Genomic DNA, 115,343 nt, shown 5'->3' with positions numbered 1-115,343 from the left:
TATGTTATGAGCGATGGGAAGATCGCAGGTGAATTTGATACAAAAGAATCCTTGGTAACACAGGAGACGCTGCTGCAGTGTTCTACTGGGAAATAAAAGAAAGGAAGTATTTTTGATGAGAGAAAAAAGAGCGAATATCACAGGCGTGCTATATAAAAACAGCCTGTTGATTGAGTTGATTATTATTTTTGCATTGTTTAGTTTTCTTACAAATGGAACCTTTATATCAACAAGAAACCTGTCCAATTTAATGATGCAGGGTGTTACGTGTTCGATTATCGCAATTACGATGACACTGGTAATCGTATCCTGCAACTGTGATCTTTCGGCAGGGACAGCCTTGGGATGCATGGGAACGATTGCTGCCGTGATTCAGGTAAAGGCTGGTTTTGGGACCGCGGCAACACTATTAGTGGTTGCAGCATGCAGTCTGGTTTTAGGATTGTGGCATGGATTCTGGATTGCGTATAAAAAGCTTCCGGCATTCATTGTAACCCTTGCAACACAGCTGGTTCTGAAAGGGATCATACTTGCAGTCGGAAACGGGGCCTCTATTGGACCGATGTCGGATAGTTTTTCAAAGTTCGGCAGTTCCTATCTCCCAAATCTCGGTGAAAGCTCCGTACATATTACAAGCCTTGTTATAGCGCTGGCCGGATGTGTAATCTTCATTGTTATAAGCGTCCGTGGTGAAAAAAGAAAAATACAGCAGGGATTAATCGAAGCAAACTGGAATAAGAAGATCATTAAAATAGTGATAGTCGTTGCTGCAATCTTTGTTGTTTCCGGGATCTTTATCTTCTATAAAGGCTTCCCCTACGCGATTGTTGTTTTAACAGCCCTTGCGGCGGTGTTCCATTATGTCGTCAACAATACGGTTTTCGGCCGGTATGTCTTTGCGGTGGGCGGCAATGCGGAGGCGGCCAAATTGTCAGGAATTAAGACGGAGAAAATCAATATGCAGATATACATGCTGCACAGCCTGATCGTAGGTGTTGCAAGCGTAATTTATCTCGGAAGAGTCGGACAGGCTACGCCAACAGCGGGTACATCATTCGAATTCACAGCGATTACAGGCTGCGTAGTCGGCGGAACAAGTATCTTAGGAGGAAGAGGAACGATTGTCGGTGCGGTAATAGGAACGATGCTGATGGCAAGCCTGGACAACGGAATGAGCCTGCTGAATATGGGCCAGAGCAGTCAGTATATTGTGAAGGGACTCGTATTAATGCTTGCAATCGCAATGGACGTTATCTCCAGATCCAAGAGAGGATAGAAAGGATATATGATGAATCATAAAATCAGAGATGTAAAGGTACATTTAGTATCTATGCCGGTACAAGGCGGATTTTCCGACGCAACCAGAAAAGTCGAAACGATAGGGTATACGATTGTCCGTGTTATCACGGAGGATGGTTTAGAGGGATTCGGTGTTACATACCATGAAGTCGGCGGAGAGGCAACAAAGCTGCTGATAGAAAAAAATATCGCCCCCAGAATCATCGGGAGGGACCCGTTTGAAACGGAAGTAATCTGGGCAGATATGTTCCAGTACCTTCGGGGCGTCGGAAGAAAAGGGCTGATGTTTTGTGCACTTAGTGCGGTGGACATCGCGCTTTGGGACTTGAAAGGAAAAATAACGAATCTGCCGCTTTACCGCCTGTTCGGTGGAAATAAGAAAGAGGTACCAGTATATGGAAGCGGCGGCTGGACGTCCTATTCAGATGAAGAGTTAGTGGAAGAAATGAAGGAACTCGTATCCCGGGGCTATCAAATGATTAAATTCAAGGTTGGGTTCAATGGAGGAAACAGTCCGTCCAGGGATGTGGAGCGTGTGCGGAAGGTACGAGAGGCTGTGGGGCCAGGTATCGGGATTATGCTGGACGCCAACAACTGCTGGGATGCGGCAGCGGGGGCCAGATTTGCAAACCGTGTCAAGGACTATGACATCATGTTTCTGGAAGAACCGGTATTTGCCGATGATATTCCGGGGCTTAAAAAATTTAAAATGTCCACGGACCTGCCGCTTGCAACAGGTGAACATGAGTATACGAAGTACGGCGTCAGGGATCTGGTTATCAATCAGGCCGCGGACATTGTGCAGCTCGACGGGACGAGGGCGGGCGGTTTTACAGAGATGCTGAAAGTGGCAGCGGTTACACAGGCGTGGAATTTAAAATTTGCACCGCATGCAATGGAGAATATACACATCCACCTCGTGAGTGCGTGTACAAATGCGCTGTTTCTTGAAAGATTACTCTTATTTGAAGAAATTACAAGAAACATTTATGTGGATGCACCGGAGCCGGTCAGTGGCATGATGACGATTCCGGACAAACCGGGTCTTGGTCTGGAATTAAATATGAACTTTATCAATGAATATGATGAAAAGCTTTAGGAGGAATGTAAAATGCAAATGCTTGTAGGAAACGAATTCAGAGATTCCAGCGACGGACATGTCATAAATATCGTGAATCCGGCATACGGCACCGTGATTGATACTGTTCCAGCCGCGACATATGAAGACGTTAAGCTGGCGATTGATACGGCGGTCGAAGGACAGAAAATGTGGGAAGAAATGACAATCCGTGAACGCACACAGAAACTGAAAAAGTTTGCTTCTCTGTGTCTGGAACGCCGGGAAGAATTAGGAAAGATTCTGGCAATGGAATCGGGAAAACCGTTTTGGAAAGAAGCTGTCTGGGAACTTGATTCTGTAGCATACACGATTGAAGGCTCCTGCGAAGTGGCAAAACACTATTACGGGAAGACAATGCCGATTGGAACCGAGCCGGGGTATGACCATGATATTCAGTTTACGATTCACGAGCCGTTGGGCGTACTGGCTTGCATCATCCCGTATAATTTTCCGCCTGCAATCTGGTCATTTAAGGTAGGGGCAGCGCTTGCGGCCGGCAATGCGGTGATTGTCAAGGCGCCTTCCTATAATCCGCTGACACTTTTAAAACTGCATGAAATGCTTGTAGAGTCAGGTGTTCCGGCATCAGTCGTGCAATGCATCACGGGAAGGGGCAGTGAGATCGGAAACTGGCTGATGGCGGATGAGCGCATCGCCGGTGTAAACTTTACCGGCAGCACAGAGGTGGGAATTGATATTGCGAAGAATGCCTGCAAAAATCTGATTCCGTATCAGTTTGAATTAGGCGGCAATGACCCCTTCATCGTATTTGAGGATGCAGATCTGGACCTTGCAGTAAAAGAAGCCGGTGACCAGTGCCGGAACAACAGGCAGTGCTGTACCGGTTCAAAGCGGTTCATCATCCACAATTCCCTGAAAAAGGAGTTTATTGAGAAGCTGATAGAAGAGTACCTCTGCAAGGAAGTTCAGGGTGATCCGCTGGATGAGAATGTGACAATGGGGCCGATGATCAGTGAAAAAGCGGCAAAAACAGTTGAGGAGCAGGTGAAACTAACCGTAGAACAGGGAGGTGTCGTTATTTACGGAGGAAAACGAACAGGGGCATTCTTTCAGCCAACGATTATTGACCATGTAAGCCCGGATACTGATATCGCGAGGGATATGGAAGTATTTGGCCCTGTGTGGCCGATCATCGGATTCGATACATTTGAAGAGGCAGTTGCAATTTCAAATCATTCCAGATATGGATTAGGCGGCGGTGTTTTCTCGAGAGACATAAAGACATGCATGAAAGCTGCAAAACAGCTGAAGACAGGACACATTGCCATCAATGGATCAGGAAACTTCCGTGCGGCAGAGCTGCCTTTCGGCGGTGGAAAGCGTATGAGCGGAAACAGCCGGGAAAGCTTGTCAGCGGTTATGGATGAGGTGACACAGAGCAAGTCAATCGTATTGAGATACGTTCTGGAATAGTGAGGGTTTGCGAAAAATATGAAATTTGGAATTCACTACATATACTGGAGAAAAGATTTAGACTGCAAATCTTATCTGCCATATGTTGAAAAAGCAAAAAAAGCAGGATTTGATGCACTGGAGTTAGGAGACTACCTTTTTTTCGAGATTTCCGATCATGACGTGACAGAGTTGGCAAAGGCAGCCCAATATTATGATATCGAGCTTGCACTCGGACTGGACCCGCCTGCGGGTTCCTGGCTGACTTCCTTTGATAGGGAGGAAAGAAGAAAAGGAATTGAATTCTATAAAAAGGCTTTTCCCAGAATGGAAAAACTGGGGATCAAAGCAGTTGGCGGAAATATGCTGAATGCCCCGTTCACGGCCCCATATGATAAATACCATAAAAAAGAATATGAATTTGCCATAGATTCTATCCGGAAAATAGCCGGGGCAGCGAAGGGATATGATATCGGGATTAACGTAGAAATTGTAAACCGTTATGAAAGCCATATTATAAACACAGCTGCGCAGGCAAAAAGGATGCTGGATGAGATTGATATGCCAAATGCAGGAATGACATTGGATTCCTTTCATATGAACGTGGAGGAATCCAGTTATACGAATGCAATATTGACGGCCGGCGGCAGGCTGGGACATTTTCACCTCATGGAAAACCACAGAGGCATTCTCGGGACGGGGCATCTGCCGTTAAATGAGTTTCGGGATGCGCTGCACTATATTCATTATGATGGCATTTTAACGATGGAGTGTCTTGTAAGGGCGGGGGGTTCCTTAGGCGACTGCTGCAGGATATGGAGGGATATGACGAGATGGGCGGACGAAGCAGGACTCGACGAACAGGCATCACAGTCGGTACACGCAATGAAGTATTTGTTTGCTGAAGGTAATCGGTAGATAGGGAAGAGAGGTATGAAACATGCTAGAAATACAGGCACTGCATCCGGCAGACCAGATCTGTAACATTTTAAAAAGAATCTATGACAGTGATCTCACCACACTGACAGGCGGGAATGTATCGGTAAGGGATGATGACGGCGTCATATGGGTATCTCCGACCGGAATAGATAAAAGTGATTTAAAGAGGGATGATATTGTCAGGATTCTTCCGGATGATACGATAATCGGGAAATGGAAACCGACTTCGGAATACAGGATCCATGTAGGAATCCTGAGGACACGTCCGGAAATGCGGGCTGTTATTCACGCACACTCACCGGCTCTGGTTACAATGAGCGCTGTCCATGAACTGCCAAAGACACAGGCGTTATTCCCATCATTTCAGGAGGTGGGAGAGCCAGGAATGTGTGAATATGGAATGCCGGGTACACTGAATCTGGTAAAGTGCGTGATGGATGTTTTTAAGCAGGGGTACGATGCTGCTGTTCTAAAAAATCATGCTGTATTTCTTGCCAGCCGCGTCAGCCTGTATGATGCATTTGCAAGAATTGAAGAATTTGATTTTAATGCAAGAATCCAGTTAATTGCAGAGGCCGAGGATAAAATTACTTCTCAGAGCAGTGTGAAAATGAAGGAAATGACAGAGAAACTGGAGGCAGAAAAATTACCGGGGACAATGAAAAGAGAGGGGTATTCAGAGAAAGAGCTGGATCTCAGGAGGACTCTAAAGCTCTTAGCCCGCCGCGCAAACCAGAAGAAACTTTTTAACGCCAGATTTGGATGTATTTCGGCCCGTGTTGATGAAAAAAGATTTTTAATTTCACCGGAGTACAGAGATAATGCATATATTGATGAAGGCGACTTCGTCCTGGCAGAAACAGGACGGTGCGAGGAAGGGAAAGAAGCAGATACCTACAGTAAATTACATGGATTAATCTACGAGAAACATCCGGACATACAATCTATTATTATGGCGGCCCCTGCGTATGCATCGGTTTACGCGGTAACAAAGCAGGAATATGAAGTAGCCCTGATTCCTGAGTCATACGGGGTGCTTAGGAGTTTTACACATATATCTTTTGAGGAAATGCTGGGAGACTGGGACAAGATTGCCGAAAAGGCCGGGATTGAACATATACCGTTTTTTGCCCTTGATAATACAGGGATCATGGTAATGGGCGATAATCCGTTGTTAACGTTTGATAAGCTGGAGGTTGCCGAGGGCACTGCGTTGTCAATTCATTATGCAAAGACATCGAATAAGGCGATTAAAGCTATGACTTCTGACATGAAAGAGGAGCAGGATAGTTTGAGTTAATAAGAAATATTAGGAGGAAATGAAATGCGCCGTGGAATAAAGATAATGATCGGGTGCGATATTTGCGCCCATGATTTGAAGGAAGAGTTAGTAAAAGCAATGAAGGAAAAAGGATATGACATCACTGATGCAGGCACGTCAAGTGCAGACGGGGGAGACTTTTCAGATGCGGTGGAAGTTGTCTGCAGAGGGATACAGTCAGGTGAATATCAGAGAGGTATTTTGATTTGCGGAACTGGAATCGGGATGTGTATTGCGGCAAATAAATTTAAAGGGGTCCGGGCGGGACTTGCATATGACGTTGTTCCGGCGGGCCTTGCGAGTCAGGATAATAATACGAATGTACTCTGTACTGGAGTGTGGCTCGCGGAAAACTTCGAAAAGTGCCTGAAAATGATTGAGACATGGATTCTCGTCCAGTATACAGGCCGTGATGTGGAAGGAATGGAGAGGGCCGCATATATCGAAAGCAGCATGTAAAGCAGGGGTAAAGAACAGATAAAGCAGGCTATATTATAAATGGAAGGAATGGATCATTATGAGTCAGAAATTATCAGTGATTATTGGCTGTGACGGAAGCGGTTTTCCGCTGAAAAAAGCTGTTGCAGAAGCACTTTTGGAAGAGGGATATGAGGTAAAAGATATAGGAAGTTATCAGGACAATGAGGGTTATTATCTGGATGCTGCCGAGCCTGTATGCAAAGCAGTCCAGACAGGGGAGTATGACAGGGGAATCCTGATTTGCGGGACCGGACAGGGAATGAACATTTTAGCAAACAAGTTTTCGGGAATCCGTTCAGCTATTGCGTATGACGTTTTTGCGGCAAAAATGTCCCGTGCCGATAATAATACAAATGTTCTTTGTACCGGGGCGTGGATGATGTCTCCGGAAGACGGCGTAAAAATGGTTAAAGTGTGGCTGAATTCGGATTACTATGACACAAACGTTTATGGGTTGAAAAGGGTAGAAGAGTTTGAAAAGGAAATGAAACAAAAACAATAAAAAAGATATATATTCATTTCTTTATAAATCAGGGAGGTTTCAATGTCTGCAAAATATTATTTAGCGATGGATTTTGGCGCAAGCACGGGCAGGGGTATTTTAGGAAAACTGGACGGGGAAAAATTAGAGCTTCAGGAAGTCCACAGGTTTCAGAACTATTATGTCCCGGTACAGGGGAAATGTTATTGGGATATATTCAGGCTGTTTCATGAGATTCTGGTTTCCTGCCGGAAGGCCAAGGCAGTGTGTGGTGGGAACCTCGTTAGTCTTGGGATTGATACATGGGGAACGGACTACGGGCTGATTGACCGGACCGGACAGCTGATTGGCAGCTGCCGGTGTATGCGGAATGCAGACAGTATCTTTGTTGATCTGATTCAGGAAAAGATAACACCGGAAGAACTTTTTTACAGGACCGGAATACAGACGATTTATGGAAATACGTTGTTCCAGTTGTTTGAAAGAGAATACTGCAAGGACCCGGCATTAAAAGAGGCGTCCAACCTACTGATGCTTCCTGATCTTCTTGCATATTTTCTGACCGGAGAGATGAGACATGAATATACAATGGTGTCGACTTCTATGATGTACAATCATCGGGATAAGCAATGGGACAGGGATATGCTGCGTTCACTGGGACTGCCGGAGGAGATTTATTCGGATATCGTGATGCCCGGAACTGTCCACTTTGATGTTGTACCGGATGTTCTGGAAGAAACAGGTTTGGAAAAATTGAAGTACGTGCCTGTAGGAACGCATGATACGGCATCGGCGGTTGCGGCCGCACCGCTCCACGAAAACGAGGCTTTCTGTTCAAGCGGGACATGGTCACTTCTGGGAATAGAATTAGAGAAGCCGATTATAGACAAAACTGTATATGAAGCTAATTTTTCGAATGAAGGTACCGTGGACGGTGGAGTCCGGCTTCTGAAAAATATTATGGGAATGTGGATACTGCAGCAGGTGGTGAAAGAACTTGAGAGTCAGCAGATTTTTTACAGTTGGGATGAAATCGTAAAACAGGCTTCCGCGGCAGAACCATTCAGGTCTTTTATTGATGTGGAGTCTCCGGAGTTCTATCAGGCAGGAAACATGACCGGGAAAATCCGGGGTTACTGTGAGCGAAGCTGTCAGGCAGTGCCGCAGTCGGTCGGTGAACTGGCAAGGTGTGTGTATGAAAGTCTGGCCATGCAGTACCGCATCACATTCCGGAAATTAGAAGAGATCGCTGGCCACTCCTTAGATGCACTGCGTATCGTGGGTGGCGGCAGCCAGAACCGGATGCTGAACCAGTTTGCTGCAAATGCCATAGGAAAGCCAGTATTTACAGGTCCTGTTGAAAGCGCCTGCATAGGAAATCTTCTGGTACAGGCGAAAGAAGACGGTGAAATCGGCTCTTTCAGGGAAATCCGGCGGATTGTGGAAAATAATTTTGAAACAGAAAAGTTTGTACCTGTGGATTGTGGGCTGTGGGACAGAGGATTTATAAGCTATATGGAGGCAGTTGATAAGGTGCAGGATCACAGATAAGGAGTGAAAATATTTATGAACATGTTAATAAACGGGGAATGGGTGGAGTCGGCAGACAAAGAAACGATAGATGTGACAAATCCATATACAGGGGAGTTACTTGATACGGTACCGGCAGCAGGAAAGGCTGATGTTGATTTTGCAATTCAGTCTGCTGTGGAAGGGCAGAAAATATGGTATCGCCACAATATACGTGAGAGAGCAGGAATCCTGCGCAGATTTCTGGAACTGGTAAAAGAAAACAGGGATCTTCTGGCGAGGACACTTACGTTAGAGACCGGAAAGCCGGTATTTGACTCTTACGGAGAGATTGACTCCGTATACATGACATTTGAAAGTGCAATCGAAATCGTAAAGCACCAGTATGGAAAAACTATGCCAATGGGCATTGAAGGCGGTTATGATGACGACCTTCAGGTGACGGTACATGAGCCATTAGGTGTGATTGCGTGTATCGTCCCATTCAACTTTCCGGCTGCATTGTGGGCGTTTAAGGCGGGTCCCGCACTGATGGCGGGAAATGCAGTTGTCGTGAAACCGGCCACGTCTAATCCACTCTGTGTTTTAAAATTAATGGGACTTCTGACGGAGGCGGGAGTGACCCCGCAGACGGTACAGTGTCTCACCGGAAGAGGTTCCCTGGTTGGAAATTGGATCGTCGAAAATCCGATGATTGCACAGGTTAACCTGACAGGCGGCGTAAAAGCCGGTATCGAAATTGCAAGGAAGGCGGCGGAGAACCTTACCGATTATAAATTTGAACTGGGCGGGAATGATCCCCTGATTATCTGTGCAGACTGCGATATGGATCTCGCTGTCAACGAGGCCGGGGATAAGACCCGAAACGCAGGGCAATGCTGCTCCGGTGCGAAGCGGTTCATCGTACATAAATCAGTGAAGGAGGAATTCGTCAGGCGCCTGATAGAGGAACGGTTGAAAACGATTAAGACAGGAGACCTGCTGGATATGGAGACAGATTATGGGACCTTAATCAGCCCAGAAGCGGCAGCCGAAGTTGAAAAACAGGTGCAGTATACGATTTTGCAGGGGGCCCGGCTCGTATACGGCGGAAAAAGAGAAGGTGCCTTTTTCGAACCAACTGTCCTTGATCACGTTACAGCAAAGATGGATATTGCGAGAGATATGGAGGTATTCGGACCACTTTTCCCGATCATTGAATTTGACACACTGGATGAAGCGATTGAAATTGCAGAGGCTTCTCAATACGGTCTGAGTGCAGGGGTGATTACGAATAATCTGCAGGATGCGATGAAAGTAGCGGGGGCTCTGAAGTCAGGTATGGTGGCAGTGAACGGATCGGGAGGTTTCAGGGCGCAGGAACTCCCCTTTGGCGGCGGAAAGAAGATGAGCGGAAACAGCAGAGAATGTATGTCCTCTGTGCTGGAAGAAGTGACTCAGGAAAAATCTATTATCTTCAGATATGCAATGAAAAAGTATAATGAGTATAAGTAAAAGCCGCAGGGTTCAAGGAGGGAAGATACATTGAAAAAATTTGATGGTATATACACGGCACTGGTTACTCCTTTTGACCAGAAAGGAAGTATAAATTCCGGGGCAGTCCAGCGGCTTGTGGAAAGAAATATAAAACAAGGAGTTTCTGGATTTTATGTGTGCGGCAGCACAGGGGAATCTTACCTGCTTACGAAGGAAGAAAGGAAGTACCTTCTGGAAGCGGTTTGCGAGGCGGCAGGAAATGACGCAGACATACTTGTAAACGTAGGAATGTTTTCTACGGACTATGCCATAGAACTTGCCAAACATGCAGAGAAACAAGGAGTAAAGGCGGTTTCCTCCGTACCGCCGTTCTATTTTCCATTTACGATGGAGGAATATGTGGAGTACTATAGTGATCTGGCGGATTCTGTTGATGTTCCAGTACTTCTGTATAACATTCCAGCGATGTCCTCGGTCACATTCGCCGACGATGATCTTAAACCCCTTCTGGCTAATGAGAAAATTACGGGGATTAAGCATACAAGTTATGACCTGTTTCAGCTCCAGCAGCTGATACATCAGTATCCGGAAAAAAATTTCTTTATCGGGCATGATGAAATATTTTTAAGCGCGCTTGCAGTGGGGGCGCATGCAGGAATCGGCAGTACATATAATATTATGGCCGGTAAATTCATAAAAATCAGAGAATTGTTCATGCAGGGAAAAACAAAAGAGGCGGCAGAGGTACAGAATGAAGTAAATAACGTTGTGTCAGCCTTATGTCGTGTTGGCATATTTAAAGGTATCAAAGAAATCTTAAAAATGCAGGGCATCGACTGCGGGTACTGCAGGAAGCCCTTTAAAAAACTGGATGATACGCAGAGGGCATTTTTGCTGGAGACTGCGGAGAGGAACGGATTGTGATTGCACGATTTGACAGAAACCCCAAAAGACTAAAAAGAAGAAAAACATAGTCCTTTTAAAGTTATAATGTGGTATACTAATTTTTATATAAGTTTAGCGACACATTTAACATGTTATAAAATAGGATGGTGCCATTATGTCAAGAACTGTTGGAATTGGTATACAGGATTTCGAAAAAGCCAGAAGACAAAATGTTTTTCTGGTCGACAAGACAATGTTCATCAGGGATTGGTGGGAAAAGAAAGATGATGTTACACTGATTACGCGTCCCAGACGTTTCGGAAAAACCCTGACGCTGAGTATGGTAGAACAGTTTTTCTCTGTGAATTATAAAAATACCGATATTTTTAAAGGGATGAATATCTGGCAGGATAAGCAGTATCAGGAACTTCAGGGGGGTTATCCTGTAATTTCACTGAGCTTTGCAGGGATCAAAGGCAATACTTACGAGATGGCGAGAGATGGAATTATCCAGATTCTGATAAATCTATATGCAAAATGCAGTTTTTTGCAAGAGGGGGATTCTCTGAATCAGCAGGAAAAAGAGTATTTTAATTATGTAAAACCAGAGATGACAGATGCGGTAGCTGCTATGTCTCTGCAAAGGCTGTCCATTTGTATGCACCGTTATTACGGGAAAAAGGTATTAATACTGTTGGATGAGTACGATACTCCTCTGCAGGAAGCCTATTTATATGGGTACTGGGAGCAGCTGGCCTCCTTTATCCGGAGCCTGTTTAACTGTACCTTTAAGACAAATCCTTATATGGAACGCGGACTGATGACGGGCATTACAAGAGTAAGTAAAGAATCGATTTTTTCAGATCTGAATAATCTTGTAGTAGTAACAACGACGTCGGAAAAATATGAGGATGCGTTTGGCTTTACAGAAGCAGAAGTGGATGCAGCGCTGGAAGAGTATGGTATTTCAAACCGGAAGGAAGAGGTAAAGCGCTGGTATGACGGCTTCAGATTTGGAGACAGGCTGGATATGTATAATCCCTGGTCTATTATCAGCTATCTTGATAACCAGAGGGTGGGCCCCTACTGGGTAAATACAAGCAGTAATAGCCTGATAGCAAGTTTAATTCAGAAAGGATCTAAACAGGTAAAGGAGACCTTTGAACTGCTATTGTCCGGAAATACTATAACGACGGAATTTGATGAGCAGATTGTATATAACCAGCTGGATATAGATGAGAGTGCCATTTGGAGCCTGCTGCTTGCAAGCGGATATCTGAAAGTATGCAGTACGGAAATCCGAGAGACAAAGTATGGGGGATGGAGCCAGACGTATACGCTTGCAATTACAAATTTTGAGACGAAAGTAATGTTCCGGAACATGGTGCGGGATTGGTTCGCTTTAGCTGCATCAAATTATAATGATTTTATTCAGGCATTGCTGAAAAATGATATCAGTGCAATGAATGTTTATATGAACAGGGTCGCACTTGCAACATTCAGCTATTTTGACAGTGGAAGCAAGCCTCATGAAAGTGAGCCGGAACGTTTTTATCACGGATTTGTACTTGGACTCATGGTAGAACTCGAAGACCGCTATGTGATTACGTCCAATCGTGAAAGTGGATTTGGCAGATATGACGTTATGCTGGAGCCGAAAGACAGGAAGGAATCGGCTATGCTCCTGGAATTTAAGGTTCAGGATATGAAAGAAAAAGACTTGAATGAGACTGCTCAGGCGGCACTGCGCCAGATTGAGGAAAGAGACTATGCCGCATCTCTGAAAGCAAAGGGGGTATGCGAAGAAAGAATCTATAAATACGGATTTGCATTTCAGGGAAAGAAAGTATTGATTGCAGGCAGCACTCTAATGAATCAGGAAAACAACTGATGTAAAAAGAACATATGTTCTAAATACGCGCATTAAAAATTAAAACCTCACTGTGAGGTTTTAATTTTTATGTTTAAGTTTTTAATTTAGTCATTTAGCTCATCTTCAGTAAATAAGTCTTTCCAGACGCGTTTCAGTTTAAAGTGGAGAATCACATTATATGGGAATTTAGTCTTATAAATAATATTTTTTGATTCACCACAGCAGCGGCATTCCATCGGATAAGAATAAATATACACACTTTTTCTCTGCATATTTATCCTAAAAGTCTTATTCAGACAGTTCCTGCAATATTTTAGTTTATGTACCGGATAATTCATCTTCACTTTCATGCACCTCTTTATTCCAGCCCCGGCCGTCATTAATACTTAGGAGGGATTAATCACGGCCGGGACATCTATATTAAACACAGCGTCATTTTGTTTATATGCATGAACGTATTTAAGCCGTTACGGTCACACCTTTCGGGTATGCACTGTAACGGCCGGAATGACTCAATGAATGACAGTACGCATTTTATCTTTGGTGTTGATTCTGTCATGGCATTTTCTATTGTCCTCCTCTTTTCTTCCTATTTTATGGTTTAACAACATAATATTAGTTATGTTGTTAAACTAAGGAAGTCTTTTAGTCAGGCATACATATGAACATGCATTTATATCTTATAATTTATCAGTTTTGTCAAATTGTGTCAAGTTTTAGTTGATAAAAAGCTACTATAAGGTATATAAAATACAAATCATATTAAATATTTACAACATAACTAATATTATGTTGTAACCTTTTCTATCCCCATTAAGCTTTTTAACAACATAACTAATATTATGTTGTTAGACATTTAAGGGGGTTTTTTATTACTCAGGAGTAAGCCCCAGTTTCTGGATCTGATTTCTATAGGTTTCTTCTGTGTTTGCAGTATAAATTCTTGTCACATCAAGGCTGCTGTGTCCAAGAAGATCTGCCAGGCCGGCAATATCACTCGTAAGTTTATAATAAGACCGGGCAAAAAGGTGTCTTAGATTGTGTGGGAAGATTTTCTGTGCAGGAACCTTTGAGACGGCACAGAGTGCTTTCATTTCCCGCCACAGGTTACTTCTGTCTTTTGGTTTTCCATTTTTCGTTACAAAGATACAGCCCCGTACTATTCCGTTTTTTGATGCAAAGTAGAGTAATTCTTTTTTCAGTATTTGCGGGATTAAGATAGTTCGGCGTTTTCCCTTATTAGAAATGGTTATCGTACCTTTTTTTACACTTTCTACAGTGAAGAACATAAGTTCGCTTACCCTTGCCCCGGTTGCGGCCAGTGTCTTTATACTCATGGCCAGCTGGTGTTTTTTCTGGCTTTTGGCAGCCTCTATAAGGCGCTTGTATTCTTCTTTTGTCATTTCTTTTGCTTCCGGAATGAATAGCTGTTTTTGTACTTTTAGTCTTTTTACCTTCCACTTTCCAAAACCCATAAAATCCAGAAACTGATTTAGTGCCACGAGCATTGAATTAATACTTGTCACTTCATATTGGGGTTCCAGCCATTCCTTATATGCAACGATACATTTTTTATCAATCTGATAGTTCCTGTCCAGATATTTATAAAAAGTACGGATATCCGTCATATACTTAGATATTGTGGCTTTTGCATTTTCGCGTTCGTACAGATAAGCCTGAAAATCTGTCAGAGCTGTCTCGGGATTAAAAGTAAATATTTCCGGTTTATTATCCATGATTACGCCTCCAAGGTATTTTATTTTATATATGCTTATTAGTTTCTCCTGCAAAGTGTTTTTCATGCCTGATATTACCTGCTGTTACTGACTACAGATTAACATGTTAAAAAATAGCAGCATTACCAATATTAACAAAATAACACAGACGATGTTGGAAATGGCAACATCATGTTGTATGATATATGTATATAAAGCAGGAAAGAAGGGGGATTTGTATGCGTGCAATGGGAATCGATATCGGCACTACGACCATTAGTGTGATTATGATAGACAAAGACAGTGGTAAACTTCTGGGCAGCAGGAGCGTGCCACACAATGCATTTTTAAAAGGGCCATCAGATTTCAACAGGATTCAGGACCCGGAAAAACTGTGGCGGTTAAGCGTCCGGGCCGCAGGGGAGATCATCAGGGAATATGGAAAACCAGACAGTATCGGCATGACCGGGCAGATGCACGGAGTTCTTTATGTGGATGAAGAGGGTGGGGCAGTGAGCCCTCTCTACACATGGCAGGACGGCAGCGGGAATGAATTTATGGAAGATGGGCGTACCTATGCACAGGTCCTGCGGGAAAAGGCCGGGGCGGCATCTGCCGGATATGGTATGACGACACATTTTTACCTCCGGAAAAAGGGGATGATCCCTGAAGCGGCACGGAAAATGACGACGATTAGTGATTATATTGCGATGAAGCTTTGCGGACGGGGAATGCCTTTTATCGTGCGGGACATGGCCGCAAGCTGGGGGTGCTATGATCTTCGGAAGGGTGATTTTTACAGGAAAGAGCTGGAGGAGTCAGGGGCAGATCCTGAATATTTGCCGGAACTACTGGATGAACATATCATAGTAGGGGTGACGGTAGAGAATCAGGAAGAAGGAATTCCAGCGGGCATTCCGGTTTCGGCTTCATATGGGGATAATCAGGCCAGTGTGCTAGGGGCAGCAGGAGATATATCGGACACGGTTCTCGTGAATATCGGGACAGGAAGCCAGGTATCCTTCGGAACGGACAGCTATCTGGAAACACAGGGGGCCATCGAACTGCGACCCTTTACAAAGCAGAGTTTTCTTATGGCCGGGTCCAGCCTGTGTGGAGGGAGGGCTTATGCGATGCTAGAACAGTTCTACCGTGAAGCGGCGGGAGAAGGCAAAGAAAGATACAGCCTGATGGAAGAGCAGGCAAGAAGATTTATAGAGAAATATGGAAAACATGAAGCATGGAAGATACGGACGACTTTTTCAGGGACACGGGATAATCCAGAGGAAACAGGGAGCATTACCGGAATCAGTCCGCTGAATTTTCATCCCGGTGCCATGACAATCGGTATGATACAGGGAATTCTGGAAGAATTATACGAGATGTATGAAGAAATGTGCTGCATGACAGGCAAAAAAGCCGGCCGTCTGGTTGGGTCCGGAAATGGTATCAGGAGAAATGCACTCATGCGGGAAATGGCAGAGGAGATGTTCCGGATGCCGATGACTATTCCTGCATGTGAAGAGGAGGCCGCTTACGGTGCGGCGCTCGGGTCCCTTGTTTCAGCAGGACTGGCAGATACGATAGCCGGGATACGGCCGAACAGCAAAAACTGATGCAGATACCGTTACTGTGCATACCAGCGGGCATGCACAGTAATGATTATTCCGGGAAGGTATATCTGGGAAGTCCTATACTGTGTTTTCCATATTCAATTGCCTCTTTTGGACAGCGGCTGATACAGGCCATGCAATGGGTGCAGTTTTTCGACCATACAGGCTTTCCGTTCTCAAGACGGATGTTGGCTGTCGGACAGACATTCGTACATATTCCGCAGGAAATGCAGGCGTCTGTGGCATAGAATTTCTTTGCGTGGACAAAAATTGGATAAAAGATATCATTGACAATTCCGCTGTTTAATTTATCCATAAGGGTAAGGGGATGCTGTGGGAATGTTCTGCCTTTTTTTATGATGGCAGCCGTTTTATCAATGGTTTCTTCGGCCTGTCTGATGATTTCACTGGCTTTTTCCTGCGATGGCGTGGAGAACAGTGCAATATAATTCTCCGGCATTACAATTTCCATGCAGCCCATATAGTTCAAAGACTTCCCGGCACACAGTTTTTCCAGATATTTTCCGGCGTTACTGATATTGCCGCCGCATGTCATTACAAAATAGATATTCTTGTTTCCTGATAATCTTGTCTTTTCCAGCCATGACTGCAGAATTCGCGGAATTCTCCATGCATAAGTCGGTGCGGCAATGATCCACGGGCTTTCAGAATGTATTTCAGAAAAATCCTTGTTACGCAGCCTTTCAAATAAGCTGACTGTTTCATCGTTTATTGCTTTGCCGATCCTTTTGGCTGCATATTCACTATTTCCTGTTCCTGAAAAATATAAAATCACAATTCTGTCCTCCTGAAACGTTTATTCCCAGTAGCCCGCTACGGGGGCTTTGACTTTATATTATAATAAACAAAAGGCGCAGATACAACATTGGTAAAGAAATACCTTACCATAAAATAGCCTTGAAATAGTGGCAGCCCGGAGAAATGGTTAGTTCCGCCGCAAGGATGGTTACATGAAAAGGGGTTCTACATATTCTTTAATCAGTTCGATTCTATCCCGGGCATTGCGTTTAAAAAGTGAGGCAATCGCAACGACTATGTGCTTCTCTGTATTTACATAAATGACATTCCCCCCATCACCCATTGCCGAAAATCCATCCGGATGTACCCACCATAAGTATCCATATGGCAGATCAGGCTTTTTCCACCTGCTGTGTTCCTTTGTACTTTCGTTTATCCAGTTGGCGGAGACGATTTGCCTCCCATCCCATATCCCCTTCTGCAGGCATAGCTGTCCTATTTTCGCCATGTCCGTCAAAGAGAGGGTGAGGCCCCATCCTGCCGTATTAGTTCCCGCTTCATCAGCCACCCATCCGCTGATACCTGTTGCCTTATTAAAAGCAAGTTGTTCCTCTTTCGACTGAAATGTAATATTGCGGCTGACATGGATTCCGAGAGGAGAAAATAAATTCTCTGACGCAAAATCAAACACAGACTGCCCGGCTGTTTTTATAAGGATTCCGGATAGAATATCTGGTCCTATAAGGGGTGTGTACCGGAAGTCTCCGATCTTTCCTCTGCCACCCAGCAAATCCAGAGAAAATGTTACTCCGTCCTCACTTGTGAAATACTTTATGTAGGGTGCGAATTTATACTTATACGGAGCTGTCATTGTCAGCAAATGTTCCAGAGTGATATTCTGGATTGTTTTTTCTCTTTGTTTTACCCTGTAATCCGGGAAGAAATCCAGTACTTTCTGATGAATACTCTTGATACAGCCACGATCCACGGCAATTCCAATTAGTATAGAAACAATACTTTTTGTCACCGAATATACATGGATCCGGCTTTCCGGCGTGCATCCGTTGAAATAGCTTTCATACACGGTATTTCCATCTTTCAGTACGGTAATACCGGCAGTGTTTTCATATTTTGTTTCTATTAACCTTTCTAAATCTATCATGCTTTTCTTCATGAGTGCTCCTCCTTCGCCTGTCTGTAACAGAGTATAGCGGAAATATTTTTGGTTTACCTGACTTTTTATGCGAAGAGGTGCACGGTATTTATATAGAAAAAGGACAGAAATCCAAAACGGATTTCCATCCTTTCTTTTTATTTCATAGGAAACTCCATTTATTTATATTTTGAGTTCGGTTCTGCGTATCACAAGGAAAGAACAGATACTAAGAACGCCGGCAAGCAGTATGAACAGGAATACGGGAGCAGTAAAGTTTATGGAGCCGTCAGTCATAAAACCAAGTCCTTTCAATGCAAACTCCGCAGCTTTATGTGTAAATGTTTTCGGAAGGACAAACCGGAAGATAGCGGGGATGATCAAAATAACTGTTAAACCGAGGACAATTCCCGCATAGATGGAAACGGTCTTTCCAATTTTGTTTATGGCAAGGATCGTTAAATAAAGCAGGCAGCAGACTAGCATATAAGCGAGAAAGAGCCAGAGCCAGTTTATAACTACCGAATGCCCATATCCGTAAAGTCCGGCAAATAGGGAGAAATACCTGTCGGACAACGTGTGCAGAAGATTTCCCAATATGGTATCGACAAGGGCCATGATTGCCGAAACAAAGACAAATAGTGAGAAAGTGGATAAATAGATATACTTTCTCGTAAATCCATTCTGTATCAGCATCCTGAAATCTTCTTTGAATCCCATAATACCCAGAATGCCCACATAAATCATAGAATTTATTTCAAGTGCATTTGTACCGATCTGTTCAAAATCACCTGTGGCAATATAGACCAGAAGGGAAATAATTGAAATCACGCCAAATACACATGCATAAAATATCCAGATAAACTTAAATGAAGTGACACATTCGTACCGGATAACCGTACCTAACTTTTTCATATTAGTTACCGCCTTTCTCAGTCAGTTTGACGAATAATTTCTGCAGGTTGATATTAGAAATCTGCAGACCGCTGTTTTTCGGGAGACGTTCTCTTTCGCCTAGTATATAGGCAAGCTTGAGGCTGCCGAGTTCATCATATCCGATTACTTTTTTGTCTTTGCAGTAGATATCTACTTCCTCAGAAAGACCGGATATGCAGTATCCAGTATTCATAAGCTCCTCAACGGTCTCCTGAAGCAGTACTTTTCCTTCATTAATAAGTACCACTTCCTCAATAATGTTGGCCACTTCTTCAATCAGGTGTGTTGCGATGATGATGGTCCTCTGGTTATCCTCGTAGTCCTGTAATAATAATTCATAGAATAATTCTCTGTGGTTGGCGTCCAGCCCCAGCACAGGCTCATCGAAGACCACATATGGAACGTTAAGCGCAAGGGCGATTGTAAGCTTAAAGATGGACTGATAGCCTTTTGATAATTCTTTATATTTTTTCTCTGTATCCAGATTAAATTTCTTTGCTACGGAAAAGGCCTTTTCTATGTCAAAGCTATCATAAAAGCGTGCCGTCCACTTAAAGTGATTCTTTAATTTTAAACCGGTATCATATAAATCAGCTTCGCTCATGCAAAAGACCTTCTCGTGTACTTCCATATTTTCCTTTGCAGGCAGGTTATCGACTAAGACTTCTCCTTCATCTGCGAAGATCCGGTTAGCGATGATGTTGATGAGCGTAGATTTTCCGGCCCCGTTTCTCCCTAAAAATCCGTAGATTTTACCATGCTCAAAGGTAAAGGAAACATTGTCCAGTGCAGTGACATCTTGATATCGTTTGGTTACATTCTTAATTTGGATTGCATTCATGTTCATAGCCCCTCTCTATAAGCTTAATTACTTCTTCTTTTGACATCTGCAGTTTCGATGCTTCCTCAACCAGTGCTGCCACATACTGATTGTAAAACTGGCTTTGCCTTTTACCGCGGATTTTTTTTACGGCACCTTCTTTTACATACATACCCAGACCTCTTTTTTTATAAATGATTTCTTCGTCGACAAGCATATTCATACCTTTTAGAACTGTATGGGGATTGATATTCAGCAGGGCGGATATTTCATTCGTGGAAGGGATCTTTGTTTCCTCCGGGAATATTCCTGTAAATATCGAATCTTCCAGCTGTTCTGCAATCTGGATGAATATGGGCTTATCTGAATTTGTATCAATGTTCAAATATATCACCCCGCTTTGCGAGTTAGTTACTTGAGTAACTAACTACCTTACAAGGCTAATATAAACCATTTAGAAAGAGATGTCAATAGGATAATGAAATTATTTTTCTAGCTGTCCGTAGGTAGTTAAAGCGTCGTTTATGTGGTACTGCTCCGTTTCGTGCGAGCCTGCAGCGTGTGCGGTAATCAGGATGTACTCTTCTTCGTTTACCTCTGCAAGGCTTGCCAGACACAGGCCGGCTTCGTCTGTATAACCGGTTTTTCCGCCGAGGATTCTGCCACCTTTTATATTCTGGTCCCCGAGGTTTTCAAACAATGTGCTCTGCATGGTAAAACCGTCCGGGTGCATATTAGTCGGTTCGACGGTATAATAACTGCTTGTGAAAATTTTTCGGAATTCTGGATTCTTTAATGCATACTCCAGTAAAACTGCCAGATCGCTGACTGTCGTATAATGATTTGTATCATGTAACCCTGTTGTATTTGAAAAATGGGTATCTGTCATTCCCAGTTCCTCTGCTTTGTCGTTCATAAGTCCGGTAAATGCTTCCTCTGAGCCTGCTATAAGGTCTGCCAGAGCCAGACAGCATTCCGCACCTGATTCCAGAATGATCCCATATACAAGTGCTTCTGCAGTGGCAGTCTCCCCGGGTTCAAAACCTGCCATAGATGCATCCATTTCATAGAGATAGGGAAAGAAGTCATATGGTACTTCCAGCCGTTGTCCCATATCGTCTATATTTTCAATCGCCAGAATTGCCGTCATAATCTTAGTCAATGATGCGGGATAGATTCTTTCGGCAGCATTTCTTTGTGCCATAAATTCTCCTGTTCCATCAGAATTGAGCCTGACAAGTACTGCATTGGGGCTGGCCAGATTATTGAGTTTTATCTGCGAAGTACCTGCCGGAGATGAAACAGGATCATCCGGTTTCTGAAAATACCACTTCGCTGCCAGTAGAAATGTGAGTAAAATCACCAATATCATAAGAATTACTAAATAATTGTAGAGGGAAGCCTTCCTTTTCCTTCTCCGGTATGGCTGTCTTCTTTGTTTTTTCATATAACCACCCTGCCTTTCACAAGAAGATTATATAAGATTCCAGGACGTCATTCTTTAACTTCCTGTTGATGATTTCCTAAGAAAAGGTTAAGGTTCTATTTATATCTGGGGCAGACTTACAAGAAATGTAGTTTTCTCGTTTTTACTGTCTGCCGTAATACTTCCTCCATGCAGGACAACGATTTCTTTTGCAATTGCCAGCCCCAGACCGGCGCCTCCGGTATTACCCGGCCGTGCCTCATCTGCCCTGTAGAATTTATCAAACAGGACTGGCAGTTTTTCTTTCGGAATGGTTTTCCCGGCATTTTCAATGGTAACCCTTACTTCTTTATCATCCTTCTCTGCCTTTACCCTGATTACAGACTCCGGGTAGCTGTAGGCGGCTGCATTTTTCAATATGTTCTGGAAAACCCGTGCTAGCTTTACTGTATCCCCATATACCGTGATTCCTTCCCCGACATCTAAATCAATCGAATTCTTCCATTTCTGAAGGATCGGATAGAACTCATCTGCCATTTGTACAAGCATATAAGAAAGGTCTAAAGTTTCCTTTTCCAGAATAATCTGATTGAGATTGTACCGGGTAATGTCAAAGAACTCCTGTATCAGCCGTTCCAGCAGCAGGGATTTTTCAAACACAATAGTCGTATATTTTTCCCTCTGCGGTGCAGGCATGTCCCGGGCCTCATCCAGAAGGCTCAGGTAGCCGATGATGGAAGTCAGCGGTGTTTTCAGATCATGGGCGAGATAAGTAATCATATCATTTTTCCGGGCTTCTTCCTCCTTCATAATCCGGGCGTTCCGCTCCATTTTTGTCTTGATTTGAGTCATCTGTACTGCAATTTCTGCATATTCTGATGGAAACACCATGTCTGCGTCTATATCGTGTTCCATGAAGCTGTGTATCATCCGGCCGGCCCCTGAGATTGTCCGGGCTGACATTTTCTTTCCGTAGAATCTGGCTGCACCGGCTGCAAGGGCGGCTGAAAGTAAAGCTCCTAAGCAGAACAGCTCCAGTATCAGCATTTTGAATTTGGGCCAGTTGATTTCTGATATAGTCATTGTAAGACCGGATGTATCCTGTGGTTCTGTATGTGTCCATACATAATTGTCCTGAAACCAGTCAACAAAGCTGCCATTTAGTATGTAATCACCAAAATAAAAGATTCCGTAACATAATACTAAGACAGCCCCGAATAAGGCGGCTGTCTTAACCCATTTCATACTCTTAGCTTTCAATTTTATATCCGCACCCCCATACTGTTTTGATATACCTCGGGTTCTCAAAGGAATCATGCATTTTCTCCCTTAAATGTCGTATGTGAACCGTGATCGTATTATTATTTTTGCGGAAATACTCGTCCTCCCAGATCTGTCTGAAAAGACTTTCGGCACTCACTACCGCGCCATGATTTTCACAGAGAATCCACAAAATCTTAAATTCCGTAGGGGTGAGTGAGAGAGGGCGTTCGTTTAAGGTACATTCATGTGTTTTCGCATTGAGTACCAGTCCGGAAACCATAATGACCTGATCTTCCTGTGACGGGGCTGTGCTGTTATACCTTTTATACCTCCGCAGCTGTGCCTTCACGCGTGCAACCAGCTCCAGAGGCAGGAATGGCTTCGATATATAATCATCCGCGCCTAGGGTAAGTCCGGTTATTTTGTCAAGTTCTTCCCCTTTTGCTGTCAGCATAATCACCGGGAAATGATAGGACTCCCGGACTCTGCGGCAAAGCTCATACCCATCCAGCCCCGGCATCATTACATCCATAATTGCCAGATCCGGTGGATGATTCATGATACATTTAAAAGCTTCTTTAGAATCATAAAACTTTTGAATGAAATAATTTTCATTATCAAGATAGCATTCTACAAGATCTGCAATCTCTTTCTCATCATCTACAATCAAGATTTTCTCCCTCATGATAATTAGTCACATCCTTTTAATTTTTTCTTTATTATAGACAATGGAGGTAAATATTTTTTTAGGAATTTCTTATGAAAAAATAAAAATGACTGGGGAGACCAGAAGGATGACAGTAAAGGACATATTAGCTTGAACTTTCATGCGTCCTGAACTATAATTAAATGAATTATATCGTTTCTGTTCACACTGTGCCGTGTACTCCAATGCATGGCATCAAGCCAATAAAGTGATGTCTTAAAGACATCTGCAGGAGAGGAGGGGATCGTTTGATATATTTCAGCTGGGGTCTGTTTGTACCGGTTCTTTTTTCTTTATTATATGGCATAACGGGTTACAGGGCGATGCGGGCCCTTGGTTATACACAAAAAGGCGGAGTAACTGAAAGAATATGGATGACCCTTCCGGTCCTGCTGCTGCTTACACTATGGTGCATCTGTAACTTTCCGATACCGCTCCTGTATGGTCTGGTATTTGCAGGAAAGATATTCCGCCTGTTCCAGAAGGGGATTAAGCGGAATATGGAGTTCTTTATTGTCAACCTTACTCATTTGATGACAATGGCACTTCATTTGATCCTGATTGGTGTAATTGCCCTGATTATGGAAGCGACGATGAAGGAGCTTTTACAGCAGCCGTTTTGGCGGATTTCTACATGTGGGGTTACTCTGGCCGTTGATAGTCTTGTGTTCAGTCTGGTTCCCAGATTGAAAACGCCTTTGGGAGTCATAAAGACCAGATCGGACAGCGAAGAAATCAAACCCTTTATGACGTTTCTCTGGTTTGCCAATTTCTCACTTATGATTGACAGTATACTTTGCTTATCTGGGAACAGCTGGAAGCTGCTGCCTTTATTTCTGGTCGGAAGCACGCTGCTTCTGGAATTTTATTTAGTCGGTTTCCTGCGCCATCTCTACTCTATTCTGAGTGTTCAATATTTGGAAGAGGAGCACTATCATTTACAGAGGGAACTTGAACATCAGGACCGCAGCGCATCCGAATTGAGGAACAAAACGGCTATGGAGCCAATGACGGGCATCTTTTCCCGGCGGTATATTCTGGAACAGGCAGAGAGGCTGCTTAAAAACCGGGAACGATTTTCTGTCGTTTATATTGATATGGATCATCTTAAGCAGATAAATGATCAGGAGGGACACGATGCGGGGGACCTTTACCTGATCCGGTTCGCCAGAGAATTCAGTGCCTGCCTGAGAGCAACAGATATTTTTGCCAGGATCGGCGGCGATGAATTTGCAGTGCTTCTTCCGGGCTGTATGCCTGAGAGGGCAATGCAGCGCCTGGAGGGGATCAGGAGACATCTGGCGGGAGACCTTGAGCCGCCTTTTTCGTTCAGCTATGGTATCGCAACTTTTCCGGAAAAGGCTGAAGAGGATGGAGACAGTGTAGAAATGGTTTTCAGAAGGGCTGATTTGGCCATGTATCAGGATAAACAGACGAGAACAAGGTAGGAAGGGGGAGCGTGTATGCTGAAACTGCTGCTGACGGCGACAGCCTATTTATATTTTCACGGGCGTTATTTCAGGCTGGCAAAAGGACTCGGACAGAACTCCTGTATGAGTGGCTGGTTTGTTTTATTAAGCTTTGTGGTCAATTATGGCTTTTTCTATGTCTGCAGCGTATTGGAATTTTCTTTGGTGATTAACTGGCTTTTCTTCGCGGTACTGCTGTTATTTGAGACGGCCATGTTTAACAGGGGCGAGTGGAGAAATGCGTTGTTTGTCACGTCCCTTGGTATTATCTGCGGTCTGGCGGTCAATATTTTTTGCCGAAGCGTCATTGCGATTCTGATACAGCAGCCGCTGCAGAATTTTGATAACCGTATTTCCAGTGTTGGTAACTTAAAGAGTATTCCGATCTTCTGGGGCTTTTTGCTTGCGGGGGTCATTCTGCATGTTTTCAGCCGTCCTGTTTTCCAGAAACGTTTGAATCTGATCTTAAGCTATCCACAGCACCAGACGTTTTTAATGGAGATGATGATCGGATTGTTCTTTTATCTGTTTCTGAATCTTTTGTTGTATTCGACGCCGAATAACAGCCTGCTTTTAAAGATCTGGAGCATTAAATCCAGCCTGTTCTGTGCGACCGGCTTTTACATTGCAATCTGGTATACGAGAAGGATCTGTGAGCTGAGTGATTACAGGGAGGAGAACCGGCGGATTCTTGAGGAACTGGAAGAAAAAAAGAGAGAAGAGGAACTTCTCAGGCAGGAAGTGATCCGCGACATGCTCACTGGGCTGTATAACAGGCAGTATGCAGAGGAGACGATTGCCTCCATGATGGAACAAAACATAAGTTTTACGCTGTGTTTTCTGGATCTGGATGGCCTGAAGAACGTCAACGACCAGTTCGGGCATCTTGCCGGGGACCGGTATCTTAATATTGTAGTGGGGCAGCTCTGCCGTGCCTGCCGGGATAAGGAAGACCTTCTCTTCCGCTATGGCGGGGATGAGTTTTTGGTACTCTTCCGGAATATGGAAGCAAAGACAGCGGAAGAGAGGATGGAGAATGTCAATGAGAAACTGCATGCGATGAGCGAAGAGGAATTTCCTTTGTCCATTAGTTTTGGCGTGGCGGAAAGCGCTTCTCATTCTGACTGGAAGGCACTGGTTCAGGAGGCTGACAGGAAGATGTACCGGCAGAAGCAGAGCCGGTGGGCAGAGAGATCACTATAATATTGAGGGGGGTGGAGGGCTTTTATGAAGAAAAATGTTTTGTTCCGTACTAACTTAATGGTCTGTATCGTCATTATTATTGGTTTCATTATTACATCTGCCATTAGTTACAAGTCAAATCAGGGGATATTCAGAAAAGATATTGAGAACGTATCCATGCTGACATCAGATGGCATTTACCATCAGATAGACTCCATTTTTACAAAACCGATCAATATCTCAATGACTATGGCGAATGACAGCCTGTTGAAAGAGTTTCTGGATGGGGAAGAGCAGCATCTTAAGGAACAGGAATTCATTGGGAAAATGCGGGATTACTTGAATGCTTACAGGGATAAATATGAATATGACTCGGTCTTTCTGGCTTCGGTTAAAACGAAAAATTACTATTACTATAATGGCCTGGACCGTATTTTAGAGGAAGGTGATCCGGAAAATAACTGGTTTTATGATTTTCTGGATCAGAATACGGATTATGGCATACAGATCGATAATGATCAGGTTGAGGGGGCCGGGAATGAGGTGACTGTCTTTATCAACTGCCGTATCATGGATGACAGGGGAACAGTTATGGGTGTGGTCGGTGTGGGATTCCGGGTAGATTCCCTCCAGTCCCTGTTGAAAAGTTATGAGAATGATTTTGGAGTGAATGCTTATCTGGTGGATGAAGAGGGCAATGTAGAGATCTCCGGCAGCCATACCAGATATGAAGGAAAAACGAACCTGTTCGGGCGATGTGCCTTTACAGATCTGAAAGACATAATTCTGGGAAGCCGTGAAAAGACACAGAATCTGTGGTATCATTCCCAAAACAGGAGCGGCTATGTAGTCAGCAGTTTCATTGAGAATCTGGGATGGTTTTTGATTATAGACAATGATACGACACCTTTAAGCAGGAAACTGATGGTACAGCTTCTGCGGGAGACACTGATTCTGGCGGTCATTATTGTTCTTGTGCTGGTCACGATTACTTCCGTGATACGCCGTTATAACAAGAGGATCATAGAATTGACTGTCAGGGCTGAAAAAGTGCATCAGGCAGTGTTTCAACAGGCGACCGAGCAGCTATATGAAAATATCTATGAAATTGATATTACCCATAATCAGGCAGCCAGTGAAGCTACTGCCCAGTATTTTGCAAGCCTGGGAGCCCCGCCTGATATACCTTATGAAAAAGCTCTTTACATCATTGCGGAAAAGCAGATCATGGAAGAGTACCGGGAAGGCTATATTCAGACATTTTCCCCGAATCATGTGCTGGATTCGTTTGAGAAGGGGATTGAAAACCTGCAGTATGATTTCATGATTACTACAGATGGTGAACATTATTACTGGATGCGTATTACGGCCCAGATTTTCCGGTGGCAGGAAGATAATTCGGTGCGTATGCTGGTGTACCGCCAGAATATTGACGAACAGAAAAAGCATGAATTGTATATGCTGGAGCAGATGCAGAGGGATCCGCTTACCGGGCTGTATAATAAGGCAGCTGCGCAGGAGCATGTCCGCCGGATACTGAATGATCAGCCGGAGAGCATGTTTGCTTTCTTCATACTGGATATCGATTACTTTAAACAAGTCAATGACAATTTTGGTCATGCGGCTGGGGACCGGGTACTTAAAGAATTTTCCAATACACTTAAGAACCAGTTCCGGGAAAATGATATCGTCGGAAGAATCGGTGGCGATGAATTCACTGCATTCATGCCGGTTCCCAAGGCAGAGATGGCAAAAGAGCGCGCCGGGGAACTGGTGAACGTGCTGCAAAGGCGCACAGAGACTGACGGAATCCATATCACTGCAAGCATTGGGGTAGCTCTGGCAATAGGGAGGGACACGGATTTCGAGAACCTATACAAGACAGCTGATTATGCCTTGTACAAGGCTAAGAAGCAGGGGCGGAACAGATATGTGATTACAGATGTAAATGGGAATCCGCAGTAATACAAATGCATACCCCAGTTGACAAGGGCAGACCGTAGACTGGGGGTATGCATTTGTAATCTCCAAAATAGTCAGGGGTTATAAAGGATCATATGCAGAACAGCTGTTTCCTTTCCTGTATTTTTATATGAGTGGACAACATCGGCCTTAAAGCGGATGCTTTCACCCTTTTCGACTACGAATCTTTCGCTGTCAGCGAAAATTTCAATTTCCCCTGTAAATATTGTAATGAATTCAGTGGTTCCCTTTAAATGCGGTTCCGACTGCCAATAGCTATTCATATCCAGTTCCAGATAGTAAACTGCAAACCTGCGGTTCTCATCGTCCGGAAAAAGAGGGTAGTTTTTCACATTCCCATTATCTTCAAGTATTGGTTGAATCTCTGCAGTTTTTACAATTTCGTACGGGCTTTCAGGCCGGACGGTTAAAGCGTCAAATGGCACTTTCATTCCATTTGAAATCTTCCATAGTGTGGACAAAGTCGGATTTCCGTCACCACGTTCGATTTGTGCGAGCATACTTTTGCTGACCCCGCTTAGTCTGGCGAGTTCATCCATGCTTAATTTATTTTCTTCACGCAGTCTCTTAATATTTTTAGCAACAATTAAATTCATTGAATCCAAAAAAACACTCCCTTCTATTGACAATATAATGTACGAGATGTATCATTATATCGTACAAGTGCGATATAATATTCATTTTATAACATTATACTGTTTTTTGTGGCGCATTGTAAAGTGTAATGTAGAAAGAGGTCAGATATGTTTCATTTATATGATTTTTTGATTTACTGCTTTATTACAGCCTACACACCGGGAGCAAACAATCTGCTTTCCATGAGTAATGCAATACGGATGGGATTTAGGCGGAGCATCCGTTTTAATATCGGTATACTGGCCGGATTTGCAGTAGTGATGTCTGTTTGTACCGCTTTCAGTGCAGCGCTCTATTCACTTCTGCCAAAAGTAAAGATGTTCATGCAGATAGCGGGAGCTGCTTACATGCTGTATCTGGCATGGAAAGTCTGGAGGAGTTCTGCGGATTTGGATGCAGGTGCCGGAAGAGAGGCAGGTTTCCTTTCCGGTATGTTACTGCAGTTTGCGAATCCTAAAATCTACATCTATGCAATAACCGCAATGTCCCTTTATATTCTGCCTGTGTATCATTCTGTTAGTTCCATGATTGCATTTACAGTTATTCTGACGTTGATTGGAGCATCGGGGTCCTTTGTGTGGGCACTGTTTGGTTCTGCTTTCTGCAGGGTTCTTTCGAGGCATACAAAGGCCGTTAATATGGTAATGGCACTTTTGCTTGTATATTGCGCCGTTGCACTATTCATTTAATAAAAGAATACTTACTTGACATATCTCATATCAGCCGCATATTTTCTGGTAAATGAAATGTATTTTTCTACACTGCTGTTAATATATTTTCCCTTTTTCCATACAAGCCCAATTTCCTGTCTGATTGCCGGCGAGACAGGGATACTGGCCAGATCAGGCATATTTTTCAGAATGGAAGAGTAGAGGAAGGCACCTCCCAGATTGTTTTTAATAAAATTCTGAATCGTATACAGCTGGCTTGCCTGCAGAATTACATTCGGCTTTACTCCAATGCTTTCGAACAGTGAGTTTAACGTGGTGTTCTGCACGGAGTCTGTGTTATACATGATGAGTGGTTCATCCTTTACCATCCCGATGGATACTTCCTTTTCCTTTGCCAGATGGTGTTCAAAAGACACGCAGAATACAATCTGGTCAGAAAGAATCTGATAGGAATTCAATTTATCTATTTCATAAAAATTCATATTGACCAGCGCAAGGTCCAGTATATCTTCCTGTACAAGGCTGGCGGCACGGATGGAACCATATTCAAGCAGTTCTACTGGAATGTCAGGATATTCTTTCTGGAATGCGATGAGCATGTCCGGGAAGAATATTGTACTTAAGAGCGGCGGAATGCCAATCCGGATCGGAGTAACCTGCCTGCCAAGGTCAAGGAGCTCGGATGATGTCTGATTTATAGTATTGAGCAGTTCACTTGCTTTTTGATAGAAGACCTCGCCCTCTTTTGTCAGGGTCATGTGATTTTTCGTACGGGTAAACAAACTAATTGAGAATTCCTTTTCCAATTCACGGATTGCACTGGATATTGCCGGCTGTGTTACATAGAGTTTCTGGGCCGCCTGTGTAATGCTGTGATAACGGCTCACGGCACAAAAGTATTCTAACTGAATGATTTTCATGACATTCCCTTTCTTTTTTTAGATAGTCGTTTTGAACAAATTTACTGAAAAACCATCTTCTGTTAATCTGCATTATAGCATATTTCTGGTAAAAATACTCAAAGTTCCAAATTGTGTTAAATTTTTTTTATAGTAGTATCAGTTTTCATAAATGTACAAATAAAAATACAGCCGATATAATAAAGGCATAGCAAATCGTAATGAATCGGCCGTCTTGTTACTTTTGATTTTGCCAAAGACTAAGATCATCTGGTCTGTAATAAACAATTATAAAAAGGAATGGAGGAAAAAGAATGAGTCCATCTATAATAACCCTGCTCTTTCTCCTGTTTGCGGTAGTCATGTTTGTGTTTGAGAAGGTTCCGCTTGGAGTCACTTCGATGATTGTCTGTATAGGACTGGTCGTAACAGGGGTGCTGGATGTTAAGACTGCTTTTGCGGGATTTATTGACAGCAATGTCATCTTATTCGTTGCAATGTTCATTGTCGGGGGTGCTTTATTCGAGACAGGCATGGCAAACAAGATCGGCAGCATCGTAACGAGGTTTGCCAAAACTGAGCGTATGCTTGTAGTTGCGATCATGGTAATCGTAGGCCTGATGAGCGGTGTCTTGTCTAATACAGGTACGGCTGCCGTGCTGATTCCGGTTGTAATAGGAATTGCTGCGAAATCAGGGTATAAAAGATCCCGGCTTCTGATGCCGCTGGTATTTGCGGCGGCAATGGGAGGTAATCTTTCACTGATTGGTGCACCGGGAAATCTCATTGCGCAGAGTGCACTGCAGGAGATTGGTCTGAAATTCGGATTTTTTGAATATGCCATTGTTGGATTTCCCATTTTAATCGTAGGAATTATATTCTATGCAACCATTGGCTATAAGCTGCTTCCTAATAATGATGTAAAGGATGACGGGACATACGATACAGAAAGAGATTTCAGCCAGGTCCCGGCATGGAAACAGTGGTTATCATTGGTAATTTTGATTTTTACACTGCTGGCTATGATTTTTGAAGACAAGATAGGTATTAAACTCTGTATTTCCGGTGGAATCGGAGCCTTGTTATTGATTTTGACAGGTGTTATTTCTGAAAAAGATGCATTAAAATCTATAGATCTAAAAACAATCTTTTTATTCGGAGGAACACTTTCTCTGGCTGCGGCCCTGCAGGAAACAGGGGCAGGGGGACTGATTGCCGGTAAAGTAATCGGCGCACTGGGAGATAACCCTTCGCCATACATATTGACTTTAGCCGTATTCCTGCTTTGCTGTTTATTGACAAATTTCATGTCCAATACGGCAACTACGGCGCTTATGGTTCCTATTTGTCTTTCGATTGCCCAAGGGATGGGAGCAGATCCCAGAGCGGTACTGATGGCTTGCGTAATCGGCGGTTCCTGTGCATATGCAACACCAATCGGTATGCCGGCTAATACGATGGTGGTAGGTGTCGGCGGGTACAGATTTATGGATTATGTAAAGGCGGGATTCCCGTTAATTATTATTGCAACAATTGTAAGCATGGTTATTCTCCCGATTGCGTTTCCATTCTTCCCATAAGGGAAAAGATCGTGATATGAAAACAGAATACAAAAACAAGGAGGTAAAGATATGGATAAGAAAGAACAGGTAGAGCAGCTTACCAATTATATGGCTGGATTTGTGTCTTATATTGGAAAAGTACTGCCGGATGATATTATTGCTAAGCTGGATGAGCTTGCGGAGAAAGAGGATGGCCCGCTTTCTAAGGTTATCTATGAGACAATGAAAAGGAATCAGGTACTGGCAAAAGAGTTAAACAGACCGAGCTGTCAGGATACAGGGGTCCTCCAGTTCTGGTTAAAATGTGGTGCAAAATTCCCTCTGATCGGAGAATTGGAAGCGCTGTTAAAAGAGGCTGTTGTAAGAGCCACGGTCGAGGCGCCCCTTCGTCATAATAGTGTAGAAACATTCGACGAGTACAATACGGGGAAGAATGTCGGGAAGGGTACGCCGACTGTATTCTGGGATATTGTACCAGACAGTGACCAGTGTGAAATCTATACATATATGGCAGGCGGTGGATGTACACTCCCGGGAAAGGCTATGGTTCTAATGCCGGGGGCCGGATATGAAGGTGTGACAAAATTTGTTATGGACGTAATGACATCTTATGGATTGAATGCCTGCCCGCCACTTCTTGTGGGTGTTGGCGTGGCGACTTCCGTTGAGACGGCGGCCCTGCTTTCCAAGAAAGCTTTGATGAGGCCCCTTGGAAGCCATAACGAAAATGAGCGCGCGGCATCTATGGAGCGGCTGCTGGAAGACGGCATTAATTCAATCGGCCTCGGACCACAGGGCATGGGCGGAAAGTATTCTGTTATGGGTGTTCATATTGAGAATACAGCAAGGCATCCATCTACAATCGGTGTTGCGGTCAACGTTGGATGCTGGTCACACAGGCGGGGGCATATCATTTTTGATAAGGATCTTAACTATACAATTACGACTCATTCGGAGGTGACTTTATAATGCTGGAAATGAAGGATGGAAAGAAAATACTGACAACACCAATATCCGCTGAAGACTTGTCTGATATACATATTGGAGACATTATTTATTTGAACGGAAGCATGACAACCTGCCGTGACGTGGCACACAGACGGCTTGTTGAGGCCGGACGTGAGCTTCCGGTTGATGTAAGAGATGCCGCTATTTTCCATGCCGGCCCGATCATTCGCCCTTTAGAGGATGATAAATTTGAAATGGTATCTGTAGGACCGACTACAAGCATGCGTATGGAAAAGTTTGAAAAAGAATTTGTGGAACAGACAGGTGTGAAGGTAATTATTGGAAAAGGCGGTATGGGGCCGAACACGGAATATGCATGCAAAAACTATAAGGCAGTCCACTGCGTCTTCCCGGCGGGAAATGCAGTAGTAGCGGCAACTGAAGTGGAAGAGATCATAGATGCCCAGTGGCGTGATCTTGGAATGCCGGAGACATTGTGGCACTGCCGTGTAAAAGAATTTGGGCCGCTGATCATATCCATTGATACAGAAGGTCGCAATCTGTTTGAGGAGAATAAGGTAATCTTTAATGAGAGGAAAGATAAGGCCATTGAAGAGATATGCAAACAGGTAGGATTTATTAAATAAAACGGTTTAAAACCAGATTTTTGCCAATGGAGTTTTGTAAAGAGATAATGCAGAATATCTCTTTACAAAGCTCTTTTCAATATGTTATAGTATGAATATACTTATAACACAATCAACTCTTTCCGCTTCGCGGACTACATACAAGGGAGGGGGAGGCTAACATGAACAGTATCTATGCATCGGAGCAGATAAAACAGCTAATCTGGCCGGATTTCACGGCGCATTTTAAAAACAGTACGACTGCGGCATCTTACCACGGGGATATCTGCGAGATTATGAATCTGTATAAAAAGGATTTTCTTAGTCTTACAGACAGAGATGTATCAGACTACTACAAAACGATGAAAGAAAAGATAAATAAAGGCCAGATCCAGCCGGGCACACTTTCAAAAAAGATGCGTGAACTGAATTCTTTTGCATCATTTATATGTGAAAACAGGTCACATTATCAGGTTCCTGCCGCTTACCAGAACTATTTTAACCCGCATATGAAAGAAATTGAAAAGATAAGCAAACATGCAAGATCCATTCCGATTGAGCACATAGATAAGTTATTAGAGGCGGCGGAGGATGACTATATGTCTTACTGTATCATTACCCTGATTCACCGCATGGGGCTGTCATCAACTGAGATCATAGAAATCCGTCTGGAAGATTTCACTGAATATGACAACGGTGTATATCTGAATATACCAGAACGAATGCGTCCTGTATTTGTTTCAGAAGATGTTTATTTAATATTAGAAAAATATTTAAGTTTACGGCAGGATCGTGAATTCCTGTTTTACAACAGCCGTGGTAATAAACTGAATACCATGTATATTAGCCGCATGATGAAGAAATACACAGGGATTGCGGGAACTCCTTCCTACAGTGCCGAGGCACTTCGCAATTCCTGTGCTTATGCCATGTTTGCGTATCATGCAGCCCCCGGCCAGGTTGCACAGGAGATGGGAGTTACGGAAAGTCAGATCAGACGATATAAAAATATGAATTATATGGATACTCTGTCCAGATCCACGCGCCATCTCGTAAAGATTAAGGTAGAGCCCCCATCCGGCTTTTCGTCGCTGTAAAATTTGAATGAAAGTATATTTTTTATGCCGCCGTGTGGTGTTTCAGGTGACAGGTTTTATTTATAAGCGAACAGTATATCATCCAGTATGTGGGTTCGGATGCATCGTTGATTTCAAGCAGACTGATCTTATAATCATATCCGTCAATGGTAATTCTACTGTAGTCAGGAACCGGACAGACTTTGTATGTTAAACAATGTTCACGGCAGAAATGTTTGATTAAATCCAGAACCGCTTTACGGTTTTCCGGCAGTTGTTTGCTGAATAGAATATATGCAGTTTTCATAAGGCACCTCCTGTTTCTACTGCTTATTGATTATGTTTTAAAATGTAACCCGAATTTTCTGGAGTATGTATAGTAACGGAATTCATACGTTTCCCGGAGCTCAGCAGGCCATATTTCTGCAGTGTGGAATATAGTTTCTCAGCCATCGCCGGGTACATATCACAAAGGGGGAGCCTGCAGGGGCCGGCCTGATAGCCTAATGCGCGCATAGCCTGTTTGACAGGGATTGGATTGATATCTAAAAACAAAGCTTCAATCAGTTCCAGATATTTCAGCTGCAGGCTGTCACTTTCACTGGTATTTCCTTCAAAGTATGAGGAGCAGATGGTGTGCACCTCTGACGGAACAATGTTGGAGAGGACGGAGATCACACCTTTTGCTCCAAGGGCCAGTGCAGAGGTTATCTGGTCATCGTTTCCGGAATAAATAGCGAGGTCATCCTTGCACAACGCCGCGATCTTTGCAATTTGGGAAAAATTGCCGCTTGCTTCTTTCACTGCCGCGATATTCTCAATTTCACTGAGCCGTTTGAAAGTCATCGGATAAATATTTACGCCGGTGCGGGACGGAACGTTATAGAGAATAATAGGAAGCTCTACTGCTTCTGCACATGCCGAGAAATGAAGAAATAATCCCTGCTGGGAAGCCTTGTTATAATATGGTGTAACATGGAGCAGTGCATCTGCACCCGCTTTTTCACATTCCTTTGACAGATAGACTGCATGGGCGGTGTTGTTGTTGCCGGCTCCTGCGATCACGGGGATTCGTCCTTTTACATGCCTGACTGCATGTTGTACGAGCTCTATGTGTTCGTCATCGGTCAGTGTAGAACCCTCTCCGGTTGTTCCGGCAATGATGACGGCATCTGCATTTTCACGGATCTGCATGTCTAACAGATCGTCGAAAGCAGAAAAATTGATTGAAAAGTCGTTATTCATAGGGGTAATAAGGGCAGTACCCACACCTTTAAATATTAATTTTTTCATGATATAGTCTCCTTATATAGATTTATTTGAATTAGGATTATCATATAAGCTTCCCTGTAAAAAAGGGATAATGTTTTTGCTGATGATATTAATATTGTATAAGGATTTCAAACGGATAGTGACTTACCTGATGTACTGTTTTCCATAATCTTTTTACAATTTTAAAAGTGGCGTACGTTTTCTGATTGACTTTTACCTAAAAGCAACTAAAATGTAAGTAAGAGAGAAAAGAAGCAGGTGAGATATATGGCGAGTATGAGAGATGTTGCAAAGAGGGCGAATGTGGGACTTGGTACGGTGTCAAGAATGCTCAACGACAGTGGTTATGTGTCAGAGGGGACCCGGAGCAGAATCGAAGCAGCAATGAAAGAATTGGATTATACGCCGAACGAACTTGCCAGGAACCTGTACCATAAAAGGACAGGTATCATCGCAGTTCTTGTGCCGAATGTCTCCAATACGTTCTTTGCAGGATTTGTTGACCACGTGGAATATGAACTTTATAAAGCCGGTTATAAGATGATGCTCTGTACGACGGAGAAGGAATTCAATGCCGAGATGGAATATCTGGATATGCTGAACCGCCATATCGTTGACGGCGTTATTACGGGGGCACATTCCCTTGCAGTGGAAGAGTACCGGAAAATCCATAAACCGATTGTTGCACTGGACAGATATTTAGGTGAAGATATTCCTGTTATTGCGGTGAATCATAAGGAAGGCGGAAGGCTGGCGGCTGAGACGCTGATTAGGAACGGCTGTAAGCATGTACTTCATTTCTGTGGAAAAGTAACGGTGGAATCTCCGTATCATGAGCGGCATTTTGAATTTACACGTATTATGAAGGAAAATAACATACAGACTTATAACTATGAGCTGGGCAGGAACCGTCTGGATTCAGAGTATTATAAGAAAGTCGTGGAAGACGTATTCGCTAGAGGAATCGAGTTCGACGGCGTTTTTGGCGTGGACAGGCCTGTCATTGAATGCATGAATGAAGTGATCAGAAGACATAAGAGAGTTCCGGAAGACGTGAAGTTTGTGGCATATGACGGCACGTTTATTACAGAGATGGTAGAGCCTGCACTGACAGCGATAGTTCAGCCTATTGAAGACCTTGCAAAGGAGTCTGTGAAACTTGTGTGCAGTCTTGTAAATGGAAAAGTCTATAAAAACAAGCAGGTGAGTCTCAAGGTCGAATTGCGTAAAGGAAAGACAACGATAGTATAAATGTTAAAAATGCACAAAACTGATAGTCTATTTTTGGATATTAGTTCTTAAAATTTCGTAAAGTAAAAAATAGTATTGACTTATGAAAAGTTTGGCATATAATAGATTTATAGAAAGCAGTTGTCTTATTTTTTTTCATAAACATGGAACGGGTTCCATAGTCAGAAAACGAAAGAAGACAATATTTTTTACATAATATGGAACGGGTTCCACATTATGGGTGTAAGAAGAATATGATGAACCATATAAATGGTCATTATATAGAAATTGACTCATGTGTAAAGTAAAAGGAGGAGAAAGATGAAGAAGAAAATTCTCAGTATCATGCTTGTGGCAGTAATGGCAGGAACAATGGCTGCAGGATGTGGATCAGGCGGAGACAAAAAGGAGTCTAAGGGGGATGCGAACAGTATTACGGTCCTTGTAGAAAGTGGTTCACCCGCGGAGGCGCTGGCGAATGAGACGGCGGCATCCTTTGAAGAGGAGACCGGATGTAAAGTGGTTGTGGATGCGGTTGCCTATACAGGCATGTATGACAAGCTTTCCACGGAGATTAAGGCAAAGCAGGCCGCACATGATGTAGCATGCATGGATTTTGTATGGCTGGCGGCATTTTCAGAGGCAATTGAGGAAGTAACGGATGCAGATACAAGTGATTTCCTTCCGACACTGCAGGAGAGCGGAACGATTGACGGGAAACTGCTTGGATATCCGATGTGGGTGAACGCCAAAGTGCTGATTTACAGAAAAGACCTGATTCCGGAAGAAAAGGTTCCTAAGACATGGGAAGAGTATCAGGCACTTGCAAAAGAACTGAAGACAGATGATATGTTTGGAACAACAGTTTTCGGCAGCGGTTCTGATGCAGTATGTTCATTTCTTGATTTTGCATGCCAGGCAGGGGCGGAGGGGCTCGTGTTTGATAAAGACGGCAATGTAAACATTACAGATCAGGCTTATGTGGACGCACTGAACTTCATGGTTGAGAATGCGAATGCCGATTACACACCGGCAGATTCACTGTCAACAGCGGCGACGGAATCTCAGGAACTCTTCACGAACGAGAAGGTAGCCATGCAGTTGAACTGGAGCCACCAGTATCCGGCGGCAGTAGAAGCTCTCGGGGCAGATAAAGTAGGCTGTGCGCCGATGATCGGTGGAAGTGCCGGAGTCGGGGCAACAACAGGCCCTTGGTACGAATGCGTAATGAAGAACTCTGAAAATAAAGAGATGGCTAAAAAATATGTGGAATTTATGTATGATCACAATGCAGATTATATGAATCTTACTTTAAAGATCGCCGGAAGAACATCTGTATATGAGGAAGCCGGAAAAACAGCAGGTAATGAGCATACAACCGCAGTTCTTGAGACACTGGAAGCAGGACAGTCACAGGCAAGGCCTATGGTAACGACATGGTCCCAGATTGAAGAAGTTCTGACAGGTGTTGTAGAGTCCAGCCTTGGCGGTGCTGATGTGAAAGAAACACTGGAGTCGGCTAAGACAGAGATTGAAGCAATCGGCAGATAGTAAGGAAGACAGTGAAAAGAGCACGTTCAAACAGGTGAAATGTTCAGCAGAGGGTGTTACATGGCGTTTGGGATAACGCCCGCAGCGCCCTCTGTTTAAAAAGGCGGTAGTGAAAATGAGATTGATTTCAAGAAAAACCTTATTATTATTCTTTCTGCCGGGTGCGGTATTTATGGGTGCGTTTCTGATATATCCGATCATTACAATGGTAATCGACAGTTTCTTTAAGATTGGGATTACAGGTGATAAGACCTTTATCGGTCTTGAGAATTACATCCATGCATTTACAGCCGGTGGTTTTTTAAAACAGTTAAAAAATACATTACTTTATATCGTAATTGCCGTAGGAATTGAGACGGTTATGGGTTTGTTGTTCGCATTATTTTTTGAATTAGATTATAAAGGAAGCAAGATTATACGTTCGTTTATGATGGCTCCTCTTATGATAGCACCATTGGTTGCAGGTCTTACATGGAAACTGATGATGAGTTCCAGTTTTGGAATTGTGAATGAACTCCTGACAAGGGTTGGAATTTTATCCAGCAGCACGGATATTCTCTGGCTCGCAGACGAAAGATGGTCGCTGATTGCGTGCTGTATTGCGGATATCTGGCTCACCACACCATTTATGATGTTGATGATACTGGCCGGGCTTCAGGGACTGGATTCCAGTATGCTGGAGGCTGCAAAGATAGACGGGGCAAATATGGTCCAACAGGTGTTTGCCATTAAGCTTCCGGTTATCAAACCGGTTTTGCTGACGGCATTGTCTGTGAGAATTATTGACGCCGCCAGAACCTTTGACATTATATGGGCGATGACCGAGGGCGGTCCTAACAGTTCTTCGGAAACGATCAGTATTATTATCTATAAGACACTGACACGATATAACGATATTGGCTATGCAAGTGCAATGGCAGTCGTATTCATTGCCGTACTGGTAATATTTACACTCGTATTCATGCAGAGCCTTTGGAATCCGAAGAAAAAGAGCAGCTAGTGGTCTGATAGGAGGCGAAAAAAGTGAAGAAAAAAGGCGAAATCGGAAAAAAGCTGGGGATTACTCTGTCTGTGATTCTCACCGTGTTCTGGCTTTTCCCGTACATATATGTAATTTGCTGCTCCTTTAAACCGGGAGCAGAGGTCATCGCAGTTCCACCCAGATTTTTCCCGAAAGTTTTTTCAATAGAAAGTTTTTCGGAACTGCTCAATCGAATGGACGCACTGAAGTTTTTATTCAACAGTCTGAGTGTTTCCCTGATTAGCACAGTTATTGCGCTGATTCTGGGTTCCCTTGCGGCGTATGCGATCCAGCGTTCAGGTGCAAAACTGTCTATCATTCTGGTGGTTTTGGTTTTATGCCTTAAAATGATCCCTACATCCAGTATCGTAGTGCCGATTTATGAACTGATCTGCAATCTGGGATTATACGATACAAAAATTGCACTGATTATCGTGTACGCGGCGATCAACATGCCGTTTGTTATGTGGACGATGCTCAGTTTTTATGAGGGAATCCCGACAACGCTGGATGAGGCGGCTTTTGTAGACGGGGCGAGCAGTCTGCAGACATTCAGGAAGGTTATTCTGCCGATCTGCAAGCCGGGACTGGCAACGGCGTTTATATTTACACTGTTCCTTGCATGGAACGATTTCCTTGTAGCTCTGCTGCTGACCAGTACGAACGCAAAGACGTTTACAGTCGGACTGGCCGGATTTTTGTCAGCATACAACCTGGATCTGGGGCCAATGTGTGCAGGAGCGTTTTTATTTAGTTTCCCGGTAATGATTATTTCTCTTGCGGCTCAGAAGTATATTGTACAGGGCATGACTGCCGGGGCCGTTAAGGGGTAGAAACAATGGAGGAGTCTTATGTCCAGAGAATTGATGCAACAGAATATAGAAAAGGCTCAGCGTGAGATAGACAGTAAGAAAGAGATGATAAAAAACGGAAAAATGCGTCAGCATTATCATTTTATGGCGCAGACAGGATGGATGAATGATCCGAACGGGCTGATTTATTATAAGGGGAAATACCACTTCTTTTACCAGTATAATCCATATAATGGATTCTGGGACAGTATGCACTGGGGACATGCGGTTAGTGATGACATGCTGCACTGGGAGTACCTGCCCCTTGCACTGGCTCCGAGTGAACCGTATGACAATCATCTGCGGGGCGGCTGCTTTTCAGGCAGTGCGATCGAGCATGACGGCAGGCTGTTCCTGATGTTTACGGGAACTACCAATGAAGGGGACGGGTTCGAGCAGACACAGTGCATCGCATACAGTGAAGACGGAATCCATTTCGAGAAATACGAGGGAAACCCGGTACTGACTGCCCCGGACGGCATTCCGACAGACCGTTTCCGGGACCCGAAGGTGTGGAAACACGGGGATATGTACTATATGGTATGCGGCGCGAGCAGGGATAATAATGCACTGGCGCTGCTCTACCGGTCGGAGGATATGTTCCACTGGGACTTTTTCAATGTGCTGGCCGAGAGCCGCGGTGAATGGGGATTTATGTGGGAATGCCCGGACTTTTATAGATTAGGTGATAAATATGTCCTCACATTTTCACCGATGGGTTCAGGAGAGCATACCGCGGTGTATCTGGTCGGTGACTTCGACTATGAGACCGGGAAGTTCGACTACCATGTCAATGGCGAGATTGACTGGGGCTTTGATTTTTACGCGCCGCAGTCCTTTCTGGCACCGGATGGAAGGCGGATTATGGTCGGCTGGTCCAATGAATGGGAGTGGATGCCGCTGTGGAAGGACTGGGGCCCGACGTATAAGGAAGGCTGGTGCGGTTTTTTCAATCTTCCGCGGGAAGTGCGCGTGATGGAAGATGGGACACTGCAGTTCGTGCCGGTTGCGGAGACGGAAATGTTAAGGGAGAACCCTGAATATCAGGACAGTTTTGTAGTTACAGAGGAAGAAAAAGAGCTGAAAGCCGGGGACGGGGTTTCTTTTGAACTGAAGATGAAGATAGATCTTGAGAAAACGGATGCCGATAAGGTAGAATTAATCATACGGTGCGGTGAGGGAAAGAAGACTGTATGCCGGTTTGACTTTAAAAACTCAGAATTAAGCGTGGACCGGAATGAGGCAGACGGATGGAGCCGGGGCGTATCGAGAAGCACCATGTTCCTGAAAGGGAAGAGTGAACTGGATATCCATATTTTTTCAGACCAGAGCTCCCTTGAAATCTTTACAGACCGGTACCAGAACAATCATTCCAGCAATGTATTCGCGGGGGACCGGCAGAATCAATTGAAAATCCGTGCATATGGGGGCAGTGCCGTGATCAGCGGGTATGAATCCTATGGGATGAAGGAGTGCTTCAGATAGACGGTGGAACAGTGTGTAATCAGGAGGAATTGTGAATGGCCAGTAAAAATTATTATGATGTAACAGAGTGGAATGTGGGAAATCCGTATGAGGATATCGGCGAAGTAATCAACAGCATTATTGCAGATATAAAAAGCAGGCAGACGGAAACGGATTTTCACGGAGGGGGAAAGCCGGGCGCCGCGATCTATATCCCGGCCGGGGACTACCACCTCCGCACACAGGTTGTGATAGATATCAGCTATCTGAAGATTATGGGATCAGGACATGGCTTTATATCTTCCAGTATCCGTTTCAATATTCCGGAGCATGAATGGGCGGACCTGCACGAATTGTGGCCGGGAGGAAGCCGGATACTGGTTGACCTCTCCCCGGAAGCAGGCGGAAATGAATCGTCGGGAGCGGCATTTTATGTGGAACGCGGCGGCGACCCGCGTATCAGCTCTGTGGAATTTGAGAACTTTTGTATTGACGGTCTGCATTTTGTGGACGATGGTCTTGGAAAAGCAGACCCGGAAAATACATACACGAACGGGAAGACAGGGATTTATATTGCCAGTGCCCAGGATTCTTTCAGGATTACAGGGATGGGATTTGTGTATTTAGAGCATGGAATTACGATATACCATGCAGATGCACTGTCTATACATGATAATTTCATAGCGGAATGCGGCAGCTGCATAGAACTGCGGGGAGCAGGACAGGCATCGAAGATAACCGATAACCTGATGGGGGCCGGGTATAAAGGCTATTCCATCTATGCCCAGAATTTTGGCGGCCTTCTGGTGACGGCGAATAATATTTTCCCACGTGGGACAAGCAGCGTTCATTTTGACGGTGTTGCCCGTTCGTCTGTCACAGGCAACAGATTCCACTCGTTCTATCCGGGAATGCTTGTATTCGAGGGGAACTGCACGGAAAATCTGGTCTCATCCAACCATTTCCTGCGTGACCATGAGCCCTGGGCCCCGATGCAGGCGCTGGACAACGGGATCGATGACCTGTATGGTCTTTTGTATATCAGCGGTGACCATAATTCAATCATCGGCAATCATATATCAGAGACCATTGGTAAGCAGTATATTAAGCCGTCAGGGGCAAAGCCCGTCATCATCCGTGTTGCTGCGGGAAGGGGAAATTACATTTCGAACAACCATATTGTCGCAACAACTGAAGCCACAAAGGCTCAGTCTGCGGGGGACGGTTCCTGCTTCTCTGCGCAGGTGGGGGCACTGCTGACTACGGAGGAATTAGCGGCGCTTGATGTGACGGCAGTATTGATAGAGAAGGAATCTGTACAGAATACAGTCCTGGATTCGGGGAGCGAGGCGCAGGTTGTTCTGGATCAGAAGGTAAATGCGTTCAGGGGGACGCCAGTGCCGTTACAGTGAACCTTTGGAGGAAGTGAACAGTATTTATAAAATTTTAAAACCCGATAGTCCTTGTAAAAAAGTTGTTAAAAACAGGGATTATCGGGTTTTTAGGTGAGAAGTTATCTGTGTTGATTACCATCCCGTATTTTTCAAAGGAAACGATAATAGTTTGCATAACATGATACATTCTGTGCAGAAATAGCTACATTCTATGCGATTGATGGGCTGTTTCTGCTTTTTTATTTTAATATGAGAGTGTATGATATCGCTTATTCGTCCAACTGATATCGCAGAGTAAAAGGATGATTGTGCCAAAGGCACACGTAACGGAAAGAGAGGGACAAAATAACACATGAATAACAAAAAGAAACAGACAGCGGCAGTCGCAATAGCAGCCGTGTTAAGCGTTTCCACTGTGGTAAACCCTATTACTGTCAGGGCACAGGAAAATGAACCACCTGTAACGCAGGGCATTGCACAGGATAACGTAAACGGGAAGAAGGAAACAGGGAAAGAAACTGCCCCGGCCATCGCACTGCCGGAGAACCTGCAGGCAACGGAAGGTACGCCGCTAAAGGAAATCGCACTGCCCGAGAATTGGACATGGGCAGATGAAAGCACAATCCTGTCGGCAGATGTGACGGAATATCCGGCATATGTAACAGTTGATGATGAAACCTATGATTATGCGGTGGTAGAGGGGTATCACGCAGAGGGACATTATGTGGAAGTCCGGCTTTCTGTCGCGGTGGAACTGCCGGAAGAAGAAAGAGCAGAACTACAGGGAGAAATACCAGTGGAACCACCAATAATAGAAAGTTCATTATTGAAAAGGGCGGTTCCTGTACCATATGCTATAGGTGATGTGGAAATCAATGCAGAAAATTTCCCGGATGCAGCATTTAGAAAATATTTAAAAGAGGATACAACAATTAATCCTGACGGTAATGATACGTTATCAGCTACAGAGATAGCAAATGTAGCAAGTATCGGTGTTTCTGATAATGCAGACATTTCCAGTTTAACTGGTATTGAGAAGTTTCCCAATTTAACAACCTTGTCTTGCGCACATACAGGAATTTCTAGTCTAGATATAAGCAGGAATACTGCGTTAAAAACGTTGAATTGTAACGGCACTGAAATTAGCAGTTTGGATGTGAGCAGCAATATTGCATTAGAATCATTAGCTTGTGCGGCCACAAAAATTCAAAGTTTGGACGTCAGCAATAACACTGCTTTAACAGGGTTGGATTGTGGATTAGTTTCCACTTTAATCTCCTTGAATGTTACGGGGGCATATGCTTTAGAATCGTTATCTTGCGAAAGCACAGGAATTTCAAGTCTGGATGTTAGCGAGAATACTTCTTTAGATATGTTAGTATGTGATGACACACCTCTAGCTTACCTTAATACTGGAGAAGGCAATGCATTACGTGCATATAGATTACCTGATCCATCAGCAGTTATATCTTTAGAAGTTACCAAAGATACGTTCGATATAACAAAAACATTTTCGGGTATTGATCCAAGTAAGGTTAATATTATTAGTGGCGCTACTTATGATAACGGGAATGGTTATGTGAGTGGATATAGCGCTGGCACGCCAATCCAATATACATATGATTGTGGAATAGATAAGGATGGTAATCCAATAACCTTAAGTGTAAGGTTGGATGTTGAAGTGATTGACAATGACATAGCAATTGACGAAGCAAATTTTCCGGATGCAGCATTTAGAGAATATTTAAAAGAGAACTTTGACAAAGATAGTAACGATACGTTATCAGCAGCAGAGATAGCAGATATAAGGACTATCATGGTTTCTAGTAATGTAAACATTACCAATTTGACTGGTATTGCGAACTTTTTCAATTTGAAATCCTTGTATTGTGAGAACACTAGCATTGCCAGCCTGGATGTCAGTAGTAATACCAGTTTAACATATTTGTATTGTGGCAACAATGCAAACTTGAAAACTTTAAATGTAAATGGAACTTCCTCTTTACAAACATTGAGCTGCCAAAAGACCAAGATCACCAGTCTGGATGTCAGCAGCAATGCCAATTTAACAATCTTATATTGCATCAACAATGCAAACTTGAAAACTTTAAATGTAGATGGAACTTCCGCCTTACAGGAATTGATGTGCTACAGTACCAAGATCACCAGTCTGGATGTCAGTAACAACGCCAATTTAATAACCTTGTACTGCGACAACAATACAAACCTAAAAACTTTAAATGTAAATGGAGCTTCTGCTTTAAAAAGCTTGCGTTGCTACAGTACTGGTATTGTCAGTCTGGATGTTAGCAACAATATTAATTTAGAAACCTTGGAGTGCTTCAGTAATACAAATCTGGAAACCTTAAATGTAAATGGAGCTTCTGCTTTAAAAAGTTTGAGTTGCCACAGTACTGGTATCACCAGTCTGGATGTTAGCAGTAATACTAATTTAAAAACATTGCTTTGCAGTCAGACCAGTATTGCCAGTCTTAATTTAAGCAGCAATGCAAACTTAGAAACCTTGTGGTGTAACGGAAATAATAAATTAAAAACTTTAAATGTAAAAGGAGCTTTTGCTTTAAAAAGTCTCCTATGCGGCCAGACTAGCATTGCCAGTCTGGATGTTAGCAGCAATACCAATTTAATGTCCTTGAACTGTTTAGAGACTCCTCTTGCCTACCTGAGTCTGGGGACAAATGCGGGATTAACAATTTTAGATATGCCAACGGACACAATAGTGTCTTTTGAAGTCACAGAGGACACATTTAACATCGAAGATAAAATTGCCGGCATTGATAAAAGCAAGGTTTCCATCACAAGTGGTGCAGATTATGATTCATCAACTGGTGTTGTCAGTAACTATACATCAGGAACACCGATTTTCTATGTATATAACTGTGGTACGGCGAATGGTATTGATAAGACTTTGACAGTAAAAATAAACCTTACTGGGCTAAAAGAAGAAAGTAGCATTACTGTTACGGAAATTTTGGATAAGACCTATGATACAAATTCTGTCAGTAGCACACCGACTGTAAGCAAGACAGGCAGTACAGGTGCTGTCACTTATACTTGGGAGAAGAAAAAGAACGATGACGATTGGGAAAGCATTGCATCTGCACCAACGGATGCCGGAACATACCGGGTAACAGCAACTGTGGCGGCTGATGATAATTATAAGAAAGCAAGCTCAGAAGCGAAAGTATTTACTATTTCTAAGGCAGACAGCGAGATCTCTGTTACTGCAGATTTAGATAAGAATTATGATGGAAATGCTGTCAACAGCACACCGGCAGTTAGCAAAACAGGAAGTAGAGGCACAATTACCTATGCTTGGGAGAAGAAAAATGCTGCAAATTGGGAAAGTATCGCAACAGCACCAACGGATGCTGGAACGTACCGGGTAACAGCATCCGTAGCGGCTGATGATAATTACAATAAAGCAAGCTCAAAAGCGAAAGAATTTATCATCGCCAAGGCTGATAGCTCTATCTCTATTTCTGCAAATTTAAATAAGAACTATGATGGAAAGGCTGTCAATAGTGCACCAACTGTTAGTAAAGTAGGAAGTACAGGCGCAGTAACCTACACATGGGAGAAGAAAAAGAACACTGAGGAATGGGAAGGTATTGTATCTGCACCAACGAATGCCGGAACATATCGTGTAACAGCAACCATAGCGGCCGATGATAATTACAATAAAGCAAGTTCAATAGCAAAAGAATTTATCATCGCCAAGGCTGATAGCTCTATCTCTATTTCTGCAAATTTAAATAAGAACTATGATGGAAAGGCTGTCAATAGTACACCAACTGTCAGTAAAGTAGGAAGTACAGGAGCAGTAACCTACACATGGGAGAAGAAAAAGAATGCTACAGAATGGGAAAGCATTGTAACAGCACCAACAGATGCCGGAACATACCGAGTAACAGCAGCCGTAGCAGCTGATGGCAATTACAATAAAGCGAGTTCAATAGCGAAAGAATTCACCATTTCCGAGGCAGACAGCTCAATTTCTATTACTGCAAGTTTAGATAAGGACTATGACGGAAGTGCTGTGAATAATACGCCAACAGTTGAAAAGTCAGGAAGTACAGGTGCAGTAACCTACACTTGGGAGAAGAAGAACGCTGCCGATTGGGAAAATATCGCAACAGCACCAACGGATGCCGGAATGTACCGAGTAACAGCAACCGTAGCGGCTGATGGCAATTACAAGAAAGCAAGCTCAAAAGCAAAAGAATTTACTATTTCTAAGGCAGACAGCACTATATCCATTACAGAAAGTTTAGATAAGGATTATGATGGAAGCGCTGTGGACAATGCGCCAATAGTTGAAAAGACAGGTAGTGCAGGCGCTGTTTCTTATATTTGGGAGGAGAAAAAGAATGCTGCGGAATGGGAAGGCATCGCAGCAGCACCAACGGATGCCGGAATATACCGTGTAACAGCAACTGTAGCGGCAGATGATAATTACAAGAAAGCAAGCTCAAAAGCGAAAGAATTTATCATTTCCAAGGCAGACAGCGCCATCTCTATTACTGCAAATTTAGATAAGGACTATGATGGAAATGCTGTCAACAGCACACCAACTGTTAGCAAAGTAGGAAGTACAGGCGCAATTACCTATTCTTGGGAGAAGAAAAAGAACGCTACCGATTGGGAAAGCATCGCAGCAGCACCAACGGATGCCGGAACATACCGTGTAACGGCAACTGTAGCGGCAGATGATAATTACAAGAAAGCAAGCTCAATAGCAAAAGAGTTTACCATTTCCAAAGCCGACAGTACGATTTCTGTTATTGACATTTTAGATAAGGACTATGACGGAAGTGCTGTGGACAATAAGCCAGCAGTTGAAAAGACAGGTAGTACAGGTGCTGTTACCTATACGTGGGAGTGGAAAAAGAATGCTGTCGATTGGGAGAGCATTGCAAGTGCACCAACAAATGCCGGAATATACCGAGTAACAGCAGCCGTAGCGGCTGATGGTAATTACAACGAAGCAAGCTCAAAAGCGAAAAAATTTATCATTTCTAAGGCAGAAAACAGCTGGACAAGTGGGCTTGCAATTACAGGCTGGACATATGGACAGACTGCAAATACGCCGATTGCTGTGGCTGAATCTGGTTCCGCATCATATACTTATAGTGATAAAGAAGATGGCACATATACAAGAACAGTACCAACGGATGCCGGTACATGGTATGTAAAAGCCACTGTGGCAGAAACAGATAATTTCAAGGGTATGGAAAGCAGTGCTGTAGGATTTGTGATTGCAAAAGCGGCCGCACCGGCCATCACTCTGCCAGACAATCTAAGCGGCGAATATAAAGAGGACTTAGCAAATGTTGTACTGCCGGATGGCTGGACATGGACAGATGGGACACAGAAGCTGACTGTTTCTGGCACGGGTTATCCTGCCCGTTTCACAGTCGATGATAAGAATTATGATTATACTGGTGTTGCAGGCTATGACAGTAACGGTCACTATGTAGAATGTATGTTGCCAGTCACTGTATCAACGGCATCGAATAGCTGGATGACAGAACCGTCCATCGTTGGCTGGACATATAATGAAACAGCCAGCTTACCAACTGGTGATGCAGTGTATGGGGATGTTGTCTTTACCTACAGTGATTCCAGAACCGGAATATATTCGGCAGAGATACCCGAAACAGTGGGAACATGGTATATGAAAGCAAGTGTAGCAGCAACAACCGAGTATACCGGGCTTGATACTATTGTGGAATTTAACATTTTACAGGCAGAGCCTGACTACGCTGTTCCAACGGATTTACAGGCAGTCTATGGACAAAGCCTTAAGGATATTACACTTCCGGCAGGATTTACATGGACGGATCAGAAATTAAACGTAGGCAATGCAGGAACAAATGAATTTGCACTGACCTATACGCCAGCTGACAGCAATTATAAGACAGTAACAGATATCAAAGTCACAGTAACTGTAGCAAAAGCAGTGAATGAACAATCAGTACCGTTATCACTGGCTGGCTGGACATATGGCGGCACACCTTCTGCTGCCAGTGCAGGATTCCGTTTCGGACAGCCACGCTTCCTGTACAGTGACAGATTGGATGGGACATACACAGATACCGTTCCAACTGCTGCCGGAACATGGTATGTGAAAGCGGTTGTGGACGGCACGGATAATTACGAGAGTGCAGAAAGTGAAGCTGTTTCATTTGTAATAGAACCGAAGAGTGTTCAAAAAAATAGCCAGATAAAAGTACCGGAAATTACTGCGGATACGAAGTTGGATGATTTGTTAATCAAAGATGGCGACAAGGTTCTGGTACACGGGACGGATTATGATGTAACAAAGATACAGGATGGAAACAAAGTGACTGTTACCATCACATTTAAAGGCAATTATACCGGAACGATAGTAAAGACTTATACGGTCAATGATAAAAACAAACCATCCGGCAAAAAGGATGATTCAAACCGTAGTGTACAGACTGGGGATACAACTTCAGCCGGACTGTGGGCAATGCTTATGACAGCTACAGCCGGAACAGCTGCCCTATTAAAAGGTAAAAAGCGTAAAGAAGAAACAGAGGAATAAAAGATCAAGGGCTGTCTGAAAAGGCAGCCCTTTTAAATGGAACACAGAGGATGAGGCGGAGGACGCTAGGTACGCCTGCTTTTTTGCAGGGTATAATTTATGAAAGTATTTTTCAAATCCATATAGCTGTTCCGGGAGACAGGGATTCTCTGGCCGTCGCTCATTAGGATCTCTGAAGCCGTTAAGCCGCTTACATAATTGAAATTTACAATGAAGGCACGGTGGGGCATATAAAAACAGGGATAAGCCCTAAGTTGTTCAAAAAGTGATGAAATGGTACCGGGAACGGTCAGCGTTGTTCCCCCGGCCATTGTACACCGGTAGTTGTGCCGGATACTTTCCACTGACATTAATTCGTAGACTGGTACATTATGCAGGCCGCCCTTCGTTTTCAGCATCAGGGAAGGATTTTCTTCTGGTTTGAGTCTTTGGATACAGGAAAAGAGCACACGGTCGAACTCGCTGCGCTGCACCGGTTTCATCAGATATCCGGCGGCCTCTACGCCAAAAGCCTCCACAGCGTATTCGCGGGAGGTGGTTAAAAATAGAAGCTCCGCTTTTTCCATCCGTTCACGAATACGTTTTGCCAGTTCCATTCCGGATATGCCGGGCATGAGAATATCTAACAGATACAGATCAAAGCCTCCCTGTTTTTCTATGCAATCAAGTAAATCAAAAGCAGACTGGAAGGACTGCGCCACAAGGGGCAGCTCTGGATGGCTGTCCTTGAATTGCCGGAGCAGTCCTTCTATTTTATATACTTCTGCTTCATTGTCATCGCAGATACAAATTTTCAGCAAACCGTTTACCTCGCTTTCTGCGCTGTTATTCTAAGAAAGAGGCGGGCTCAAGCATATGGCTGAGAATCTCCGCCGGAATTACAAATTCGGGCATCCCGGCTCTGCCGGACGCAACCTCATATTCATCAAACACGATGACCAGCTGATTCTGATCATTGATATAAAAGTTCTGATCAGGCGCTATTTCCTGAAACAATTCTTCATCGCCCCAAATGCCGCCGGGGATGAAGTAGTCATAGGAATTTTCCCGCTGCGCCATCTGCTGTTTTACTTCCTCACTGATTACAGAAATGTAATCGCTGCCGCTTTGGAAGAGGTCGGACAATTCCAATGCCTTTCCGGTTATCTTGTCCAGCACAAAACTGCGGCTGTACTGGCCGGAACTACCGGCGTTGATCGTAGTATCGAAGCGGATCACTAGCAATTCATCATTACGCAGGATGGTGTGTGTACAGTCCAACGCGACATAGCCGTTGTATTTGCGCGCGACATACCAGAGAAATTTGTCGCGGAGTTCTTTTATGTAATCCTCCATCTGGCTGTTGATCTCATCGACACCTTCGGAAAGTGCTGGGGGCAGGTTTCCGGTTTCTCCAGAAGACTCTGCAGAATGTTCTTTTGAAGGCTCCTTTGAAGATTCTTCATAAGGAGCTTTGGAAGGTGGAAGTTCCTCCGGTACAAGTGTGACGGATGGAACAGTGGGTTCTGTGCCGTCTTCCCAGGAAAATGTGCCGGAAGAACCGGGCTTTGCCTGAGATACGGAGATTTTTCCGCTGTTTCCGGTTTCACTGGGATCAGTCACTTCGGCCTGAATGCTTCCTGTATCCTGGGTGGTTGTCAGTGCAGAAACCGTATCTGCCGGTTTATCGAAAGAGATGATGCCCCCGGCAGTGCTGTTTGTAAAATCCACCAGTGGCTGTACTGCTTGAAAAGAAGTGCCGCCCCAGCGATACTCGTAGGTCTTTAGATTTACGACACGAATCAGCGTTCCCAACAAGGGGATATTTTCCCACTCCTGAGCCATTACAGGCATACAGTTTATTGTAACACAAAAAACGAGTAAGGCTGTCATCGCAGCCACAGCCGCCTTATCATGTTTCTTCTTTCCCGTCTTCGGGGGAACGGCCGGGTTCGGAACAAACAGGATAACGTTCAGGCTAAAAATTCCGTCAGCAAATTCACAGCTAAACAGGCCATTGTATTTTCTGGATATGTTTTCAATGCTTTTCAAACCGATCCCATGCCCATCTTCGCAGGGAACGTCAGGGAAGCCGGATTTGCCGATGGAAACCGGGGTTTCACAGGGATTTTCGATGGAAATGACTAGTTTCTGGTTATCCTCAAACCTGACGAATATAGATAAATGCCGGTTTTCTTCCTGTATATTTTTTGTGCAGGCATTTGCAGCATTCTCCAGTGCATTGGCTAATATAGAACAAATATCCAGAGGGTCAAACGGGATCTCGTCAGGGATATTTATATCTGCCGATACACTGCATCCGGCATGTTCCGCCTTACGGATATAGGAAGAGAGCACCGCGTTGACCGTCATGTTTTCACAGAAGGATTTTTGCTCAGCTTCCTGAAGCTGTCCGTTAATACTGCTGATATAATTTTTCATTTCCTGCTGACTGCCCTTGTCCGCCAGTTCTTCCAAGACGCTTAGGTGATGGCGCATATCGTGCCTGTAGGCCCGGCCAGCGGCAATTTTTTCACAGATTTCTTCATACTCCTGACGCTGGATTTCCAACTGTGCAGTCACAGCCTTCTCTGCCTCCTGCATTTGCTGTTCTCTGGCAGAATAAATTAAAATCCTTGCCAATATCAGGAAAACCGATAAAGTGGTTAAAAAGATTAAGATTAGGACGATCCCGTCTGTGGGGCTGCTCCTGAAATAGGAAAGCAGCAAAAAAATCATAAGGACCGGAAAGCAGAACAACAGCCAGTTTGTTTTATTATGCAGTACATAAGTCTGAAAAGGTTTACGAAAACGGCGCAGAACGATATATAGCAGCAAAACTGCTGCCAAAAGAAGGCATGCCGTTTGCATCAGGCTGCGCTGCCGGAAAGTAAGTCCTGGTATTGCTGCAGAGTAACGGAGGAGCAGTTTTTGAAAAAGGGACAGTGTTACGGACAGGAGAAGCCCCAGTGTCCAGACAGCAGATGTCTGAAAAAAGCTGGATTTAGAAACGATATGGACGCCGATTATAACCGGAAGGTAGGCCGTCAGAGGAAGCAGGGTGAGCACCAGCGTATGATCCTGACCGGAAAGGAGCAGTCCTGACTGCAGCACAACAATACCCGCAAGTAGTACACCTGCGGATATTATTACATTTTTCTGAATATACCGCTGTTCCGGGAGGGCGCAGCAGGTTATAAAAAAGGTGAGGAAGATAACCCCGGCCCACAGGAAATTCTCTATCTCTGCAAATCCCATTTGTTCTTGTCCCCCTGTGAAAAATAAATTAAAATCACACCACCATTATATTCGTTTCAGGGTTTAATAGCAATAATTTATAGGAATTAAAAACGTGAAAAATATTCTTCTGATTGTTCTCTGGTAAGGGAAAAGCGGGTTTGTGAACAGTAACCATATTATTCTTTATAAAACGTATATTGTTCTGAATAAGTTGATATTTAGAGGTATATAATGTATAATAAAAGAACAATCAACGAACAAAGGAGGGAGATAAGATGAAGTATATGAACGTGCACACGGCATCAGAGAAATGGGGGATTTCTGAGCGCAGGGTTACAGCGCTCTGCCGGCAGGAGCGAATTTCAGGCGCCTGTAAAAAAGGGAAGGAATGGCAGATTCCAGTTGCGGCACAGATGCCGGGTGACCGAAGGAGAAAAGATTACGACATGGCAGAAGTACCTTCTTTACCGCTCCCGATAGGGATATCGGACTTCACGGAGACCGTTACACATTATTACTATGTCGACAAAACCCTGCTGATCCGGGATATTCTGGATGCGCGTCCCAAAGTATCTCTTTTTACCCGTCCAAGGCGTTTTGGAAAAACAATGAATATGGACATGATCCGTACATTTTTTGAGAAAACAGAGGAAGACACCTCTGTCTATTTTCGTGATAAAAACATTTGGTATTGTGGAGACAGGTATACCTCCAATCAGGGAAAGTACCCTGTTATATTTATGACGTTTAAAGATATTAAGTATTCGACATGGGAAGATACTTTGGACGGAATCAAGCAGGTGATTAAAAATGAATTCAGCCGGCATAATGAGTTACAGAACAGTCGTTTACTGACCAGCTTTGAGAGGGATTTCTACAAAGGCATTCTGGAGGACACGCTTACGGAAAGCAGTTGGACAGCGGCTTTGGGAATGCTGTCACAAATTTTGCATAAGCACCACAAAACGGCGCCGGTCATTATTATTGATGAATATGATACACCGATCCAGCAAGGACATTTACTGGATTTCTATGACAAGATTATCTTGTTTATGCGTAACTTTTTTTCTGCGGGGGTTAAAGACAACCCCAATTTATCGTTCGGCTTTTTAACCGGTATCCTGCGTGTGGCTAAGGAAAGTATTTTTAGCGGGATGAACAATCTGAAAGTAAATTCTATCCTTGATGACCGCTACAGCCAGTATTTTGGCTTTACAATGGAAGAAGTCCGTACAATGATGGAATATTATGGATATGGGGAAAAGTTTGGGGAAGCATGTGACTGGTATAATGGCTATTTATTTGGAAATACGGAGATCCTGAATCCGTGGTCAGTCATTAATTATCTGGATGATGGCTGTTATCCGAAGGCTTTCTGGCAGTCTACTGGCAGCAATGAAGTAATCGGTGAGATTATTCACCGCGCGACACCGGAAATTTTGGAGAACATGCAGCTTCTGATGCAGGGAAAATCAATATCCACATATATTGATACATCGGTTATTTATCCTGAAATCCAAAATAATCCTACGACTATATACAGTTTTTTGCTGATTGCCGGATATTTAAAAGTAGTGAACATGGCGCCTTGTCATGACGGGAATGCGATTTGCGATATTGCAATTCCAAATAAAGAAATATTCTATGTGTATGAAAAGGAAGTTTTGGCCGGACTTTCGGATGTCATATCACAATCATCGGCGATTGCAATCCAGCAGGCTATTTATCAGCAAAATGTTCCGGAGCTGCAAAAACAGCTTCAAAAGTTCTTGTCAGAGACAATTAGTTATTATGATGCGGCAAATGAAAGTTTTTATCACGGTATGATAATTGGATTGTGTGCAGTCATGAATAATCTCTACTACGTCACTTCCAACAGGGAAGCCGGAGACGGCAGATATGATGTGCAATTACTTCCATATAATAAGAGACTGCCCGGAATCCTGATGGAACTGAAGGTGCTTCGGGAGACACCATCTGACAGTGCAGTGCCGGAAAGACTGGAAGCACTGTCTCAGATTGCACTGGAACAGATTAACGATAAAAATTATGATACTGGCCTCTTAGAACAGGGCGTTGGCGAGGTTATGAAATTTGGGATCGCTTTTTATAAGAAGCAGGTTAAAATTCTTTCGGAGATAGAAAAAATCGATGAAAAGTAACAGTGAGAGTATAAAAGAGCAGTTACCAGCTGCTCTTTTATCAGCTCTTTTTGTCAGGGAAGGCGCTGATTATCTGGGTTCCAGACAGTTTTTCATAAAACAGAGGTTTATGACGGAAAAGCTGGATTCCGCTGACCAGCAGGAATATGACATAGGCTCCCCGCAGAAAGGCGGCAGGACTGTTGAAATCCGGCGAAGTGATATGAAATTCGGGCCATTTTTCCAGAAATTTATTAATAGCCAGTGGAAGGGTGTGCAGGGCAAGAAACAGACTGCCGTAGCGGATCAGATACTGGTACCAGCGGGCCTCTTCTCCTGTAGTTGTAACGATTTTTGTTTTTGTAAACCATTTCCCTATTGTCATGCCATGAAGCAGATTAGGGAGGAACGTGAAATATACCAGCGGTATAAGCACCTGTGCATAGGGGATGCGGCCTAAAAAGATGACGAATAAAACGCCAGAAAAGCCGGACATGATTCCAATGCACAAGATATCTAAAAACAGGGAAGTAAACCTTCTCATCAGGGAAACTTTTTCTCCCCGTTTGTAACTCATGGAATCAATCTGTGCCCTTGTAGGAAGAATCTTTACAAAAGGACTCAGCAGGAAATACCCTACAGTTCCGCCCAGTGTATTGGCCATCAGGTCATCTACGTCAAATAGACGGTAGCTCCTTGGATAGTAGAAGTATAGCCCGGTGAGCTGGGTCAGTTCAAAAAACAGGGACAGCAGAAAGGTAAAGAGCACGGTCTTTTTCAGGCTGAGCCGGAAATAATAGCGCAGATATACCCCGAATGGAATTGTCATAACGATATTAAATAAAACCTGAAAGAGTGCCTTGTTATGCAGCAGAGTAAGCAGGCTCACAGGGTCCCCGTAAGAGATGCGGGACTCTTTCAGGATATCATGGATGAAGGTAAACGGAACAAACTGCATACGCCTCCCGGTCATGGCTGCAACCTCTGTTCTGGAAGGAAGAGGCAGGATTACCAGAAAGTACATGCAGATCATGTACAGGATAAAGGAATAAACAACCAGTATCCGCAGACTGAGTACGGAGCCATATTTGTGATAGTTATATACGATATAAGGCATGGTAAAGAAAAATGCAATCATAGGGAAAAACAAGACTGCCTGTTTGATTACTTCGACATAAGTTTCCATAATAATTCCTCCTTCACCTCGAATTATAGCAGGTGAAAAAGATATTTCTACCTTTTGGGAAAAATGTAAGGTAAATGTAAGATAGAAAGATGTCGTAAAAAGATGTATTTAGAAATTAAATAATTTATAAAGAATCATATAAATATAATAAGAAATGGGGCAGTGCCCTGCCCCAGTATAAGAATGTATCAGAGTACACTCTCTGTTTTATTCTATATAACATTACGCTTGTATCCCACATAAGTGGCTGCAAAATACAACATGTAAATCAAAAGAAACACCCCAAGGCTGATGGACACGGCTCCCCAGAAGATTGCTGGTGTGATTACTCCAAGCATGATATTTTTTATACTCGAAGCAATAAAGACAGATAGGGGGAGGGGGATCAGCAGAGGAATTCCAAAATAAAGGAGCATCTGCCGGAATATCAGCTTTCCGATTTTCTGATCTGGTACTCCGAGGTTGGACAGTATTTTGTAGCGGAAGCGGTGTTTGGAAGCCTCGCTTAACTGCTGTACTGCAAGTATTGTTGCCGCTGTACAGATAAATATCAGACCGGTATAATACAGGCAGAAACCACAGACGATGATTCCGCCCCGGCTGTCAGCTATCGTATTTCCTTTCGTGTCCCAGTACCCTGTTCCCCAGGGATTCTTTCCAGTATCAATCCGGGAAGTCAGATAATCATAATCTTCTGTCGTAGTTTCTTCCACTGTATTTATCATCAGGGCCGTTGATTCTGACGGCAGTCCAGCGGTCAGTTCATCTGGAAGGACGATAATGAAGCCGACGCCGATATATCCGCCCTGGGATAATGGTTCATCATAGGCTGCCTGAAGATTTAGGGTGGTGCCGTTTATCGTATAGGGCAGACTGCCTTTTTTATCAGCAGTATTTTTAGTCTCAGAGCGGGCATGGAGGATATAGTGTCCGGCGGAAAGGCTTACCGGTTTATATCCCAGCATCTCCCGCAGTTTTGCATAGTTACTATAAGAGATAGCATAGTCGTCTGGTAAGTAAGTGTCCAGACCAAGGGTATCGTAGAGTGCCGTCTGGTCACAGTTATAGACAGGTACCTGGCAGATGTCTTTTATTCCGCGTTCTTTTTCAAAATACGTTTCTATATCTGCAAAGACAGTTGTGTCTGATACGGATATCTGTGCATCAAAGGGACAGCGCTCCAGCGCTGAGAGCTCAAAGAATTTATTGAAGAGCGCTGCGCTTTGGAGGCATGTAAGAGTCAGGGTGAACAGCATGGCCAGTGTGCCAATGGTAAAGCTCATGGTGTTTAATTTGGCCGAGAGGTTCCGGTATATAAACAGGTTATCCTTCGAATATTTCCGCTCATTTTTTCCAAGAAAGATTTTCACAAGAAAACCTGCCAGAGAAATATAAGTCCCATAAAGTCCCGCAATGATCATAACGAAACCTGCCAGCAGGAGGAACATGGAGAAAAAGGCAGTCTCGTGGAAAATAAAATATGTGAGTGAGCAGCCGCCTGCGAGTATTCCCATTGATACTGCACAGAGGATCCAGTGGCTTTTTTTATTGGAGATTACGGCAGTTTCGTTCTGCTTCTCCGCATAGATAAGATCATATATTTTTATTTTTTTCAGCCTTCTTCTCATCCTGAGCATGGAGAATGCGTAGATCAGTACTGCATAGAGCAGGGTGAGCAGCATGGCGGGCAGAGAGAAAATTTCTTTTACAGAAAACTTAACCTCAAAAAAAGTCTTGATGATCAGGCTTAGAATCTGATAGATGAAGGTTCCCGCCAGAAGACCAGCCAAAAATGCGGCGGCTCCCATGAATATATTTTCCAGCATGACCATTTTAGAAATTTTGCGGCTGCTGATGCCCAACAGCATGTAGGTGCCAAGTTCCCGGCTCCTTTTTTCCAGCATAAAACGGTTCATGTAATGTACAAGCCATTCGATTACTGCGATTATGATTACTGAGATAAAAATAATCATGATCGAAAGGCTTCCCATCATCTGGTTTATTTCTTTGATTTCTTTCGAAAAAATGACCATATTGAATGCATACATCAGGGAAAAAGAAATCGTAGCGGTAAGAAGATAGATGCCATAATCCCTCATGGAGCGCTTGGCATTGCGCATTGCCAGTTTAGTGAGCATCGGACACGTCACCTCCCAACAGGGTTACGACATCCAGAATTTCATTGAAGAAAACCCGTCTGGCTTTATTTCCCCTGACCAGTTCACTGAAGATTTTTCCGTCCCGGAGAAAAAGGATCCGGCTGCAGTAGCTGGCGGAAAAGATGTCGTGTGTAACCATCAGGATGGTAGCCTGCATTTCATGATTCATTTGTGTGAAGCATTCCAGAAGCATGCCAGCTGATTTTGAATCAAGGGCGCCTGTTGGCTCATCGGCCAGAATCAGGCTGGGGCGGGAGATCAGTGCACGTGCACAGGCACAGCGCTGCCGCTGTCCCCCGGATACTTCGTAGGGAAACTTAGGGAGGATATCCAAAATGCCGAGCTGCCGGGCTGTTTTCTTTACTTCATCGGCTATTTTCTGCGGGGATATTCCCCGAATAACAGGGGCCAGAGCAATATTTTCTTCGATCGTCAGGGTATCCAGTAAGTTGAAGTCCTGAAAGACAAACCCCAGATTCTCCTGACGGAACAGGGCCAGTTTATTCTCTCTTAATTCTGTAATATCAGTGTCATTGAGATAAATATGGCCTGCTGTTACGGTATCGATCGTGGAGATACAGTTGAGAAGAGTCGTCTTGCCGCTTCCGGATGCCCCCATGATGCCAAGAAATTCACCTTTTGATACAGAAAAGCTCACATTGTCCAGAGCCTTTGTAACGAGTGTCTTTGTTCCATAATATTTTTCCAGTTCTTCAATTCTAAGTAATGGTTCCATAGTGTACTCCTTCTATGATATTGTTATATCTGCTTTTCACTTTTATGCTGTTATCATAGCAGGAAAACCGCCCTTTTCATACTTACAAAGTTGTAATACATGCAGGATTGTTTCAAGTGGGTTTCTTATACTAATTGTCCTGCCCCGGACGGTTATAGGTACTGTCTGGAAAGTTTATAGTAATCGTGGTTCCTTCCCCAAAAACGGAATCCGCCCTGATGGCCAGCCCCAGTTTCAGGCAGAGCTTGCGGCAGAGATATAATCCCATGCCGGTGGACTTTCTGTTTCTGCGTGTGCTGCCGGTAAAACCCTTTTCAAAGATGCGGGGAAGATCTTCCGGGGGGATGCCCTGCCCATTGTCCTCAATGATGAGTGATACACTGTTTTTGGTGCGAGAGGCAGAAATCTTTATAAAAGCTCCTGTTGGTTTATGGTATTTTATGGAATTAGAAAGAATCTGGCTGATAATATAAGTCAGCCATTTTTCATCTGTACAGACAGTATCCGCAGTCTCTTCCACCTGAAGCCTTATATGTTCTTCCAGCAGCAGGGTCCTGTTCTGCATCAGCGCGGGACCAATCGCATCAAAAAGGGCGAACTCCCTGATAAAATAGTCTTTTTCCACATGCTCGCTGCGGGCATAGTATAAGGCCTGTTCCACCAAGTCACCGATCCGGGACAATTCCTTCCCGATACGCCGTTCTTCACTGTCCGGGTTGTTTTTGCAGATCAGGTCAATGGCAGTAATCGGTGTCTTAATCTCATGGATCCATTCCTCTATATATTCCTTGTAATCACGGTTGGACTGTTTCAGGTGGTTTACATTTTCCAGCATTGATTTGCAGGCCGCACGTAAAATATGGCAGTAGAGCTTATCCTCATTGGTTACCGGTTTTTCCAGCATTTCACAGATCAGGTATTTCTGGTCCAGAAGGTCCAGTTGGTGAAAAATCTGCACTGCTTTCTTTTTTTGCCGGTAATACCCGCTGCCCCATATTATGGCCAATATAAAAGCCCAGACAAAGAGTACAGGCAAAACAGAAGGAAAGCTGTTCCCGAGTAATATAAAATAAATCGACAGGGCGATTGAACAAAACAGATTTAGAAAAAGCAGCATCAGCTTTTCAGACAGATAGTTCATAAGAGTCATGGCAGTTTCCTTTCATAAATTAGAATAGCAGTTTCAGGATTACTGTTTACAGGCATGGACCATCAGCCCCTTTTTAGGAACAGTAACGATCAGGCCGCCCAGTCCGACCTCCTTCAGACGGCGGCGCAGCCGTGACAGATTCACATTTAAGATATTCTCGTCCACATAAAATTTATTTTCCCATAAGTATTCGATCAAAGAATCTTTGGTTACGACATGGTCCTTATTCAGGAAGAGATAGTAGAGGATCTTAACCTCGTTTTTGGAGAGGTCCATCGTTTGCCCCTGATAAGTGATCTGTCCCATCAGCACATTAAGCGCTGCGTCGGATGCGTGGATGGATTCAGAGAGGGCGGTATTCTGGCGGTTCAGCAGCCTGTTAATCCGGGCCAGCAGGATGGGGAGGCTGTACGGTTTTCGGATGAAATCATCTCCGCCTGTAAGGATACCGGACAGTTCATCTTCATCATCAGTCCGCCCTGTGACAAAGATGACAGGAATATTGGTCACCTTCCGGATATCCCTGCACAGGCTCAGGCCGTTACATGCCTCCAGATTAATATCCAGAAGGATGAGCTCCGCCGGGAAGGTCTCTAACAGAGCCTGAACATCTGTTGATAATTCTTTCTGTGTACAGGAGTAGCGTTCCTGACAGACGCATGAATAGCCATTTGCCTGCAGATAGACTGACAGCTCCTGACGGATATTGGGATTATCTTCTATAATTAATATCATGGTTACTCCTTCTATGGATTGTTATTGAAATGATAACACAGGAGGCAGTGTGCGGATGGACTATTATACCAAGCTTTTCAAATATCGTTCAGCGAATATGAAAGAATATTGGATTGTAGATTATGAGAAAAAGCTTGTAACTGTTTATGATTTCCGAAATGAAAATCTGGAGCGTTATGACATACCTGGAGAGGTGCCGGTAAATCTCTACTCAGGAAGGCTAAAGATTATATTCGACTAAGTTTAGCGCAAGAACCATGTTTAGCATTTGCATTTCTTCACAGCCTCAACAAACCGATATACATCCTCCGGTGCATTCAAACTGTACAGCAATCCATAGGGAATGCTGTAATCCCAGTCAACCGGGATAGATACCAGCCCGGGGTGGACGTCCTGCCAGCACTCAATTGTTAGCAGGACCTTCCTGCTTTCTGCGCAGCGGTTAAAGACGGACATATCGTAAAATTGCGGAGTATCTTCTATATTAATTTGCGGATGGTGTGTCTCAAGATCACTGCGCAGGATGTCATTCACCCCGGAATCCCCCCTTTTTACCATCATAAGTGTTTCACCATATAAATCTTCGATCGTAATCGATTCTCTACCTGCAAGCCGGTGCTCTCTGGACACGGCAGCCATCTTCCGGTATCTACCAAGCGGCAGGAAATTGCAGAGATTGAGCCACGCTTTGGAATCACATACCCCGATCAGAAAATCAAATTTCTTCCCGAGCTGGCTGATTTCTGTGAGAATGCCGTCGTGGTCGTCTTCAAAGGGAACAAGGTGAAGTTTATATTCGGGGAAGCCCCTGTTCACCTGATACCACAGATCCATAAAAGGTTTGGCCGGGTTCAGCAGCGAGGTGCCTACGCAGAAAGTCGTATCGGCTAAATGCATAGTGGTTCTGGCATCTGCAATTGATTTTTTAGAATAATCAATGATAAATTTTGCATCCCGGTAAATGACAGCTCCTGCAGATGTCAGGCTGATACCGGATGGGTTACGTTCCATTAGGACAAGGTCAAGCTCTTTCTCCAGCGCATTCATCTGTTTCATGACTGCTGTAGGAGAAATGTACAGGAAATCTGCGGCTTTTGTAAAGCTACCGCAGTCTGCGACTGCTATGAAAGTATCGAGCATACGGTTATACACAGGCGACATCCCTTTCATTTGTATTTCTATTAATAGCGCTACTGTTTACAGGGCTTGTGAAAGGAACTTAATAGCTTCCTTCCCCGCCGCAATACAAGCATTTTTCCTGCCCGCTTCCCTTACAATGATGGCAGCGGACCCGTGCTTCATACCCGCTGCTGCCCCCGGAACCATAAGTTGGAACTGACTTGTATTCTGTACGGTATCCTTCCCCATCACAGAACGGACATTTATTCTTTCCATCCCCACCGCAATATCCGCAGGGCTTCTTAGAATTATCTGGTATATATGGAGTGACAGGAGTACGGGAATAATCAGGCGTATACCCAGCAGTACCTGAGGCGTCTGAAGAAGCGCTGTTATCCACAGCGGGGGCAGACGGGACCGCAGAAGCGGCAATCATACCTTCCCCCTGACAGAGGTTACATGCATGCTTACCACTGCCATTGCACATGTCACATTCCTGATTGTTATAACTGTCAAATCCGGTTCCGTCACATTTCCCACATTGGTTAAAGAATCCGGTGCCTTCGCAATCAGGGCATGGCACCATGCTGTTCTCAGCTTTTGGAGGGGTGGAGCTGTCTGCATCGTCAGCCTTTGCTGTTTCAGCCGTTTGCGCTCCGGCTAATTCATTTTTTCCTGATGCCGCTTCTTTGGATTCACTGGCCGTTTTTTGGGCTTTCTCTTCCGCCTTCTGTTTTTCCAGCTCTTCCAGTTCTTTTTTCAGCTTCTCATTTTCTTCCTTTAATTCTTTGCTGTCATTCTGCAGTTCTTTAATGTCTGACTCTGTCCCCTGTTCTGTAGTACTTTTCTGGCAGCCGCTTAAGATACCACATACTAAAAATACACTAAGGAATATAAGTTTCATCCGTTTCATATGCTCCCCCCCTGACATGTTCTTCAATATATCCGGATTCCTATTGAATTGTGTAACTTTTACGCTTATCATAATGTTATTACTATTCTAGCACACACATATAAAAATGGGAAGATTGTGTTATTTTGTACAAGGAAAATTAGTGAGAGTATGATAAGATGGTTTTAGAACAGGCAGAGGAGGAATCATTATGAGTGATAATAAAAGATTTGAAACGGTGTATACCGAAGGGAGTCCATTAGGGAAAGGATGGAAAATGATTTTTGTCGATAAGGAAACAGGGGTTAACTATGTTTTCGTGCAGGCAGGTTATGCGGGTGGTCTGACACCATTGCTTGATGCTGATGGGAAACCTGTGATAACAAGATAAAACTTATTATGAAAAATAATTCAAAATCTATTGACTCTCACGTTACGTTATAGGCTAAAATGAATTTATCAAGAACAGTAACCAGGGAGGAAAACAGATGCAGACAGTAAAAGAGGTTTCAAACTTAACAGGTATCAGCGTACGCACACTTCACTATTATGACGAGATCGGACTCTTAAAACCATCCGTGCTCAGTGAGGCGGGATACCGGCTTTATGACGATAAAGCCTTGGAAACTTTACAGCAGATACTGTTTTTCCGGGAGCTTGATTTGCCATTGAAGCAAATCAAGTTGATTTTAGAAAATCCTGCTCTGGATAAAGATCAACTATTAAACAGCCAAAAAAGATTGCTGGAATTAAAAAAAGAAAGATTAGAACGAATCATTGCCAGCATTGATGAAATTCTGAGAGGAGATAACAAGATGGATTTTGGAGTTTTCAGTAAAGCAGAGATAGAACAGATGTACCACGATATAGAGAACAATATGACAGAAGAGCAGAAGGAGATTTTCGTTAAAGAATATGGCAGTATAGAAGCATTCCGGAATCATTTTTTAGACAATGCGTCCAGTGAAGAGGCGCAGAAAAATTTTGCCAAAGTGGTGGAATGGTATGGGGATAAGGAGAGTGCAAAGAATGCTGCCTCAAATCCGGATAATGCCAAAATTGTTGAGGCCTATGGGAAAAGACTGGATCAGGTAACGAAAAAATTAGTAGCCAGGGCAGGCATGGATGTCAATACACTTGAAGTGAAAGAAATCGTGGGAGAGATGGACTTTGTCTCCAAACAGCTTTACCAGATGGAAGATGTCACTGCATTTATGCTGGACATGGCAGAGCAGTATGTTAATAATACGGAAATGCAGAAGAGGTTAGATGCAGTGTATGGAGAAGGCAGTACTTTATTTATCGGGCAGGCTTTGCAGAACTTTTACAAAACAGAAAAGTAAGTATTGTTTCAGCACATGGGGCGGATATCATTCCGCCCCATGTGCCTGGTTACGGAATAATTCCTCCTGCCTGAACCGACCCCCGGGGCAATTCATTCTTCTTAGCGCCATACAGTTGGTCTTATAAGATGTTTAGGTATGCGGGTATTCAGGTTTCCTATTGCTGCGTTAATCTGCCCCTGTGTTAAAAAAATACTTTCACTTAAATTAGCGTTTTTTATATTAGCATCCCGCATATCTGCTCCAAGAAAATTACAGCCAGTCAAATCGCACCCGTCTAAATTAGCGGCAATTAAAAGTGTTGAACTAAAGTCACAGCCGCTCAGTTGGGCTTTCCTAAAATTATGCCCCATAAAATCTTTTTTCTTAGTTATATTTTTTGAATTGGGAATCTGCTTTTTTGCCATTACCCAGGCCTTATTCAGTAATATGTTGATGTTAGTTCTAAGCAGCTCTATATCGATATCCAAAATTTTTTGAGGAGAAGATTTCAAAAGAAGATGTAATTCGTGTAAATAAATATCAGCCTCCTCCCATAGCACCTTTGCAGGTAGAAGTGTTAAAACTTCTGAAACGTACCATGATATTTGCTGCAGATAGAATGTTTTTACAAATACATCAAATTCCTCCTGAGCCGTGCATGGGTTGGATTTCCAGTTTTTTTCTCCATACAGGCGGGTAACTATCTGCCCTGCCCCGCAACAATCGTAGGCCAGACAGCCTTTCATATTTTTAGAGTGCAATTCGTTGTGAATACTGCAAGAAAAGTGATTATCTAAATTGCGGCAAGGTGTTCCTGCAACTTTGTCAGCAGGAAATCCATCATATTTAGAAAAGTATAATGCAACACAGCAAAGGCCGCTGCATTCATTACATTTAATCCGAAATTCATTGAAGATATTAGAACCGTATTGATGAAGTTTCAACTTGTACCTCCTTACAAACGTATATCTTACTTGTGTCACTTCTTTATTAATAGTATAATAGGTAAAAAATGTGCCGTCAATCGCTCGAAAGCAAGTGCTACATCCAAGTGGAAAATGTGACACAAAAGGAGGCTAAATGAAGAAGTCAAATCCAATAGCGGAACAATCTAAACAATGGCTGGCCCAATCTCTATTTAATTTTTATGGAAAAACAAAATTATTCTGAAATTACAATTTCAAAAATTTCAGAAAATGCCCAACTTGCCCGGCGGACATTTTATCGAAATTTCAGCTCTAAAGAAGATGTAGTCATCTACTCCTGCACACAGCTATGCGAGAGCTATATCAGATATTTAGATCAGGATATTGAATATTCGGTACGACATATTATCAAAGTTTATTTTACCTATTGGCAGGAACATATAGATTACTTGACAGTATTGACAAATAATAATCTTTTATGTCATTTAATTAATGTTTCAAACAAATACTGGCCACAGATATATGAACGTTTTAGAGTACACTGGAAAGATGACTGCTCTGATGAAGAACTAGAGTATTGTCTGCTTTTTAATATGGGTGGTCTTTGGAATGTTTTAATTAAATGGTTGTATAACGAAAATAGAGATCCCCCTCTTGAAATGGAACGTATGATTCATAAATCACTCCATTACTTTATGAAAAGTATCTAATTTTTTGTTCCATAACTGTAAAATCAAAAATCGGAACTTATGTTCAGGACGAGGAGAATATAAAATGTGTACAAGTATAATTACAAATAAAAAGAAAACGATTGTCGGATGGAATCTTGATATCTTGGACATGGATTACAAGGTTGTAGCCGAAGATGATAAAGTTTATATTGCTATAAATGATAAAACTGAGGGATGGCTGCCATTATTTGGCGCTAATGCAAGAGGTGATTTTGTGGCCATGCCGACCTGCTGGCCATTTGATGACAGAAGTAATCCTGTGAATGCGGACAGTAAAAATATTATTATGCTGGATATTGATCTTCTTCTTGGCAAAAAGACATTAAATGAAATCAAAGCTATAGTTGAGAGGGAACCCGTATACAGTGTTCCTGATATAACATTTCAATCACAGTTATCAGACAAAGACGGGAATGTTTTACAAATCATTCCGGGGCAGGGATATCAATATTTTCCAAGGCCGGAATACTCCGTCCTGACTAATTTCTCTCCTTTTAAAGGCAATACGGAGCAGCATCCCTGGATGGGGTGGGACAGGTACAATAAGGCTGTGGAAATGCTTGAAAAGAAAAATGATGATTTTGATATTTCGGATTGTTTCGAAATTTTACAAGAAACGGCACAAACAGTATGTCCAACTGTGGTATCAATGGTATTTGATGTTTCAGATAACATAGTATATTGGTGCGAGAACAGGGAATGGAATCAAGTTTCCACCGTTTATTTCAATTGAGAAGTAGGAGTGATTATATCACTTTCTTTTGGTACAAATGATACGGCACCTGGATATCTTCCCAGTTTTAGGGAAGATATCCAGGTGCCTGTGCTTATTTTTAATCAAATGCGTTACTTGTTGTTGTTGTGTAAAGGTCAAGAGAAGTTAACATTCCTGCTTTCGCCCCTACAACCTGAGGAATTGCATTCAAAGCACGCATACATACCATCGAATATCCCCATGCCTGATCATTTGCGGAGAAATCACAGTTAAGATTTGGAGCACCTTTCACGGTGATCCGGTAAACCATGCCGGGTGCAAATTCCCATTCAGGAGCTACATCAGCCCCCATTCTATTTATAGCTCCGACAGTAATTGCATCCTTGCCATTAATCACTCCGGTAATGGAGAGACGGACAGCGCCAACAGTTCCTGCAGGAATGGTCCCATAACCTACCTGCAGGTCATGATCTGTCAGAACCTTCTCGTAATTCGTCTTATAGGATTCTACTTTATAGCCTAAAGATTCTGCAATTAAGTCGACACATGGTCCCCACGTTTTCTGCATAAACATAGGATCTTCACACACTGCCACAAAATCGACAGGCATTCCAAAACCGCGGCCGGTTTTCATTTCAAATTCATTAGGAGCCATAGAGTAATCACAAATTTCTATGGCACGTATACTGTCTATCCGATCTGCTACAGTGAGTAAAGTAGAAACAAGATAATCACATGAGAATCCGGGATGAATGCCAGACATGAAGAAGGAAGCCTGACCTTCTTCACAGGCTTTGCGTATTCTGTCAACCAATGGCTGGTTCAAGTGGGTCTCAGGGAAAATCATGGAGGAAAGGGAGGTCCCAACAACATTGATTCCGGCTAAAAGGAACTTTTCGGCAATCGATACTGCAATATCCTCTAAATTTGGACCATTCACTCCAATGAACGCACAGTCAGGCTTTAAGGCAATCAATTCATCCATATCGCCCGTCACGGTTACTCCTGTGTGCATGCCGCCGGCAAATTTAATTTCACCGGCATCTTTGCCGATATCCGCACCTGCAGTTTCCGGATGTGCCCATACACCAATTAATTCGTAGTCCTTTTTCCGTGCAAATGCACCGATAGCATAGGAACTTACGTTTCCTGTACCTAAAACAACTACTTTGATTTTTTTCATGTTGCTACCTCGCTTTCATTTATTCTTTATTTGTAAGACCAAATATGGTCTCAGCAATCAAATCGGCTTCAGCGATAAAATCAAATGATCCATTTGCCAGCTTCCATTCTAAAATCAAGCCTGTAATAGCCATGTTATAATGGCGTATAAGGTTTTGTGCGAGATACCTGGGCTTTTTTGTTGCTTCGATAATAAGATCGATAATTGAATCAGATCCAATATAAACACCAATGCCCTGATGGGAGTTTGCCATATTATCGGCGGATTCTACAGTTGCAATCAGTAAAAAATATAATAAGTCACATCCTATTTTTGATATATCAGATGCATAATATGTAAAAAAGCGTTTAAGGTGTATCTTGGGATCAGCGTCGAAAAGTTCATTAAGTTTATCAATCTTATCTTTTTCATCACAGAGCTCCCAAAACAAAAGTACATCATTTTTATTTCGAAAGTGATGATAAAAACTGCCCCTTGTAATACCTAATTCATTGCAAATGTCTTGTACATATATATTTTCAAATCCATGCTGTTTAAATAGGTTCATTGCACATAAGCAAATGTCTTTTTTTGTTACTTTCATTAGTTAATCTCCTTGACAGCTTAAAACATACACGTGTATGTTTTAAGCTAAATATAACAGAACTCTATGCTTCTGTCAATCATTACCATTCAGTGAAACGGAAAATTCCGATTTCGTGTCGATTTCGTCAAATTGCATAATTGCTCTTTTCCTTATCTTATGATATACTCTCATCAGAAACTTCGAAAGGTACTCGCCTTTCTTTTTTCAATCGGCAGCTCGCCGATTTACCCAAGTAGTTACAGATTAGTAAAGTAAAAACTGCACTTTGATAATTTAATAGACTTTACACTTTCCAGTGTGGTATAATACATAACACGATAATCGGACCTGTACAAATCACGTAAAGTGAGGAGGGAGAGCATGACAGACAGCGCAAAGCTTGATTTAATACTATCGCAGTTGTCTAACATGGCAACAAAGGATGACTTTCACAGCTTAGATAATAAGGTAACTGCTTTAGACAACAAAGTAGAGACCTTGGGTGATAAAGTTGATGTTTTAGACAACAAGGTTGATACCTTAGATAACAAAGTAGAGACCCTGGACAACAAAGTTGTGGACTTAGACAACAAAGTAGAGACCTTGGACAACAAAGTTGTGGACTTAGACAACAAAGTAGAGACCTTGGACAACAAAGTTGTGGGCTTAGGCGACAAAGTAGAGACCTTGGACAACAAAGTTGTGGGCTTAGGCGACAAAGTAGAGACCTTGGACAACAAAGTTGTGGACTTAGGCGACAAAGTAGAGACCTTGGACAACAAAGTTGTGGACTTAGGCGACAAAGTAGAGACCTTGGACAACAAAGTTGTGGACTTAGGCGACAAAGTAGAGACCTTGGACAACAAAGTTGTGGACTTAGGCGACAAAGTAGAGACCTTGGACAACAAAGTTGTGGACTTAGGCGACAAAGTAGAGACCTTGGACAACAAAGTTGTGGACTTAGGCGACAAAGTAGAGACCTTGGACAACAAAGTTGTGGACTTAGGCGACAAAGTAGAGACCTTGGACAACAAAGTTGTGGACTTAGGCGACAAAGTAGAGACCTTGGACAACAAAGTTGTGGACTTAGGCGACAAAGTAGAGACCTTGGACAACAAAGTTGTGGACTTAGGCGACAAAGTAGAGACCTTGGACAACAAAGTTGTGGACTTAGGCGACAAAGTAGAGACCTTGGACAACAAAGTTGTGGACTTAGGCGACAAAGTAGAGACCTTGGACAACAAAGTTGTGGACTTAGGCGACAAAGTAGAGACCTTGGACAACAAAGTTGTGGACTTAGGCGACAAAGTAGAGACCTTGGACAACAAAGTTGTGGACTTAGGCGACAAAGTAGAGACCTTGGACAACAAAGTTGTGGACTTAGGCGACAAAGTAGAGACCTTGGACAACAAAGTTGTGGACTTAGGCGACAAAGTAGAGACCTTGGACAACAAAGTTGTGGCTCTAGACAATAAAGTAGAGATCTTGGATAACAAATTTGTGGACTTAGATAATAAGGTTGGGATCTTGGATAACAAAGTTGTGGCCTTAGACAATAAAGTAGAGACCTTGGACAATAAATTTGTGGACTTAGATAACAAAGTTGGGACTTTAGACAACAAAGTTGTGGTTTTAGATGGCAAATTTAGCACCTTGGACAACAAAGTTGATACTATAAAGCAAGAGCTCATTGACCGTATGGAAAAGATGGAGGCAGACATTCTGAATACTTGTCTGGGTTATACAGACGATCGAAATGAGATTATCATGAAGAAGCTTGACAATATCCAGAGTACGGTCAATACGTTAACTAGAATGGAAACAATTGATAATGACGTTTACAAATTGGTAAATAAGCGAATTGATGAGCTTGCTGAAAGAGTTGAGTGTTTAGAGCACGTATCATAGTCAGCGACTACATATACCACGCAATCAATGAGTGTAAAGTCTATTAAGTTATCAAGCAAGTTTTAATTCTTTTATAATTAATCCATTAAAAAGATGAAAAGGGGTGAGTACAATGTTGCTATATGGGAAGTTTTGCATTGGATCTGGCTCTGCACAATCACATAAAACAGGACATTGTGCGGAGCCCAATCAGATAAACAGGTTTATTTGAAAGGCAGGGCTGTATAAATCAGATGATTCTGGTTTAAGAGCCTTATTTGTGTTACCTTTTTTGATGAACTGAAATGATTGGAAATTTGGCCGTGGACAATGTTTTGTCTGCGGCCTTTTGCTATTTTGAAAGGATTATTTAATATGAAAAATCAGGAACAGGATTTAACGGTGGGGAGTGTTCCCCAAAAGCTGATACGGTTTGCGGTACCTTTATTGGGCGCAAATTTATTACAGTCACTTTATAGTATTGCGGATATGCTGGTGGTAGGGCGTGTTGTAGGAAAGGCCGGGCTTGCCGCTATCAGCAATGCATCCATGTTAAGTTTCATAATTAATTCTATTTGTATTGGTGTCACAATGGGAGGGACCGTTTTAGCAGCCCAATATAAAGGGGCAAATGATGAACAGGGGCAAAAGGAAACGATTGGAACCTTATTCAGCTTGTCTTTTATTGCTTCCATCCTTGTTACGGCTGCCGGCTTACTTTTATATTCTCATCTTTTTTCGCTCCTCCATGTACCTGTGGAGGCGATGAAAGATGCCTGCGGTTATATGCAGATCATCTGCATGGGAACGGTATTCGTTTTTGGATATAATGCGGTTTGTTCGCTTATGAAAGGATTTGGAGATTCCAAAAGCCCGTTATACTTTGTGGCGGTAGCTGCAGTTATAAATGTTTTTTTAGATTTGTTGCTAGTGGGACCGATGGGGATGGGTACAAAGGGTGCTGCTTATGCTACTATTTTTTCACAGGGGATATCCCTGGTTGTTTCAGTTATACATTTGAAGCGAAAGGATTTTATATTTGATTTTAAGCTGAAAAGTTTTGCCATGCAAAGAGAGAAATTAATTATCATTTTGAAGGTAGGCCTGCCTGCTGCTGCCCAGATGGTAATTGTAAACATCTCGTATCTGCTGGTCACCGGCATGTTGAATACCTTTGGGGTTTCGGTGGCGGCGGCTTCCGGCATAGGACTAAAAGTAAATACCTTTGCAGGCATGCCGTGCTGGGCGGTCGGACAGGCTGTAACTGCTATGGCAGGACAGAATATGGGAGCGAAGGATACGGAAAGAGTAAAGAAAACTACGCAGTATGGATTGTTGATAAATATTTTTATTACGTTTATTACAGTCGTATTTGTCCAAATTTTTTCGGAAGCCATCATTATGCTTTTTGACCCGGCCAGTACGGACGTTATCACAGAGGGAGTCATGTATCTTCGGATCTGCTGCAGTATAAACAGTCTGGTTTATGCGGTGATGTATACGCTGGATTCCTTTGCGATTGGCGTGGGCTCTGCAAATATTGCTATGTGCAATGCTTTTTTAGATGCCATGATCGTGCGCCTGCCAGTTTGTTGGTTTCTGGCATTTCCCATGCAAATGGGTTTTATGGGAGTTTATATTGGTCAGGCACTTTCTCCTATTCTACCCGCGCTGGCAGGTGTGATCTACTTTAGAGGTAAGTCATGGGAGACAAAAAAACTAATTAACAGTGAGGAAAATCATAGAAAAAAATGGAAAAAGTAGAGTGAGGACTTTTAATCTGCTACAATAAAAACAAAATCACATTGATATTATTTAATTTACGGAGGTATTTGTATGAAAATGCGGGACAGTTATACATGCCCATTGGAATTAACGCATGATATTATACGTGGAAAATGGAAGCCTATCATTTTATGGCAGCTGGAGAAGGGGGCCGTTTCCCTTTCAGCTTTGCAGAATGATATCGCCGGAATCGGACAGAAAATGCTGTTGCAGCATCTGGGGGAACTGCAGGATTTCGGTATGGTACAAAAAGAACCATATGAGGGCTATCCTCTTAAGGTGGAATACTCCCTTACAGATAAAGGCCGGCGGATGCTGAGTGTCATTACTGCAATGCAGGAAATCGGAATTGAGTTAATGAAAGAGGACGGTAAGGAAGAATTTTTGAAAAATAAGGGATTGATATAGGTGCACACAAAAAAGTGTGTAATGTACAATCGTTCCGTGCTCTGTTAGAATAAAAATAAAAAACAGGGGAGGGTTTTACCATGATGAAAAATCCAGAGCAGACCATAGGAAATATGGCAGATAAAAATAGTACGGCTTTTATCTGCTATATAGATAATGAGGGATTCCCGGTAACAAAGGCAATGCTAAAACCGAGGATACGGGAGGGAATCAAGGTGTTTTGGTTTCATACAAATACATCCTCAAATAAAGTGAAATTTTTGCGGGAAAACCCAAAAGCCAGCGTTTATTTTGTGGATAAACGATTTTTCCGTGGAGCAAGCCTGATGGGAACTGTGGAAGTATTAGAAACAAATGAGGCGAAAGAAATGTTATGGCAGGAGGGTGACACGATGTATTACACAGAAGGTGTAACAGACCCTGATTACTGCGTCCTGAAATTCACGGCCGTTAAAGGCAGATATTATAGTAATTTCCATTCAGAGGATTTTGAGATTTAACAGACACAGCGAAGCGGATTGTCAATATCCTATTATTTTTACGGAATAAACAGTAAAAGCAGGCGGACCGGTCAATGGCAGATAAGCGGGCATATGCCAGTCATTGACAGCCCGCCTGTCTTTTATTAGTGGAATATAAAATGTGGAAACAATTTTTAATTTAGTGGAAAAATAAGATCTGGAAACAATCTCCTGCTTTACAGGATAGGGGAGGATGATAAAATACATTATACGACCTATCCGAAAGGTGCAGTAAAAGAGAGGTAATATTCTGCTATTTAAGTTATAATCAGAAAAATACAGACAAAAAAGCAGAGAGGAATTAATGATTATGGAGAAGACAGAGTTTAACGATTTTATTGCCACGGTTCCGGCGGAGAACCAGGATTTTGTAAAAGAGTTACATGACAGGTTAATGGAGCATGGATGTAAGATAGAGATTAAGACTGCCAAAAGCGGTTACATGGTTTCTTACATATATAATAAGAAGACAGTCGCCAATTATGTATTCCGGAAAAAGGGCATGCTTGTCCGGATTTATGGAGTTCATGTGAATGAGTATGAAGAGGTTTTGGAAACACTGCCGGATGAGATGGTCCGCTCGATTCAGAAAGCGCCTATATGTAAGCGTATGGCAGATCCGAATGCCTGTAATCCGAGATGTTCAATGGGCTATGACTTTTGGATGAAGGGTGAGCACTACCAGAAATGCCGTAGCAGCGCTTTTATGTTTCTTGCCTGCCCTGAAAACAATCCGTTTATCCGGACATTATTAATAAATGAAGTGGAAGCATGGGAAAAATCAAACTACGAGTAGCGAGATGATGGGAATTCTCTACTTGTGCCATATCTTGCAAGAAAAATTTACGCCGGGATGGTAAAATTATTTAATATGAAGCATAGGAGGTAAGCTGGCATGAGTGGAAATCAGGAACAGCGCCATATTTATTATGACCGTGATCTGGGAATAGAGGCATATCAGTTAAGCGGCATTGTACAGAAGTTTCCAAATCATTTTCATGAATATTATGTGATTGGGTTCATCGAGGGCGGAAAGCGCCACCTTTGGTGTAAGGGGCAGGAGTACGATTTGAATGCCGGCGACCTGATTTTATTTAATCCAAGGGACAACCATTATTGTGCGCCTATAGGCAGGGAACTGCTGGATTACCGTGCCGTGAATATTCACACCGATGTCATGCTCGGCATTGCCAGAGAAATCACAGGGAAGGATTACATTCCTCATTTCACACAAAATGTCGTTTATCAAAGTGAAATTGCGCTGTCAGTAGCAGAGGTGTATGAAGCGATGCTTTTGGATATGCCAAAACTGAAAAAAGAAGAGTCCTTATTTTGCCTGATAGACCAGATTCTGCAGGAATATGCCGCCCCGTTTGAAACGGCTGGAGATGACGGGCCGGGAGAGAAGACAAAAATGCTTTGCAGCTATATGGAACAGCATCTGGCTGAAAATATTGCATTGGACGATCTGGCGTCCATGATTGGGGCCGGAAAATCTTACCTCCTGCGGTCTTTTACAAAAGAAGTGGGGGTATCACCATACCGTTATCTGCAGACCATACGCATAGAGAGGGCGAAGAAACTGCTGGAACAGGGGATTGGACCGATCGATGTCGCGGGAATGACGGGCTTTTCCGATCAAAGCCATTTTACAAACTATTTTAAAGAATTTATCGGGCTGACGCCAAAGCAGTACCAGAGGATATTTAGTGATACATTGCCGTCTGGGGAATAAAGGTATGTGGTTCAAGGGAATCTATGGTGCGCTAAGAAGGTATCCTTAATAAAATTTTTATTGATTTTTCCAGAGGAACTTCATATAATATAAGTGAGCAAAGAAATTTGTTCGGTTTAAGTGCATTGTTACTTTGAGTGCAAACCCTTAATTTAAGTGCTTCACTACTTTGAATGTGAACCTTTAATTTAAGTGCTTCGCAGCTTAAAATGCGAATCGATAATTTTCGGGGAGATAAGTAGCTTATCTCCTTGTTAATTTTATCAGAAATCTCAAAAACGTCCATATATCATAAATAAAATATTTTTCTTTAAATTTCATTTACAACAATGTTGTATTTTCCCGTATTGAAATGTTCAGCTTTTAAATAGTTTTTATTGTCAAAGTTGGTTGTTTTATTATACCAAAATAGCGTGTTATAAAGAGGAACAATATCATCAGTATAGTTTGTGCAGTCTGGTTTTCATACACTAATACTGCCCCTTGTAAAACGGTATGTGTGATTATACTATGGAGGATAAAAATGGATTTTTACCGTATAAATGAGGAATACACTAGGTTTCTACAAAGATACGAAAAGGAAAAAAGAGGAGTTACGAAAGTGCCGAATACCTGGTATACAGGCCGTAATAAGTTTGCATTTGGTGCTGTTATGCAAGTAAATAATATGAATTATTATGTTTCTGTATCATCTTTTGATAAGAAGCAGGAGGCAAATATTTTGATTCGTGTGCCAGGAGATGAAAAAGAAGTAAAAGGTTCCTTGCGATTTAATTATATGGTTCCTGTACCCGATGAATGTCTTGAAAAATTAGTAATCAAGGATGTTGAAGACGAGAAATACCGACTATTGTTAAATAAAGAATATCAATTTTGTATGCACAATGCAGAGAAAATTCAGAAGAAGGCTAATAAAATATATGCGATGGTTACATCAAATCGTAAGCAGATTTTAACAAACAACAGTTGTGCATTTCATATTTTAGAAGATGGATGTCGGGAGTACATAGAGAAATACTTGAAAAGAGATTTTAAATAGTTGAGTCTGTAAGATGCATTTTAGTTCCTCCCTGAAAGTTGAAGGCTATGAGAAACAAAGAATTGTATATAAGAGTAATTGATAATTAGTAGTTAAAGAAATAAAGGACGGATGCCATTAAATATTAAGACAGAAAAAAATTTCTATGGTACAATAAAAGCATCTAAATTCCGGTTCGCCGCTCAAGGAAATAATAATTGAAAACGAGGTAAATTGAAATATGAGTGAAGAGTTTGTAAATTTGACGGCAGAAAATCTCGCCAATGAACATTTGTGCTGCATTATCCGTACCAAAAAGCTGCATCCGGGTGTGGAGGCTAAAAGACAATGGATTTCTGAAAGGCTAAAAGAAGGACATACTTTTAGAAAACTGGATGTAAAAGGGACCGTATTTATTGAGTATGCCCCTTTGGAAACTGCATGGGTCCCCATTACGGGAGATAATTATTATTATATTTATTGCCTGTGGGTTTTAGGCGATTATCGGGGGAAGGGGTATGCAAAATCGTTAATGGAGTATTGTATTGCGGATGCGAAGGAAAAAGGGAAATCCGGAATATGTATGCTTGGGGCGATAAAGCAAAAAGCATGGCTTTCAGACCAGTCTTTCGCGAAAAAATGTGGTTTTGAGGTTGTAGATACCACTGACAGTGGATATGAGTTACTTGCGCTTTCTTTTGATGGAACAGTTCCGGCGTTTAATCAGAATGCAAAGTTGTGTGCGATTGAGAGGGAAGAACTGACCATTTATTATGATATGCAGTGCCCTTATATTTATCAAAATATTGAAATCTTAAAAGAATATTGTTTTGAACACGATATCCCGTCTTCATTTATTCAGATAGACACGCTGCAGAAAGCAAAGGAGCTGCCTTGTGTTTTCAATAACTGGGCAGTATTTTATAAGGGGAAATTCGAAACGGTAAATTTGTTAGATGTTGCACATTTGAAAAAAATACTGAAGAAGTGAAAGAAAAGAGGCGGTGGTACATTATGATAAGTGGTAGCGCGCTCACAGAAGCACCATTGTATAAGAAAAAGCGAATGCTTTTGGAGGAAGTATTATGATGAATGAATTAAGTGGTTATTTAAAGAAACCACAGCTATATGCTCCAAGTACAGGAGATTTCTGGAATGACATACATATATCAAAGGGGATGCTGGCGGCGCATTTGAATCCACTTGAGGACGCGGCAACCCGCAGGCATGAATTTCTAAACAAATCAGTCGAATGGATTTCTAAAATTGCCCCGCCGTCCCAATACAAATTCTTACTTGATTTGGGATGTGGTCCCGGTTTATACGCCCAGCGTTTTTACAATGCAGGATACTCTGTGACAGGAGTGGACTTTTCCAAACGTTCTATAGATTACGCAAAAGAACAATCATTACTGCATAACGCTGCAATCGAATATTTTTATCAGGACTACCTGACGATTGATTATACAGAGCAGTTCGATGTAATAACGTTAATTTACTGTGACTATGCAGTGATGCCGGTATCTGACCGGCTTCATTTATTAAAGAAGATTTATCGGGCATTAAAGAAAAATGGGAAGTTTATTGTTGATGTTTTTACACCGATTATGAGACAGAAAGAAAGCCGGTCATGGGAATGTTGTGAGGCAGGCGGGTTTTGGTGCGAAAAACCACATATTTGTTTGGAGTCTGTATACCAATATGATGACGAGGATGCTACGGAACTTCGCCAATGTGTTGTTTTAACTGATGAAACTATAAGCTGTTATAATGTCTGGGATCATTTTTTTACTAAAGAAAAGCTGCTGTCAGAAATCCAGGGTGCAGGTTTCTTTATGTTTGAAATTTATGGTGATGTAGCAGGAAAGGAATATTCAGACACAGGCGAAACGATTTGTGGTGTTTTTACAAAGTAAAGGTTTGAAACATTGTTATATCTTTCGTGTAATAGAAAAAAAGCAGAGGGCCGCGCCTGTGGGCGTATGGCTGCTCTGCTTTTTTGTTTCCTAATAGATTAACCCTTAATCGAAGGTCGGCAGCATGATGGCATCGGCTTCATGAATACCACCGGCAATGAGTTTTTCTTTTCCAGCCTTAAAGATATCAAGGGCCAGATGCTGTAGTTCTGTGGCAAACAGCTCAGAATCTCTTTCTTCCAGACTTTTCAGCAGGGTTATGGTTGACCGGGAATCAAATCTAAAATCGTATGGTTTCATATCATTGAGCGGATACCCCAGATACTGAAAGTACATCAGTCCGCCCAGTATCTGACGTAAAGCTGGCGATTGTGCGTTCTCTTTCAGCAGGACGAAACAGATACCGAATGTCATGTAGTAGTCCTTGGACATCTGAATATTTTTCAGCCAGGATATGGTACTTTGAATGGAAGTATCCGCCAGCGTAGGAAAAACAGACCGGGCTGCATCTTTACAGATTATCAGGATAATCTGCATGCTTTGTAAATATTGCAGCAGGGCTTTTTTCAGGTTGGGGGTAGAGAGTTTGGAAATCGGCGCCGGGTTATCAAATCCCACCAGTACCCGTGTCCCTTTTCCGGGGATCGTCTCTACAATTCCGATGTCGCTGAGTATTTTCACTGCCCGGCGCACTGTAATTAATGGCATAGAATACTGTTTCGCCAGAGCAGTAAACGAGGGGAGGAATTCCTGATTCCCCAAAGAAGAGTAAATTTGCCGGAGAAGTTTCATGGCCAGATTAAAACTGACCAGCGGACGTTCCGAGAAATAATTCCACTCATAGGGGATCGGCTTGGCCGGATTCTCAGGCACAGGCAGCGTATCATAATACAGGCGTACCCCTTTGATATGCTTCTGGTACAGACGGGTCAGCAAATCTTTTAGCTGTACATAATCAGATGCTTTACGTAGGGAAAGTATCTGTGCAGTTACCTTTTTTAAATAGGTCATATAACCATATGTATACGCGTTGTCCCCCAGATGCATAATCGTGGGGTGTCCGAAGAAATTTGTGCTCATATATAAGTTGAGAAACAGAGGATTTCCCAGGGCTTTCAGGATATGAAGAAAGAAATCAAAAAACGGATATTCATTGTAAGGTGACATTCGTTCAAAAATTTCTGTCAGCTTTTTCAAATCTTCTTTATCGCATAATTTCAATCCCTGCAGCATAACCTCCGGCCATATCAGCAGCATCGTATTACACAGGTCCAGCAGTGCATCTTTTGTAGCATAGCTGTAAGCCCTGTATTCTGTCCGGCATTCCTCTTCTTTAATATCATAAGTAACAATCGCACTCCGCCCCTGGCTCAGAGATACATAATTCTCTTCCTCCAGAAGCCTCAGGGCGTTGTGAATGGTGGCACTGGAAACATTAAAGGTTTTGCAAAGATCGGGCACAGTAGGAAGACTCGATCCGGTAGGATATAAGCCGAAAAGAATACAGTTATACAGATGTTTGTAGGCTATATTGTATAGATTTAATTCATCCAAGTTTAATTCATCCTCCTAAAGATAACATTTTCTTTAATATACCACATATTCTCCGAAATACAAAGAAATGGGAAAGCCGTAACTACAAAGATATTTATATTTTAACATTTTTAACACCATTAAAGGGGCTATTTTATTGAATAATTTATAAACATAGCTTATAATAAAAAATATTAAATGAGCACAATAAAAATTAATAAGAACAGTTTAAACGATGGATAGATATACAGAAATAACTATTATAACCCTACATGAAAGGGGAGAATGTGAAAATGAAAAAGTATGAACACAGCCCATCGGGAAATAACTTTGTGGAAAACGATGAGTATAATCTTCTGATGACTTCCATGCGTGTTAGTGTAAGCAAACATCTTCTGGATGATCATTTTACGGTTGTGTGGGCAAACGATTTTTATTATGACCTGATTGGATATCCGAAAGAAGAGTATGAGGCGGTATTTGAAAACCAGTGCGACCGCTTTTTCCGCAGTAATACAGACGATTGGGATGGGATCGTGGCAGCTGCTATGGGGGCGTTCGAAGCCGGTGAGTTACGATACGAGCATATCACAAGAATGCGCCATAAGGATGGCCATATGATCTGGGTCAGGCTGGTTGGAACATACACGGAAGATGTCATTGACGGATACCACATTGCTTATACTGTGATGAGCGATATCAGCGATATCATCCGGATGCAGAAAGAACAAACAGTTACCTACAACAGCATCCCCGGTTTTATCGCAAAATTCCGGATCAGGGAAAGTCAGATTGAACTTGTGGATGCCAATGAACGATTTCTTTATTTTTTTGATCATCGGGAGCAGAATGCCCTGGTAAACTTAAATACACCGGAAAATGAGGCGGCACTAAGGGAGTCCTTTCCTATCATGCGAAAGGGAAAACCAGTCCGGTTTACGATGGAAGCACGGGATAAAGAAGGACATGCTGTCTGGCTGCAGTTAAACGGAGATTGTATTGATACGATTGACAGAGACCCGGTCTATCTGATGGTTTATATAGACATTACTGACCTTACACGGCAGCGGGAATTACAGAAGGAAACCAATATGCGGCTGGAGCAGCTGGCATTTGTGGACCCGGTGACCGGCGGCTTTAACCGTACCTGCTTTGAACTGAAAGCCGAGGAGGCGATAAAAGCAGCACCGGCCGGAACTTACGCCTTGGTCTGGATGGACGTACAGAAATTCAAGCTTCTCAATGAAATGTTTGGTGTTGAAAGCGGAAATGAGGCGTTGAAATACATACATGGCGTGATCCGCAGTTCTCTGGAGGAGGGGGAATATGTGAGCCGCACTTCTGCGGATAACTACAGCCTTCTGCTCAAAGCTGCGCAAAAAAGGGAAATAGAGGCGCGTCTGAATGATATTGCAGAAAAGGTCAACCACTTTAACAAGGATGCGGAACAGAAATATATCCTTTCCCTGACAGCAGGCGTCTATTATGTGGAGGATCCAAAGCTGCCCATCATGCAGATCCAGGACCGGGCAAACGTAGCCAGGGAGAATATCGTCAGGAAAGCGGATGCAAAGCTGTGTATCTGCATGTTTTATTCTGAGCTGGATCAGCTGCGGCTGATGAAGGAGAAAGAAATCGAAAACCGGATGCGTGATGCGCTTGAAAAAGAACAGTTCGTCGTGTATCTCCAGCCGAAACAGTCGCTGCGCGATGGGACCATTGCGGGAGCAGAAGCACTGGTACGGTGGCTTGACCCGGAGAGAGGTCTGATCCCGCCCAATGATTTTATCCCTTTGTTTGAAAAGAACATGTTTATTGTAAAGCTGGACCTCTATGTGTTTGAGCGTGTGTGCGCACTGCTGCGGAAATGGATCGGTCACGGTGAGAAGCCGGTGCCGGTTTCCGTGAATATGTCCCGGGCACATCTGCTGGACCGGGATTTCCTGAAGCGGTACGAGGATATCCGCCAACGGTATAACATTCCGGCAGAACTGCTGGAGATCGAACTGACGGAAACACTGGTATTTGAAAATCCGGACGTGCTGATGCAGATCATCGATACGTTCCACAGAGGCGGGTATCACTGCTCTATGGACGATTTTGGCAGCGGTTATTCTTCGCTCAATGTGCTGAAAGATATTGACATTGATTCCATCAAGCTGGACAAGGCGTTCTTTGGTTCTGAAGAAATGGACAACCCGCGGGAACGGGATGTGGTCACTTCTGTGCTTGAGCTGGCGGCCAAGCTGAAGATGACTACGGTTGCAGAAGGTGTAGAAACGGATGCGCAGAAGGATTTTTTGAAAGGGACGACCTGCGATCTGCTGCAGGGATATATCTTTTCCCGCCCAGTACCACCGGAGGAGTTCGAGCGGATGACTTTTGGAAGAACGCTTTCATAAAAGCGGTTTAAGGAGCTTCCTATGGACATGAGGCAGGTGATATGACCCTGAAACGTGTCATAAAAAGAGTAGGAGAACTGTTGCCGGAAGACGCAGTGATCGGAAGGTTCGGCGGTGATGAATTCCTGCTTCTGCTATATGAAACAGAGCAGGGGAGTGTCTCCAAGTTGCTGCAAGGTCTTGTGGGGCGGATATCACATATGCAGCTCGAATATCAGGGGAATCTTTTTGCAACCTCCGTCAGTATTGGAGCTGTTTTCCAAACCCCGGATGATATCTGTCCGGATGACCTGATCCGCCGGGCAGATGATGCCCTCTATCAGGCTAAGAGAAACGGCCGTAACAGAAGCGTTCTAATTTAAGGGTGTTTAGAGTTACTACTATAGTTGGAAAAGCGGCTTACTTCCGCTCAGCTGTTTTCAAACAGAATGGATCCAGTTATTAAAATAAAGAATACGATGGAGGAGAGCCAGGTGGAGATTAATCTAAGTTATGAGCAGCTCAATAATGAATACAGTATGCTGATGGGAGTTTTAGGTGCCAGTGTCAGTAAGCATCTTGTTGACGAGCATCTCACATGCATTTGGGCCAACGATTATTATTATGAGCTGATCGGTTATAGCAGGGCAGAGTATGAGGAACGGTTCCAAAATCAATGTGACCGGTATTTTGAAAATAATCCGGAAGGGTGGAAAATACTCACAGATAAAATAGAGGCCAGCCTGTCGGACGGGAAAAAAGGGTACTCGGTTTATCTGCCAATGGTCCATCCGGACGGCTCCTCATTTTGGATCAGGCTGCAGGCTGTCTTTACAGAGGAATATATAGAGGGGTATCGGGTTGCCTACACCACAATGGTGGATGTGACGGAAATGATGCAGGTGCAGAAAGAGCAGCTACGCGCACAGAAAAACTATGAGACGATGACGCGCGAACAGGAAATGCTTATGAGTGCACTCAATGTCAGTGTCAGCTCCCATTTGCTGGACGAGCACTTTACCTGCATCTGGGCGAATGAATTTTATTATAAACTGATCGGTTATCCCAAGTCAAAATATGAATCCCTGTTCCACAACCATGCGGATGAATATTACAGCAATAACCCTGAGGGCTGGGACATGCTTGCCAAAAAAGTCGCATCTGTTTTAGAGAAGGGGGAGGACAAATACGAGCTGATTGTTCCAATGAAATATGAGGATGGCACCAGTTACTGGGTAAAACTGGTCAGTTTTTTTACAGATCAGTATGTGAATGGCTACCGTACATCCTATACCGTTATGACAGATGTGACAGAGCTTGTACAGACGAAGAATGAACTGGAAATGATGATGCAGGCAATGAAGGTCAGCGTCAGCAAGCATAAGGTGGATGAACATTTCTCCCTAGTCTGGGCCAATGAATTTTATTATCAGCTCATCGGGTACACCAAATCCGAATATGAGGCCAGATTCCATGACCATTGTGACGAATATTTCATGGATAATCAGGAGACCTGGGACATCATCTGCAGCAAGGTTGACAGCATGTCTGCGGCGGGAGAGGATAGTTTTGAAGCATATCTGCCGTTAAAGCTGCCGGGAGGATCTTCAAAATGGGTAAAGATGGTGGATTTTTTTACAAATGAATTTCAGGATGGGAAAAAGCTGGCTTATACCACCATGATCGACGTCACTGAACTGCTGCAGGCACAGCAGGATAAAAGCGTTGCTTATGAACACGTACCCGGTTTCATTGTAAAATACCGGATCTTACCGGACCGGTTCATGATGATCGATGCCAGCAGCCGCATAAAGGATTTTTTTGATGTGGATCTGGACAACCTGTCTGCTGTTGATTCTATGGAAGTGTTACATCCGGAGAGCCGTCAGACTATTGATTCCCTGCTTCCGGATTTACGGAACAGAGAGGCGCTGGAGCTGGATGAATCCATCCGTGTCAAAGACAAATTTGGCAGGGACTGCTGGCTTCAGCTCCACGGCACCTGTATTGATCCCATTGCCGACGACCCGGTTTATCTGGTGGTCTTTATTGACATTACGGATATCACGGAACTAAGAAAGCTCCAGCACCAGCTGGAGGAGCGCACGGAGATGCTCAACACAGCACTGGAGTCTGCGAAACTGGCAAATGCGGCGAAGTCGGATTTCCTTTCCCGCATGAGCCATGATATCCGCACACCTATGAATGCGATCGCCGGGATGACGGAGATCGCGGATGCCCACCTGCAGGAACCAGAACGCGTAAAAGATTGTCTGCATAAGATCCGGCTCTCCAGCCATCATCTTCTGGACCTGATCAATGACGTACTGGATATGTCACAGATTGAAAGCGGCAAGGTTTCCATTCATGCGGCCTCTTTTTCGCTGCCGGATCTGATCAGGGAGATCATTATGATCACTCTGCCAAATGTGCGTACAAAATATCAGGATTTCAAGGTTCATCTGCGGAATATCCGGCAGGAACATTATTATAGTGACGAGCTGCGTCTGCGTCAGATATTGCTGAACCTTTTGTCTAATGCCTCGAAATTCACGCCGGAGTATGGGCAGATCGTATTTGAAGTGGAACAGATTCCAGAAAATTCGACACTTTCCTTTACTATCGCAGACACTGGCCCCGGCATAAATGCAGAATTTCAGGAACATATTTTTGAGACATTTGCAAGGGAACGTGACAGCCGTACAGACCGGATCGAGGGCAGCGGCCTTGGACTTGCCATTGTGAAACGGCTCACTGAGCTGCTGGGCGGTGACATTCAATTGAACAGTCTGCCCGGACAGGGCACCACTTTTTATGTGACACTGCCTATGCAGCCCATCGGGCATTCGACTGTTGATTTTACCGGTATAAACGGTATGCTCCTGCTGGTGGATGCAGACCCGGTTGTCCTTATGGATGCACAGCAGGCTCTGAGTGATCTCGGAGTTGGGGCAGACTGTGCGGAAAGTGTTAATGAGGCATTATCCCATATCCGTGACAGGCATCAGGCAGGCGAAGAATATCAGATGATCATTATGGATTGGAGAATGCTCCGGATGGATGGGCTGGATGTGTCAGAGCAGATTCGAAGAGAATCTGTGGGTGAGATGCCGCTTCTGGTCGTGTCCGCTTATGATTGGAGCGAGATCAAAAATGAGATGACCACGGGGATTGACGGATATATAGAAAAGCCCTTTTTCCAGTCTACATTCAGGAATTGTATGCTGAAGTACCTGAAGGGTGAAGAAGCATCAAGTCATGAAAATGTGGTATACGATTTCCGGGATAATACATTTCTGCTTGTAGAAGACAACGAGCTGAACCGTGAAATTGCTTTAGAACTGCTGGGAAGCTTTGGCGCCCGGCTGGAGGTTGCTGTAAATGGAGAGGAAGCAGTCAGGCTTTTTCAGGCCAGCGCTCCCGGTTACTATTCTCTGATATTGATGGATATTCAGATGCCGGTGATGAACGGTTATGAGGCTGCCCGTGCGATCCGGGCACTGAGCCGTCCGGATGCCGGGACAGTACCGATTATTGCAATGACAGCGGATGCTTTTGTTGAGGATATCCGAAACACAAAGGCTGCAGGGATGAATGGCCATATGGCAAAGCCATTGAGCTTTGATACTCTGGCCCTGGAGATCGAAAAGTATTTGATTTCTGCGGAATGATTAAACGAGGTTTCCATTCTGTTATATGCCAAAGAAGGCAGAGATTAATTACAGATCTGATGATTAGGGAGGTATACTGTGAGAGAATCTTTCTTTGAACAAGCTATCATCAACCAGCAAAATTTGGTAGCGTATGCTACGGATACGGCTACCAATGAAATAATATATATGACTCAAGCAGCAGCGACCCTATATGGATTTGAGGATGTGCAGGAGATATACGGAAAAAAATGCTACGAGTTGATTCAAGGTCTGGATACGGTCTGTCCATTCTGTACAAACAGTAAATTGATACCAGGACAGCCCTATCATTGGGAGCATTATAACGAAAAGATTCAGATGTGGTTTGATATTACAGATATTTTAGTTACATTTGAAGGCAAGAACTGCCGGCTTGAGATTGCGCGTGATATCACGGACGAGAAAGAAAAGTTTGACCGTGTTTCCAACCGGCTTACAATGGAAGAAACCTTGGTTGAATGTATTCAAACGCTTTCCAGTGAACCGGATGTGAACACGGCGGTGAACCATTTTCTGGAGATTATCGGCCATTTTTATATAGCGGACCGGGCATATATTTTTGAATACGAAAAGGATCATATCAAAAATACCTTTGAATGGTGCGCTCCCGATATTCTTTATCAAATGGATGTGCTGCAGGAAATTCCCATTGAATATGTTAGCGAGTGGAACGATAAATTTGAGCTTGACGGAGAGTTTTTTATCACGTCACTGGACAAGGATCTGACCGTGGATTCACCAGAGTACCGCATCTTAAAGGACCAGGGGATTGAAAGTCTTGCCGTTGCTCCGCTCAGAAAAAATGGTCAGATTATCGGCTTCCTTGGCGTAGACAATCCTACGGAAAGCACAGAGGATTTAACGCTTCTGCGCAGTGTATCCAGCTTTGTGTTGGAGGAAATGGAGCGGCGCAGGCTGATTCAGAATCTGGAGCGGTCCAGCTATACGGATTTACTCACCGGCCTGCAAAACCGGAACAGCTACATTAAAATGCTGGACAGGCTTTCTGAACAAACCCTGCATTCATTAGGCGTTATCTATATCGACATCAATGGGATGAAAAAGATAAATGACAATAACGGTCATGAGTATGGGGACAGAGTGATCAAAAAGGTGGCAGATACCCTGAAGTCTCACGTAGGATGTGATGCATACCGGGTAGGCGGAGATGAGTTTACGGTGCTCTGTGTTGATATCAGTGAACAGGATTTTCATCTGCTTACAGAAAGTCTGATCCGGGATTTTGGCAGGAACAAAAAATATGATGTTTCCATTGGCCATACCTGGAGGGAAGGAAATGTATCCCCCGATGAAGAGATCCTGAAGGCTGATGATCTGATGTATGCAGAAAAGCAGCGGTATTATCACGCAATTCTGCAAGGAAAGAAAACGGCACGCACTGGTATCGCCACGGAGCTTTTAAGGGATATATCTGACCACCGCTTTGAGGTCTATTACCAGCCGCAGATCTGCCTGAAAACCGGGCGGATCATTGGTGCAGAGGCTTTGGTACGGAAAAGGGATAAGCAGGGAAAGCTGATCCTGCCGGACCATTTCATTCCCAACTATGAGAGGGAGCGCGTCATCCGCCATTTGGATCTGTTAGTATTCCGGATGGTTTGTGCCGATCTGCAGAGATGGAAAAGCCAGGGGATTGAAACCCATATCTCCTCAAACTTTTCACGTGTTACGCTGATGGCCTCTGATATTGTGACACAGATCAGGCAAATCTGCCGGGAATACGGTGTCCCTGCGCAGAATATCACCATAGAGGTGACCGAAAATATCAGTAAGCTGGAGCCACAGCAGTTACTCAAGCTAATGAAACAGATAGCTGCAGAAGGATTCTCTGTTTCCCTGGATGATTTTGGTGCCAAATATTCCAATCTGTCGATCCTGACTACACTTGAATTCAGTGAGATCAAATTTGATAAATCCCTGGTGGATAAATTAAGCAGTGACGTCAAAAGCCGTATTATTATGAAGAATACGATGCAGATATGTAAGGAGCTTCCGATGACACGTTCTTTGGCAGAAGGAATTGAGACGGCAGAGCAGCTGGATCTGCTGCATCAGTATCATTGTGACTATGGACAGGGTTATTACTTTGCCAAACCCATGAGTTCGGATGCGTTCTTTGAATTAATAAGGACGGAACACATGCATAAGGGTACCGGATTACTAACAGTAGGAAAAAATCTGTGAAGAATTTGAAAGTCAGTAGGAAACTTATTATCTCTTACGCATTTGTTTTGACATTATTGGTCATTTGTATTGCAGTGAGTATTGGAAACCTGGTAAGGATAAGGTCAAAAGTAGAGAACTTTTATAAGGGGCCCTTTAAAGTGTTGAACGCAGCTAATACCGTGAATTCCAACTTTGAGGCAATGCAGAAAGGAGGCTGCCACCTATATGGAAGCCAACAATGTTATCACCATCCATAAGGCACAGGCAGAATTGGATGAGCTCATTGACATTGCAGATAAGAAAGCAGATGCTCTGATTGTCAACCTGCGTGCTGAACAGACTAAATTCATTGTTATGTTGTCGGCGTTGGGGGTTGCCAGTGTACTTGTGAGCATTCTATTTGGTATTTATATAACCCGCAGTATTACCAGACCGATCAAGGAGTTGGAAGCAGCGTCCAGGCAGATGGCACTGGGACACTTGAAAGTCGATATTAAATATATCTCAAAGGATGAACTGGGAAGCCTTTCCAACAGTATGCGTGAAATGTCAGATAAGATTTTCTATTATATGGATGAGATTTCCAAGGCTATGCAGCAGCTGGCGGAGGGGAATCTGGAGATACCCAGTTACGAAACATTTCAGGGGGATTTTCTGCCTGTACAGGAGGCTCTTCTTATTGTGATTAATTCTTTGAATGAGACTATGACAGAGATTAATATGTTCTCTGACATGGTAGCCAGCGGATCCGATCAGGTTTCCAGTGGTGCACAGGTGCTTTCTGAAGGTGTAATCTCCCAGGCCGGCTCGGCAGAAGAACTGGCAGTAACCATGTCAGAAATATCACAGCAGGTGAGTGAAAATGCGGAAAACTCACAATCGGTAAAAGAAGCTGCAGGTGAGATGGCTGCAGATCTTCTTGAGTGTAATCAGCAGATGCAGGAAATGAAGGATGCAATGGAGGAGATCAATGGATGCTCTACACAGATTAGAAGTATCATTAAAATGATCAATGATATTGCATTCCAGACGAATATATTGGCACTCAATGCTGCCGTGGAGGCGGCCCGGGCAGGGGAATCAGGCAGGGGCTTTTCAGTTGTGGCCCAGGAAGTGCGTAATCTGGCCGGTAAGTCATCGGAAGCATCAAAGAGTACAGAGGTGCTGATCCAGCAGTCTCTTTCAGCTGTTGATCTTGGAACGAAAATAGTGGAAAAGACGGCAGCGTCAGTAATGAATGTTGTTAATGGCACTGATGAAATGATAGCTAAAATAAACCAAATCGCGGAGGCATCTAAAAAACAGGCTGCCGCGACGGAAATGGTATCCGCAGGCATCGACCAGATATCCGACGTAGTACAGACAAACTCTGCCACAGCAGAGGAGTCAGCCGCTGCGTCTGAAGAACTCTACGGGCAGTCTCAGCTTCTGAAAAACAAGGTGAGCCGCTTTAAATTGCATGCTAACAAATAGATATGGCAGGGAAGAATGCGATTCCGATGCTAATGCCTGCTGAATAAGTATGTAACATATACAAGAAAAAGTATCCACTCTATAAAACAGATATTAAAATTCGATTACTTTTGGTTCATCTTTAAAGGAATAAATGGTGGCAGTACCATGCTCAAATGCAAATACTGTCATTAAGTTATCATCAACTGTATACATATCACTCAAGGAAGCTGTATTTGCATCCATCATGGCAACTCGTGCATCTCTGCGCAAATCTTCTTTTACTTCTCCCTCAACTCTAATCCATGTTCCTTTGTTCATGCCACAAATTTCAACTTTTCCATTCTTCTTCAGTTGATGATAAACTTTTTTCTGATTATTGGTGACAAAATATAGTTTGCCATCAAAGATACATACAGCTCCAAAAGGTCTGACATGAGCCTGTCCGAAATAGGTGCAAAATTCAAAAATGTATTATCAGCTTTAGAGATATGGGGAAATGAATATATAGAATATTTAAAAGAACCTAAAAATCTATAAAATTCAGTTGTTTATTGACATATAGCCATCTTTGCAAAATGCAAAGGGACACCTCATTATGTGAAGTGTCCCTTGTGTCCGGTTTTTATTTTTTCATAAGTGGTGCTCCGGTACTCCAGGCCTGCCCTACTTTTTCCCCAATGGCGTAATAACCATTCTGGAACTGATCAAAAACGAATGCATTTAGTTTTGCCGGGTTAACCTTTCCGCTCTCGTCCAGTACAGATTCATCTGCAAGGACACCTACAATCTCACCAATTACATGAAAGCCGTATACCTCGTCTCTTGCTTCGACAACCTTACACTCCAGCGTGAGCGGGAATTCATTCACGATAGGGGCATCTACTTTCTGGCTTTTAGTGGCAGTCAGTCCGGTACGCTCAAATTTATCGGACATTTTATTGCCAGTTGCGATACCGAAGAAATCGGCGGCCTCAATGTGAGGAATATCGGCAATACTGAGGGTGAAAGCATTTCGCTTCTGGATATTTTCAGATGTTTTGTGCCCTTTACTGATATTCAGGGATACCATATTTTGTGCACAAATACCACCCCAGGCCATATTCATAACATCAACTACATCATTATCACCGTAAGTTGAAATCATCAGAACAGGCATCGGAAATAAATACGGCTTTACTCCTAAATCTTTTTTCATAAACTACCTCCATTTAAAAATAATTGAATCAATACTTTACATATCTGCTGAGACCATTATAATATAGATAGAAGTAAAAACAAGTACCTACATTAAAGTAAGGTACTTACCTAAAAGAAAGTGGTAATGTTTATGATATCAAAATATATAGAGAATGCGAATTTCGAAGAAACCGGATTTAGCTATACCTTATCGCTGATATCTGGTAAATACAAAATGATTATCCTATATTGTCTGATGGAATTTGAAACTGTCCGTTTCAATGAACTTCAGCGATATTTGAAGAAAATATCTGATAAAACATTAAGCCAGAATCTTAAGGAATTAGAGTCTGACGGCCTTGTACTGCGGAATGTATACCCACAAATCCCTCCAAAGGTAGAGTACAGCCTGTCAGAAAAGGGGAAATCTCTAATGCAGGTGCTTGACCAGTTATGCATCTGGGGGGAAGAACATCGTGAAGATTAGTTGAATATGTGTTTATTCCCGCGAGCGGCGAGCATTAGGCGGGGGTACAGAGGGACTGACTATGATTGGTGATATTGTAAAAGTAACAGTTGACAGACCATTAGGGACCTTCCATCCTGTACATAAAGATATCTATTATCCAGTTAACTATGGTTTTATAGAGGGAGTTATGGCACAGGATGGAGAAGAACAGGATGCCTATATATTGGGTGTCAATCATGCTGTCAAAGAGTTTACCGGAAAAGTAATTGCAATCATACATAGATATGATGATATTGAGGAAAAATGGGTTGTCGCACCAGATAACTGTCATTTTACGGAAGCGGAAATCTGGGAGCAGGTAAAGTTTCAAGAACAGTATTTCAAATCGGAGGTCATAATGACCAGAATATAAATCCTGTTTTCTTCTCAAAAAATTCATTCGGACTATTCAAAAAATGTTATGGTGATAAAAAATGAACTTAGCAGCAAAAAATATTCATAAGAAAATGCCGGATTATACGGCTATTAAAAAACTGTACAAACGCTCTTTTCCCCGTAAGGAACAGATCCCTTTATGGATTCTGAGAATCATGGTACATCGTAAGACTATTCACGCAAAAGCATTTTACGATGGCGATAAGCTATGTGGATTCGCTTATGTTATTGAGCAGGAAAAGATACTGTATATTCTATATCTTGCTGTTAGTAACGCATTGCGGGGGCAGGGACATGGCTCGGAAATTATAAAATGGTTAAGGGATAGATATCCGGATAAAACTATTTTACTTGAAGTGGAAGCACCTGATGAAAATGCGGATAATGCTGAAGCGAGGAACAGGCGCATAAAGTTTTATAAAAAGAATGGAATTTATGAAACGAACGAGTTTTTCTCAATGCGTGGTGTAAGATATGAGATATTATCGTCTGAGGTGAACTTCGTGCGGGAAGATTATGATGCTTTTTGGAAGAAGCTATTTAGAAGGTGATGCTGGGATGTTATATTTACGGAACCGAAAAGGAGGGAATATGACTACTTTTATATGTTTTGCAATTGCAATGGCTATATTGTATATAATGCAGGTATTTAGTGGTGGATTTGATTTTGAAGAATTATTATCATTTATAATAATGATGGCATTATTGGGGGGACATGTTTATTTATCTACCAGAAGAAAGGTTTTTCTAGGAGGAGTAATCCCGACACTTCTTATACTATCGTTTTATCCGGTTTGTAAAATGATAAATCCTGTTGGCAGCCAGTTGTTTATTTTAATTGGCGGCTATCTTGTAGCTATAGGATGTTGCCTTTATATTTGGTATAAAGCACGAAAGGATAACAGAAAAAGGAACGATAAAGTATAAATATTCCAGTGTGCAGAACTGATTAATTTAATTTTGGAGGGAAAAGATATGTCTAATCAGTACAGAGTGATTGATGAAAAAACATGGGACAGGGCAATGCACTGTATGGTTTTCAGGAACAGTATTGAACCAGCATTTTGTGTGACATTTGAGGTGGATATTACAAACTTTAAACGCGTGGTGAAAGAACGGGGGCTTTCTTTTACAATGGCGATGGTTTATGCTGTCTGTAAATGTGCAAATGAGATTGAGGCATTCCGCTATAGGTTTGTAGATGGACAGATTGTACTGTTTGACAGGATTGATACAGCATTCACGTATTTAAATAAGGAGACAGAACTGTTTAAAGTAGTGAATGTTCCATTTATAGATGATTTGGAAGAATATTGCGGGGTAGCACTGAGGACAGCGGAGGAACAGAAAGAATATTTTACGGGGCCGTTGGGAAACGATGTATTTCAGTGTTCACCTATGCCGTGGGTCACATATACGCACATTTCACATACGAATTCAGGAAAAAAAGACAATGCGACACCTCTTTTTGACTGGGGAAAGTATTATGAAAAGGATGGAAGAATCATGATGCCTGTCTCTGTTCAGGCGCACCATTCTTTTGTGGATGGTCTACATATAGGACAATTTGCAGAGGGTTTGCAAAGTTACTTGGATAAAAATATACTTATAGAAGAAAGAGGATAAATATGACGGAAAGACCTGTTTTGGACAGAAATTTAAATAGTAAAACATTTCGTGATTTCTATTATTTGAAAGAAGAGCTGGTGGATTTTTGCAGGAAAAATGGTTTGCCCACTTCCGGGGGCAAGATAGAGATAACAGACAGGATTGCATATTTCCTTGATACTGGAAAGATATTATCTGCGGCAGCCGCCAAGAAAAAGGCTGTGGTGATATCCGATATTCGGGAGGATACAAAGATTGAACCTGACTTTGTCTGTTCAGAAAAACACAGGGCATTTTTTAAAGAACAAATTGGGAATAGTTTTTCTTTTAATGTTGCTTTTCAAAAATGGTTGAAAGGCAATGCAGGCAAAACTTACAGGGATGCGATTGCGGCTTATTATCAAATTATAGAAGATAAGAAAAAAGGGAAAACAAAAATTGACAGGCAATTTGAGTATAACACTTATATACGTGACTTTTTTGCAGATAATCAGGGAAAATCGTTGGAGGATGCTATTAGGTGCTGGAAATATAAAAAACAGCTGCAGGGGCATAATCGCTATGAGCAGTCAGACCTTGCAGCATTGGAGAAATAGAGGTTTATGATGCAGAATATAACTGTCAGAGAACTGGAGAAAGAAATGGCGGAGCAAGCGCTGTCACTAGCTTGGAAGGTTTTCAATGAATACGAATCACCAGATTACACAAAAGAGGGAATAGATGAATTTTATAAGTGCATACACGATATAAATTTTATAACTCAACTTCGTTTATTTGGCGCTTTTGACCGTGAAAAATTGATTGGTGTTATAGCATCGCGTAGCGAAGGGACACATATCGCATTATTTTTTGTGGATGGAAAATATCACAGACAGGGAATCGGCAGACAGTTGTTTCAAACATTACGAAAAGAGTGCCATTCTGATAGAATGACAGTAAACTCGTCGCCGTATGCGATCCCGGTATATCACAAACTTGGCTTTCGGGATCTTGATAAAGAGCGGGTAGTAAACGGCCTGAGATTTACACCGATGGAATTGCGGCTATAGTAGAAAATAAGGATAAATTTTAATATCCCTCCCAAAAAATCTGCTTGACTTTTCTCGAAAAATTATGTTATTCTAACTGGGCTGGACAGCTTAGTGCGTAGAAATTCCAAACGATTTCTACGCACTATTTTTTTGTCCTTCGCAGTTTTTAGGCAGCTTTTCTCTGATAAAGACTCCGCAATATGTATAACAGGAGGATTATAATCATGGAACTATCAAATCAAAATCGTACACTAGGTGAGGAGAAAATATCAAAGCTACTGGTGAAATTTTCGATTCCCTGCATTCTATCGCTGCTTATCAGTGCGCTCTACAATATTGTCGACCAGATTTTTATCGGTAATAGTGACCTAGGATATCTCGGCAATGCGGCAACAGGAATTGTCTTTCCCATTCTCATTATCGCACAGGCCTTTGCATGGTGTATCGGTGATGGCAGTGCCGCCTATCTCAGTCTCTGTCAGGGGAAAAAAGATACGAAGAATGCACATCGCTGTATTGGCAGCGGTGTTACTGTCACGCTGGTACTCAGTATAATCATGCTTGTTCTCTGTGCGATTTTTAAGGAGCCGCTGCTTCGGCTGTTCGGTGCGTCTGACCAGACCATCTCGATGGCGGTGGATTATTTCACCATCATACTCAGTTTCTTTCCGGCCTTCATGCTGATGAACATGATGAACGCTGTCATCCGCGCGGATGGAAGCCCGGCAGTTTCAATGGTATCTATGACGCTTGGGGCAATATTGAACATCATTCTCGACCCGATATTTATCTTTGTCTTAAACCGGGGGATTGCAGGCGCTGCCTGGGCGACAGTCATAGGGCAGACGTTTTCTTTCCTTGTCTGCGTGCTATATTTTTTCAAAACAAAGAGTTTCCGCCTGACTAAAGAGAGCTTTGTACCGCATTTTAAAATATTCAGTAACGCTCTGAAATTAGGTGCCTCGTCTTTTATTACACAGATGTCCATTGTCATGATTTCTCTGGTCTGCAACATCATGCTGGCAAGATACGGTGCCCTGTCGATTTATGGGCAGGATATTCCCATATCAGTGATCAGTATTGAAACAAAAGTATTTACCATTGTCATTAATATCGTTGTAGGTATTGTTCTTGGAGGGCAGCCAATTCTCGGTTACAATTTCGGTGCGAAAAAATACGTACGCGTCAGGGAAACATACCACACAATCCTGACTGCAACGCTTGTTGTCGGAGTCATTGCTACCCTGATCTTTGAGTTTTGCCCGCAGGTTGTGATCAACATCTTTGGCTCTGGAAATGATGCACTTTATCTTGAATATGCACAGCGTACATTCCGGGTATTCCTGTCACTTGTCATCTTTACCTGCGTGATTAAGATGTCTTCCATTTTCTTTCAGGCTGTAGGCAGACCGGTTATGGCGGTCATTGCTTCTCTTACCCGTGATATTGTGTGCTTTGTGCCACTTGTAATCCTGATGCCCTCTTTATTTGAGCGGAACCAGCCGGGCAGCGGCATCAACGGAATCCTGTTTGCCGCACCTGCCGCTGACATCATTGGGATGATTGCTGCCATGTTTCTGACTGTACGCTTTTTCAGAACATTGGGAGACGAGAAAGGAACTGAGTCTCTTTTAGAAGGAGGGAAGAATCATTCATTACAAAAGAGTGCTATTGTTACAGCAGCCTTTAAAGAGTAACATCAGGTTCGCTACAGATAGTGTATTGAAGGCAAAAACATCCTGTCATTCCGGCAGGATGTTCTTCAGCTCATTAATTAGCAAGTTTGCAATTGGTGTAAAAACCTGATACTTTTTCCAGATTACATACATTTTCGTCTCCAAAGCGGGGGATAAAGGGCGGAAGCATAAACCACTGTCAGCTCCTGTATCTGCGAGCCTGTCAAATGTCAGCATAGATCCGAGCCCTTCTTTTACAAAAACGGAACCATTATAAAAGAGGTTCGTGGTACCGGTAAAATTCAGCATATCAACTTTTTCACCGCACCATCTCGGGATATCCACCTTAATTGCCTGATCAGAGCAAATCAGGTCTAATCCCAGCAAGTCATCAACGACAATCGTCTTTTTCTTTGTCAATGGATTGTCTCTTTTCATTAACAGCCCCCATACATCACTTCCCGGAATTTCAATATAGTTATATTTTGACAAACTTGGGGGTTCTGCAATGACGGCAAAATCAAGCAAGCCTTTATCAAGCTTTTCTGTCACCTGTTCCGTATTCCCACTTGAAAGGTGATAGCGGAGCAATGGATAGTCAGCTTTAAGCTGGCCGATTGCTCTTGCCAGATATTTTATTAGGTAGGATTCTGCACACCCAATCTGCACGTCTCCCCCCATGATATTATCAAGTGCCTTGAATTCATCGGTTGTCTTATCTACCATTTCCAGAATATCTTCGGCCCTCTTCCTCAGGAGCATGCCTTCATCTGTGAGGGTGAGTGTCGTACTTCCGCGTTTAAACAGTTTTTTACCCAGTTCCTTCTCTAATTCCTTCATCTGTTTTGATAAAGTCGGCTGAGAGACATGAAGTGTCTCAGCTGCCCTTGACATATTGCCTTCTCTGGCGATTTCTATAAAATAGCGCAATACCCTGATTTCCATAAAAGACACCTCTATTCTGCTTAAATTTATGAATGTGGATGATGTTCTGAACAGATACGTGTGCTGTCAGATTACAGGATTATTATAACACCCGGAACTATTCTTTAAAAGAATAACATGATATGAATTATAAATATTAGACATATCAGCAGGCGCTGCCTATAATAAAACTAAAGGAGGTAGTGAATATGGCGGAAGCATCGGATACGCTTGGAATCCTGTATCAAAACCTATTGGATGCAGGCTGTGATGAAAAAACGGCAGAATGTTGTATGGCTTATGCGAAATGCGGAGAATGGAGAAAAATGCTGCCATTGCTTTCCAAACATAAAACAATACTTCTGGAAATTGTCCATGCAGGACAGAAGCAAATTGACTGTCTTGATTTTCTGATTTACAGGATTAACAAGGAAGACTTTTAGTAGAAAGAAGGGACTTATAATGATGGAACAATTAAGTTTAGTAAAAGAATGGGATAAGACTTTTACGCGCAGTGAAAAAGTAGAACACAGCAAAGTGACTTTCCATAATCGTTATGGTATCACACTGGCGGCAGATATGTATGTACCGAAAAACGCGAAGGGCGCTCTTGCGGCCATCGCAGTATGTGGGCCTTTTGGTGCCGTCAAAGAGCAGGCTGCCGGATTGTATGCACAGATGATGGCAGAAAGGGGATTTTTAACGATTGCTTTTGATCCCTCTTTTACAGGGGAAAGCGGCGGAATGCCAAGATATGTTGCCTCGCCGGACATCAATACAGAAGATTTTCAGGCGGCAGTGGATTTCCTTTCTGTTCAGGAAAATGTTGATCCTGAAAAAATTGGTATCATCGGTATCTGCGGCTGGGGAGGAATGGCATTGAATGCGGCGGCCATTGATACCAGAATCAAAGCAACGGCAGCTTTGACCATGTATGACATGAGCAGGGTCAATGCCAAAGGGTATTTCGACTCAGAGGACAGCGAAGAAGCAAGATACGAGAAACGCAAGGCTCTGAATGCACAGAGGACTGCTGATTATAAGAATGGAAAATATGCACTTGCCGGGGGCGTGGTCGATACACTGCCTGAAGATGCACCTTTCTTTGTAAAGGATTATTTTGATTATTATAAAACAGACAGAGGATATCATGCAAGATCACTGAATTCCAATGATGGCTGGAATGTTACGTCATCCCTGTCATTTCTTAACATGCCTATCCTGCAGTACAGTCAGGAAATCAGAAATGCAGTGCTGTTAATTCATGGTGAAAAGGCCCATTCCTGCTATTTTAGCAAGGATGCCTTTGAAAAACTGAACGGTGATAACAAGGAACTTATGATTATACCGGGGGCAGTCCATACGGATTTGTATGATCAGACGGATATCATTCCGTTTGATAAGATGACACAGTTCTTTAAGGAATATTTAGTATGAAAACGAAATACTGTTCATCCTTACTATCAGGAAAATGATGTGATTCCCTACATCTGGATTTACTTGAGCTTCTTTTTGATAATATGCATTATAATAAGAAGAACTGCGATAATTATGGCGGTGAACACCCCTCTTATCTCAATACTCAAATACCAGGGGGCTGACTGCCATGCGTATAAATCAGGGTGTGTTTTATAATCGTAGTATTGATAAATACTGCTCCCAATGAAGACTCCTACGAAACACCACGATACCATTTTCAATATATTATATAGCTTCCTCATTAATCACTCCCACTTTTCGTAATGTATTTTGGGCAATACTCTATTAATGACAGTATATTATTTACAGAGACTATCGTCAATCCCTTTAAATAGTAGAGGCAGGCGCATATGCAGGGGGTAAACCGCAACTATACGAAAGCCGGTACCGGGAAAGTATAGGATTCCAGTTGATTAAAGATAAACCTTTGGCTATAATAGGAAATAAATCATAGGAAGAGATACAATAGTCTGTTTGAATATATATTTGTAAAGGAGTGTGCTATATGGATGATATCAAAATGACGGAACTGCTGAAAGAGCGGTTCCGTATTGAGATGGAAAAACAGGATAGGGGAGGGGTATATGCACTCACACAGAGGAAGATGGCATATAATTCTAACCGCATAGAGGGAAGCACGCTGACAGAAAAGCAGACGGCCTCTATTTTTGAAACAGGAACAATCCGGGCAGATGGAAGTGTTTTTAGGACAAAGGATGTGGAGGAGATGACCGGACATTTTACAATGTTCAATTACATGCTGGATACTTGTGAGGAAATACTGTCCCAAAGACTGATTAAGGAATACCATTACCGTTTAAAGGCAGGTGTGTTTGAAGATATTGCAAATGGATATCCCATAGGGGAATATAAAAACAGAAGAAATATGGTTTCCGATATCATGACCTCAACCCCAGAAAAAGTTGAGGAAGATATGAAAGTTCTTTTGGAAGACTATAATAGCAAAGAGCCACATTCTTTAAAGGACCTTGCAGAGTTTCATGCCCGATTTGAAAAAATTCATCCATTTCAGGATGGGAATGGGCGGACAGGCAGGATGATCTTGTTCAAAGAATGCCTGCGAAGCTGTGTAATGCCGTTCATTATAGGGGATGACAGGAAAGCAGAATATTATGAATGTCTGAATAATGCCCAGCAAAATGAGGATTATGAACCACTTATCCGGTATTTCGGGCAGGAGCAGGAACGGTATGTTGAAATGGTAAAAGATTTTATCATTCCGGTTGCTAAAAAGTAAAAAGGAGCTTGTATGGCAAATGTTTTAGTAGTTGAAGATGAAAAAAATATGCAGGATATCATTGTCGAATATATGCAGCGGGGCGGACATACCTGTTTCACTGCAGACGACGGTGTGGACGCTTTAATGGTTTTGAAAAATAATCCAATGGATTTGATGATACTGGACGTGATGATGCCCCATCTGGACGGTTTTTCCGTCTGCAGGATGGCGCGTGAAATGAGCAGTATACCTGTGATTATGCTGACGGCCAAAGGCGGCGAGGACGATAAACTAAAAGGCTACGAGTATGGAGCCGACGATTATATGACAAAGCCTTTCAGTCCAAGGGTGCTGCTGGCAAAGGCAAATGCCCTGCTCCGCCGTTCTTCTTCCGCACCCTTGGATGCATTGAATGCTGGAAAAATTACGATGGTGCCGTCCTCCCACAAGGTATTCATAGACGGGAAGGAAATCACGCTTACCCATAAGGAATACGAACTGCTGCATTTCTTCATGGTAAATCCCGGACAGGTTTTTACCCGTGACCAGCTGCTGAATAGGATCTGGGGTTATGACTTTGAGGGGACCACTCGGACAGTAGACACCCATATCAAAACCCTGCGGCAAAAATTAGGCGGCGAGGGGAAATATATCGTTACCCTCATACGTTCGGGCTATAAATTCGAGGTGGCAGTATGAAATTAGATGAGATATTTACATTGCGTACAGTCCGTAAGAAGATACTATTTGTTTCTAAACTGGCAGGCATCCTGCTTATTCTTTCTTATATTCTGTCAACCAAGTTGGAAATAGATACGGATGTTTCATTTGCCATTTGGTTTGTCTTCGTCATTGCCATTGTTCTTGTCGTCGATTTTCTAATGGGGCACTTTATTTCAAGGCCTGTTTCTAAACTTAATCAAACGGCCCGGAAGATGGCAAAACTGGATTTTTCCGCCCCTTGTACCATCACGGCCAATGATGAATTTGGAGAACTGGCAGCAAGCCTCAATACGATGGCTGATAATCTGCAGCAGGCTCTTGCAGAACTAGGAGCGGCTAATGAACAGCTTGAAAAAGACGTTGAACAGGAGCGGCGGCTGCTGGCCGAGCGCAAGGAGTTGGTCGATAACCTGTCCCATGAAATGAAAACTCCGCTGGGTATTATCCGTGCCTATGCCGAGGGGCTGCAGGATGAGACAGATGAGGCCAAAAAACAAAAGTATTCCGCAATCATTATAGCGGAGACCGAACGAATGGGCAATCTAATTACGACCCTGCTAGATTTATCTGCCCTTGAAACAGGAGTCTGCCCGCTTGCTCCTGAACGGTTTGACTTTGTAGAGTTTTTAGAAACTGTCGCAGGGAGGCTGCTGATCGATACACCGGACGCCAATTATATTCTGCAATATGAACTTCCTGAACACAGCGCCTATGTCGATGCGGATAAGGCCCGTATGGAACAGGTTTTAGACAATCTGCTTGTAAACGCTAAAAAGAATGTCCGGCCGGGCGGTATTTTAAAACTGTCTCTTACAGAACAAACGGGAGTTTTACATTTCTCTATCTACAATCAGGGCCCTGTTATCCCGCAGGAAGATCTGACTAAGATTTGGACAAAATTTTACAGGGACGGCAACTCAAAATACAGCGGCTCCGGTCTGGGTCTCGCTATTGTTGCGCAGATACTGTCTATGCAGAAGCTGGAATATGGCGTAAAAAATCTTTCCGACGGCGTTCAATTCTACTTTTCAATTCCTACAATTGAGTTAAAGACCCCAAAGTGAGCTGTGGGAGTATATTAATTTAATTTACAGCCCTGCTTTCGTATGTGAAAGCAGGGCTTTTTACGCGTAGAATTGGTTACAATACACCCCTGTGGGCATGCACAGTAACCAGAATTTCACACCAGCTTCACCGCGGCCTCACACGGACTTCACTGCATTTTCTTAAATTTACTTCAACAAGAGGACTTTGATTCCCGAATAAAAGGAGGTCATACTATGGAATTTTTAGGTTTAGCATGGTACTGGTGGTTAGTAATCGCGGTGGTGCTGGCAGTCTCTATCCCATTTAAAGTCAAGTTTATGAGGTGGTGGAACAAGCGCCGGCAGGAAAGGAAAGAGGAGCAGCACGGGAAGTGGGGTGATGAGGAATGATCGAAGTAAAAGATTTGACATTCTCCTATGGAAAAGATAAGCAGGCTCTGCATGGCCTGAACTTCACTGTGGAAGATGGGGAAATCTTTGGATTTCTGGGTCCGAACGGCTCCGGAAAATCAACGACCCAAAAAATTTTGACCGGGATTTTGAAAGGGCACGGCGGCAGTGTGTCTCTGTTTGGACAGGATATTTCTGCAGCGCATACGCAGGAGTTTTTTCAGAAGATCGGGGTATTGTTTGAGCTCCCGTATCTGTATGCTAACCTGAGTGCCATTGACAATCTCAAATATTTTTCTTCTTTCTATCCCAAAGGACAGCTGCGGGATATTGAGGAGGTTTTGGACGAATTGGAGTTTAAGCCTGACTTTTTAAAGAAGCCAGTTTCTTCCTACTCGAAGGGGATGCGGCAGCGGGCGAGTATGGCGCGGGCACTGATTAGCAACCCCAGGCTCTTGTTTCTGGATGAACCAACCAGTGGGCTTGACCCATCTGGTGCTGTCCTGTTCCGCAGGATCATTGAAGCAGAGCGGAAGAAAGGCACGACGGTATTTCTGACGACCCACAACATGTTGGATGCCGATCTGCTGTGTGACCGGGTTGCTTTTATTTCCAATGGAAATATTATGGCGCTGGATACTCCGAAGAATTTGAAAGAGCAGAATAGTAACCACCGGGTTGTCATTCATTATCTGTATCAGGGGAAACGGGAAGAAAGGACAGTCGAAGCCCACGAATTGGAGGCTGGTATTCCTTTTGTACACGACAAGATTATCAGTATCCATTCACAGGAGCCGACGCTGGAGGATATGTTTATCAAGTATACGGGAAGGGGGCTGTCCTGATGTGGAAAAGCTTTTATTCCCTGTTTAAAAAAGATTGCCGGATGATGATATCCGGGAAAATTTTTCTTATGTCCTTTGGGTTTCTGATTCTTTATACCCTGTATGTGAACTTGGGATATATCAAATTCATGGATGCCGGGATATACAATGTGTATCTGTATGATCCGTTGGGAACTCAGACAACTGTTTCTCCGCTGGTTCAGCAAGTCTCATCAAAAGAAGTTCTCGACTCTGTTTTACTCGATGATACGAATGGAGTCGGTATTGATGCCAGCGCAGGGGAACCACAACTAATATTCTATGAGGGAACAGAAAAAGCGGACCGCCACCGGGCTGACTATGCATTCTCTCTCCTGCGGCCGTCAGGGAATTACAGCGCCAGGGTGGTTGGTTCCAATACGCCGGAGCAAAAGGCGAGGAAAGATATTACCTGTGAACTGTTATTTTTTGAAATTGCCGCTGTTGGATTTTTAGGGATTGCGGCGGTGCTGTTTAAGGAAAAAGGTATGGGTGTTATTCGTGTCCATGCCATTCTGCCCTTGAGTAAAAATCTATTTATCCTGTCCAAACTGGTAATATTTCTATTGTCCGACCTGATCTTTGCAATATTACTCATTGTGCTGAATGTCGGACTATCAGATACCGCATCCATATTGCCTGCGGTGCTGCTCCAGACGGCGCTCCTGTCCCTGATTATGGCTTTGACCGGGCTGATTTGTGCCCTGCTTCTAAAAGATTTCCGGCAGTTTACTCTAGCCTATCTGCTGATTGCTGTTTTTGTATCGACCCCTGTGTTTTTGTCAGCAAATACGGCAGTAAAACTGGACTGGGTTAGGTTTCATCCATTCTATCATATTTATATGGGACTGAAAAATGCTTATTTTGGAACACCTGCGGCCAGCCCGTTTTACTATTTGGGTGCTGTTGGTGCTATTGCAGCGCTATTCGCCGCAGTACAATTTGTGTTCCGCAGAGAAATAGGAAAGGAGGGCTGACGATGAAAGGATTGCGTTATCAGCTTAAAAGTGTTCTGAAAGATAAGTTTTGTATGATGTCCTTTCTCCTGCCGGTTATCGTTGCCGTGGCATTAACTTTTGCCGGTTCGATTGACCTTTCTTCACTGGGGGAACTTCATTTTGGTGTTTTAGAAGGTGACGTGTCTGTCCAAACTATTACATGGCTGGAGCAGTATGGCCCTGTGACGGCTTATCCAACGCCGGAAGAACTGACGGATGCTGTCAATGAACCATCTACAAATATAATAGGTGTAGAGGCTGACGGGAACAGTATTAAGACCATTCTTTCCGGCGATGAATTGGATGTGTTCCGCCAAACTGCCGACACACTCCCTTCTTTGTATGAGCAGCGCAAAGAGGCCCGGCAGGTGAAAGTCCAGGTTTTGGAACGTGCCGATATAATGGGGGGATTTCAAAACATGTTTATGGCTGCAACACTGATTGTTGCTATGTTTATGGGCTGTACCTTCAATGCTGTGAATATTGTTTCGGAGAAAGAGGATGGTGTGGCGTTCATTAACGAGATTCTGCCCATGACCTACAGCCAGTATATTATGCAGAAAATAATGGTTGGTTTTCTCTGTGGGGGCTTATCCTCGATTATTACAGTCTGTATTTGCTTCCGCCTTTCCCTGCAAAACACGGCCCTCATGCTGGTACTGACGGCCCTTTCAGCATTTGTGGCTGCACTTATCGGCCTGTTCATCGGCAGGTTTTCTGAAGGGATTATGGTCAGCGTGGTCTATCTGAAAGTCGTTATGCTGCTGTTCATGGCTGTTCCAATCATTTGCTTTCTTGTGGGGAGCGGCCATTGGCTTCTTTCAGCAGTATGCTACATTGTTCCCTCGCAGGCAGCCTTCGAAGGCATTATGAGTTTGTCCGGCGGAAGCCCGGCAGCGGCAGTAAAAGATATTCTTATTTTAATGGCTCATTGTGTGGCATGGTTTTTACTCTTTGTGGTTCTTTCTGTACGCCGGAAAGGAAATACATAATGTTAAGTGCCTCCCGAAGCAGTTTACCTTTTCATTCTGTAACGTTTGTGCCAGATTCATTGTTTTTGATTTGCCATGAATTTAAAATCTTTTGAACTATATAAAAAGACGATACATAGACAACTGAGGGAGGATGAATAGACATCCGCCTAGAAATGCTTTATACTATCAGTATTGTGCTTGCCAACTTTTCGGGGTAATTATTTTTAAATTTAGGACAGACCCTTGCTCAGGTTTTAACCCTGCAGCTTAACTAACTGACATAGGGTGTGAACAGTAATATGGAAAGAGGAGAGAGTATGAGATTTAAGAAAAGAATATGGAGCATTTTAATTTCATTGAGCATGGCGTTTAACATGATGACAGGAACGGTCTTAGCGGCTGATATAGCACCGCAGACACAAGTAACAAAAAATGGCACAACAGAATCAAAACTGGCTATAGTGAATAGCACAACAGAGTTCCGGATAAATGTTGTCCATACGAATGATATTCATGCAAGAATTCTGGAAGATGACTGGAATCAGGTGATCGGACTTCCGAAAGTAAAAACCTATATCGACCAGGCATCACAGGGAAAGGACTTATCGCTGGTTCTGGACGGGGGAGATACATTCCACGGGCAGTCCATTGCCACCCTTGTACGGGGCGAGTCAGCAGCGAAAGTACTGGCGGCCTGTGGATATGATGCAATGGCAGCGGGAAACCATGACTGGAATTACGGGAAAGACCGTCTGAAAGAACTGGAAAATATCGTCAGGCAAAATGGCAGCCCGGAATTTTCCATCCTTGCAGGAAATGTAGTCAGTGAAGACGGAAGTATGTTTTTTGACCGGCAGTATCTTACAAAGGAAGTCGTAAAAGATGGTAAAACATTAAAAATAGGAGTATTCGGGGTGATCGACCCGGCGATTTATAATGCAACTGCACCGGGGAATGTGGAAGGACTTCAATTTACGGATATGACAGTTTATGCACAGAAAGCAGCGGCAGAACTGAAAGCACAGGGATGCCAGATCGTGGTTGGTATGGCTCACTGTATTAACCCGAAAGGGCTGGCTTCTTCTGTGGATAGTGTGAATCTGTGGATTGCAGGGCATGAACATACAGCCATCAATGAGGCGATTACAAGACCGGACGGTGGTACAGCACTGGTTGTTGAGACAGGATATAATCTGTGGAATTTTGGAAATGTAGATATAAGCTGTACATTGGATGCAGATGGAAATCTTGCAGAAGACATCAAAATGACAGAAAATCTGGTGGATTATAATACAGGCAAGGCTCTGGATGCGGATCCAGGAGTGCAGGTTCTCTTGGATGGAATTACAGAAGAGCAGAAAACGATACTTTCCCAGCCGGCAGGCTATGCCCCGGAAGATCTGGACGGGGTATGGGAGCATATTAGAATCGGTGAAACAACGATGGGACGGGCTGTTACGGATGCTTATCTTCTGGCTACAGGAGCAGACATTGCATTTGAAAATGCAGGCGGTATCCGCGCTTCAATCGAAAAGGGAGCGGTTACATATCAGAATGTGCTGGATGTATCTCCTTATGGAAACTATATTGTGACAAAAGAACTCAGCGGCAAGGAAATTTTAGAAATACTCGAAACATCACTGGATATCATGAAAGCAAATATAGAAGCAAATGAAAAAGGTGACTATGACGGATGGCCGGATAACAGTGGAAATACACTGCAGGCAGGCGGAATAGAGGTGAAGTATAACCTGTCTCTGGAGAAGGGAAGCAGGATTCTGGGCGTGCTCGTCCAGGGGGAAGCAATTCAGGGAGATAAAATGTATACTGTTGCGATGAACAATTATCTGCCAAATGACACCAGTGACTATCCCCAGTTTGAAGGAAAGGCCAATTTGCATGAATATCAGGCATGTGAGGATGCTCTGGCAGCATACTTAAGTCAGCCGGAGAATGTGGTGCTTGAGGGAATTAGCGGTGCACGGCTGGTTGCAACCAACGAGAAGCCGGCAGTAGATGAGAAACCAGGACAAGATGGAAATGATAATCAGGAGGGCAGTAAGCCGAAGCCGGCGGTGCCTGCACCAGAAAATGAAAAAGCGCCGGATAACAAAACACCAGATAACAAAATCAACAGTGTCAAGACCGGTGATGATGTAAATATCGAATTATACCTGCTGCTTACGCTTGCCGGAATCGGCGGAGCCGCTGTCACATTGAGAAAAAAATATGGAAGACAGGGGAATTAGAGTAACTGTTCAAATCCTGCCTGATTTTTATTGCGAAAAATCTGCTTGACAAATGCCCTTCCGGATGATAGACTCAATTTCAGATATAGTATGTAACTCATTAGAGGCATTCACTATACATAACATTTTGGATGTTTATGTGTATGGATGCCCTTTTTTTGATTATTTCTAGCATCAAGATCGTACGCTGCCAAATACATAAACGTCCTGACAATCATAATAGTAAAAGGAGAGAACAAGTTATGAAAGACAAGATTTTTGGTGTTTTACAGCGTGTGGGCAGAAGTTTTATGCTCCCTATCGCAATTCTCCCGGTAGCAGGGCTCCTGCTTGGAATCGGGAGTTCGTTTACGAATGAGACAACAATTGCTATGTATGGACTGGAAGGCATACTGGGAACCGGGACGATTTTGAATGGACTGCTTGTGATTATGAACAAGGTCGGCAGTATTGTGTTTGACAATCTTCCGTTGATTTTTGCGGTAGGTGTCGCAATCGGTATGGCAAAGAAGGAAAAAGAAGTATCCGCCCTGTCTGCCGTGATTGCTTATTTTGTTATGAACACCGCGATCAATGCCATGCTGGTGATTAATGGGGAACTGTCAAAGACCGGGGAGATTGCGGCGGATGTTCTGGACGGAACGATTGCTTCTTCCTGCGGAATACAGACTTTACAAATGGGTGTGTTCGGCGGTATTATTGTAGGACTGGGAGTTGCAGCCTTACATAACCGGTTTTATAAGATCGCCCTTCCGAATGCACTTTCATTCTTTGGCGGAACCAGATTTGTACCGATAATTTCTACAATTGTGTATATGTTTGTCGGGATTGCTCTTTATTTTATCTGGCCTACAGTACAGAATGGAATCTATGCGCTTGGCGGACTTGTGACGGGCAGCGGTTATGCGGGCACACTAATTTTCGGTCTGATTAAGAGGGCACTGATACCGTTCGGACTGCACCATGTGTTTTACATGCCTTTCTGGCAGACGGCTGTGGGCGGCACGATGGAGGTCGCAGGCCAGATGGTTCAGGGCGGACAGAATATTTTCTTCGCACAGCTGGCTGATTCTGCGAATGTGGCTCATTTCAGTGCAGATGCGACAAGATATTTTTCGGGCGAATTTATTTTTATGATTTTTGGACTGCCGGGTGCGGCGCTGGCTATGTACCGCTGTGCAAAGCCGGAGAAGAGAAAAGCCGCAGGAGGCCTTCTTCTGTCCGCAGCACTGGCATGTATGATGACGGGTATTACGGAACCGATTGAATTTTCTTTCCTGTTTGTGGCACCGGCATTGTTTGCGGTGCAGGTAGTACTGGCAGGTTCCGCTTATATGATCGCACATATGCTCAATATCGCAGTTGGTCTGACATTTTCGGGCGGTCTTCTGGATTTCTTCCTGTTTGGGATTTTACAGGGAAATGAGAAGACGAGCTGGATTAGGGTTATCCCTGTCGGGATTATCTATTTCTTCCTGTATTACTTTATCTTTACATTCCTGATCAAGAGGTTTAACCTGAAGACACCGGGGCGTGAAGATGACGATGCAGAGACAAAGCTGTATACAAAGGCTGATGTAAATGCACGCAGGGAAAACAAAAACAGCAGTGACGGTGAAGTACAGAACGAGGATGCTCTCAGTCTGACAATCACAAAAGGTCTTGGCGGAAAGAAAAATATCAGTGATGTGGACTGCTGTGCGACAAGACTTCGCTGTACGGTTCTGGATCCTGACAAGGTAAATGACGCTCTGTTGAAATCGACGGGGGCATCCGGCGTAGTGCATAAAGGAAGCGGCGTGCAGATCATCTATGGCCCCCATGTAACTGTCATTAAGTCAAATCTGGAAGACTATCTGGAGAGTGCGCCTGATGAGGTGTATGAAGATTCCAGTGATGGTGAGGATGCAGCAGAGAGCGGAACTTCATATGAAAGTAATAAAAAAGGAAGTAATGAGAAGGAAAATAATGCTGAAAATGCTGACAAAGGGGCAGAACCGGCAAGGACGGTCATAATTTCCAGCCCGGTCAAAGGGATTGCAGCAGATCTGTCAACAGCACCTGACGAAGCCTTTGCAGGCAGAATGATGGGAGACGGTGCGGTTGTGACACCGACAGAACCGGTTGTCAGTGCACCGGAGGACGGCGAGGTATGTTTTGTATTTGAAACAAAGCATGCGATCGGATTCATGACAGATACCGGAGTCAGCCTCCTCATCCATATCGGGATCGATACGGTTAAGCTCAACGGAAAAGGATTTGAGGCACTGGTGGAAAACGGGCAGAAAGTCAGAAAGGGAGAGCCAATGCTGAAGCTTGATCTGGATTATCTGAAGGAAAATGCCCCGTCTGTTGTTTCACCGGTCCTGTGCACCGAGCTTGAAGATAATCAGAAGGTCCGTCTGTTAAAGAGCGGGGCAATAGACGAAGGAGAAGCGCTGTTTGCCATAGATATTTTTGAATAACAAAAGTGGGTGGTGAGATATGTATAGAATAAGGAAGATTTTGAATCACAATACGATTCTTGTAATCAAGATGGATGACAATAAGGAATACCTGCTCATGGGAAAAGGGGCCGGATTCAGCAAAAAGGTCGGGGAGCGTATTGAAAAGCGGCCGGAGGATACGGTGTATTCCCTGCAGAAACTGACCGACCGCGGGGAGGCGAGAGAGATTATCAAGTCTGTCTCCCCGGTTTGTCTGGAACTGGCAAATGACGTGCTCAATGAAGCGGAAAGGGAATTCGGCAAAATTGACCGGGCGATTCTGTTTCCTATGGCAGACCATATTGAATATGCCGTCAGACGTATCAAAAACCACGAACAGATCAGTAATCCACTGACGGAGGATATCCGTGTCCTGTTTTACAAGGAGTACAAGGTGGCACAGTGCATGATACCTCTGCTTCAGGAGAGGATGAAAGTAGAGATTGACGAACACGAAGTGGGCTATATTGCCCTTCATATTCATTCCGCGATTAATGATGAAAAAGTATCTCAGGCTATGATGATTACCCGTGCAGTTCGGGAGTGCATTACGCTGGTGGAAGAACAGACATCGAGGAAGATAGATGTTATGTCACTGGCCTATAACCGGCTGATGAACCACGTGCGCTATATGGTTGCCCGGGCTCTGAACAATGAGCGCCTGAAGCTGAACATGAATGATTACATGGAGGTTAAATTCCCGGAGGCGTTCCGGACCGCAGCTATGATTTGTGACGAGGTGGGGCGCAGCCTGAAATGCCAGTTAGATGAGGTCGAAATCGGGTATCTGGCTATGCATATCGAACGGGTCGTCAATGATGAAATGTAAATAAATTTATTCATATAGTTTTGACCGGCAGATTCCTGTAATAATAAGGGGCCTGCCGGTCATTTTTATTTTGACGGCTGGCGGATGTTTATATTAACTATAAGTTTATATACCAGTGACATATTGGAGATTCAAAAAAAGGAAATCAGAGGATACAATATTACTTAAGAAAGATTGGAGGGAAGATGTTATGTCAAAACTAATTGCATTTTTTTCAAGAAAAGACGAGAACTACGTGAACGGGGAGATAAAAAACCTTGAGATTGGTAATACAGAAGTGGCAGCCGGCATGATTCAGGAGATTACCGGTGCGGACGTGTTCAAGATTGAACCACAGCAGGCATATTCAAAGGATTATAACGAATGTATTGCCGAGGCACAGGCGGATCAGAGGCGGAATGCCCGCCCGGAGCTGAAAGGCTATCCGGACAGCCTTGAGAAGTATGAAACGATTTACCTATGTTTCCCCAATTATTGGAATACAATGCCGATGGCAGTATTTTCGTTTCTGGAGCATTTTGATTTCAACGGGAAAATAATAAAGCCTCTCTGTACCCACGAAGGGAGCGGGATGGGCAGCAGTGTAAAAGATATCAAGAAGTTGTGCCCCGGTGCAAAAGTGGAAGCAGGGCTGGCTGTACGTGGTGGCGCCGTAAACAGGGCGGAAAAAGATATCAGAAAATGGTGTGAACCAGTAAATGATGAACAGTATAAGGCGGTGTAATTCAGAAAGGCAGGCAGCTTAGATGGAAAAAATTGTACAAACAGCAGGCAGAAACGCTCTTGGTGAATTTGCACCGGAGTTCGCACATTTCAATGACGATGTTCTCTTTGGAGAAAACTGGAATAATCAGGATATTGACCATAAGGCAAGATGCATCATTACAGTAGTAGCACTTATGTCATCTGGGATTACAGATTCTTCTTTAAAATACCATCTTTCAAATGCAAAGACTGCGGGTGTAACACAAAAAGAAATCGCGGCAGTCATTACACACTGTGCGTTTTATGTAGGATGGCCGAAAGGCGCAGTGTACTGTTTTTGCGTATACGAAATAAACTCCCTCACAGCAATTGAAGTACGTTTTCTATCCTTTACAGCGATTCCAAGCATACGGTAGTAGGGGTGAGCAGTCCTTTTGGGAATTACCCGGAAACAGGTTCTAGACACCACTAATTCCGGAAGGATTGCAATACCCAGACCATTCTCAACCATAGAAAGGACTGTATTATCTTCTTTCGAAGAATATTTGATATTTGGTGATATATGGTTTGCTTTGAAAATGATCTGGCTGTCATTATCATTGCCTTCATCCAGATAAATAAAAGGTTCGGTTTTCAGGGATTCTATCGGGAAAAACGGCTCACCAGCCAAAGGATGATCTTCTGGAAGAATGACAAATAACTTGTCTTTCTTTAAGGTGATAGTCTCAAAATTGGTAATATTTTGAATTGCAAAAAGACCAATATCAAATTGTCCTGCAGAAAGACCTTCTTCTACTTCAGTAAAATCTCCTTCTGAAATCTCAAAAGTGATATTGGGGTATAATTCTTGGAATCCTTTTATCAGAGGAGGAAGACTTTACAGACATGGAAAGTAGTGATGTTATGACCGACAGAAGCAGCACCTTCTGTAAATTTGTCGCGCAGCAATGCAGTTGTTCCCCTGGTATGTGGACTTCCATTAATTACTAGAATATTCATGATTAAGACCTCCTTTTAAAATTATCATAACGGTAAATAGTTAAAAAAGTAAAATTAGAAAATGGCATATATTACATAAGAGAATCTAATGCAAATATAGCCCTCCCATAATGCAGAAAAATGGTTGACTAATTCCACTAAATAGGTTAAGATAGTTGAAATAGGAAACAAAATGAAAGGAGTATCATTTATGCATACTAATGATATTGTGACAGAAATACGGGGATTCAATCGCTTTTATACAAACATTTTAGGACTGCTGGACCAGCATATCATTGATTCTGGTTACTCATTAACAGAAGCAAGAATTTTGTTTGAAATTAGTAAGACAGATACTTGTACTGCAAAGCAATTATGCTCCCTTTTAGATATTGAGCGCAGCTATATGAGTAAAATAATCGTTAAATTTGAAAAAAAAGAATTGATTAGCAGACAAAAATGCGGAAAAGACAGCCGCAATATTGAAATTCAAATGACAGAAAAAGGAATGGCTGTTTTTCACGAACTTAATAATCGTGCCAATAAGCAAATCGAAGATCTGCTTGAAAAATTAAACGCAGATGATTGCGATAAACTGCTGGATGGTATACGAACCGTAAAAAAATATTTTACAAAAGCAACTAAGAACATAAAAATCCGACCGTACCAGGAACAAGATATTGCCTACGTAATAGATAGACAACTGTCGCTGTATGAGGCCGAGAGACACTTTACGACAGAAACATGGAAGAACTATCTAACACAAGGAGTAATTTCACTTGTCGGAAACTTCAATCCTGATAAAGATTGTATGCTCATTTTGGAGTGCGACGGAAATGCATCGGGATGTATTGCAATCACTCATACCGAAGAGAATGTGGCACAACTAAGATATTTCTTTTTAGAACCTGAACTAAGAGGATTAGGCGTTGGAACAAACTTAATAAAAACAGCATTGGATTTTTGCCGCCGGAAGAAATATACTCATGTTTTTTTGTGGACGGTAAGCGCACAGGAAGTAGCAAGAAAATTATACAAAAATGCAGGTTTCAAGATAACCGAAACCAGTAAAAATGAGAGCTGGGGAAATTCTGTACTGGAAGAAAGGTGGGATTTGGATTTATAAGGATTTCACAAAAATCGCGGTGCAACCGGAGCCGGAAAATAAGGCATTCTGCGGCCTGCTGCTATCCTGTGGCTTTGTACTTGACACGGAAAAAGAAATCTTTGTAAAACTTTTGTCTTGAATATCAGGCAAGAAAAGATTGTTCAATTAGAATTCGAAAGGAACATATTTTATGAGTAGTTTAGATAGTATGTTAAACATTGGAAAAGAAATGAAAACAAAGCTTTTCTCAATTGGTGTTGTTTCATCGGATGAATTAATTAGACTAGGGAGTAAAGAAGTGTTTTATCAATTAAAAGAAAAATATCCAAATGTATGCTTAGTTCATTTATATGCATTACAAGGCGCAATTGATAATATTGATTATGATAAACTTTCGGATGAGGTTAAACTTGATTTAAAGCAATTTAGCGATAGTCTTAAAGAAAGATAAAAAAACAATATTAGCGGAGCAGTCAGCAGTTTATTAAGCTCCACAGGAGATTGCAGGTAATCACATTTTTGTCTATATCATAGCCTGTTTTGGCATAATCCATCTCAAAAACGATAAAGGGGATAATTGCGTTTTATTTAGCATAGAGATATATTGGCAGGCTTGCATCAGGCAGCTGTGAAAGGGATGTTACCATTAATTTCTGCAATGTCCTGACGGCCTCTTGATTAGTAATAGATGTATCAGAGCCATATAATGTGGTAATGTAACCCGTTGTACCAAACAATGCATAGGAAATAACAAGATTGGTTTTTATGTCATTATCATCAATACCAAGCATTTCTAATAAGAAAGGCTTCATAGCATTCAGCAGTTTTTTCTGGAAGCCGGTATCACCATGACTAAGAAGAACGGCCATCTGTTCCCCATATTTATATAAGATATTTTGTCCAAAAGCAGAGAATAATTCGAACTTATGCGGATTGTCCTGCTCTTTGATCTGGTCAAGACATGCGAGTATTTCGTGGATCAGCGTTTCCTGAGCCTGTTCAAGAAGGTCGTAGACATCCTTGAAATATTCATAAAAAGTACAGCGGTTGATACAAGCATTATCCGCTATTGCACTGACTGTTATTTTTCGTAAAGGTTTTTGTTTATATTCTCGAAAGAATGCCTGAAAAATCTTTTCTTTTGTCTGTTGTTTCTTTAGTGGATTTTTATTCATAAACACCTCCAAACCCGACAAATGCCTTTAACATTGTCGGTTGATAAATCAAGTTTTATATTGTAGAATCAAAACACAACAACGTGTCGGATATACTATACACGTAGCTAAATAAAATGTCAAGCGGAGGTGGCTTATGGATAAGTTTATGAAAAAATACAGCTTTTTTCTAACGTCATTGCTGGGAGTTATAGCGGTAATATGGCTGGTTATAGGATGGGGTGAAATGGATATGTTAAGAAAGCTCCCAATTATTTATATCGTGGCATTAGCTGTTCATGAAATTGAGGAGCTAAAGTTCCCGGGGGGTTTTGTGGAACTGGTGACGGCCATGACGGGGCTGAAGCTGAAGAAATTGGGGCTGGCCAAATTTGGTTTACTAATGTTTACTTTATACGCAACCATTATTTCTGCCTTTATCAGCGGACATGTCTGGCCCGTTATGGCAACGTTGTTTATTGGCATTATTGAGATTTTTGCCCATTTAGCTGCGGCAAGAGTAAATCCAAAGAAGTTCTATTCTCCCGGAATGCTAACGGCCATTATCGTACAGTTTCCTGTAGCCGTGTATGGATTTTACTATTTATTTTCCAATCAGATGGTGAAAGGGATTTACTGGCTATACGCATTTATTTTTCTACTGATTCCATTATTTGGCCTGCAGGCCATTATTGTGAAATCAAATGGCCAGAAGTATGGGGAATTTATAAATAATGCGAGAAGGGCGATGCTTACCAGCGAGGGCCGGGAAAAAACGAAGAATAGAATAAAATAAGTATTTGAGATGAGAAGGAGACAAAACTATGAAGGTACAATTAATAGCGAACTTATCAGCAAATGGAGAACTCATTTTGGCTGCCCAATCTGACGCCTATCAGGCGCCTCAGGAGGTTGCTGGCATGGGATTTGCCAAAGCACTTGAATGCGACAATATTATTATGGGACGGACTACCTATCAAATGTTTGCCCCCATGATGAAAGATGTTCTTAAAAATCTTGAAGTGGTAGTCATAAGTTCAGAGGATATAGATGCCGACGTATACACAGCAAAAAATGCAGAAGATGCAGTCAGTTATCTTGAGAAAAAAGGATTTGAAAAGGCTTGTGTTGACGGTGGAACAATGACATATAATTTATTTCTTGAATCAGGACTTGCCGATGAACTATTCTTTAATTTATTCCCAGTTGTTATAAATGGAGGCGGCAGTATGGAAACAGCACAAGGAAAAGTCCTGGAGTACAGACTTGCTGAAGCAAAATCTCATGGTGATATCGCAATGCTTCATTACATCAAAAAATAGAAGTATGTTTATTCAAATGTTAGGAGTGTTAAATTTCAAAAGCAGATACCCGTGAGTAATTGATGATAGTAAAAAAATCAAGGAGGAAAATGAGACACTAAAATATCAATAGTTTATCCACGGCACGAGAAACACTTGGCTGAAAGTAAATATCTTTTCCTCTATTACTCTTGTACATAAAATCTTTTAACGGCTTGCTTGTATATTGGTAGAAATCGCCGTATATAGCAAATTTCACTCCATAATTTATAAATTTATCTTCATAAATATTCAATACATTTCTTTCATTATATATGATATAATTTACCCAATCAAAACAGCAGGATAGAAACGTACCCGGAATGAACGGTGGAAGATCAGTCTGGGGAACTGTTAAAGTTAGAAGTCGTGGACGTAAAAATGGAATTTCAAAAAGACGCATAAAAGCATTTGAAATTGCGAACTGCCTTATTGAAGCTATTGGAGAATTTGCATCCGAATTAAATGAATTTGTCACAAAGAAAAGGAGTAGTTATTATTTGCATACGTAACAAAGAAAGTTTTAA

At 42.9% G+C, this 115,343-nt stretch carries 103 protein-coding genes and 3 pseudogenes (1 of these 106 running past the window's edge); 74 read left to right on the top strand and 32 right to left on the bottom strand.

What is annotated here, in order from left to right; genetic code table 11:
• The 12 genes from DWX43_RS06140 to DWX43_RS06085 all read left to right on the top strand — a co-directional run.
• A protein-coding gene (locus tag DWX43_RS06140; RefSeq protein WP_118619569.1) for an ATP-binding cassette domain-containing protein crosses the window boundary here: on the top strand, positions 1–96 show its final stretch. Its footprint begins 1,434 nt before the window's first position; 96 of the gene's 1,530 nt are visible here — the last part of the coding sequence; the start codon falls outside the window, past its left edge; it ends in the stop codon at positions 94–96.
• A 19-nt stretch (positions 97–115) separates the two neighbouring features.
• A complete protein-coding gene (locus tag DWX43_RS06135) occupies positions 116–1,276 on the top strand; it encodes a sugar ABC transporter permease (RefSeq protein WP_109731782.1) in 1,161 nt (386 codons plus the stop codon).
• A gap of 9 nt (positions 1,277–1,285) precedes the next feature.
• Positions 1,286–2,398, top strand: coding sequence for a mandelate racemase/muconate lactonizing enzyme family protein (locus DWX43_RS06130; protein ID WP_243099263.1), 1,113 nt, complete (start codon positions 1,286–1,288; stop codon positions 2,396–2,398).
• Between the two features lie 12 nt (positions 2,399–2,410).
• Positions 2,411–3,853, top strand: a complete 1,443-nt coding sequence (locus tag DWX43_RS06125) for an aldehyde dehydrogenase family protein (protein ID WP_109731783.1) — start codon at positions 2,411–2,413, stop codon at positions 3,851–3,853.
• Between the two features lie 18 nt (positions 3,854–3,871).
• Positions 3,872–4,750, top strand: coding sequence for a sugar phosphate isomerase/epimerase family protein (locus DWX43_RS06120; protein ID WP_118619567.1), 879 nt, complete (start codon positions 3,872–3,874; stop codon positions 4,748–4,750).
• A gap of 22 nt (positions 4,751–4,772) precedes the next feature.
• Positions 4,773–6,071: a class II aldolase/adducin family protein gene (locus DWX43_RS06115; RefSeq protein ID WP_118619565.1), complete on the top strand. Its 1,299-nt coding sequence runs from the start codon at positions 4,773–4,775 to the stop codon at positions 6,069–6,071.
• A 24-nt stretch (positions 6,072–6,095) separates the two neighbouring features.
• A complete protein-coding gene (locus tag DWX43_RS06110; protein WP_118619563.1) occupies positions 6,096–6,551 on the top strand; it encodes an RpiB/LacA/LacB family sugar-phosphate isomerase in 456 nt (151 codons plus the stop codon).
• Between the two features lie 58 nt (positions 6,552–6,609).
• Positions 6,610–7,074 carry an RpiB/LacA/LacB family sugar-phosphate isomerase gene (locus DWX43_RS06105; RefSeq protein ID WP_118619561.1) on the top strand — a complete coding sequence of 155 codons (465 nt, stop codon included), beginning with the start codon at positions 6,610–6,612 and terminating at the stop codon, positions 7,072–7,074.
• A 42-nt stretch (positions 7,075–7,116) separates the two neighbouring features.
• Entirely contained in the window at positions 7,117–8,604 is a 1,488-nt protein-coding gene (locus tag DWX43_RS06100; RefSeq protein ID WP_118619559.1) for a rhamnulokinase family protein, read from the top strand.
• A 15-nt stretch (positions 8,605–8,619) separates the two neighbouring features.
• Entirely contained in the window at positions 8,620–10,077 is a 1,458-nt protein-coding gene (locus DWX43_RS06095) for an aldehyde dehydrogenase family protein (RefSeq protein WP_118619557.1), read from the top strand.
• Between the two features lie 30 nt (positions 10,078–10,107).
• Positions 10,108–10,983 (top strand): N-acetylneuraminate lyase, encoded by an 876-nt coding sequence (locus tag DWX43_RS06090; RefSeq protein ID WP_118619555.1) that lies wholly within the window; start codon positions 10,108–10,110, stop codon positions 10,981–10,983.
• A gap of 136 nt (positions 10,984–11,119) precedes the next feature.
• Positions 11,120–12,835, top strand: a complete 1,716-nt coding sequence (locus DWX43_RS06085) for an AAA family ATPase (RefSeq protein ID WP_118619553.1) — start codon at positions 11,120–11,122, stop codon at positions 12,833–12,835.
• An 854-nt stretch (positions 12,836–13,689) separates the two neighbouring features.
• On the opposite strand, the gene DWX43_RS06075 is transcribed toward DWX43_RS06085, so the two are convergent.
• Entirely contained in the window at positions 13,690–14,553 is an 864-nt protein-coding gene (locus DWX43_RS06075; protein WP_118619549.1) for a tyrosine-type recombinase/integrase, read from the bottom strand.
• A 218-nt stretch (positions 14,554–14,771) separates the two neighbouring features.
• On the opposite strand from DWX43_RS06075, the gene DWX43_RS06070 reads away from it, so the two are divergent.
• Positions 14,772–16,148, top strand: a complete 1,377-nt coding sequence (locus DWX43_RS06070; protein ID WP_182440637.1) for an FGGY family carbohydrate kinase — start codon at positions 14,772–14,774, stop codon at positions 16,146–16,148.
• A gap of 46 nt (positions 16,149–16,194) precedes the next feature.
• Here DWX43_RS06070 and DWX43_RS06065 read toward each other — a convergent pair whose 3' ends face one another.
• From DWX43_RS06065 to vanR, 8 genes are all read right to left on the bottom strand, one after another.
• Entirely contained in the window at positions 16,195–16,941 is a 747-nt protein-coding gene (locus DWX43_RS06065; RefSeq protein ID WP_118619545.1) for an EFR1 family ferrodoxin, read from the bottom strand.
• Between the two features lie 171 nt (positions 16,942–17,112).
• A complete protein-coding gene (locus DWX43_RS06060; protein WP_118619543.1) occupies positions 17,113–18,078 on the bottom strand; it encodes a serine hydrolase in 966 nt (321 codons plus the stop codon).
• A gap of 162 nt (positions 18,079–18,240) precedes the next feature.
• Entirely contained in the window at positions 18,241–18,972 is a 732-nt protein-coding gene (locus DWX43_RS06055) for a hypothetical protein (protein ID WP_109731797.1), read from the bottom strand.
• A 1-nt stretch (position 18,973) separates the two neighbouring features.
• Complete coding sequence (locus tag DWX43_RS06050; RefSeq protein WP_109731798.1) at positions 18,974–19,834, bottom strand: ABC transporter ATP-binding protein; 861 nt, start codon at positions 19,832–19,834, stop codon at positions 18,974–18,976.
• Entirely contained in the window at positions 19,815–20,198 is a 384-nt protein-coding gene (locus DWX43_RS06045) for a GntR family transcriptional regulator (RefSeq protein ID WP_109731799.1), read from the bottom strand. Before DWX43_RS06045 ends, DWX43_RS06050 begins: the two co-directional genes overlap by 20 nt.
• 99 nt (positions 20,199–20,297) lie before the next feature.
• Positions 20,298–21,260 (bottom strand): serine hydrolase, encoded by a 963-nt coding sequence (locus DWX43_RS06040; protein WP_118619541.1) that lies wholly within the window; start codon positions 21,258–21,260, stop codon positions 20,298–20,300.
• A 99-nt stretch (positions 21,261–21,359) separates the two neighbouring features.
• Entirely contained in the window at positions 21,360–22,484 is a 1,125-nt protein-coding gene (locus DWX43_RS06035; protein WP_182440636.1) for a HAMP domain-containing sensor histidine kinase, read from the bottom strand.
• 4 nt (positions 22,485–22,488) lie between these two features.
• On the bottom strand, positions 22,489–23,187 hold the full coding sequence (gene vanR, locus DWX43_RS06030) for a VanR-ABDEGLN family response regulator transcription factor (protein WP_118619537.1): 699 nt from the start codon (positions 23,185–23,187) through the stop codon (positions 22,489–22,491).
• Positions 23,188–23,456: 269 nt separating this feature from the next.
• On the opposite strand from vanR, the gene DWX43_RS06025 reads away from it, so the two are divergent.
• Genes DWX43_RS06025 through DWX43_RS06015 form a run of 3 tightly spaced genes read left to right on the top strand, consistent with a single transcriptional unit; the run spans position 23,457 to position 27,824 of the window.
• A complete protein-coding gene (locus tag DWX43_RS06025; protein WP_118619535.1) occupies positions 23,457–24,656 on the top strand; it encodes a GGDEF domain-containing protein in 1,200 nt (399 codons plus the stop codon).
• Between the two features lie 15 nt (positions 24,657–24,671).
• Positions 24,672–25,880 (top strand): GGDEF domain-containing protein, encoded by a 1,209-nt coding sequence (locus DWX43_RS06020; RefSeq protein WP_243099262.1) that lies wholly within the window; start codon positions 24,672–24,674, stop codon positions 25,878–25,880.
• Between the two features lie 24 nt (positions 25,881–25,904).
• Complete coding sequence (locus DWX43_RS06015; protein WP_118619533.1) at positions 25,905–27,824, top strand: sensor domain-containing diguanylate cyclase; 1,920 nt, start codon at positions 25,905–25,907, stop codon at positions 27,822–27,824.
• A gap of 71 nt (positions 27,825–27,895) precedes the next feature.
• Here DWX43_RS06015 and DWX43_RS06010 read toward each other — a convergent pair whose 3' ends face one another.
• Positions 27,896–28,447 (bottom strand): XRE family transcriptional regulator, encoded by a 552-nt coding sequence (locus tag DWX43_RS06010; protein ID WP_118619531.1) that lies wholly within the window; start codon positions 28,445–28,447, stop codon positions 27,896–27,898.
• A 138-nt stretch (positions 28,448–28,585) separates the two neighbouring features.
• Here DWX43_RS06010 and DWX43_RS06005 point away from each other — a divergent pair, with 138 nt between their 5' ends.
• Positions 28,586–29,167 carry a LysE family transporter gene (locus DWX43_RS06005; protein WP_118619529.1) on the top strand — a complete coding sequence of 194 codons (582 nt, stop codon included), beginning with the start codon at positions 28,586–28,588 and terminating at the stop codon, positions 29,165–29,167.
• Positions 29,168–29,178: 11 nt separating this feature from the next.
• Here the strand turns inward: DWX43_RS06005 and DWX43_RS06000 are convergent, their stop codons facing one another.
• On the bottom strand, positions 29,179–30,069 hold the full coding sequence (locus DWX43_RS06000) for a LysR family transcriptional regulator (RefSeq protein WP_118619527.1): 891 nt from the start codon (positions 30,067–30,069) through the stop codon (positions 29,179–29,181).
• A 293-nt stretch (positions 30,070–30,362) separates the two neighbouring features.
• Here DWX43_RS06000 and DWX43_RS05995 point away from each other — a divergent pair, with 293 nt between their 5' ends.
• The 4 genes from DWX43_RS05995 (at position 30,363) to DWX43_RS05980 (ending at position 34,281) form a co-directional block, all read left to right on the top strand.
• Entirely contained in the window at positions 30,363–31,628 is a 1,266-nt protein-coding gene (locus DWX43_RS05995; protein WP_118619525.1) for an SLC13 family permease, read from the top strand.
• A gap of 51 nt (positions 31,629–31,679) precedes the next feature.
• A complete protein-coding gene (gene ttdA / locus DWX43_RS05990) occupies positions 31,680–32,579 on the top strand; it encodes a L(+)-tartrate dehydratase subunit alpha (protein WP_118619523.1) in 900 nt (299 codons plus the stop codon).
• Positions 32,579–33,205: a L(+)-tartrate dehydratase subunit beta gene (ttdB, locus tag DWX43_RS05985; protein ID WP_118619521.1), complete on the top strand. Its 627-nt coding sequence runs from the start codon at positions 32,579–32,581 to the stop codon at positions 33,203–33,205. Before ttdA ends, ttdB begins: the two co-directional genes overlap by 1 nt.
• Before the next feature lie 161 nt (positions 33,206–33,366).
• A complete protein-coding gene (locus DWX43_RS05980) occupies positions 33,367–34,281 on the top strand; it encodes a site-specific integrase (RefSeq protein ID WP_118619519.1) in 915 nt (304 codons plus the stop codon).
• Positions 34,282–34,303: 22 nt separating this feature from the next.
• On the opposite strand, the gene DWX43_RS05975 is transcribed toward DWX43_RS05980, so the two are convergent.
• Positions 34,304–34,567, bottom strand: coding sequence for a hypothetical protein (locus tag DWX43_RS05975; protein ID WP_118619517.1), 264 nt, complete (start codon positions 34,565–34,567; stop codon positions 34,304–34,306).
• A 23-nt stretch (positions 34,568–34,590) separates the two neighbouring features.
• Entirely contained in the window at positions 34,591–35,553 is a 963-nt protein-coding gene (dapA, locus tag DWX43_RS05970; RefSeq protein ID WP_118619515.1) for a 4-hydroxy-tetrahydrodipicolinate synthase, read from the bottom strand.
• Positions 35,554–35,799: 246 nt separating this feature from the next.
• On the opposite strand from dapA, the gene DWX43_RS05965 reads away from it, so the two are divergent.
• The 7 genes from DWX43_RS05965 to DWX43_RS05935 all read left to right on the top strand — a co-directional run bounded on the left by DWX43_RS05965 (position 35,800) and on the right by DWX43_RS05935 (position 49,635).
• Complete coding sequence (locus tag DWX43_RS05965) at positions 35,800–36,783, top strand: LacI family DNA-binding transcriptional regulator (RefSeq protein ID WP_118619513.1); 984 nt, start codon at positions 35,800–35,802, stop codon at positions 36,781–36,783.
• A gap of 300 nt (positions 36,784–37,083) precedes the next feature.
• Entirely contained in the window at positions 37,084–38,313 is a 1,230-nt protein-coding gene (locus DWX43_RS05960; protein WP_118619511.1) for a sugar ABC transporter substrate-binding protein, read from the top strand.
• Positions 38,314–38,428: 115 nt separating this feature from the next.
• A complete protein-coding gene (locus DWX43_RS05955) occupies positions 38,429–39,313 on the top strand; it encodes a sugar ABC transporter permease (RefSeq protein ID WP_109731816.1) in 885 nt (294 codons plus the stop codon).
• A 23-nt stretch (positions 39,314–39,336) separates the two neighbouring features.
• Positions 39,337–40,167 (top strand): carbohydrate ABC transporter permease, encoded by an 831-nt coding sequence (locus tag DWX43_RS05950; RefSeq protein ID WP_109731817.1) that lies wholly within the window; start codon positions 39,337–39,339, stop codon positions 40,165–40,167.
• An 18-nt stretch (positions 40,168–40,185) separates the two neighbouring features.
• Positions 40,186–41,670 carry a glycoside hydrolase family 32 protein gene (locus tag DWX43_RS05945; RefSeq protein WP_118619509.1) on the top strand — a complete coding sequence of 495 codons (1,485 nt, stop codon included), beginning with the start codon at positions 40,186–40,188 and terminating at the stop codon, positions 41,668–41,670.
• 35 nt (positions 41,671–41,705) lie between these two features.
• Positions 41,706–43,061 carry a NosD domain-containing protein gene (locus DWX43_RS05940; RefSeq protein WP_118619507.1) on the top strand — a complete coding sequence of 452 codons (1,356 nt, stop codon included), beginning with the start codon at positions 41,706–41,708 and terminating at the stop codon, positions 43,059–43,061.
• A gap of 334 nt (positions 43,062–43,395) precedes the next feature.
• Positions 43,396–49,635 carry an MBG domain-containing protein gene (locus DWX43_RS05935; RefSeq protein ID WP_118619505.1) on the top strand — a complete coding sequence of 2,080 codons (6,240 nt, stop codon included), beginning with the start codon at positions 43,396–43,398 and terminating at the stop codon, positions 49,633–49,635.
• 65 nt (positions 49,636–49,700) lie between these two features.
• On the opposite strand, the gene DWX43_RS05930 is transcribed toward DWX43_RS05935, so the two are convergent.
• Both DWX43_RS05930 and DWX43_RS05925 read right to left on the bottom strand, forming a co-directional pair.
• Entirely contained in the window at positions 49,701–50,435 is a 735-nt protein-coding gene (locus DWX43_RS05930; protein ID WP_118619503.1) for a LytTR family DNA-binding domain-containing protein, read from the bottom strand.
• A gap of 25 nt (positions 50,436–50,460) precedes the next feature.
• The gene (locus DWX43_RS05925) at positions 50,461–52,872 is read right to left on the bottom strand and encodes a GHKL domain-containing protein (RefSeq protein WP_118619501.1); all 2,412 of its coding nucleotides are present in this window, start codon (positions 52,870–52,872) and stop codon (positions 50,461–50,463) included.
• A 257-nt stretch (positions 52,873–53,129) separates the two neighbouring features.
• Between DWX43_RS05925 and DWX43_RS05920 the strand changes: the two genes are divergently transcribed.
• A complete protein-coding gene (locus DWX43_RS05920; RefSeq protein WP_118619500.1) occupies positions 53,130–55,016 on the top strand; it encodes an AAA family ATPase in 1,887 nt (628 codons plus the stop codon).
• 40 nt (positions 55,017–55,056) lie between these two features.
• Here the strand turns inward: DWX43_RS05920 and DWX43_RS05915 are convergent, their stop codons facing one another.
• From DWX43_RS05915 to DWX43_RS05895, 5 genes are all read right to left on the bottom strand, one after another.
• On the bottom strand, positions 55,057–56,181 hold the full coding sequence (locus DWX43_RS05915) for a VanZ family protein (protein WP_118619498.1): 1,125 nt from the start codon (positions 56,179–56,181) through the stop codon (positions 55,057–55,059).
• A 212-nt stretch (positions 56,182–56,393) separates the two neighbouring features.
• Entirely contained in the window at positions 56,394–58,319 is a 1,926-nt protein-coding gene (locus DWX43_RS05910) for an FtsX-like permease family protein (RefSeq protein WP_118619496.1), read from the bottom strand.
• Entirely contained in the window at positions 58,309–59,076 is a 768-nt protein-coding gene (locus DWX43_RS05905) for an ABC transporter ATP-binding protein (RefSeq protein ID WP_118619494.1), read from the bottom strand. Before DWX43_RS05905 ends, DWX43_RS05910 begins: the two co-directional genes overlap by 11 nt.
• Positions 59,077–59,206: 130 nt before the next feature.
• Positions 59,207–60,226: a sensor histidine kinase gene (locus DWX43_RS05900; protein WP_118619492.1), complete on the bottom strand. Its 1,020-nt coding sequence runs from the start codon at positions 60,224–60,226 to the stop codon at positions 59,207–59,209.
• Between the two features lie 39 nt (positions 60,227–60,265).
• Positions 60,266–60,961: a response regulator transcription factor gene (locus DWX43_RS05895; RefSeq protein WP_118619490.1), complete on the bottom strand. Its 696-nt coding sequence runs from the start codon at positions 60,959–60,961 to the stop codon at positions 60,266–60,268.
• A gap of 55 nt (positions 60,962–61,016) precedes the next feature.
• On the opposite strand from DWX43_RS05895, the gene DWX43_RS05890 reads away from it, so the two are divergent.
• On the top strand, positions 61,017–61,202 hold the full coding sequence (locus tag DWX43_RS05890; RefSeq protein WP_109731830.1) for a Uma2 family endonuclease: 186 nt from the start codon (positions 61,017–61,019) through the stop codon (positions 61,200–61,202).
• A 20-nt stretch (positions 61,203–61,222) separates the two neighbouring features.
• On the opposite strand, the gene DWX43_RS05885 is transcribed toward DWX43_RS05890, so the two are convergent.
• On the bottom strand, positions 61,223–62,113 hold the full coding sequence (locus DWX43_RS05885) for a LysR family transcriptional regulator (RefSeq protein ID WP_118619488.1): 891 nt from the start codon (positions 62,111–62,113) through the stop codon (positions 61,223–61,225).
• Positions 62,114–62,180: 67 nt separating this feature from the next.
• Positions 62,181–62,993, bottom strand: a complete 813-nt coding sequence (locus DWX43_RS05880) for a hypothetical protein (RefSeq protein ID WP_118619486.1) — start codon at positions 62,991–62,993, stop codon at positions 62,181–62,183.
• A 190-nt stretch (positions 62,994–63,183) separates the two neighbouring features.
• Between DWX43_RS05880 and DWX43_RS05875 the strand changes: the two genes are divergently transcribed.
• On the top strand, positions 63,184–63,363 hold the full coding sequence (locus tag DWX43_RS05875; RefSeq protein WP_182440635.1) for a DUF6440 family protein: 180 nt from the start codon (positions 63,184–63,186) through the stop codon (positions 63,361–63,363).
• Positions 63,364–63,460: 97 nt separating this feature from the next.
• Positions 63,461–64,315 (top strand): MerR family transcriptional regulator, encoded by an 855-nt coding sequence (locus tag DWX43_RS05870; protein WP_118619482.1) that lies wholly within the window; start codon positions 63,461–63,463, stop codon positions 64,313–64,315.
• Positions 64,316–64,416: 101 nt separating this feature from the next.
• Here the strand turns inward: DWX43_RS05870 and DWX43_RS05865 are convergent, their stop codons facing one another.
• Positions 64,417–65,241, bottom strand: coding sequence for a pentapeptide repeat-containing protein (locus tag DWX43_RS05865; RefSeq protein WP_118619480.1), 825 nt, complete (start codon positions 65,239–65,241; stop codon positions 64,417–64,419).
• A 756-nt stretch (positions 65,242–65,997) separates the two neighbouring features.
• Here DWX43_RS05865 and DWX43_RS05855 point away from each other — a divergent pair.
• Positions 65,998–66,687, top strand: coding sequence for a hypothetical protein (locus DWX43_RS05855; RefSeq protein WP_118619478.1), 690 nt, complete (start codon positions 65,998–66,000; stop codon positions 66,685–66,687).
• A 100-nt stretch (positions 66,688–66,787) separates the two neighbouring features.
• Here DWX43_RS05855 and DWX43_RS05850 read toward each other — a convergent pair whose 3' ends face one another.
• Together DWX43_RS05850 and DWX43_RS05845 are read right to left on the bottom strand one after the other, a co-directional pair.
• Positions 66,788–67,852, bottom strand: coding sequence for a dihydrodipicolinate reductase (locus DWX43_RS05850; RefSeq protein ID WP_109731839.1), 1,065 nt, complete (start codon positions 67,850–67,852; stop codon positions 66,788–66,790).
• A 19-nt stretch (positions 67,853–67,871) separates the two neighbouring features.
• Entirely contained in the window at positions 67,872–68,435 is a 564-nt protein-coding gene (locus DWX43_RS05845; protein ID WP_118619476.1) for a TetR/AcrR family transcriptional regulator, read from the bottom strand.
• A 363-nt stretch (positions 68,436–68,798) separates the two neighbouring features.
• Here DWX43_RS05845 and DWX43_RS05840 point away from each other — a divergent pair, with 363 nt between their 5' ends.
• The 9 genes from DWX43_RS05840 (at position 68,799) to DWX43_RS05795 (ending at position 77,687) form a co-directional block, all read left to right on the top strand.
• Complete coding sequence (locus DWX43_RS05840) at positions 68,799–70,325, top strand: tropomyosin (protein ID WP_118619474.1); 1,527 nt, start codon at positions 68,799–68,801, stop codon at positions 70,323–70,325.
• Positions 70,326–70,679: 354 nt separating this feature from the next.
• Complete coding sequence (locus tag DWX43_RS05835) at positions 70,680–72,068, top strand: MATE family efflux transporter (RefSeq protein ID WP_118619472.1); 1,389 nt, start codon at positions 70,680–70,682, stop codon at positions 72,066–72,068.
• Positions 72,069–72,140: 72 nt separating this feature from the next.
• Entirely contained in the window at positions 72,141–72,497 is a 357-nt protein-coding gene (locus DWX43_RS05830; RefSeq protein WP_118619470.1) for a helix-turn-helix domain-containing protein, read from the top strand.
• 83 nt (positions 72,498–72,580) lie between these two features.
• Complete coding sequence (locus DWX43_RS05825; protein ID WP_109731931.1) at positions 72,581–72,997, top strand: pyridoxamine 5'-phosphate oxidase family protein; 417 nt, start codon at positions 72,581–72,583, stop codon at positions 72,995–72,997.
• A 331-nt stretch (positions 72,998–73,328) separates the two neighbouring features.
• Positions 73,329–73,814 (top strand): hypothetical protein, encoded by a 486-nt coding sequence (locus DWX43_RS05815; RefSeq protein WP_330582230.1) that lies wholly within the window; start codon positions 73,329–73,331, stop codon positions 73,812–73,814.
• Between the two features lie 99 nt (positions 73,815–73,913).
• Positions 73,914–74,753 carry an AraC family transcriptional regulator gene (locus DWX43_RS05810; protein ID WP_118619466.1) on the top strand — a complete coding sequence of 280 codons (840 nt, stop codon included), beginning with the start codon at positions 73,914–73,916 and terminating at the stop codon, positions 74,751–74,753.
• Positions 74,754–75,276: 523 nt separating this feature from the next.
• Positions 75,277–75,792 (top strand): type III toxin-antitoxin system ToxN/AbiQ family toxin, encoded by a 516-nt coding sequence (locus DWX43_RS05805; RefSeq protein WP_118619464.1) that lies wholly within the window; start codon positions 75,277–75,279, stop codon positions 75,790–75,792.
• Between the two features lie 220 nt (positions 75,793–76,012).
• Positions 76,013–76,762 (top strand): N-acetyltransferase, encoded by a 750-nt coding sequence (locus DWX43_RS05800; protein ID WP_118619462.1) that lies wholly within the window; start codon positions 76,013–76,015, stop codon positions 76,760–76,762.
• A gap of 94 nt (positions 76,763–76,856) precedes the next feature.
• Positions 76,857–77,687 (top strand): class I SAM-dependent methyltransferase, encoded by an 831-nt coding sequence (locus tag DWX43_RS05795; protein WP_118619460.1) that lies wholly within the window; start codon positions 76,857–76,859, stop codon positions 77,685–77,687.
• 105 nt (positions 77,688–77,792) lie between these two features.
• Here the strand turns inward: DWX43_RS05795 and DWX43_RS05790 are convergent, their stop codons facing one another.
• Complete coding sequence (locus DWX43_RS05790; RefSeq protein ID WP_118619458.1) at positions 77,793–79,241, bottom strand: GntR family transcriptional regulator; 1,449 nt, start codon at positions 79,239–79,241, stop codon at positions 77,793–77,795.
• A gap of 272 nt (positions 79,242–79,513) precedes the next feature.
• Here DWX43_RS05790 and DWX43_RS05785 point away from each other — a divergent pair, with 272 nt between their 5' ends.
• The 5 genes and pseudogenes from DWX43_RS05785 to DWX43_RS05765 all read left to right on the top strand — a co-directional run bounded on the left by DWX43_RS05785 (position 79,514) and on the right by DWX43_RS05765 (position 88,953).
• A complete protein-coding gene (locus DWX43_RS05785; protein ID WP_118619456.1) occupies positions 79,514–81,622 on the top strand; it encodes an EAL domain-containing protein in 2,109 nt (702 codons plus the stop codon).
• A gap of 29 nt (positions 81,623–81,651) precedes the next feature.
• Positions 81,652–81,984: pseudogene (locus tag DWX43_RS05780) on the top strand (GGDEF domain-containing protein); the annotation flags it as partial.
• A 111-nt stretch (positions 81,985–82,095) separates the two neighbouring features.
• Positions 82,096–85,272, top strand: a complete 3,177-nt coding sequence (locus DWX43_RS05775; protein ID WP_118619736.1) for a PAS domain-containing sensor histidine kinase — start codon at positions 82,096–82,098, stop codon at positions 85,270–85,272.
• A 78-nt stretch (positions 85,273–85,350) separates the two neighbouring features.
• Positions 85,351–87,498 (top strand): EAL domain-containing protein, encoded by a 2,148-nt coding sequence (locus tag DWX43_RS05770; protein WP_118619452.1) that lies wholly within the window; start codon positions 85,351–85,353, stop codon positions 87,496–87,498.
• Positions 87,499–87,705: 207 nt separating this feature from the next.
• Positions 87,706–88,953, top strand: coding sequence for a HAMP domain-containing methyl-accepting chemotaxis protein (locus DWX43_RS05765; protein ID WP_147356288.1), 1,248 nt, complete (start codon positions 87,706–87,708; stop codon positions 88,951–88,953).
• A 93-nt stretch (positions 88,954–89,046) separates the two neighbouring features.
• Here DWX43_RS05765 and DWX43_RS27290 read toward each other — a convergent pair whose 3' ends face one another.
• The 3 genes and pseudogenes from DWX43_RS27290 to DWX43_RS05750 form a co-directional block, all read right to left on the bottom strand.
• Positions 89,047–89,253: a hypothetical protein gene (locus DWX43_RS27290; protein ID WP_243099261.1), complete on the bottom strand. Its 207-nt coding sequence runs from the start codon at positions 89,251–89,253 to the stop codon at positions 89,047–89,049.
• 18 nt (positions 89,254–89,271) lie between these two features.
• Positions 89,272–89,343 (bottom strand): annotated as a pseudogene (locus DWX43_RS27285) (NimC/NimA family protein); the annotation flags it as partial.
• Between the two features lie 214 nt (positions 89,344–89,557).
• Entirely contained in the window at positions 89,558–90,130 is a 573-nt protein-coding gene (locus tag DWX43_RS05750) for a flavin reductase family protein (RefSeq protein ID WP_118619448.1), read from the bottom strand.
• A 132-nt stretch (positions 90,131–90,262) separates the two neighbouring features.
• On the opposite strand from DWX43_RS05750, the gene DWX43_RS05745 reads away from it, so the two are divergent.
• The 8 genes from DWX43_RS05745 to DWX43_RS05710 all read left to right on the top strand — a co-directional run bounded on the left by DWX43_RS05745 (position 90,263) and on the right by DWX43_RS05710 (position 95,351).
• Positions 90,263–90,598 carry a helix-turn-helix domain-containing protein gene (locus DWX43_RS05745; RefSeq protein ID WP_118619734.1) on the top strand — a complete coding sequence of 112 codons (336 nt, stop codon included), beginning with the start codon at positions 90,263–90,265 and terminating at the stop codon, positions 90,596–90,598.
• Between the two features lie 61 nt (positions 90,599–90,659).
• Positions 90,660–90,992 carry an inorganic diphosphatase gene (locus DWX43_RS05740; RefSeq protein ID WP_118619446.1) on the top strand — a complete coding sequence of 111 codons (333 nt, stop codon included), beginning with the start codon at positions 90,660–90,662 and terminating at the stop codon, positions 90,990–90,992.
• A gap of 61 nt (positions 90,993–91,053) precedes the next feature.
• Positions 91,054–91,566 carry a GNAT family N-acetyltransferase gene (locus tag DWX43_RS05735; RefSeq protein ID WP_118619444.1) on the top strand — a complete coding sequence of 171 codons (513 nt, stop codon included), beginning with the start codon at positions 91,054–91,056 and terminating at the stop codon, positions 91,564–91,566.
• Positions 91,567–91,606: 40 nt separating this feature from the next.
• Positions 91,607–91,942: a hypothetical protein gene (locus tag DWX43_RS05730; protein WP_118619442.1), complete on the top strand. Its 336-nt coding sequence runs from the start codon at positions 91,607–91,609 to the stop codon at positions 91,940–91,942.
• Positions 91,943–91,990: 48 nt separating this feature from the next.
• Entirely contained in the window at positions 91,991–92,641 is a 651-nt protein-coding gene (locus DWX43_RS05725; protein WP_118619440.1) for a CatA-like O-acetyltransferase, read from the top strand.
• A gap of 2 nt (positions 92,642–92,643) precedes the next feature.
• Positions 92,644–93,219 (top strand): DUF6434 domain-containing protein, encoded by a 576-nt coding sequence (locus DWX43_RS05720; RefSeq protein ID WP_118619438.1) that lies wholly within the window; start codon positions 92,644–92,646, stop codon positions 93,217–93,219.
• Between the two features lie 6 nt (positions 93,220–93,225).
• The gene (locus DWX43_RS05715) at positions 93,226–93,672 is read left to right on the top strand and encodes a GNAT family N-acetyltransferase (RefSeq protein WP_243099260.1); all 447 of its coding nucleotides are present in this window, start codon (positions 93,226–93,228) and stop codon (positions 93,670–93,672) included.
• A gap of 206 nt (positions 93,673–93,878) precedes the next feature.
• Positions 93,879–95,351: an MATE family efflux transporter gene (locus tag DWX43_RS05710; protein ID WP_182440634.1), complete on the top strand. Its 1,473-nt coding sequence runs from the start codon at positions 93,879–93,881 to the stop codon at positions 95,349–95,351.
• A gap of 45 nt (positions 95,352–95,396) precedes the next feature.
• Here the strand turns inward: DWX43_RS05710 and DWX43_RS05705 are convergent, their stop codons facing one another.
• Positions 95,397–96,275, bottom strand: coding sequence for a LysR family transcriptional regulator (locus DWX43_RS05705; RefSeq protein ID WP_109731858.1), 879 nt, complete (start codon positions 96,273–96,275; stop codon positions 95,397–95,399).
• A 188-nt stretch (positions 96,276–96,463) separates the two neighbouring features.
• On the opposite strand from DWX43_RS05705, the gene DWX43_RS05700 reads away from it, so the two are divergent.
• From DWX43_RS05700 to DWX43_RS05610, 16 genes and pseudogenes are all read left to right on the top strand, one after another.
• Positions 96,464–96,697, top strand: coding sequence for a hypothetical protein (locus DWX43_RS05700; protein WP_118619434.1), 234 nt, complete (start codon positions 96,464–96,466; stop codon positions 96,695–96,697).
• A gap of 16 nt (positions 96,698–96,713) precedes the next feature.
• Positions 96,714–97,691 carry an alpha/beta hydrolase gene (locus tag DWX43_RS05695; RefSeq protein ID WP_118619432.1) on the top strand — a complete coding sequence of 326 codons (978 nt, stop codon included), beginning with the start codon at positions 96,714–96,716 and terminating at the stop codon, positions 97,689–97,691.
• A gap of 547 nt (positions 97,692–98,238) precedes the next feature.
• The gene (locus tag DWX43_RS05685) at positions 98,239–98,991 is read left to right on the top strand and encodes a Fic family protein (RefSeq protein ID WP_118619430.1); all 753 of its coding nucleotides are present in this window, start codon (positions 98,239–98,241) and stop codon (positions 98,989–98,991) included.
• A 12-nt stretch (positions 98,992–99,003) separates the two neighbouring features.
• A complete protein-coding gene (locus tag DWX43_RS05680) occupies positions 99,004–99,672 on the top strand; it encodes a response regulator transcription factor (RefSeq protein ID WP_118619428.1) in 669 nt (222 codons plus the stop codon).
• Positions 99,669–100,760 carry a HAMP domain-containing sensor histidine kinase gene (locus tag DWX43_RS05675; RefSeq protein WP_118619426.1) on the top strand — a complete coding sequence of 364 codons (1,092 nt, stop codon included), beginning with the start codon at positions 99,669–99,671 and terminating at the stop codon, positions 100,758–100,760. The genes DWX43_RS05680 and DWX43_RS05675 overlap by 4 nt, the downstream gene beginning before the upstream one ends.
• Before the next feature lie 216 nt (positions 100,761–100,976).
• Complete coding sequence (locus DWX43_RS26895; protein WP_181368730.1) at positions 100,977–101,132, top strand: hypothetical protein; 156 nt, start codon at positions 100,977–100,979, stop codon at positions 101,130–101,132.
• Positions 101,129–101,977 carry an ABC transporter ATP-binding protein gene (locus DWX43_RS05670; RefSeq protein WP_118619424.1) on the top strand — a complete coding sequence of 283 codons (849 nt, stop codon included), beginning with the start codon at positions 101,129–101,131 and terminating at the stop codon, positions 101,975–101,977. Before DWX43_RS26895 ends, DWX43_RS05670 begins: the two co-directional genes overlap by 4 nt.
• A complete protein-coding gene (locus tag DWX43_RS05665) occupies positions 101,977–102,972 on the top strand; it encodes an ABC transporter permease (protein WP_118619422.1) in 996 nt (331 codons plus the stop codon). Before DWX43_RS05670 ends, DWX43_RS05665 begins: the two co-directional genes overlap by 1 nt.
• A 2-nt stretch (positions 102,973–102,974) precedes the next feature.
• Positions 102,975–103,985 carry an ABC transporter permease gene (locus DWX43_RS05660; RefSeq protein ID WP_118619420.1) on the top strand — a complete coding sequence of 337 codons (1,011 nt, stop codon included), beginning with the start codon at positions 102,975–102,977 and terminating at the stop codon, positions 103,983–103,985.
• Positions 103,986–104,284: 299 nt separating this feature from the next.
• Positions 104,285–106,216 (top strand): bifunctional UDP-sugar hydrolase/5'-nucleotidase, encoded by a 1,932-nt coding sequence (locus DWX43_RS05655; RefSeq protein ID WP_182440632.1) that lies wholly within the window; start codon positions 104,285–104,287, stop codon positions 106,214–106,216.
• A 242-nt stretch (positions 106,217–106,458) separates the two neighbouring features.
• Positions 106,459–108,681 carry a PTS transporter subunit IIABC gene (locus DWX43_RS05650; protein ID WP_118619416.1) on the top strand — a complete coding sequence of 741 codons (2,223 nt, stop codon included), beginning with the start codon at positions 106,459–106,461 and terminating at the stop codon, positions 108,679–108,681.
• Between the two features lie 19 nt (positions 108,682–108,700).
• The gene (locus DWX43_RS05645) at positions 108,701–109,531 is read left to right on the top strand and encodes a PRD domain-containing protein (RefSeq protein ID WP_118619414.1); all 831 of its coding nucleotides are present in this window, start codon (positions 108,701–108,703) and stop codon (positions 109,529–109,531) included.
• A 190-nt stretch (positions 109,532–109,721) separates the two neighbouring features.
• On the top strand, positions 109,722–110,255 hold the full coding sequence (locus DWX43_RS05640) for a flavodoxin (RefSeq protein ID WP_118619412.1): 534 nt from the start codon (positions 109,722–109,724) through the stop codon (positions 110,253–110,255).
• Positions 110,256–110,277: 22 nt separating this feature from the next.
• A pseudogene (locus DWX43_RS05635) lies at positions 110,278–110,556 on the top strand (carboxymuconolactone decarboxylase family protein); the annotation flags it as partial.
• 869 nt (positions 110,557–111,425) lie between these two features.
• Positions 111,426–112,340 (top strand): bifunctional helix-turn-helix transcriptional regulator/GNAT family N-acetyltransferase, encoded by a 915-nt coding sequence (locus DWX43_RS05620; RefSeq protein WP_118619404.1) that lies wholly within the window; start codon positions 111,426–111,428, stop codon positions 112,338–112,340.
• A gap of 172 nt (positions 112,341–112,512) precedes the next feature.
• Entirely contained in the window at positions 112,513–112,773 is a 261-nt protein-coding gene (locus tag DWX43_RS05610; protein WP_118619402.1) for a TfoX/Sxy family DNA transformation protein, read from the top strand.
• 133 nt (positions 112,774–112,906) lie between these two features.
• On the opposite strand, the gene DWX43_RS05605 is transcribed toward DWX43_RS05610, so the two are convergent.
• On the bottom strand, positions 112,907–113,497 hold the full coding sequence (locus DWX43_RS05605; RefSeq protein WP_118619400.1) for a TetR/AcrR family transcriptional regulator: 591 nt from the start codon (positions 113,495–113,497) through the stop codon (positions 112,907–112,909).
• A gap of 148 nt (positions 113,498–113,645) precedes the next feature.
• Here DWX43_RS05605 and DWX43_RS05600 point away from each other — a divergent pair, with 148 nt between their 5' ends.
• Positions 113,646–114,272: an HXXEE domain-containing protein gene (locus DWX43_RS05600; RefSeq protein WP_182440631.1), complete on the top strand. Its 627-nt coding sequence runs from the start codon at positions 113,646–113,648 to the stop codon at positions 114,270–114,272.
• 28 nt (positions 114,273–114,300) lie between these two features.
• Positions 114,301–114,798 carry a dihydrofolate reductase gene (locus tag DWX43_RS05595; protein ID WP_118619396.1) on the top strand — a complete coding sequence of 166 codons (498 nt, stop codon included), beginning with the start codon at positions 114,301–114,303 and terminating at the stop codon, positions 114,796–114,798.
• Positions 114,799–114,895: 97 nt separating this feature from the next.
• Here the strand turns inward: DWX43_RS05595 and DWX43_RS27600 are convergent, their stop codons facing one another.
• On the bottom strand, positions 114,896–115,219 hold the full coding sequence (locus DWX43_RS27600) for a DUF4180 domain-containing protein (protein WP_334296483.1): 324 nt from the start codon (positions 115,217–115,219) through the stop codon (positions 114,896–114,898).
• Here DWX43_RS27600 and DWX43_RS26795 point away from each other — a divergent pair.
• Complete coding sequence (locus DWX43_RS26795) at positions 115,140–115,328, top strand: hypothetical protein (protein ID WP_147356287.1); 189 nt, start codon at positions 115,140–115,142, stop codon at positions 115,326–115,328. The genes DWX43_RS27600 and DWX43_RS26795 overlap by 80 nt on opposite strands.
• Positions 115,329–115,343: the final 15 nt, after the last annotated feature.

The sequence above is a fragment of the Clostridium sp. AF19-22AC genome, assembly GCF_003479085.1.
Taxonomy (GTDB): domain Bacteria; phylum Bacillota; class Clostridia; order Lachnospirales; family Lachnospiraceae; genus Faecalicatena_A; species Faecalicatena_A orotica.
Note: the sequence above shows the minus strand (reverse complement) of the source record. Positions and strands in the feature narration are given on the sequence as shown.

Excerpts from the sequence above, each read along its gene's own strand:
- DWX43_RS06135 (WP_109731782.1), top strand. The coding sequence starts at position 116 with ATGAGAGAAAAAAGAGCGAATATCACAGGCGTGCTATATAAAAACAGC.
- DWX43_RS06130 (WP_243099263.1), top strand. The coding sequence starts at position 1,286 with ATGATGAATCATAAAATCAGAGATGTAAAGGTACATTTAGTATCTATG.
- DWX43_RS06125 (WP_109731783.1), top strand. The coding sequence starts at position 2,411 with ATGCAAATGCTTGTAGGAAACGAATTCAGAGATTCCAGCGACGGACAT.
- DWX43_RS06120 (WP_118619567.1), top strand. The coding sequence starts at position 3,872 with ATGAAATTTGGAATTCACTACATATACTGGAGAAAAGATTTAGACTGC.
- DWX43_RS06115 (WP_118619565.1), top strand. The coding sequence starts at position 4,773 with ATGCTAGAAATACAGGCACTGCATCCGGCAGACCAGATCTGTAACATT.
- DWX43_RS06110 (WP_118619563.1), top strand. The coding sequence starts at position 6,096 with ATGCGCCGTGGAATAAAGATAATGATCGGGTGCGATATTTGCGCCCAT.
- DWX43_RS06105 (WP_118619561.1), top strand. The coding sequence starts at position 6,610 with ATGAGTCAGAAATTATCAGTGATTATTGGCTGTGACGGAAGCGGTTTT.
- DWX43_RS06100 (WP_118619559.1), top strand. The coding sequence starts at position 7,117 with ATGTCTGCAAAATATTATTTAGCGATGGATTTTGGCGCAAGCACGGGC.
- DWX43_RS06095 (WP_118619557.1), top strand. The coding sequence starts at position 8,620 with ATGAACATGTTAATAAACGGGGAATGGGTGGAGTCGGCAGACAAAGAA.
- DWX43_RS06085 (WP_118619553.1), top strand. The coding sequence starts at position 11,120 with ATGTCAAGAACTGTTGGAATTGGTATACAGGATTTCGAAAAAGCCAGA.
- DWX43_RS06075 (WP_118619549.1), bottom strand. The coding sequence starts at position 14,553 with ATGGATAATAAACCGGAAATATTTACTTTTAATCCCGAGACAGCTCTG.
- DWX43_RS06070 (WP_182440637.1), top strand. The coding sequence starts at position 14,772 with ATGCGTGCAATGGGAATCGATATCGGCACTACGACCATTAGTGTGATT.
- DWX43_RS06060 (WP_118619543.1), bottom strand. The coding sequence starts at position 18,078 with ATGAAGAAAAGCATGATAGATTTAGAAAGGTTAATAGAAACAAAATAT.
- DWX43_RS06055 (WP_109731797.1), bottom strand. The coding sequence starts at position 18,972 with ATGAAAAAGTTAGGTACGGTTATCCGGTACGAATGTGTCACTTCATTT.
- DWX43_RS06050 (WP_109731798.1), bottom strand. The coding sequence starts at position 19,834 with ATGAATGCAATCCAAATTAAGAATGTAACCAAACGATATCAAGATGTC.
- DWX43_RS06040 (WP_118619541.1), bottom strand. The coding sequence starts at position 21,260 with ATGAAAAAACAAAGAAGACAGCCATACCGGAGAAGGAAAAGGAAGGCT.
- DWX43_RS06035 (WP_182440636.1), bottom strand. The coding sequence starts at position 22,484 with ATGAAATGGGTTAAGACAGCCGCCTTATTCGGGGCTGTCTTAGTATTA.
- vanR (WP_118619537.1), bottom strand. The coding sequence starts at position 23,187 with ATGAGGGAGAAAATCTTGATTGTAGATGATGAGAAAGAGATTGCAGAT.
- DWX43_RS06020 (WP_243099262.1), top strand. The coding sequence starts at position 24,672 with ATGCTGAAACTGCTGCTGACGGCGACAGCCTATTTATATTTTCACGGG.
- DWX43_RS06015 (WP_118619533.1), top strand. The coding sequence starts at position 25,905 with ATGAAGAAAAATGTTTTGTTCCGTACTAACTTAATGGTCTGTATCGTC.
- DWX43_RS06005 (WP_118619529.1), top strand. The coding sequence starts at position 28,586 with ATGTTTCATTTATATGATTTTTTGATTTACTGCTTTATTACAGCCTAC.
- DWX43_RS06000 (WP_118619527.1), bottom strand. The coding sequence starts at position 30,069 with ATGAAAATCATTCAGTTAGAATACTTTTGTGCCGTGAGCCGTTATCAC.
- DWX43_RS05995 (WP_118619525.1), top strand. The coding sequence starts at position 30,363 with ATGAGTCCATCTATAATAACCCTGCTCTTTCTCCTGTTTGCGGTAGTC.
- ttdA (WP_118619523.1), top strand. The coding sequence starts at position 31,680 with ATGGATAAGAAAGAACAGGTAGAGCAGCTTACCAATTATATGGCTGGA.
- ttdB (WP_118619521.1), top strand. The coding sequence starts at position 32,579 with ATGCTGGAAATGAAGGATGGAAAGAAAATACTGACAACACCAATATCC.
- DWX43_RS05980 (WP_118619519.1), top strand. The coding sequence starts at position 33,367 with ATGAACAGTATCTATGCATCGGAGCAGATAAAACAGCTAATCTGGCCG.
- DWX43_RS05975 (WP_118619517.1), bottom strand. The coding sequence starts at position 34,567 with ATGAAAACTGCATATATTCTATTCAGCAAACAACTGCCGGAAAACCGT.
- dapA (WP_118619515.1), bottom strand. The coding sequence starts at position 35,553 with ATGAAAAAATTAATATTTAAAGGTGTGGGTACTGCCCTTATTACCCCT.
- DWX43_RS05965 (WP_118619513.1), top strand. The coding sequence starts at position 35,800 with ATGGCGAGTATGAGAGATGTTGCAAAGAGGGCGAATGTGGGACTTGGT.
- DWX43_RS05960 (WP_118619511.1), top strand. The coding sequence starts at position 37,084 with ATGAAGAAGAAAATTCTCAGTATCATGCTTGTGGCAGTAATGGCAGGA.
- DWX43_RS05955 (WP_109731816.1), top strand. The coding sequence starts at position 38,429 with ATGAGATTGATTTCAAGAAAAACCTTATTATTATTCTTTCTGCCGGGT.
- DWX43_RS05945 (WP_118619509.1), top strand. The coding sequence starts at position 40,186 with ATGTCCAGAGAATTGATGCAACAGAATATAGAAAAGGCTCAGCGTGAG.
- DWX43_RS05940 (WP_118619507.1), top strand. The coding sequence starts at position 41,706 with ATGGCCAGTAAAAATTATTATGATGTAACAGAGTGGAATGTGGGAAAT.
- DWX43_RS05935 (WP_118619505.1), top strand. The coding sequence starts at position 43,396 with ATGAATAACAAAAAGAAACAGACAGCGGCAGTCGCAATAGCAGCCGTG.
- DWX43_RS05925 (WP_118619501.1), bottom strand. The coding sequence starts at position 52,872 with ATGGGATTTGCAGAGATAGAGAATTTCCTGTGGGCCGGGGTTATCTTC.
- DWX43_RS05920 (WP_118619500.1), top strand. The coding sequence starts at position 53,130 with ATGAAGTATATGAACGTGCACACGGCATCAGAGAAATGGGGGATTTCT.
- DWX43_RS05915 (WP_118619498.1), bottom strand. The coding sequence starts at position 56,181 with ATGGAAACTTATGTCGAAGTAATCAAACAGGCAGTCTTGTTTTTCCCT.
- DWX43_RS05910 (WP_118619496.1), bottom strand. The coding sequence starts at position 58,319 with ATGCTCACTAAACTGGCAATGCGCAATGCCAAGCGCTCCATGAGGGAT.
- DWX43_RS05905 (WP_118619494.1), bottom strand. The coding sequence starts at position 59,076 with ATGGAACCATTACTTAGAATTGAAGAACTGGAAAAATATTATGGAACA.
- DWX43_RS05900 (WP_118619492.1), bottom strand. The coding sequence starts at position 60,226 with ATGACTCTTATGAACTATCTGTCTGAAAAGCTGATGCTGCTTTTTCTA.
- DWX43_RS05895 (WP_118619490.1), bottom strand. The coding sequence starts at position 60,961 with ATGATATTAATTATAGAAGATAATCCCAATATCCGTCAGGAGCTGTCA.
- DWX43_RS05890 (WP_109731830.1), top strand. The coding sequence starts at position 61,017 with ATGGACTATTATACCAAGCTTTTCAAATATCGTTCAGCGAATATGAAA.
- DWX43_RS05880 (WP_118619486.1), bottom strand. The coding sequence starts at position 62,993 with ATGAAACGGATGAAACTTATATTCCTTAGTGTATTTTTAGTATGTGGT.
- DWX43_RS05875 (WP_182440635.1), top strand. The coding sequence starts at position 63,184 with ATGAGTGATAATAAAAGATTTGAAACGGTGTATACCGAAGGGAGTCCA.
- DWX43_RS05870 (WP_118619482.1), top strand. The coding sequence starts at position 63,461 with ATGCAGACAGTAAAAGAGGTTTCAAACTTAACAGGTATCAGCGTACGC.
- DWX43_RS05855 (WP_118619478.1), top strand. The coding sequence starts at position 65,998 with ATGTGTACAAGTATAATTACAAATAAAAAGAAAACGATTGTCGGATGG.
- DWX43_RS05850 (WP_109731839.1), bottom strand. The coding sequence starts at position 67,852 with ATGAAAAAAATCAAAGTAGTTGTTTTAGGTACAGGAAACGTAAGTTCC.
- DWX43_RS05845 (WP_118619476.1), bottom strand. The coding sequence starts at position 68,435 with ATGAAAGTAACAAAAAAAGACATTTGCTTATGTGCAATGAACCTATTT.
- DWX43_RS05840 (WP_118619474.1), top strand. The coding sequence starts at position 68,799 with ATGACAGACAGCGCAAAGCTTGATTTAATACTATCGCAGTTGTCTAAC.
- DWX43_RS05835 (WP_118619472.1), top strand. The coding sequence starts at position 70,680 with ATGAAAAATCAGGAACAGGATTTAACGGTGGGGAGTGTTCCCCAAAAG.
- DWX43_RS05830 (WP_118619470.1), top strand. The coding sequence starts at position 72,141 with ATGAAAATGCGGGACAGTTATACATGCCCATTGGAATTAACGCATGAT.
- DWX43_RS05825 (WP_109731931.1), top strand. The coding sequence starts at position 72,581 with ATGAAAAATCCAGAGCAGACCATAGGAAATATGGCAGATAAAAATAGT.
- DWX43_RS05815 (WP_330582230.1), top strand. The coding sequence starts at position 73,329 with ATGGAGAAGACAGAGTTTAACGATTTTATTGCCACGGTTCCGGCGGAG.
- DWX43_RS05810 (WP_118619466.1), top strand. The coding sequence starts at position 73,914 with ATGAGTGGAAATCAGGAACAGCGCCATATTTATTATGACCGTGATCTG.
- DWX43_RS05805 (WP_118619464.1), top strand. The coding sequence starts at position 75,277 with ATGGATTTTTACCGTATAAATGAGGAATACACTAGGTTTCTACAAAGA.
- DWX43_RS05800 (WP_118619462.1), top strand. The coding sequence starts at position 76,013 with ATGAGTGAAGAGTTTGTAAATTTGACGGCAGAAAATCTCGCCAATGAA.
- DWX43_RS05795 (WP_118619460.1), top strand. The coding sequence starts at position 76,857 with ATGATGAATGAATTAAGTGGTTATTTAAAGAAACCACAGCTATATGCT.
- DWX43_RS05785 (WP_118619456.1), top strand. The coding sequence starts at position 79,514 with ATGAAAAAGTATGAACACAGCCCATCGGGAAATAACTTTGTGGAAAAC.
- DWX43_RS05765 (WP_147356288.1), top strand. The coding sequence starts at position 87,706 with ATGGAAGCCAACAATGTTATCACCATCCATAAGGCACAGGCAGAATTG.
- DWX43_RS27290 (WP_243099261.1), bottom strand. The coding sequence starts at position 89,253 with ATGAACAAAGGAACATGGATTAGAGTTGAGGGAGAAGTAAAAGAAGAT.
- DWX43_RS05750 (WP_118619448.1), bottom strand. The coding sequence starts at position 90,130 with ATGAAAAAAGATTTAGGAGTAAAGCCGTATTTATTTCCGATGCCTGTT.
- DWX43_RS05745 (WP_118619734.1), top strand. The coding sequence starts at position 90,263 with ATGATATCAAAATATATAGAGAATGCGAATTTCGAAGAAACCGGATTT.
- DWX43_RS05740 (WP_118619446.1), top strand. The coding sequence starts at position 90,660 with ATGATTGGTGATATTGTAAAAGTAACAGTTGACAGACCATTAGGGACC.
- DWX43_RS05735 (WP_118619444.1), top strand. The coding sequence starts at position 91,054 with ATGAACTTAGCAGCAAAAAATATTCATAAGAAAATGCCGGATTATACG.
- DWX43_RS05730 (WP_118619442.1), top strand. The coding sequence starts at position 91,607 with ATGACTACTTTTATATGTTTTGCAATTGCAATGGCTATATTGTATATA.
- DWX43_RS05725 (WP_118619440.1), top strand. The coding sequence starts at position 91,991 with ATGTCTAATCAGTACAGAGTGATTGATGAAAAAACATGGGACAGGGCA.
- DWX43_RS05720 (WP_118619438.1), top strand. The coding sequence starts at position 92,644 with ATGACGGAAAGACCTGTTTTGGACAGAAATTTAAATAGTAAAACATTT.
- DWX43_RS05715 (WP_243099260.1), top strand. The coding sequence starts at position 93,226 with ATGATGCAGAATATAACTGTCAGAGAACTGGAGAAAGAAATGGCGGAG.
- DWX43_RS05710 (WP_182440634.1), top strand. The coding sequence starts at position 93,879 with ATGGAACTATCAAATCAAAATCGTACACTAGGTGAGGAGAAAATATCA.
- DWX43_RS05705 (WP_109731858.1), bottom strand. The coding sequence starts at position 96,275 with ATGGAAATCAGGGTATTGCGCTATTTTATAGAAATCGCCAGAGAAGGC.
- DWX43_RS05700 (WP_118619434.1), top strand. The coding sequence starts at position 96,464 with ATGGCGGAAGCATCGGATACGCTTGGAATCCTGTATCAAAACCTATTG.
- DWX43_RS05685 (WP_118619430.1), top strand. The coding sequence starts at position 98,239 with ATGGATGATATCAAAATGACGGAACTGCTGAAAGAGCGGTTCCGTATT.
- DWX43_RS05680 (WP_118619428.1), top strand. The coding sequence starts at position 99,004 with ATGGCAAATGTTTTAGTAGTTGAAGATGAAAAAAATATGCAGGATATC.
- DWX43_RS05675 (WP_118619426.1), top strand. The coding sequence starts at position 99,669 with ATGAAATTAGATGAGATATTTACATTGCGTACAGTCCGTAAGAAGATA.
- DWX43_RS26895 (WP_181368730.1), top strand. The coding sequence starts at position 100,977 with ATGGAATTTTTAGGTTTAGCATGGTACTGGTGGTTAGTAATCGCGGTG.
- DWX43_RS05670 (WP_118619424.1), top strand. The coding sequence starts at position 101,129 with ATGATCGAAGTAAAAGATTTGACATTCTCCTATGGAAAAGATAAGCAG.
- DWX43_RS05665 (WP_118619422.1), top strand. The coding sequence starts at position 101,977 with ATGTGGAAAAGCTTTTATTCCCTGTTTAAAAAAGATTGCCGGATGATG.
- DWX43_RS05660 (WP_118619420.1), top strand. The coding sequence starts at position 102,975 with ATGAAAGGATTGCGTTATCAGCTTAAAAGTGTTCTGAAAGATAAGTTT.
- DWX43_RS05655 (WP_182440632.1), top strand. The coding sequence starts at position 104,285 with ATGAGATTTAAGAAAAGAATATGGAGCATTTTAATTTCATTGAGCATG.
- DWX43_RS05650 (WP_118619416.1), top strand. The coding sequence starts at position 106,459 with ATGAAAGACAAGATTTTTGGTGTTTTACAGCGTGTGGGCAGAAGTTTT.
- DWX43_RS05645 (WP_118619414.1), top strand. The coding sequence starts at position 108,701 with ATGTATAGAATAAGGAAGATTTTGAATCACAATACGATTCTTGTAATC.
- DWX43_RS05640 (WP_118619412.1), top strand. The coding sequence starts at position 109,722 with ATGTCAAAACTAATTGCATTTTTTTCAAGAAAAGACGAGAACTACGTG.
- DWX43_RS05620 (WP_118619404.1), top strand. The coding sequence starts at position 111,426 with ATGCATACTAATGATATTGTGACAGAAATACGGGGATTCAATCGCTTT.
- DWX43_RS05610 (WP_118619402.1), top strand. The coding sequence starts at position 112,513 with ATGAGTAGTTTAGATAGTATGTTAAACATTGGAAAAGAAATGAAAACA.
- DWX43_RS05605 (WP_118619400.1), bottom strand. The coding sequence starts at position 113,497 with ATGAATAAAAATCCACTAAAGAAACAACAGACAAAAGAAAAGATTTTT.
- DWX43_RS05600 (WP_182440631.1), top strand. The coding sequence starts at position 113,646 with ATGAAAAAATACAGCTTTTTTCTAACGTCATTGCTGGGAGTTATAGCG.
- DWX43_RS05595 (WP_118619396.1), top strand. The coding sequence starts at position 114,301 with ATGAAGGTACAATTAATAGCGAACTTATCAGCAAATGGAGAACTCATT.
- DWX43_RS26795 (WP_147356287.1), top strand. The coding sequence starts at position 115,140 with ATGAACGGTGGAAGATCAGTCTGGGGAACTGTTAAAGTTAGAAGTCGT.
- DWX43_RS27600 (WP_334296483.1), bottom strand. The coding sequence starts at position 115,219 with ATGCGTCTTTTTGAAATTCCATTTTTACGTCCACGACTTCTAACTTTA.